115 protein-coding genes, 1 tRNA gene and 2 pseudogenes (1 of these 118 cut by a window edge) are annotated in these 109,970 nt (G+C 72.1%); 52 read left to right on the forward strand and 66 right to left on the reverse strand.

Annotated elements, in window-relative coordinates; all coding sequences use genetic code 11:
- The 3 genes from ACLJQZ_RS10325 to ACLJQZ_RS10335 all read right to left on the reverse strand — a co-directional run.
- A protein-coding gene (locus ACLJQZ_RS10325; RefSeq protein ID WP_410620006.1) for a PPE domain-containing protein crosses the window boundary here: on the reverse strand, positions 1-37 show its 5' end (the start). It extends 467 nt beyond the left edge of the window; only the first 37 of its 504 coding nucleotides appear in the window; its start codon is at positions 35-37; its stop codon lies beyond the left edge, outside the window.
- Between the two features lie 82 nt (positions 38-119).
- On the reverse strand, positions 120-665 hold the full coding sequence (locus tag ACLJQZ_RS10330) for a DUF3558 domain-containing protein (protein WP_410619796.1): 546 nt from the start codon (positions 663-665) through the stop codon (positions 120-122).
- A complete protein-coding gene (locus ACLJQZ_RS10335) occupies positions 658-1,008 on the reverse strand; it encodes a hypothetical protein (RefSeq protein ID WP_247054599.1) in 351 nt (116 codons plus the stop codon). The genes ACLJQZ_RS10330 and ACLJQZ_RS10335 overlap by 8 nt, the downstream gene beginning before the upstream one ends.
- 317 nt (positions 1,009-1,325) lie before the next feature.
- Between ACLJQZ_RS10335 and ACLJQZ_RS10340 the strand changes: the two genes are divergently transcribed.
- From ACLJQZ_RS10340 to ACLJQZ_RS10350, 3 genes are read left to right on the forward strand one after another with little or no spacing between them, the layout of a single operon-like run.
- Positions 1,326-2,399 (forward strand): AAA family ATPase, encoded by a 1,074-nt coding sequence (locus tag ACLJQZ_RS10340; protein ID WP_247054601.1) that lies wholly within the window; start codon positions 1,326-1,328, stop codon positions 2,397-2,399.
- Positions 2,400-2,427: 28 nt separating this feature from the next.
- Entirely contained in the window at positions 2,428-3,702 is a 1,275-nt protein-coding gene (locus tag ACLJQZ_RS10345) for a DUF58 domain-containing protein (protein ID WP_326951454.1), read from the forward strand.
- On the forward strand, positions 3,699-6,206 hold the full coding sequence (locus tag ACLJQZ_RS10350) for a transglutaminaseTgpA domain-containing protein (RefSeq protein WP_410619797.1): 2,508 nt from the start codon (positions 3,699-3,701) through the stop codon (positions 6,204-6,206). The genes ACLJQZ_RS10345 and ACLJQZ_RS10350 overlap by 4 nt, the downstream gene beginning before the upstream one ends.
- 263 nt (positions 6,207-6,469) lie before the next feature.
- Here the strand turns inward: ACLJQZ_RS10350 and ACLJQZ_RS10355 are convergent, their stop codons facing one another.
- From ACLJQZ_RS10355 to ACLJQZ_RS10365, 3 genes are all read right to left on the reverse strand, one after another.
- Complete coding sequence (locus ACLJQZ_RS10355) at positions 6,470-6,877, reverse strand: DUF3040 domain-containing protein (RefSeq protein ID WP_410619798.1); 408 nt, start codon at positions 6,875-6,877, stop codon at positions 6,470-6,472.
- A gap of 206 nt (positions 6,878-7,083) precedes the next feature.
- The gene (gene dinB / locus ACLJQZ_RS10360) at positions 7,084-8,298 is read right to left on the reverse strand and encodes a DNA polymerase IV (protein WP_410620007.1); all 1,215 of its coding nucleotides are present in this window, start codon (positions 8,296-8,298) and stop codon (positions 7,084-7,086) included.
- Positions 8,299-8,504: 206 nt separating this feature from the next.
- The gene (locus ACLJQZ_RS10365) at positions 8,505-9,233 is read right to left on the reverse strand and encodes a class I SAM-dependent methyltransferase (RefSeq protein ID WP_410619799.1); all 729 of its coding nucleotides are present in this window, start codon (positions 9,231-9,233) and stop codon (positions 8,505-8,507) included.
- 115 nt (positions 9,234-9,348) lie between these two features.
- On the opposite strand from ACLJQZ_RS10365, the gene ACLJQZ_RS10370 reads away from it, so the two are divergent.
- The 5 genes from ACLJQZ_RS10370 to ACLJQZ_RS10390 all read left to right on the forward strand — a co-directional run bounded on the left by ACLJQZ_RS10370 (position 9,349) and on the right by ACLJQZ_RS10390 (position 14,280).
- A complete protein-coding gene (locus tag ACLJQZ_RS10370) occupies positions 9,349-10,242 on the forward strand; it encodes a ParA family protein (protein ID WP_326943029.1) in 894 nt (297 codons plus the stop codon).
- Positions 10,243-10,245: 3 nt separating this feature from the next.
- Positions 10,246-11,055: a DNA-formamidopyrimidine glycosylase family protein gene (locus ACLJQZ_RS10375; protein WP_410619800.1), complete on the forward strand. Its 810-nt coding sequence runs from the start codon at positions 10,246-10,248 to the stop codon at positions 11,053-11,055.
- Between the two features lie 123 nt (positions 11,056-11,178).
- Entirely contained in the window at positions 11,179-12,225 is a 1,047-nt protein-coding gene (add, locus tag ACLJQZ_RS10380) for an adenosine deaminase (RefSeq protein ID WP_410619801.1), read from the forward strand.
- 391 nt (positions 12,226-12,616) lie between these two features.
- Positions 12,617-13,177, forward strand: coding sequence for a GNAT family N-acetyltransferase (locus tag ACLJQZ_RS10385; protein ID WP_410619802.1), 561 nt, complete (start codon positions 12,617-12,619; stop codon positions 13,175-13,177).
- A 65-nt stretch (positions 13,178-13,242) separates the two neighbouring features.
- Positions 13,243-14,280: a quinone-dependent dihydroorotate dehydrogenase gene (locus tag ACLJQZ_RS10390; protein WP_410619803.1), complete on the forward strand. Its 1,038-nt coding sequence runs from the start codon at positions 13,243-13,245 to the stop codon at positions 14,278-14,280.
- Here the strand turns inward: ACLJQZ_RS10390 and atzF are convergent.
- From atzF to rimO, 7 genes are all read right to left on the reverse strand, one after another.
- A complete protein-coding gene (gene atzF / locus ACLJQZ_RS10395; protein WP_410619804.1) occupies positions 14,252-16,006 on the reverse strand; it encodes an allophanate hydrolase in 1,755 nt (584 codons plus the stop codon). The two genes, ACLJQZ_RS10390 and atzF, sit on opposite strands and share 29 nt — an antisense overlap.
- Before the next feature lie 648 nt (positions 16,007-16,654).
- On the reverse strand, positions 16,655-17,662 hold the full coding sequence (gene pspM / locus ACLJQZ_RS10400) for a phage shock envelope stress response protein PspM (RefSeq protein WP_410619805.1): 1,008 nt from the start codon (positions 17,660-17,662) through the stop codon (positions 16,655-16,657).
- Positions 17,663-17,693: 31 nt separating this feature from the next.
- On the reverse strand, positions 17,694-18,539 hold the full coding sequence (locus ACLJQZ_RS10405; protein ID WP_326943035.1) for a PspA/IM30 family protein: 846 nt from the start codon (positions 18,537-18,539) through the stop codon (positions 17,694-17,696).
- Between the two features lie 246 nt (positions 18,540-18,785).
- The gene (locus ACLJQZ_RS10410) at positions 18,786-19,253 is read right to left on the reverse strand and encodes a helix-turn-helix domain-containing protein (RefSeq protein WP_247054625.1); all 468 of its coding nucleotides are present in this window, start codon (positions 19,251-19,253) and stop codon (positions 18,786-18,788) included.
- A gap of 98 nt (positions 19,254-19,351) precedes the next feature.
- Positions 19,352-19,885: a CinA family protein gene (locus tag ACLJQZ_RS10415; RefSeq protein ID WP_410619806.1), complete on the reverse strand. Its 534-nt coding sequence runs from the start codon at positions 19,883-19,885 to the stop codon at positions 19,352-19,354.
- Between the two features lie 3 nt (positions 19,886-19,888).
- Positions 19,889-20,539, reverse strand: a complete 651-nt coding sequence (pgsA, locus tag ACLJQZ_RS10420; protein ID WP_410619807.1) for a CDP-diacylglycerol--glycerol-3-phosphate 3-phosphatidyltransferase — start codon at positions 20,537-20,539, stop codon at positions 19,889-19,891.
- On the reverse strand, positions 20,536-22,035 hold the full coding sequence (gene rimO, locus ACLJQZ_RS10425) for a 30S ribosomal protein S12 methylthiotransferase RimO (RefSeq protein WP_410619808.1): 1,500 nt from the start codon (positions 22,033-22,035) through the stop codon (positions 20,536-20,538). Before rimO ends, pgsA begins: the two co-directional genes overlap by 4 nt.
- An 87-nt stretch (positions 22,036-22,122) precedes the next feature.
- Between rimO and ACLJQZ_RS10430 the strand changes: the two genes are divergently transcribed.
- From ACLJQZ_RS10430 to ACLJQZ_RS10440, 3 genes are all read left to right on the forward strand, one after another.
- Entirely contained in the window at positions 22,123-22,641 is a 519-nt protein-coding gene (locus ACLJQZ_RS10430; protein WP_410620008.1) for an amino-acid N-acetyltransferase, read from the forward strand.
- A gap of 105 nt (positions 22,642-22,746) precedes the next feature.
- Complete coding sequence (locus ACLJQZ_RS10435; protein WP_326943039.1) at positions 22,747-23,181, forward strand: phospholipase; 435 nt, start codon at positions 22,747-22,749, stop codon at positions 23,179-23,181.
- A gap of 47 nt (positions 23,182-23,228) precedes the next feature.
- Positions 23,229-23,846, forward strand: a complete 618-nt coding sequence (locus ACLJQZ_RS10440; RefSeq protein ID WP_410619809.1) for a nitroreductase family protein — start codon at positions 23,229-23,231, stop codon at positions 23,844-23,846.
- Here the strand turns inward: ACLJQZ_RS10440 and ACLJQZ_RS10445 are convergent.
- The 4 genes from ACLJQZ_RS10445 to ACLJQZ_RS10460 all read right to left on the reverse strand — a co-directional run bounded on the left by ACLJQZ_RS10445 (position 23,839) and on the right by ACLJQZ_RS10460 (position 28,691).
- Positions 23,839-24,276: a hypothetical protein gene (locus ACLJQZ_RS10445; protein WP_410619810.1), complete on the reverse strand. Its 438-nt coding sequence runs from the start codon at positions 24,274-24,276 to the stop codon at positions 23,839-23,841. The two genes, ACLJQZ_RS10440 and ACLJQZ_RS10445, sit on opposite strands and share 8 nt — an antisense overlap.
- Positions 24,277-24,318: 42 nt before the next feature.
- Complete coding sequence (locus tag ACLJQZ_RS10450) at positions 24,319-24,888, reverse strand: RloB family protein (protein ID WP_410619811.1); 570 nt, start codon at positions 24,886-24,888, stop codon at positions 24,319-24,321.
- On the reverse strand, positions 24,885-26,102 hold the full coding sequence (locus tag ACLJQZ_RS10455; protein WP_410619812.1) for an AAA family ATPase: 1,218 nt from the start codon (positions 26,100-26,102) through the stop codon (positions 24,885-24,887). The genes ACLJQZ_RS10450 and ACLJQZ_RS10455 overlap by 4 nt, the downstream gene beginning before the upstream one ends.
- An 84-nt stretch (positions 26,103-26,186) precedes the next feature.
- Complete coding sequence (locus ACLJQZ_RS10460) at positions 26,187-28,691, reverse strand: DNA translocase FtsK 4TM domain-containing protein (protein WP_410619813.1); 2,505 nt, start codon at positions 28,689-28,691, stop codon at positions 26,187-26,189.
- A gap of 609 nt (positions 28,692-29,300) precedes the next feature.
- Between ACLJQZ_RS10460 and ACLJQZ_RS10465 the strand changes: the two genes are divergently transcribed.
- Genes ACLJQZ_RS10465 through ACLJQZ_RS10475 form a run of 3 tightly spaced genes read left to right on the forward strand, consistent with a single transcriptional unit; the run spans position 29,301 to position 31,780 of the window.
- Positions 29,301-30,107, forward strand: a complete 807-nt coding sequence (locus ACLJQZ_RS10465) for a lysophospholipid acyltransferase family protein (protein ID WP_410619814.1) — start codon at positions 29,301-29,303, stop codon at positions 30,105-30,107.
- A gap of 60 nt (positions 30,108-30,167) precedes the next feature.
- Positions 30,168-30,782, forward strand: a complete 615-nt coding sequence (gene wrbA, locus ACLJQZ_RS10470) for an NAD(P)H:quinone oxidoreductase (protein ID WP_410619815.1) — start codon at positions 30,168-30,170, stop codon at positions 30,780-30,782.
- A 50-nt stretch (positions 30,783-30,832) separates the two neighbouring features.
- Positions 30,833-31,780 (forward strand): EamA family transporter, encoded by a 948-nt coding sequence (locus tag ACLJQZ_RS10475; protein WP_410619816.1) that lies wholly within the window; start codon positions 30,833-30,835, stop codon positions 31,778-31,780.
- Positions 31,781-31,799: 19 nt separating this feature from the next.
- On the opposite strand, the gene ACLJQZ_RS10480 is transcribed toward ACLJQZ_RS10475, so the two are convergent.
- The 8 genes and pseudogenes from ACLJQZ_RS10480 to thyX form a co-directional block, all read right to left on the reverse strand.
- Positions 31,800-33,455 (reverse strand): VWA domain-containing protein, encoded by a 1,656-nt coding sequence (locus ACLJQZ_RS10480; protein ID WP_410619817.1) that lies wholly within the window; start codon positions 33,453-33,455, stop codon positions 31,800-31,802.
- 145 nt (positions 33,456-33,600) lie between these two features.
- A complete protein-coding gene (locus ACLJQZ_RS10485; protein ID WP_326943047.1) occupies positions 33,601-35,298 on the reverse strand; it encodes a ribonuclease J in 1,698 nt (565 codons plus the stop codon).
- Complete coding sequence (dapA, locus tag ACLJQZ_RS10490; RefSeq protein WP_410619818.1) at positions 35,295-36,308, reverse strand: 4-hydroxy-tetrahydrodipicolinate synthase; 1,014 nt, start codon at positions 36,306-36,308, stop codon at positions 35,295-35,297. Before dapA ends, ACLJQZ_RS10485 begins: the two co-directional genes overlap by 4 nt.
- A 102-nt stretch (positions 36,309-36,410) precedes the next feature.
- A pseudogene (locus ACLJQZ_RS10495) lies at positions 36,411-37,899 on the reverse strand (serine/threonine-protein kinase).
- Between the two features lie 78 nt (positions 37,900-37,977).
- Positions 37,978-38,418, reverse strand: coding sequence for a hypothetical protein (locus tag ACLJQZ_RS10500; protein WP_410619819.1), 441 nt, complete (start codon positions 38,416-38,418; stop codon positions 37,978-37,980).
- 27 nt (positions 38,419-38,445) lie between these two features.
- Positions 38,446-39,687 (reverse strand): Nramp family divalent metal transporter, encoded by a 1,242-nt coding sequence (locus tag ACLJQZ_RS10505; protein WP_410619820.1) that lies wholly within the window; start codon positions 39,685-39,687, stop codon positions 38,446-38,448.
- A gap of 174 nt (positions 39,688-39,861) precedes the next feature.
- Positions 39,862-40,260 (reverse strand): ACT domain-containing protein, encoded by a 399-nt coding sequence (locus tag ACLJQZ_RS10510; RefSeq protein ID WP_247054657.1) that lies wholly within the window; start codon positions 40,258-40,260, stop codon positions 39,862-39,864.
- Positions 40,260-41,012 carry an FAD-dependent thymidylate synthase gene (gene thyX / locus ACLJQZ_RS10515; protein WP_410619821.1) on the reverse strand — a complete coding sequence of 251 codons (753 nt, stop codon included), beginning with the start codon at positions 41,010-41,012 and terminating at the stop codon, positions 40,260-40,262. Before thyX ends, ACLJQZ_RS10510 begins: the two co-directional genes overlap by 1 nt.
- Before the next feature lie 144 nt (positions 41,013-41,156).
- Between thyX and ACLJQZ_RS10520 the strand changes: the two genes are divergently transcribed.
- The 3 genes from ACLJQZ_RS10520 to ACLJQZ_RS10530 all read left to right on the forward strand — a co-directional run bounded on the left by ACLJQZ_RS10520 (position 41,157) and on the right by ACLJQZ_RS10530 (position 43,856).
- The gene (locus tag ACLJQZ_RS10520; RefSeq protein ID WP_247054661.1) at positions 41,157-41,693 is read left to right on the forward strand and encodes a toxin-antitoxin system HicB family antitoxin; all 537 of its coding nucleotides are present in this window, start codon (positions 41,157-41,159) and stop codon (positions 41,691-41,693) included.
- A 12-nt stretch (positions 41,694-41,705) separates the two neighbouring features.
- On the forward strand, positions 41,706-42,692 hold the full coding sequence (locus ACLJQZ_RS10525) for a DUF4097 family beta strand repeat-containing protein (RefSeq protein ID WP_410619822.1): 987 nt from the start codon (positions 41,706-41,708) through the stop codon (positions 42,690-42,692).
- Positions 42,693-42,770: 78 nt separating this feature from the next.
- Positions 42,771-43,856 carry an ADP-ribosylglycohydrolase family protein gene (locus ACLJQZ_RS10530; RefSeq protein ID WP_410619823.1) on the forward strand — a complete coding sequence of 362 codons (1,086 nt, stop codon included), beginning with the start codon at positions 42,771-42,773 and terminating at the stop codon, positions 43,854-43,856.
- A 266-nt stretch (positions 43,857-44,122) separates the two neighbouring features.
- On the opposite strand, the gene ACLJQZ_RS10535 is transcribed toward ACLJQZ_RS10530, so the two are convergent.
- A complete protein-coding gene (locus tag ACLJQZ_RS10535) occupies positions 44,123-44,593 on the reverse strand; it encodes a GNAT family N-acetyltransferase (RefSeq protein ID WP_410619824.1) in 471 nt (156 codons plus the stop codon).
- Complete coding sequence (locus ACLJQZ_RS10540; protein ID WP_410619825.1) at positions 44,593-45,807, reverse strand: winged helix-turn-helix domain-containing protein; 1,215 nt, start codon at positions 45,805-45,807, stop codon at positions 44,593-44,595. Before ACLJQZ_RS10540 ends, ACLJQZ_RS10535 begins: the two co-directional genes overlap by 1 nt.
- A 60-nt stretch (positions 45,808-45,867) precedes the next feature.
- On the opposite strand from ACLJQZ_RS10540, the gene ACLJQZ_RS10545 reads away from it, so the two are divergent.
- Positions 45,868-46,425 carry a GNAT family N-acetyltransferase gene (locus ACLJQZ_RS10545; RefSeq protein WP_410619826.1) on the forward strand — a complete coding sequence of 186 codons (558 nt, stop codon included), beginning with the start codon at positions 45,868-45,870 and terminating at the stop codon, positions 46,423-46,425.
- 66 nt (positions 46,426-46,491) lie between these two features.
- Here ACLJQZ_RS10545 and ACLJQZ_RS10550 read toward each other — a convergent pair.
- Positions 46,492-47,037: pseudogene (locus tag ACLJQZ_RS10550) on the reverse strand (GtrA family protein); the annotation flags it as partial.
- Between the two features lies 1 nt (position 47,038).
- On the opposite strand from ACLJQZ_RS10550, the gene ACLJQZ_RS10555 reads away from it, so the two are divergent.
- Entirely contained in the window at positions 47,039-47,557 is a 519-nt protein-coding gene (locus ACLJQZ_RS10555) for a hypothetical protein (protein WP_247054675.1), read from the forward strand.
- Positions 47,558-47,663: 106 nt separating this feature from the next.
- Here the strand turns inward: ACLJQZ_RS10555 and ACLJQZ_RS10560 are convergent, their stop codons facing one another.
- The 9 genes from ACLJQZ_RS10560 to truB all read right to left on the reverse strand — a co-directional run bounded on the left by ACLJQZ_RS10560 (position 47,664) and on the right by truB (position 56,252).
- A complete protein-coding gene (locus ACLJQZ_RS10560) occupies positions 47,664-48,110 on the reverse strand; it encodes a tetratricopeptide repeat protein (protein ID WP_410619827.1) in 447 nt (148 codons plus the stop codon).
- Positions 48,107-48,847, reverse strand: coding sequence for a 4-hydroxy-tetrahydrodipicolinate reductase (dapB, locus tag ACLJQZ_RS10565; protein WP_410619828.1), 741 nt, complete (start codon positions 48,845-48,847; stop codon positions 48,107-48,109). Before dapB ends, ACLJQZ_RS10560 begins: the two co-directional genes overlap by 4 nt.
- The gene (locus tag ACLJQZ_RS10570; protein ID WP_410619829.1) at positions 48,844-50,208 is read right to left on the reverse strand and encodes a M16 family metallopeptidase; all 1,365 of its coding nucleotides are present in this window, start codon (positions 50,206-50,208) and stop codon (positions 48,844-48,846) included. Before ACLJQZ_RS10570 ends, dapB begins: the two co-directional genes overlap by 4 nt.
- A gap of 134 nt (positions 50,209-50,342) precedes the next feature.
- Positions 50,343-52,595: a polyribonucleotide nucleotidyltransferase gene (locus tag ACLJQZ_RS10575; protein ID WP_410619830.1), complete on the reverse strand. Its 2,253-nt coding sequence runs from the start codon at positions 52,593-52,595 to the stop codon at positions 50,343-50,345.
- A 228-nt stretch (positions 52,596-52,823) separates the two neighbouring features.
- Positions 52,824-53,093 (reverse strand): 30S ribosomal protein S15, encoded by a 270-nt coding sequence (gene rpsO, locus ACLJQZ_RS10580; RefSeq protein WP_003084034.1) that lies wholly within the window; start codon positions 53,091-53,093, stop codon positions 52,824-52,826.
- 145 nt (positions 53,094-53,238) lie between these two features.
- Entirely contained in the window at positions 53,239-53,760 is a 522-nt protein-coding gene (locus ACLJQZ_RS10585) for a 2'-5' RNA ligase family protein (RefSeq protein WP_410619831.1), read from the reverse strand.
- Positions 53,760-54,233: a helix-turn-helix domain-containing protein gene (locus ACLJQZ_RS10590; protein ID WP_247054687.1), complete on the reverse strand. Its 474-nt coding sequence runs from the start codon at positions 54,231-54,233 to the stop codon at positions 53,760-53,762. Before ACLJQZ_RS10590 ends, ACLJQZ_RS10585 begins: the two co-directional genes overlap by 1 nt.
- Positions 54,234-54,356: 123 nt before the next feature.
- Positions 54,357-55,319 carry a bifunctional riboflavin kinase/FAD synthetase gene (locus ACLJQZ_RS10595; protein WP_410619832.1) on the reverse strand — a complete coding sequence of 321 codons (963 nt, stop codon included), beginning with the start codon at positions 55,317-55,319 and terminating at the stop codon, positions 54,357-54,359.
- Between the two features lie 27 nt (positions 55,320-55,346).
- Positions 55,347-56,252 carry a tRNA pseudouridine(55) synthase TruB gene (gene truB / locus ACLJQZ_RS10600; RefSeq protein WP_410619833.1) on the reverse strand — a complete coding sequence of 302 codons (906 nt, stop codon included), beginning with the start codon at positions 56,250-56,252 and terminating at the stop codon, positions 55,347-55,349.
- A gap of 115 nt (positions 56,253-56,367) precedes the next feature.
- On the opposite strand from truB, the gene ACLJQZ_RS10605 reads away from it, so the two are divergent.
- A complete protein-coding gene (locus ACLJQZ_RS10605) occupies positions 56,368-56,874 on the forward strand; it encodes a GNAT family N-acetyltransferase (protein WP_410619834.1) in 507 nt (168 codons plus the stop codon).
- Here ACLJQZ_RS10605 and ACLJQZ_RS10610 read toward each other — a convergent pair.
- From ACLJQZ_RS10610 to ACLJQZ_RS10620, 3 genes are all read right to left on the reverse strand, one after another.
- Positions 56,845-58,170: an MFS transporter gene (locus ACLJQZ_RS10610; RefSeq protein WP_410619835.1), complete on the reverse strand. Its 1,326-nt coding sequence runs from the start codon at positions 58,168-58,170 to the stop codon at positions 56,845-56,847. The genes ACLJQZ_RS10605 and ACLJQZ_RS10610 overlap by 30 nt on opposite strands.
- A gap of 478 nt (positions 58,171-58,648) precedes the next feature.
- The gene (locus tag ACLJQZ_RS10615; RefSeq protein ID WP_410619836.1) at positions 58,649-59,974 is read right to left on the reverse strand and encodes an MATE family efflux transporter; all 1,326 of its coding nucleotides are present in this window, start codon (positions 59,972-59,974) and stop codon (positions 58,649-58,651) included.
- Between the two features lie 56 nt (positions 59,975-60,030).
- On the reverse strand, positions 60,031-61,008 hold the full coding sequence (locus ACLJQZ_RS10620; protein WP_410620009.1) for a DHH family phosphoesterase: 978 nt from the start codon (positions 61,006-61,008) through the stop codon (positions 60,031-60,033).
- 37 nt (positions 61,009-61,045) lie between these two features.
- On the opposite strand from ACLJQZ_RS10620, the gene ACLJQZ_RS10625 reads away from it, so the two are divergent.
- The 5 genes from ACLJQZ_RS10625 (at position 61,046) to ACLJQZ_RS10645 (ending at position 65,337) form a co-directional block, all read left to right on the forward strand.
- Complete coding sequence (locus tag ACLJQZ_RS10625) at positions 61,046-62,077, forward strand: TRM11 family SAM-dependent methyltransferase (protein WP_410619837.1); 1,032 nt, start codon at positions 61,046-61,048, stop codon at positions 62,075-62,077.
- A 146-nt stretch (positions 62,078-62,223) separates the two neighbouring features.
- Complete coding sequence (locus ACLJQZ_RS10630; RefSeq protein ID WP_410619838.1) at positions 62,224-62,709, forward strand: GNAT family N-acetyltransferase; 486 nt, start codon at positions 62,224-62,226, stop codon at positions 62,707-62,709.
- Positions 62,706-63,629 (forward strand): amino acid ABC transporter permease, encoded by a 924-nt coding sequence (locus tag ACLJQZ_RS10635; RefSeq protein ID WP_326943068.1) that lies wholly within the window; start codon positions 62,706-62,708, stop codon positions 63,627-63,629. Before ACLJQZ_RS10630 ends, ACLJQZ_RS10635 begins: the two co-directional genes overlap by 4 nt.
- The gene (locus ACLJQZ_RS10640) at positions 63,626-64,393 is read left to right on the forward strand and encodes an amino acid ABC transporter ATP-binding protein (protein ID WP_410619839.1); all 768 of its coding nucleotides are present in this window, start codon (positions 63,626-63,628) and stop codon (positions 64,391-64,393) included. Before ACLJQZ_RS10635 ends, ACLJQZ_RS10640 begins: the two co-directional genes overlap by 4 nt.
- Positions 64,393-65,337, forward strand: a complete 945-nt coding sequence (locus tag ACLJQZ_RS10645; RefSeq protein WP_410619840.1) for an ABC transporter substrate-binding protein — start codon at positions 64,393-64,395, stop codon at positions 65,335-65,337. The genes ACLJQZ_RS10640 and ACLJQZ_RS10645 overlap by 1 nt, the downstream gene beginning before the upstream one ends.
- A 56-nt stretch (positions 65,338-65,393) precedes the next feature.
- On the opposite strand, the gene ACLJQZ_RS10650 is transcribed toward ACLJQZ_RS10645, so the two are convergent.
- Entirely contained in the window at positions 65,394-66,554 is a 1,161-nt protein-coding gene (locus ACLJQZ_RS10650) for an SPFH domain-containing protein (protein WP_410619841.1), read from the reverse strand.
- Between the two features lie 20 nt (positions 66,555-66,574).
- Positions 66,575-66,826, reverse strand: coding sequence for a hypothetical protein (locus ACLJQZ_RS10655; protein WP_410619842.1), 252 nt, complete (start codon positions 66,824-66,826; stop codon positions 66,575-66,577).
- A gap of 134 nt (positions 66,827-66,960) precedes the next feature.
- Between ACLJQZ_RS10655 and ACLJQZ_RS10660 the strand changes: the two genes are divergently transcribed.
- From ACLJQZ_RS10660 to ACLJQZ_RS10675, 4 genes are read left to right on the forward strand one after another with little or no spacing between them, the layout of a single operon-like run.
- On the forward strand, positions 66,961-67,521 hold the full coding sequence (locus ACLJQZ_RS10660) for a TetR/AcrR family transcriptional regulator (RefSeq protein ID WP_410619843.1): 561 nt from the start codon (positions 66,961-66,963) through the stop codon (positions 67,519-67,521).
- Entirely contained in the window at positions 67,518-68,150 is a 633-nt protein-coding gene (locus ACLJQZ_RS10665) for a class I SAM-dependent DNA methyltransferase (RefSeq protein WP_410619844.1), read from the forward strand. The genes ACLJQZ_RS10660 and ACLJQZ_RS10665 overlap by 4 nt, the downstream gene beginning before the upstream one ends.
- 26 nt (positions 68,151-68,176) lie before the next feature.
- Positions 68,177-68,620, forward strand: a complete 444-nt coding sequence (locus ACLJQZ_RS10670; RefSeq protein WP_247054714.1) for a helix-turn-helix transcriptional regulator — start codon at positions 68,177-68,179, stop codon at positions 68,618-68,620.
- Positions 68,621-68,625: 5 nt separating this feature from the next.
- A complete protein-coding gene (locus tag ACLJQZ_RS10675; protein WP_326943075.1) occupies positions 68,626-69,036 on the forward strand; it encodes a VOC family protein in 411 nt (136 codons plus the stop codon).
- Here ACLJQZ_RS10675 and ACLJQZ_RS10680 read toward each other — a convergent pair.
- The 7 genes from ACLJQZ_RS10680 to rimP form a co-directional block, all read right to left on the reverse strand.
- Positions 69,020-69,853 carry an alpha/beta hydrolase gene (locus ACLJQZ_RS10680; RefSeq protein WP_410619845.1) on the reverse strand — a complete coding sequence of 278 codons (834 nt, stop codon included), beginning with the start codon at positions 69,851-69,853 and terminating at the stop codon, positions 69,020-69,022. The genes ACLJQZ_RS10675 and ACLJQZ_RS10680 overlap by 17 nt on opposite strands.
- Before the next feature lie 4 nt (positions 69,854-69,857).
- On the reverse strand, positions 69,858-70,334 hold the full coding sequence (gene rbfA / locus ACLJQZ_RS10685; RefSeq protein WP_410619846.1) for a 30S ribosome-binding factor RbfA: 477 nt from the start codon (positions 70,332-70,334) through the stop codon (positions 69,858-69,860).
- Positions 70,335-70,353: 19 nt separating this feature from the next.
- A complete protein-coding gene (locus tag ACLJQZ_RS10690) occupies positions 70,354-70,647 on the reverse strand; it encodes a DUF503 domain-containing protein (RefSeq protein WP_247054723.1) in 294 nt (97 codons plus the stop codon).
- A gap of 79 nt (positions 70,648-70,726) precedes the next feature.
- Positions 70,727-73,744 carry a translation initiation factor IF-2 gene (infB, locus tag ACLJQZ_RS10695; protein ID WP_410619847.1) on the reverse strand — a complete coding sequence of 1,006 codons (3,018 nt, stop codon included), beginning with the start codon at positions 73,742-73,744 and terminating at the stop codon, positions 70,727-70,729.
- Positions 73,745-73,822: 78 nt separating this feature from the next.
- Positions 73,823-74,218 (reverse strand): YlxR family protein, encoded by a 396-nt coding sequence (locus ACLJQZ_RS10700; protein WP_410619848.1) that lies wholly within the window; start codon positions 74,216-74,218, stop codon positions 73,823-73,825.
- Positions 74,215-75,261 (reverse strand): transcription termination factor NusA, encoded by a 1,047-nt coding sequence (gene nusA / locus ACLJQZ_RS10705; protein ID WP_247054727.1) that lies wholly within the window; start codon positions 75,259-75,261, stop codon positions 74,215-74,217. The genes ACLJQZ_RS10700 and nusA overlap by 4 nt, the downstream gene beginning before the upstream one ends.
- A complete protein-coding gene (rimP, locus tag ACLJQZ_RS10710) occupies positions 75,258-75,809 on the reverse strand; it encodes a ribosome maturation factor RimP (RefSeq protein WP_410619849.1) in 552 nt (183 codons plus the stop codon). The genes nusA and rimP overlap by 4 nt, the downstream gene beginning before the upstream one ends.
- Positions 75,810-75,933: 124 nt before the next feature.
- On the opposite strand from rimP, the gene ACLJQZ_RS10715 reads away from it, so the two are divergent.
- Positions 75,934-76,866, forward strand: a complete 933-nt coding sequence (locus tag ACLJQZ_RS10715) for a ferritin-like domain-containing protein (protein ID WP_410619850.1) — start codon at positions 75,934-75,936, stop codon at positions 76,864-76,866.
- 79 nt (positions 76,867-76,945) lie between these two features.
- Here the strand turns inward: ACLJQZ_RS10715 and ACLJQZ_RS10720 are convergent, their stop codons facing one another.
- The 5 genes from ACLJQZ_RS10720 to ACLJQZ_RS10740 form a co-directional block, all read right to left on the reverse strand.
- Complete coding sequence (locus ACLJQZ_RS10720; protein WP_247064469.1) at positions 76,946-77,539, reverse strand: hypothetical protein; 594 nt, start codon at positions 77,537-77,539, stop codon at positions 76,946-76,948.
- A gap of 112 nt (positions 77,540-77,651) precedes the next feature.
- Entirely contained in the window at positions 77,652-78,665 is a 1,014-nt protein-coding gene (locus tag ACLJQZ_RS10725) for an aminotransferase class V-fold PLP-dependent enzyme (protein WP_410619851.1), read from the reverse strand.
- A gap of 26 nt (positions 78,666-78,691) precedes the next feature.
- Complete coding sequence (locus ACLJQZ_RS10730) at positions 78,692-79,453, reverse strand: isocitrate lyase/phosphoenolpyruvate mutase family protein (RefSeq protein WP_410619852.1); 762 nt, start codon at positions 79,451-79,453, stop codon at positions 78,692-78,694.
- Between the two features lie 220 nt (positions 79,454-79,673).
- Positions 79,674-80,339, reverse strand: coding sequence for a GOLPH3/VPS74 family protein (locus tag ACLJQZ_RS10735; RefSeq protein ID WP_410619853.1), 666 nt, complete (start codon positions 80,337-80,339; stop codon positions 79,674-79,676).
- A gap of 9 nt (positions 80,340-80,348) precedes the next feature.
- Positions 80,349-81,803 carry an ArnT family glycosyltransferase gene (locus ACLJQZ_RS10740; protein ID WP_410619854.1) on the reverse strand — a complete coding sequence of 485 codons (1,455 nt, stop codon included), beginning with the start codon at positions 81,801-81,803 and terminating at the stop codon, positions 80,349-80,351.
- A 165-nt stretch (positions 81,804-81,968) separates the two neighbouring features.
- Here ACLJQZ_RS10740 and ACLJQZ_RS10745 point away from each other — a divergent pair, with 165 nt between their 5' ends.
- Both ACLJQZ_RS10745 and ACLJQZ_RS10750 read left to right on the forward strand, forming a co-directional pair.
- Positions 81,969-83,204, forward strand: a complete 1,236-nt coding sequence (locus ACLJQZ_RS10745; protein WP_410619855.1) for a sensor histidine kinase — start codon at positions 81,969-81,971, stop codon at positions 83,202-83,204.
- Positions 83,179-83,829, forward strand: a complete 651-nt coding sequence (locus ACLJQZ_RS10750; RefSeq protein ID WP_410619856.1) for a response regulator — start codon at positions 83,179-83,181, stop codon at positions 83,827-83,829. Before ACLJQZ_RS10745 ends, ACLJQZ_RS10750 begins: the two co-directional genes overlap by 26 nt.
- Before the next feature lie 4 nt (positions 83,830-83,833).
- Here the strand turns inward: ACLJQZ_RS10750 and ACLJQZ_RS10755 are convergent, their stop codons facing one another.
- From ACLJQZ_RS10755 to ACLJQZ_RS10770, 4 genes are all read right to left on the reverse strand, one after another.
- Positions 83,834-84,238: a hypothetical protein gene (locus ACLJQZ_RS10755; protein ID WP_410619857.1), complete on the reverse strand. Its 405-nt coding sequence runs from the start codon at positions 84,236-84,238 to the stop codon at positions 83,834-83,836.
- 36 nt (positions 84,239-84,274) lie between these two features.
- Entirely contained in the window at positions 84,275-84,646 is a 372-nt protein-coding gene (locus ACLJQZ_RS10760) for a helix-turn-helix domain-containing protein (RefSeq protein ID WP_326943088.1), read from the reverse strand.
- A 40-nt stretch (positions 84,647-84,686) separates the two neighbouring features.
- Positions 84,687-85,262: a TetR/AcrR family transcriptional regulator gene (locus ACLJQZ_RS10765; protein ID WP_326951604.1), complete on the reverse strand. Its 576-nt coding sequence runs from the start codon at positions 85,260-85,262 to the stop codon at positions 84,687-84,689.
- Between the two features lie 165 nt (positions 85,263-85,427).
- A complete protein-coding gene (locus tag ACLJQZ_RS10770) occupies positions 85,428-85,871 on the reverse strand; it encodes an SRPBCC family protein (protein WP_410619858.1) in 444 nt (147 codons plus the stop codon).
- A 23-nt stretch (positions 85,872-85,894) separates the two neighbouring features.
- On the opposite strand from ACLJQZ_RS10770, the gene ACLJQZ_RS10775 reads away from it, so the two are divergent.
- The 6 genes from ACLJQZ_RS10775 to ACLJQZ_RS10800 all read left to right on the forward strand — a co-directional run bounded on the left by ACLJQZ_RS10775 (position 85,895) and on the right by ACLJQZ_RS10800 (position 90,947).
- The gene (locus ACLJQZ_RS10775; protein ID WP_410619859.1) at positions 85,895-86,425 is read left to right on the forward strand and encodes a TetR/AcrR family transcriptional regulator; all 531 of its coding nucleotides are present in this window, start codon (positions 85,895-85,897) and stop codon (positions 86,423-86,425) included.
- A 10-nt stretch (positions 86,426-86,435) separates the two neighbouring features.
- Positions 86,436-88,163 carry a CocE/NonD family hydrolase gene (locus tag ACLJQZ_RS10780; RefSeq protein WP_410619860.1) on the forward strand — a complete coding sequence of 576 codons (1,728 nt, stop codon included), beginning with the start codon at positions 86,436-86,438 and terminating at the stop codon, positions 88,161-88,163.
- Positions 88,164-88,246: 83 nt separating this feature from the next.
- Positions 88,247-88,669, forward strand: coding sequence for a hypothetical protein (locus tag ACLJQZ_RS10785; protein WP_326959751.1), 423 nt, complete (start codon positions 88,247-88,249; stop codon positions 88,667-88,669).
- Positions 88,666-88,854 (forward strand): hypothetical protein, encoded by a 189-nt coding sequence (locus ACLJQZ_RS10790; protein WP_328451521.1) that lies wholly within the window; start codon positions 88,666-88,668, stop codon positions 88,852-88,854. Before ACLJQZ_RS10785 ends, ACLJQZ_RS10790 begins: the two co-directional genes overlap by 4 nt.
- A 45-nt stretch (positions 88,855-88,899) precedes the next feature.
- Positions 88,900-89,586, forward strand: coding sequence for a response regulator (locus ACLJQZ_RS10795; RefSeq protein ID WP_410619861.1), 687 nt, complete (start codon positions 88,900-88,902; stop codon positions 89,584-89,586).
- On the forward strand, positions 89,583-90,947 hold the full coding sequence (locus tag ACLJQZ_RS10800) for a sensor histidine kinase (protein WP_410619862.1): 1,365 nt from the start codon (positions 89,583-89,585) through the stop codon (positions 90,945-90,947). The genes ACLJQZ_RS10795 and ACLJQZ_RS10800 overlap by 4 nt, the downstream gene beginning before the upstream one ends.
- 133 nt (positions 90,948-91,080) lie before the next feature.
- On the opposite strand, the gene ACLJQZ_RS10805 is transcribed toward ACLJQZ_RS10800, so the two are convergent.
- Positions 91,081-91,485: an ester cyclase gene (locus ACLJQZ_RS10805; protein WP_410619863.1), complete on the reverse strand. Its 405-nt coding sequence runs from the start codon at positions 91,483-91,485 to the stop codon at positions 91,081-91,083.
- A gap of 81 nt (positions 91,486-91,566) precedes the next feature.
- Here ACLJQZ_RS10805 and ACLJQZ_RS10810 point away from each other — a divergent pair, with 81 nt between their 5' ends.
- The 7 genes from ACLJQZ_RS10810 (at position 91,567) to ACLJQZ_RS10840 (ending at position 98,075) form a co-directional block, all read left to right on the forward strand.
- Positions 91,567-92,103, forward strand: a complete 537-nt coding sequence (locus ACLJQZ_RS10810) for a TetR/AcrR family transcriptional regulator (protein ID WP_410619864.1) — start codon at positions 91,567-91,569, stop codon at positions 92,101-92,103.
- 147 nt (positions 92,104-92,250) lie between these two features.
- Positions 92,251-93,156, forward strand: coding sequence for a LysR family transcriptional regulator (locus tag ACLJQZ_RS10815; protein ID WP_410619865.1), 906 nt, complete (start codon positions 92,251-92,253; stop codon positions 93,154-93,156).
- 118 nt (positions 93,157-93,274) lie between these two features.
- Positions 93,275-94,432 (forward strand): CaiB/BaiF CoA transferase family protein, encoded by a 1,158-nt coding sequence (locus ACLJQZ_RS10820; RefSeq protein WP_410619866.1) that lies wholly within the window; start codon positions 93,275-93,277, stop codon positions 94,430-94,432.
- Positions 94,433-94,480: 48 nt separating this feature from the next.
- The gene (locus ACLJQZ_RS10825) at positions 94,481-95,230 is read left to right on the forward strand and encodes a crotonase/enoyl-CoA hydratase family protein (protein ID WP_410619867.1); all 750 of its coding nucleotides are present in this window, start codon (positions 94,481-94,483) and stop codon (positions 95,228-95,230) included.
- A gap of 1 nt (position 95,231) precedes the next feature.
- A complete protein-coding gene (locus ACLJQZ_RS10830; RefSeq protein ID WP_410619868.1) occupies positions 95,232-95,978 on the forward strand; it encodes an acetoacetate decarboxylase in 747 nt (248 codons plus the stop codon).
- A complete protein-coding gene (locus ACLJQZ_RS10835; RefSeq protein ID WP_410619869.1) occupies positions 95,975-96,883 on the forward strand; it encodes a 3-hydroxyacyl-CoA dehydrogenase NAD-binding domain-containing protein in 909 nt (302 codons plus the stop codon). The genes ACLJQZ_RS10830 and ACLJQZ_RS10835 overlap by 4 nt, the downstream gene beginning before the upstream one ends.
- Position 96,884: 1 nt before the next feature.
- On the forward strand, positions 96,885-98,075 hold the full coding sequence (locus ACLJQZ_RS10840) for an acyl-CoA dehydrogenase family protein (RefSeq protein ID WP_410619870.1): 1,191 nt from the start codon (positions 96,885-96,887) through the stop codon (positions 98,073-98,075).
- A gap of 4 nt (positions 98,076-98,079) precedes the next feature.
- Here the strand turns inward: ACLJQZ_RS10840 and ACLJQZ_RS10845 are convergent, their stop codons facing one another.
- Together ACLJQZ_RS10845 and ACLJQZ_RS10850 are read right to left on the reverse strand one after the other, a co-directional pair.
- Positions 98,080-99,306, reverse strand: coding sequence for an LCP family protein (locus tag ACLJQZ_RS10845; protein WP_410619871.1), 1,227 nt, complete (start codon positions 99,304-99,306; stop codon positions 98,080-98,082).
- Positions 99,307-99,518: 212 nt separating this feature from the next.
- Complete coding sequence (locus ACLJQZ_RS10850) at positions 99,519-100,262, reverse strand: SDR family NAD(P)-dependent oxidoreductase (RefSeq protein ID WP_410619872.1); 744 nt, start codon at positions 100,260-100,262, stop codon at positions 99,519-99,521.
- 167 nt (positions 100,263-100,429) lie between these two features.
- Here ACLJQZ_RS10850 and ACLJQZ_RS10855 point away from each other — a divergent pair, with 167 nt between their 5' ends.
- Positions 100,430-101,413, forward strand: a complete 984-nt coding sequence (locus ACLJQZ_RS10855) for an RNA polymerase subunit sigma-70 (protein WP_410619873.1) — start codon at positions 100,430-100,432, stop codon at positions 101,411-101,413.
- A 292-nt stretch (positions 101,414-101,705) separates the two neighbouring features.
- Here the strand turns inward: ACLJQZ_RS10855 and ACLJQZ_RS10860 are convergent, their stop codons facing one another.
- Positions 101,706-101,969: a WhiB family transcriptional regulator gene (locus ACLJQZ_RS10860; RefSeq protein ID WP_247054803.1), complete on the reverse strand. Its 264-nt coding sequence runs from the start codon at positions 101,967-101,969 to the stop codon at positions 101,706-101,708.
- A gap of 588 nt (positions 101,970-102,557) precedes the next feature.
- Here ACLJQZ_RS10860 and ACLJQZ_RS10865 point away from each other — a divergent pair.
- Both ACLJQZ_RS10865 and shbA read left to right on the forward strand, forming a co-directional pair.
- Positions 102,558-103,046 carry an RNA polymerase sigma factor gene (locus ACLJQZ_RS10865; RefSeq protein WP_410619874.1) on the forward strand — a complete coding sequence of 163 codons (489 nt, stop codon included), beginning with the start codon at positions 102,558-102,560 and terminating at the stop codon, positions 103,044-103,046.
- Between the two features lie 147 nt (positions 103,047-103,193).
- Entirely contained in the window at positions 103,194-103,790 is a 597-nt protein-coding gene (shbA, locus tag ACLJQZ_RS10870) for an RNA polymerase sigma factor ShbA (RefSeq protein ID WP_410620010.1), read from the forward strand.
- Here shbA and ACLJQZ_RS10875 read toward each other — a convergent pair whose 3' ends face one another.
- Positions 103,791-104,636 carry a LysR family transcriptional regulator gene (locus ACLJQZ_RS10875; protein WP_247054807.1) on the reverse strand — a complete coding sequence of 282 codons (846 nt, stop codon included), beginning with the start codon at positions 104,634-104,636 and terminating at the stop codon, positions 103,791-103,793.
- Between the two features lie 96 nt (positions 104,637-104,732).
- On the opposite strand from ACLJQZ_RS10875, the gene ACLJQZ_RS10880 reads away from it, so the two are divergent.
- The 3 genes from ACLJQZ_RS10880 to ACLJQZ_RS10890 all read left to right on the forward strand — a co-directional run bounded on the left by ACLJQZ_RS10880 (position 104,733) and on the right by ACLJQZ_RS10890 (position 107,770).
- The gene (locus ACLJQZ_RS10880) at positions 104,733-105,713 is read left to right on the forward strand and encodes a bile acid:sodium symporter family protein (RefSeq protein ID WP_410619875.1); all 981 of its coding nucleotides are present in this window, start codon (positions 104,733-104,735) and stop codon (positions 105,711-105,713) included.
- 62 nt (positions 105,714-105,775) lie between these two features.
- Complete coding sequence (locus ACLJQZ_RS10885) at positions 105,776-106,303, forward strand: dihydrofolate reductase family protein (protein WP_410619876.1); 528 nt, start codon at positions 105,776-105,778, stop codon at positions 106,301-106,303.
- Positions 106,304-106,459: 156 nt separating this feature from the next.
- A complete protein-coding gene (locus ACLJQZ_RS10890; RefSeq protein WP_410619877.1) occupies positions 106,460-107,770 on the forward strand; it encodes a hypothetical protein in 1,311 nt (436 codons plus the stop codon).
- Positions 107,771-107,928: 158 nt separating this feature from the next.
- Here the strand turns inward: ACLJQZ_RS10890 and ACLJQZ_RS10895 are convergent.
- Positions 107,929-108,002, reverse strand: a tRNA-Ile gene (locus ACLJQZ_RS10895).
- A 188-nt stretch (positions 108,003-108,190) separates the two neighbouring features.
- Between ACLJQZ_RS10895 and ACLJQZ_RS10900 the strand changes: the two genes are divergently transcribed.
- Positions 108,191-108,463, forward strand: coding sequence for a hypothetical protein (locus ACLJQZ_RS10900; RefSeq protein WP_410619878.1), 273 nt, complete (start codon positions 108,191-108,193; stop codon positions 108,461-108,463).
- Positions 108,464-108,508: 45 nt separating this feature from the next.
- Here ACLJQZ_RS10900 and ACLJQZ_RS10905 read toward each other — a convergent pair whose 3' ends face one another.
- The gene (locus ACLJQZ_RS10905) at positions 108,509-108,949 is read right to left on the reverse strand and encodes a hypothetical protein (protein WP_410619879.1); all 441 of its coding nucleotides are present in this window, start codon (positions 108,947-108,949) and stop codon (positions 108,509-108,511) included.
- Between the two features lie 54 nt (positions 108,950-109,003).
- A complete protein-coding gene (locus ACLJQZ_RS10910) occupies positions 109,004-109,966 on the reverse strand; it encodes a hypothetical protein (protein WP_410619880.1) in 963 nt (320 codons plus the stop codon).
- Positions 109,967-109,970: the final 4 nt, after the last annotated feature.

The raw sequence follows: 109,970 nt of genomic DNA on the forward strand, positions 1-109,970 counted from the left end.
CGACCGGGTCGTTGTCCCGCTCGACCTCGGCGGCCATCGCCTCGTGGCTGTAGGACTCGTACCGCGCGGCGGGAACGGGGGGTTCGGCGTCGGGCACGGCACACCTTCCGGTCGTCGGGTCAGGGCAGCTTGGGTTCGACCAGCCCGGCCACCGTGCCCGCGCGGCGGCACGCGAGCGTGGTGTCGGTGAAGCCGGAGTTGCTGACGTCGACCTGGACGCTGCCGGAGTCCCCCACCCCGAGCAGCACGGCGCAGGTGCCGTCGGCGGCCTTCTTGTCCGAGACGCGCAGCGCCGGGTGGGCGCCGACCGTCGTCCTGGTGGCCGTCTTCTTCGCGACGGCGAGGTCGGCCAGGCCGTTGCGCTCGTCGAGGGTCACGGTGACGCCGAAGCTCGCGGGCACCGTCCAGTCGCACGCCCGCGCGCCGGCGATGTCCTTGGGCTTGCCGAGCACGCTCACCCCGGCGCTCGACCGGTCCGCCGGCGAGAGCAGCGTGCACGGGTCGAGCGCGGCCAGCGTGCCGGGCGCGGCCGGGGGCCGCGACGTCGGCGGTGCCACGGTCGAGGCGTTGCCCGCGACGGCCGGCAGCGCGGGTTGCTGCCCGCAAGCGGCGAGCAGCAGCACGGCCGGGGCCCACAGATACTTCTTGTGCACGCTGTCAGCCACCCGTGCAGTCCACGCCGTCCGCCGCCGTCTCGTCGGCGTGCTGGTACTTCGCCAGCGCCTGGCCGATCCGGTGCTTGAGCGTCTCGAGCTCCTTGCCGAACGCGGTCAGCTGCTGCACGGCCGAGCCCTGCCCGCCGATGCCGTACTCGGCCATGAACTTCCCGATCTCCCCGGCGTACCCGCCGCCCAGCGGAACGCTGCGGCCGAGCACCTTGGCCTCGCGGACCATCTCGCCGACGACGTCCTGCAGCTGGCCGAGCTTCGCGTAGGCGTCGGTCGCCAGTTCGGGCGCGACCGCGAACCCGCGGACGTCGAACGGCGGCTGCGTTCGCACCTCGCTCATAAGCGGTTACGCCTCTCCGAAAGCGGAAACAGTCGGGCGACCTCTGACAAGAAGAGCGTACGACAGTGCAGGGCGTCAGCAGGAGCACCCGGAATCGGGTGACACTGCACCCGATCGGAGTATCGTCCCTGCTTGCGCAGTGTCATCGATCGCCATCGCGACGGTCAGGCCGGCGGCTTCGCGGGGTTCCGCCCCTCGGTTCGCCCGGGTTTGACACACTGGATGGAAGGCTGGTCGCTGCGCGGACAGCAGCCAGGGGGCCGACCGGCCCGGCTGGTGCGCACTCCGCGCCCAGCCATGCGCCACCAGGAGGTCGAGTGACGTCGAGAATCCAGTCTGCGACGCCCGGATCGGGCGAGCAGGCATCCGGGCGACCGCCTTATCCGGCGGACGCCTCGGGCAACGGCCGGGTGAACGCCCGGCCGGGCAGAGTGTCGCTTGACGAACTGCACGAGGCCGCCCGGAAGATCGCCGCCAACGTGGAACGGGTGCTGGTCGGCAAACCCGACGTCATCCGGATCGCACTGGTCACCCTGCTCGCCGAAGGCCACCTGCTGGTCGAGGACGTGCCCGGCGTCGGGAAGACGTCGCTGGCCAAGGCGCTGGCCCGGTCCATCGACTGCACGGTCAGCCGCATCCAGTTCACCCCGGACCTGCTGCCGAGCGACGTCACCGGCGTCTCCATCTACAACCGCCAGTCCGGCGAGTTCGACTTCCGCCCCGGCCCGGTGTTCGCCAACATCGTGGTGGGCGACGAGATCAACCGCGCCTCGCCGAAGACGCAGTCGGCGCTGCTGGAGTGCATGGAAGAGCACCAGGTCACCGTCGACACCTCGACCTACAAGCTCGAAGAGCCGTTCATGGTGATCGCCACGCAGAACCCGATCGAGATGGAAGGCACGTACGCGCTGCCCGAAGCCCAGCGCGACCGCTTCACCGCGCGGGTCTCCATCGGCTACCCCGACCAGCAGGCCGAGCTGGCCATGGTCGACGAGCACGCCGGGCACAACCCGATCGAGGACCTGCAGCCGGTCTCCGACGGCGAGACCGTGCACCGGCTGATCGAGACGGTCCGCGGCGTGCACCTGGCCCCCGAGGTCCGCCGCTACGCGGTCGACCTCGTCGCGACGACGCGGCAGCTGCCGGAGATCCGGCTCGGCGCGTCCCCGCGCGCGACGCTGCACCTGGTCCGCGCGGCGCGCGCCCAGGCGGCGCTGTCGGGTCGCGACTACGTCGTCCCGGACGACCTGCACACCGTCGCGGTCCCAGTGCTGGCGCACCGCCTCATGCTCACCACCGAGGCCCACGCGGCCCGCCGCTCGGCGACCGACGTCGTGCGGGCGGTCCTGCACCGCGTCCCGGTGCCCCAGGGCTCCGGCCCGCGCCAGTAGTCCCTTCGGCGAAGGTGAAGAGAACCGCATGCTGCGTGCCCTGTCCGGCCTGACCACCCGCGGCCGATGCCTGCTGGCCGCGGGGCTCGCGGCCGCGGTGTGCTCGTTCGTCCTCAACGAACGCGACCTGCTGCGGGTCGCCGTCTTCGTGGTGGCCCTGCCGCTGCTGGTCGCCGTGTTCATCTCGGCGACGCGGCTGCGGATCGGCGCCACCCGGGCGCTGCACCCCCAGCGCGTCGCGGTCGGCGCGAACGGCGAGGTGCAGCTGGAGCTGTGGCGCAGCGGGCGGCTGCCGGCCGGCGAGATCCTGCTCGAGGACGGCGTGCCGTACGCGCTGGGCTCGCGGCCGCGGTTCGTCGTCGAGCGGCTCCCGCACGACAGGCGCGTCGCGCTGCGCTACCCGCTGCAGCCGGTGCTGCGCGGGATCCAGCAGGTCGGGCCGCTGCGCGCGACGATCACCGACCCGTTCGGGCTGTGCGAGTTCGAACGCGAGCTGATCGGGCACTCGCGGCTGGTCGTCGTCCCCCGCGTGGTCGCGCTGTGGGGGCTGCCGAGCGGCGCGGGCATCGGCGTCGGCGACGACGGCACCGTCCGGCTGCACGCCGGGCAGGGCGAGGCCGACGTCATCGTCCGGCAGTACCGCCAGGGCGACGACCTGCGGAAGGTGCACTGGCGCTCGACCGCCCGCCGCGACGAGATCATGGTTCGCGTCGAGGAACGGCCCTGGCGCGGCGGCACCACGGTGCTGCTCGACAACCGCGCCGCCGCGCACCACGGTTCCGGTCCCGCCGCCAGCCTGGAGTGGGCGGTGTCGTTCACCGCGTCGGCCGCGCTGCACCTGCGCCGCGCCGGGCACCGCGTCCGGCTGGTCAGTGAGCACGGCGTCACGCTGGCCGACACCCCCGGCGACGGCGGCGACCACTACGACCACATCGTGCTCGACGCGCTCGCCGCGCTGCAGCCGGCGCACCAGCGCGACATCACGCTGGCCCGCGACCCGGCCGACGGCCAGGAGCTGATCGCCGTGCTCGGCACCGTCAGCACCGAAGCCGTCCACGAGCTGACCCAGTTCCGCCCGCGCGGCATCCGCAGCCTCGCCGTCCTGCTCGACACGCCCACGTGGTCGGCCGGGGTGAGCGCCCCCGAGCAGCGGGCCGCCGCCACCGAGGACTCGGCCGCACTGCTGCGCGCCGCCGGCTGGGGCGTGGTGATCGCCGGACCCGGCTCGCCGATGCCGCAGGTGTGGGCCGAGCTCTGCCAGGCGGGCGCCCGCCGCGGCACCCTGATCGGCGGGAACCGATGAGCACCGCCGCCTCGCCGCGTCCGTCGGCCACCCCGCCCCGGCGTCCGTCGTCCCAGCACCCGCTCTCCGCCTGGCGCGCGAGCCTGCTCGCCCCGGCCTGCGCCGCGATCGCGACGCTGTGCGCGGCGACGTCGGTGACCAGCGTCGTGGCCGGCCTGGCCTGGTTCGGCTACCTGTTCGTCGCCGTCCTGCTGATCGGCGCGACCGGGCTCGCGCTGCGCTCGCTGCAGGTGCCGACCGTGCTGGTCGGCCTCGGCCAGCTGCTGGTCCTGCTGTTCCTCATCACCGGCGCCTTCACCACGCACGGGATCCTGCTGGTCGTCCCGGGCCCGGACGCGTTCACCGAGCTCGGGAACACGCTCTCGGCGGCGGCCGAGCAGATCCGCGTCGGGCTGCCACCGGTCGAGGGCAGCCAGCCGATCCTCTGCCTCATCACGATCCTGATCGGCCTGGTCGCCGTCCTGGTCGACACGCTGACGGTGGCCGCCGCGGCGCCCGCCGCGACCGGGCTCGTGCTGCTCTGCGTCTACGCCGTGCCGGCCGCGCTGTCCGAGGACATGCTGCCCTGGTGGACGTTCCTGCTCGGCGGGGCCGCGTTCGCCGGCCTGCTCGCCGTCGACGGCAACCACCGGCACCAGCGCTGGCGCACCCGCGACGCCCCCGGGCGCAGCGGCAAGCCGGGCGTGCTGTCGGCACCGGTCGCGGTCGTGGCCGCGGCGGTCGTGCTCGGGCTCTTCGGCGGGGCGATCACCTGGGTCGGCACGGTCGGGCGGATCCCGTTCGGCAACGGCGGCGACGGCCCGGGCGCGGGCGCCGGCGGGTTCGGCATCCAGCCGTTCACCGAGCTGCGCGGCATGCTCGACCAGGGCGCGAACCGGGAGCTGTTCAAGGTCCGGGGCCTCGGCACCGACCGGCGGCTGCTGCGCGCGATGACGCTCGACACCTACTACCCCAACAAGGGCTGGGGCATCCACGACGACGGCCGGTCGCAGCAGGGCATCCCGATCACGCCGCAGCTGCCGCCCGCCCCGGGCGACGACGGCGCCGGCCCGGCCCGGCGGGTCGACGTCGAGCCGACGAGCTGGCGCGACAACTGGCTGCCGGTCTACGGCGCGCCGCGCGCGATCGACGGCGCGGGCAGCGGCTACCTCTACGACCAGGTCAGCGGCACGGTGTTCACCACCCGCAGCGAGGTGCCGCCGTCCTACACCGAATACGCGTCGCTGAAGGAGCCGACGGCGCAGGAGCTGCGCGTCACCGACAAGGTCGACGACCTGCCGCCGCGCTACACCCAGCTCGAGCGGGTCGACGACCGCGTCCGCGCGAAGACCGACCAGCTGATCGCGGGCAAGTCCAACGACTTCGACCGGGCCAGCGCGATCTGGCAGTACTTCACGGCGCAGAACGGGTTCGTCTACGACACGCAGACCGCGCCGGCCAACGACGCCGACGCGCTCGCCGACTTCATCCTCAAGGGCAAGCGGGGCTTCTGCGAGCAGTTCGCCTCGGCGATGGCCGTGATGCTGCGCGTGGCGAACATCCCGTCGCGGGTGGCGATCGGCTTCACCCCGGGCGTCCCGGTCAACGACTACCTGTCGATCACCACCCAGGACGCGCACGCGTGGGTCGAGGTGTACTTCGGCGACAAGGGCTGGGTCACGTTCGACCCGACCCCGCTGTCCGACGGCCGCGGCATCACCCCGTCGTACCTGCAGGCCGGCGGCGAGAACGGCGACCAGCCGGACGACACGCAGGTCGCGCCGAGCACGGTGCAGCCGAGCGCCGCGCCGACCGGCGTGCCCCGCGACACCGGGCCGAACGCGCAGGCCCAGGACACCCAGCAGACCGACGACGGCACGCCCGCCTGGGCGTGGATCCTGGTGTACGTGCTGGTCGGCTTCGCGATCCTGGCGACCCTGCTGGTGGTCGTCGGCGGAATCCTCTACCGGAGACGACCGGGGGTCACGCCGGAGAGCGCGCCGGCCCGGACCGGGCTCGGGGCGGTGCTGACGAACTGGCTGCCGCTGATCACCACGGTGCTGTGGGTGGCCGTGCTGGGCGTGCTGTCGTCGCTGCTGTCGTGGTGGTTCGGCTTGATCGTGGTGCTGCTGCTGGCCGCGTTGCTCGGCCCGTCGGCGGCCCGCGACGTCGGCCGGCGGCGACGGCTGCAGGAGATCGTCGGGCAGCGGCCGGGCGCGGCGGACGCGGCGTGGTCGGAGCTGCGGGCCGAGTGCGCCGACCGCGGGCTGCCCATCCCGCCGGGCGACACGGTCCGGGTGGCCGGGCAGAAGCTGGCGAAGAAGCACCACCTCGACGACGAAGGCCGCGAAGGCCTGCGCACGGTCATCGGGGTCGTGGAGCGCTCCTGGTACGGCCAGGACGGTGAAAGCGATCCGACGCTGCCCTCGGCGTTCGACCACCTGCGCCGGAGCCTGCACCGCAACGCCCCGCTGTCCTGGAAGGGCCGTCTCTTCCCGCGCTCGATCTTCCGCAACCGCGACTGACCGTTCCGGCCGACACACCACCCGGACCGGCCAACACGCCGAGCGCCGACCCAGCCCCGGCCGTGTCGGCCACTCCGGTCAGCGAGTTGGCCACTCCGGTCAGCGTGTCGGCCACTCCGGTCAGCGAGTTGGCCACTCCGGTCGCCGGCCGCTGTCACCCAATGTGATGACCGGGGCAGGCCGGTCATCCGAAGTGGGTGAGCACACAAGAAGATCCGCGTCCCACCGGGCGGGCGGGACGCGGATCTCGTGGTCTTGCGGCGCTACTGCTCTTCGAAGCGCTGGCGGAAGCGCTCCTCCATCCGCTGGGTGAACGAGCTGCGGCGGCCGCCTTGCTGCTTGCCGCCTCGTGAGCCCGGTCCACCGCCCTTGCCGTCCGATTCGGCGCCGTGCCGGATCGATGTGACGGCCAACATGACCCCGAAGAACATCACGAGGAACCCGAGCACGCTGATCAGCGGGATGTCGGCCACCCGGAACTGCGGCACCACCACGCCCAGCACCAGCAGGGCCACGCCCACTACGAACAGGGCGATGCCCTGGATACGCCGTCGGCGAGCGGGGCGACGCAACCGGGTGCCACGCACCGTGGATGCGAACTTGGGGTCCTCGGCATAGAGCTCGCGCTCGATCTGATCGAGCAGCCGCTGCTCATGCTCGGAGAGTGGCATCTTTCCTCCTCCGGCACAGCTGTCGCGGGCGCCGGGCCGCGCAACGTTCTGGACCCAACAGCCAACCCCAGGCGGGGTGGCACTGTCCAGGATACGAGGCCCGCGCCCGGACGACTACCCGATCCCGCATCCAGAAGGGATCGAATTGGGGTAAATCCGGGCCGAAGGGGGCTGACGGACCGTCACGATCGCCGATCGTGACCGGTTCAGGGCTCCCGCGGCGCCAGAAGTGAGGCCGGCCGGATGGCCGCGGAGCCGAACTTCGAGCGGGCGACGTCGGCCGCGACCTCGGCGTCCCGCCGCCGCGGCGCCGGTGAATCGAACACGAGCTGCTCGCCCGCTTCGCCGGTTTCGAGCCCTTCGACCCGGACGCCGATCAGCCGGACGGCGCCGGTCGGCGCGTGCTCCGTGAGCAACGCCACGGCGACGGCGTGGATCTCGCGGGCGACGTCGGTGGCCGAGACGAGCGTGCGGGCCCGGGTGATGGTCCGGAAGTCCGCGAACCGCACCTTGATCGAGACGGTCCGGCCGCGCACCTCCCGCCCGCGCAGCGTGGCGCCGACCCGCTCGGCCAGGCGCAGCAGCTCGAGGCCGACCTCGGCGCGGTCGTGCCGGTCGACGTCGAAGGTGTGCTCGGCGCCGATCGACTTGTCCGGCGACTCGGTGACGACCTCGCGCTCGTCGATGCCGCGGGCCAGCCGGTAGAGGTGCTCGCCGGCCGCGACGCCGAGCGACTTGCGCAGCCGGTCGGGCGGGAACGCGGCGACGTCGGCGATGGTGTCCAGGCCGAGCCGCCGCAGGTGCTCCTCGGTGCGGGCGCCGACGCCCCACAACGCCGAGACGGGCAGCGGGTGCAGGAACGCGAGGGTCTCCGCGGCGGGCACGACGACCATGCCGTCCGGCTTCGCCATGCCCGAAGCAAGCTTCGCGACGAACTTGACCTTCGCGACGCCGACCGAGCAGGTGATGCCGTGTTCGGCCGCGACGCGGTCGCGGATCCGCGCGCCGAGCTGGGCCGGCGTCGCGCCGAGCCGGCGTAGCGCGCCGCTGACGTCCAGGAAGGCCTCGTCGAGGCTGAGCGGTTCGACGAGCGGGGTGAGGTCGCGGAAGATGCCCAGCACACCGCGGGAGACCTCGCCGTAGAGGCCCGCGGTCGGCGGGATGTTGATCAGGTGCGGGCAGAGGCGTTTCGCGGTCGAGAACGGCATCGCCGAGCGGACGCCGAACTTGCGCGCCGGGTAGTTCGCGGCGGCCACGACGGCCCGCGGGCCGCCCCCGGACACGACGACGGGCCGATCGGCCAGCTCGGGCCGCGTCCGCAGCTCGACGGACACGAAGAAAGCATCCATGTCGACATGCAGCAGCCCACAGCCGGTGTCGTCCGGCACCGGTTCCCCCGGCCGGACCCGGAACCGGCCCATGCCGCCGGGAAGTTCAGCGTTTCGCCCCACGAGGGGGACGCTACCGCCCACCACCGACAGTTCCGGGCGGACGAGGCGTGCACCAGGGTGTGACCCGACCACGCCGTCCGAAACCCGCCATCGCCGCGCCCCGAGGCGTCACTTTCGTAGGGAAAGATGCGTCCGAGGGCCCTGAAACGCATCTTTCCCTACGAAAGTGACGGGGGTCAGGACGGGTGGCGGGCCAGCGCGTGGAGGCGGCCTGCGATGTTCCGGAGCGCCGGGGACGAAGCTGCCGCCTGCTCGAACGCCGCCAGGTCCTCGTCGCGGACGTCGCCCGGGACCAGGTCCGCGATCACGCGGTCGCCCTGCAGCAGGGTCACCTCGAGGCCCGCCGCTTCCAGTTGGGCGCGCAGGCCGTCGCCGTCGAAGCGGCGCAGGACCGTGTCGCCCGGGGCGATGCCGTCGACGCTCGTCAGCAGCTGCTGGGCCGCCGCCACCCGGCCCGCCAGGGCCCGGTGCAGCACCGCCGCGTGGCGGTTGGCCACCAGGACCGACACCGCTCCGCCCGGGGCGACCGCCGCCGCGAGGGCGGCCAGCACCGCGGCCGGGTCGTCGACGATCTCCAGGAGGCCGTGCGCCAGCACGAGGTCGGCCGAGCCGGCCGGGATGTGGCGGCCCAGCGCGTCGGCGTCGTCGGCGATCACCGTGATGCGATCGGAGACGCCTTCCTCCTCGGCACGGCGCTTCAACGTCGCGAGCGCGTTCGGGCTCGGCTCCACGACGGTCACCTGGCAGCCGGCCGCCGCGAACGGCACCGCCCAGCCGCCACTGCCGCCGCCCACGTCGACGACGCCGGGGTGCTCGGCGCCCCGGGCGCGGGCGGCCTTGAGCTCGGCCTCGAGCACCCGGCGAACGGCGCCCGAACCCCGGGCGGCCACGGTGTCCGTCTTCATGTCGCACAGAGTAGTGCCCGGTCCGGCTTTTCTCCCGGCTGGTCCCTTCGGGTGAACCGGAGTCACGACGCCTGGCCCGGTGGCCCCGCTGGCCACCACCCGTAGGCTGGTCGTCGTGCACACGGTCGCCGTACTCAGCCTCAAGGGGGGCGTCGGCAAGACGACGGTCGCCCTCGGTGTGGCCTCCGCCGCCCTGCGTAGGGGCACGCGGACCCTGGTGGTCGACCTGGACCCGCAGGGCAACGCCACGACCTCGCTCGACCCGCCCTACACCGACGCGACCCTCGCCGACGTGCTCGAGGACCCCACCCGCGCGACGCTCGAGCGCGCGATCGCGCCGAGCGTGTGGAGTGAGGACGTCGACGTCCTCGTCGGCACCGAGGAGCTGGAGCTGCTCAACGACCCGGACGCCGACAGCGACCGGCTGGCGAACTTCTCCCGCGCGCTCGACGAGCTGCACCGCGAGCCGCTGCGCGAGACGCCGTACGAGCTGGTGATCCTGGACTGCCCGCCGTCGCTGGGCCGGCTGACGAAGTCGGCTCTGGTCGCCGCGGACAGCGCGCTGATCGTCACCGAGCCGACGATGTACGCCGTCGCCGGGGCCCGCCGGGCCCTGGAAGCGATCGAGAACATCCGCAAGGAGCTCAACCCGGACCTGCGCCCGATCGGCGTGCTGGTCAACAAGCTGCGCGTGCGCTCCTACGAGCACCAGTTCCGGATCGCCGAGCTGCGCGAGAACTTCGGCCCGCTGGTGATGCCGACGGCGATCACCGACCGGCTGGCCGTGCAACAGGCCCAGGGCGCGTGCAGCCCGATCCACGAGTGGCACTCCCCCGGCGCGCAGGAGATCGCGCTGACGTTCAACATGGTGCTGGCGAAGATCCTGCGCTCCAACCGCGCCGGCCGCCACCGCGTCCACGGCGAGGAGCCCGAGGGCCCGGACTGGCCCGAAGGTCCGGCGCCGGAGACCGAGGCGGCCCCGGCCGAGGTGTCCGAATCCGCGGGGTGAGCCGTGCCCGAGGGTGACACCGTCTACCTCGTCGGGAAGCGGTTCGACCGGGCGCTGGCCGGGAAGACGTTGCTGCGCGGGCAGTTCCGTGTGCCGCAACTGGCCACTGTGGACCTCGCCGGGCGGGACGTGCTCGGCGTCGGCACGGTCGGCAAGCACCTGTTCACGCGCTTCTCCGGCGACCTGACCCTGCACTCGCACCTGATGATGGACGGCATGTGGGACGTCTACGCGGCCGGCGCGAAGTGGCGCCGGCCCGGGCACCACGCCCGCGTGGTCCTGACCGCGGCCGACGTCCAGGTGATCGGGTTCCGCGTCCACGACCTCAGGCTCGTGCCCGCGGCGAAGGAGCGCGACCTCGTCGCCCACCTCGGCCCGGACCTGCTCGATCCACAGTGGACGGACGACCATGCGGCCCGGGCGACGGCCGCGCTGGCCGCCGATCCGGCCCGCGAGCTGGGGCTGGCGCTGCTCGACCAGCGCGTGATGGCGGGCGTCGGAAACCTGTACAAGTGCGAGATGTGCTTCCTGCTCGGCGTGACACCGTGGACGCCGGTGTCCGAAGTGGACGCCGCGCAGACCGTCGCGCTCGGCCGCAAGCTGCTGCTGGCCAACGCCGCCTCGGGGCGGTTCGACCAGAGCACGACCGGCCACCTCGACCGCAACCGGAAGAACTGGGTCTACGAGCGCACCCGCCAGGGCTGCTTCCGTTGCGGCGGCCCCACCCTGGTGCGCACGCAGGGCCACGACGTCCGGCAGCGGCCGACGTGGTTCTGCCCGAAATGCCAGTCCGGACCCGCTCCCGCGCGCTAAGCTGAGCCCGTGACGTCGTTCAAGCTCCCGCTCTACGGGACCGACACCGAACGCGGCGACCTCGCTCCCTGAGCCGTCCGCGCGGCCACGTCACCTCACCCGCACGTCCCAGGGAGCTCCGTCATGCCCGAAATCCCGGCCGGGCCGGCGCTGCGCGCGTTCGCGCACGCCCTGCCCAAGGTCGAACTGCACGTCCACCTGGTCGGCTCGGCGAGCCTGCCGACCGTCCTGGAGCTGGCCCGGCGCCGCCCGGAAGCCGGTGTCCCCACGGAAGAACGCGCGCTCGCGGAGTTCTTCACCTTCCGCGCCTTCGACCACTTCCTCACGGTCTACTTCGCGGTCACGTCGCTGGTGCGCGACCGCCACGACGTCCACGCGCTGGTGGCCGGGCTGGCCGCGGACCTCGCCGCGCAGAACTGCCGGTACGCCGAAGTCACCGTGACGCCGTACAACCACCTCCTGGACGGCATGCCCGGTGACGACCTGCTCGCCGGGCTCGCCTCCGGCCGGGCCCGCGCCGCCGAACTGGGCGTGGAACTGGCCTGGTGTTTCGACATTCCCGGCGAAAAGGGCACCAAGGCCGGCGCGGAGACCCTCGTGTTCGCGCTCCGCGAACGCCCTGAGGGGCTGGTGTCCTTCGGGCTCGCCGGACCCGAGCTCGGCGTCGGGCGGGCGCAGTTCGCGCCGTTCTTCACCCGGGCCCGGGAAGCCGGGCTGCACAGCGTGCCGCACGCCGGCGAGACCACCGGCCCGGCCACGATCTGGTCGGCGCTGCACGACCTCGGCGCCGAGCGGATCGGCCACGGCACGAGCTGCACCGCCGACCCCGCACTGCTCGAACACCTTGCGGCGCACCGGATTCCCCTCGAAGTCTGCCCGACGTCGAACGTGCGCACGGGCCAGGTCACCGCCGTCGCCGCGCACCCGGTGCGGCGGATGCTCGACCACGGCGTCGTCGTCACGCTCAACACCGACGACCCGCCGATGTTCGGCGCGACGCTCACCGGCGAGTACGTCGCCGTGGCCGAAGCGCTGGGGCTGACCGCGGCCGAACTGGCGCGGCTCGCGGAGAACGCCGTCGACGCGTCCTTCCTCGGTGACGCGCGGAAAGCTCTCCTGAAAAGTGAGATCCGGCAAATGACGTTGCCGGGTCGCGGGAACTTCGTTTAGCGTGGCGGTACACGAGAGAGGAGGTGGTCCCAAGTTGTATTCCAACAGGACTCGTGAGGTGACTGTCCGCTAGCGGATGGCACGAGATGGGACTTTGAGCAGCGATACAACGGAGCCACCTTCGGCTCATCGCCTGCTTCCCGTGTTTGCCTGATAGCGAATACCAGGCAGTCACCGGGCCCCCAGGGTTCCCGGGCACCGGTCCGGCCCGGGCTCGAGCGTTTGACGGCGTTCGAGAGACCCCCTGGGGGCACCCCCACCACCGCTCGTTCGTGCAGGTCATCCCGCCGGTCGGCGGTCGATGACCGCCCGGCGATCCGACCTCCGCCTTCGCCGATTCGGTTTTGCCGTTCTGTCCCCCGAACGGGTCAACCGTCGCTAGCCTGGAGCCATGCTCAGGCCCGACTACCCGATCACCACGGAACGCCTGCTCCTGCGCCCGTTCACGCCCGAAGACCTCGACGCGCTGAACTCCTTCCAGTCCCGCTCCGACGTCGCCCGCTACCTGTACTGGGGCCCGCGCAGCCGGGCCGAATCGGCCGCCGCGCTCGCGAAACGGGTGCACAGCTCGACGTTGACGAACGAAGGGCAGTTCCTGGCCGTCGCCGTCGAGCTGGCCTCGACCGGGCAGCTGATCGGCGACCTGAACCTCGAGTGGCTCAGCAGCGAGCACCGCCAAGGCGAGATCGGGTTCGTCTTCCACCCCGACCACCACGGCAAGGGCCTGGCCGCCGAAGCCGCCACCGAGCTGCTGCGTCTGGGCTTCGAAGACCTGGGGCTGCACCGGATCATCGGCCGCTGCGACGGCCGCAACACCGCCTCCGCCGCGCTCATGCAGCGCCTCGGCATGCGCGAGGAAGCGCGGCTGCGGGAGAACGAGATCGTCAAGGGCGAGTGGACCGACGAGCTCGTCTTCGCGATGCTCGAGGACGAGTGGAAGGACCGCGCGTAGTGGGCTCGTTCACGTCGAGGTGACGCTCCGGTCGCGCGGTCCGGGCGATTTGGCAGCATGAGGGCGTGTTCTTCGACAAGATCGTCCGCCCGGCGCTGTACCGGCTGTCCTACCACGACCCCGAGCTGGTGCACGAGCGCACGATCGGCGTCCTCTCCCGCCTCGGCAAGGCCACCTCGGCGCTGAGCCGCGTCAGCCGCGTCGACGACCCGGTGACGGTGCTGGGCCTGCGCTTCCCGAACCGCGTCGGCCTCGCCGCCGGGATGGACAAGAACGGCCGCGCGCTGCCCGCGTGGGCCGGGCTCGGCTTCGGCTTCGTCGAGGTCGGCACCGTGACGCGGCTGGCGCAGCCGGGCAACCCGAAGCCGCGGCTGTTCACCCTCCCCGAGACCAACGCGGTCATCAACCGCATGGGCTTCAACAACGACGGCGCCGAGGCGCTCGCGGCGAAGCTCGCCCGGGAGGGGAAACCGGGCGTGCCGCTCGGGATCAGCATCGGGAAGTCGAAGGTCACGCCGCTCGAAGACGCCGTCGAGGACTACCGGTTCTCGCTGCGCGCGCTGCACCCGTACGCCGACTACTTCGCGATCAACGTCAGCTCGCCGAACACGCCCGGGCTGCGCCGGCTGCAGGACCGCGCGGCGCTGGCCGAGCTGCTCGGCGAGCTGCGGTCGACGTCCGTGGAGCTGGCCGGTGGCGCCGCGCCGACGCCGGTGCTGGTGAAGGTCGCCCCGGACCTGACCGACGACGCGCTGGCCGAGCTGCTCGAGGTCAGCCTCGAGCACGGCGTCGCCGGGATCATCGCCACCAACACCACCCTTTCCCGCGAGGGCATCGCGGCCGCGGAGAGCGGCCTGGCCGGACAGGCGGGAGGGCTGTCCGGCCGGCCGCTGACCACCCGCGCGGCCGAGGTCGTGCGCTTCGTGCACGACCACACCGGCGGGAGCCTGCCGATCATCGGCGTCGGCGGCATCCTCGGCCCGGACGACGCCGTCCGGCTGGTGGACGCCGGCGCGTCGCTCGTGCAGCTCTACACCGGGTTCGCGCTGCACGGGCCGGGTCTGGTGCGCCGCGTCAGCCGGGGCCTCGCGGCCCGGCGGTAGACGTGAAACGGACGTAGCCGCGCCAGGACTCGTAGCGTTCCAGGCCCGGCGCCGCCGTCGTCGCGTCCTTTTCGCACCGGACGGCCAGGACCCGGGACCCGTCCTCCAGCTCGACGCGAGCCAGCACGAACGGCTCCGGCAGCGTCGCGGCGAACCGGCCCAGCGCGGCCGGGGACAGCCGCCAGCGCTCGCCGTCGAGACCGCGGCCGTCGACGTCTTCGAGCACGCCCGGCTGCGGCGGTTCGGTGGCCAGCAACACCATCCGGTACCGCTCGGCGGTCCGGACCGGGCCGGTGAACCGGGCGCCGAGCTCGGTGAGCCGGGAGTTGAGCGGCTGGCCGCGCAGGTGCGCGCCGAACACGACGAGGTCCTCGCCGGGCTCCGGGTAGTGCGTCATCGGCTCGTCCGTGCAGACGGTGGCGAGGTCGAGGGCGATCTGGTCCTCGAAGGCGCGCGTGACGAAGGTGACGCCGAACGGGCGGCGGTCGCCCGGCAGCACCGGGACGGTGACCGCGGCCAGGTCGAGCACGTTCACGAACGCGCTGTAGACGGCCAGGCGGTGGCTCACGCCGATCGGGTCGGCCAGCGCCTCGGCGAGCTCCGGGTGGTCCGGCACGGTCGGCACCAGGAGCGCGTCGAACCCGTCGAGGGCCCGCGCGGCCCGGACCTTCAGCTCGGCGAACCGGCGTTTGTCGGCGGCGAACGCGTGTGCGGTGTGGCTGCCGGCCGCGCGGACCAGGGCGGCGACCGTCGGGTCGGCGTCGGCCGGGTTCCTGCCGAGGAACTCCCCGATCACGGTGTAGCTCTCGACGTCGAACGAGCCGGTGTAGACCAGTTTGCCCGCCTCGCGGAAGACGTCGAAGGGGATCGGTTCGAGGATCGCGCCCGAGACCGCCAGCCGCGTCACGGTGTCGTCGAAGGCGAGCCGGGCCGCGGCGCTCAGCGGGGCCAGGCCGGCTTCGTCCGGGATCGCGATCCGCGGGTGGTCGCCGGCGCCGAGGCGGACGTCGGCGGGCCAGGTGCGCATGCCGGGGTCGATGCCGTCCGGGCCGGTCATCAGGGCGAGCGCGCGGCGGCCGGCGGCCAGGCCGGGCGCGAACACCGAGACGCCGTCGTAGGAGTGCGACGCCGGCAGGACGCCGGTCATCGGCAGCAGACCCAGCGTCGGCTTCAGCCCGACGACGGCGTTCAGGGCGGCCGGGATCCGGCCGGAGCCCGCGGTGTCGGTGCCCAAGGCCAGGTCGACGATGCCGAGCGCGACGGCGACCGCCGAGCCGCAACTGGAACCGCCGGCGACCTTGGTCCGGTCCCACGCCGACGTCACGGCGCCGTACGGGGTGCGGGTGCCGGCGAGGCCGTAGCCGAACTGGTCGAGGTTGGTCTTGCCGAGCACGACCGCGCCGGCCGCGGTGAGCCGGGCGACGACGGTGGCGGAGGTCTCCGGGACCCGGGCGAACGACGGGCACCCCGCGGTGGTGGGCTGCCCGGCGACGTCGATCAGGTCCTTCACGGCGACGACCGTGCCCGCCAGGGGCAGGTTCTCCCCCGCCTTGACGCGCTCGTCGACCGCCTTCGCGTCGACGAGGACGTCCTCGATCGCGCGCAGGGTGGTCCAGAGCTCGGGGCGGTCGACCTCGGAGATGCGCTCGAAGGCCGCGATCACGCGCTGGGACGCGCTGGGCGGGGTGGGCGGGACGGGGTCCGGTTCCGGCGGGAGCGTGTTCACGGGGCGTCCTTTCCTCGGCGGAAAGCGAGAAAGTCCACTGTGTACGGTCGGCGCCGGCGAACCTCAGAGCACGGCGGGCCTTCCGTCGGGTGCCACCACTGCTTGCATGACAGAAACGTTAGGTCGTGCACGTTTCCGTCGCTACCGGTTTCCGATTACGCGCGTGTTTCGGGACCAAGGGGTGAACAGGCGGCGACGCCGGGGTGAAACGCACGATCACGCACGCCGCGTGACCGGACGGGTCCGGAGCCGGATGACGGCACCCGGATGGCAGAGCGGGGCACCTGAACGGCTCAGCGCGGGACGTTTTCGCGTGATCGGCGCGCCGTCCCGTGTGACGGGAGGGTCAACACGCGTGATTGGACAGTCGACACGCGTGTGTGGACGGTCGGCTCACGTACCCGGACGGTCGGTTCGCGTACCTGGACGGTCGGCTCGCGTGCTGGAACCCGGGTCTCGCGTGACCAGAGACGGGACTCGCGTGTTTAGGCCCGGAACTCGCGTGATTGGTGCCGGAACTCGCGAGTCACGGGCCTGATCACGCGAGTTCCGGGCTGGATCACGCGAGTTACGGGTTCCAGCACGCTGGTTACGGGTCTGGTCACGTGGGTTGCGCGGCGGATCACGTGGGGTGCGGGGTGTGTCCCGTCAGGAGAGTTCGCGGAGGGCCATGGCCAGGCCGGCCAGGCGGTCGGTGGCGTCGGTGAGGGCCTGCTTGGACGTGATCAGGCCGTCGCCCGCGGCGGCGACGGTGTGGCCGGCCGCGGCGACCAGGCCGCCGTAGCCTTCGAGGCCGTCGTCGAGCTGTTCGCGGAGCTTGGCGACCGCCGCGTCCAGCGCCGCGCGCTCACGGGCGGGGGCGGCGTTGCGGCCGCGTTCGATCGCCTGGATGCGGGCCGCCAGGCCGCGCAGGGCGGCCGCGGCTTCGTCGGCCGTCTGGCGGGCGTCCGCGACGGACACTTCGGACACCGGCATCGCGCCCACCGAGGACGGCACCGACAGCTGGCGCAGCAGCTCGAACAGCGACGCCTCGCCCTCGGCCAGCAGTTCCATCGGCTCGCGCGCCACCGACCCGGCGGGCGGCAGCGGCGGTGGGCCGGCCGGGGTGGCCGGCAGCTGGACGCGGTTGAGGCCGCGGAGCTTGAGCCCGGACCGGACGCCGAAGGTGCCGAACACGACGGCCCCGGCGAAGGCCATGATCGCTTGCGGCATCATCGCGGCGCCGGTGGCGCTGACCCAGCCCACACCGGCGGCCACGGCGAGGACGCCGCACAGGATCGTCAGCAGGATCCACAGCGTGAGCGCGCGCGACGTCCGCCGCTTACGGCGTTCCAGCTTCGCGGCGGGGTCGTTCCACCGGTTCCACTTGGTCCGGGCCTCGGCGAAGGCCGGGACCTGGTTCGCCACGGACGCCAACGACGACAGGTCCGGCATCCGCGACCCGGCTGTCCGCGGCCGCTGCAGCGGGTTCGGCCGCTGGTAGGACGGCCGGGCGGTCCCGGGCTTCCCGCCGGCCTGATCGGCCGGCGGGAAGTACCTCTGGACCTTCTGGAGCTTCTCCTGGGCGCGCTGGGCGTATTCGGGCAGCTTCTCGATGTGCTTGTCGAGCTTGGCGCCGAACTCGCTGAAGTCCCGGCCTCTGCCTTGCTGTCCCATGCCCGCCCCCTGGTTCGCTCCGGCTCCGGCGTCAAGCCGGGTTCTTGCCCTGCTCCGCCTGCACGCGCGCCTGGATCTCACGCTGGATGTCGGCCGAGCTGGCGGCCGGCTTCTGGGCCGCCGCCGCGCCACCGTCGGTCACCTGGGCGACCGAGTCGCCGCGCATCGACGCGCGGATCTGCTCGAGCCGCGACTGCCCGGCGAACTGCGTGGTGGAGGCCTGGACCTCCATCATGCGGCCCTGGACCGAGTTCTGAGCGAGTTCCGCTTGACCCAGCGCCGTGGTGTAGCGCTTCTCGATCTTGTCGCGGACCTCTTCCAGCGACGGCGTGTTGCCCGGCGCGGCCAGCTGGCTCATCTGGTTCAGCGAAGCGGAGACCTGCTCCTGCATCTTCGCCTGCTCCAGCTGCGAGAGCAGCTTGGTGCGCTCGGCCAGCTTCTGCTGCAGCATCTGCGAGTTGCGCTCCACGGCCTTCTTGGCCTGGGCCGCCGCCTGCAGCGACTGGTCGTGCAGCGTCTTGAGGTCCTCGATGTTCTGCTCGGCCGTGACGAGCTGCGTCGCGAAGCTCTCCGCGGCGGTCTCGAACTCGGTCGCCTTCTGCTCGTCACCCTTGCCCCGGGCCTCGTCCGCGAGGACGAGGGCCTGGCGGGTCGAGGCCTGCAGCTTCTCGACGTCGCTGAGCTGCCGGTTGAGCTTCATCTCCAGCTGACGCTGGTTGCCGATCACGGAGGCGGCCTGCTGCGTCAGCGCCTGGTGGTTGCGCTGCGCCTCCTCGATGGCCTGCTGGATCTGTACCTTCGGGTCGGCGTGCTCGTCGATCTTCGACGAGAACGCCGCCATCATGTACTTCCAGAACTTCACGAACGGGTTGGCCATCTCCTCCGCCTGCCTTCTTGCGTCCCACGGGCCTTGAGTACTCGGGGTGGTGGGGCGTCGCTCCCCTGCACATGCAACGCACCGACCCCGGCGTTGGGTTCCATCGTGTCAGGTCGGCCACGTCCATTCCAGGCGACCCCGGGGGATTTCAGGGTTCACCCCCTGATCACCCCGGTATCCCACGGGTATCCCACGCGAACGGCCCCGGGCACGTTGCCCGGGGCCGTCGTCGTGTCCGATTCGTGACTATGCGGCGATCGTGGAGGCCAGCTTCGGCTGCCCGATCGTCGTGCGCAGGGTGGTGTTCATCCGCGGCGCCGGCGAAACCCGCAGGTCGGCGAGGTCGTTGCCGATCAGCTCGGACATCAGGCGGCCACCTTCGATCCCGGCCGCCGACGCCTTCGCACCGCGGTCGGGCACCTTCTCCCGGGGCGCGCCGTCCACGATCCGCTCGTCGACCGGCGCGACCTCGACGTTGTCGAGGGCCGAAACGTCCGCTGCCACGTGGTGCAGCAGTTCGCCGAGCGGAAGGTCCAGGGCCTGGCAGATGGACGCGAGCAGCTCGCTCGACGCCTCCTTCTGGCCGCGTTCCACCTCGGAGAGGTAGCCGAGGCTGACCCTGGCGGCGCGGGAGATGTCGCGCAGCGTACGACGCTGGTTGGTGCGGGCATGACGGAGCCGATCACCGATCGCCTCACGCAACAGCACGGTCATCACGCGCCTCCCTTCCGTACAAGTACCCCCTACGTTACCCAGAGCGGCGCCCCGGGCGCAGGATTTGGGTGCCCGTACGCCAAGGGCGAACGCCCGATTCACGCCAGATGTTCCCCGAGCAGGGCAAACGCGGCGCGGACCGACTCGGTCCTGATCAAGTCCCGGTCGCCGCTCAAGGCCAGGGTACGGACTGTGACAAACGAGGCTTCGCCTCGATCCGGGGGCTCCGCCACCCGAGCCCCCGAAAGACGCGGTGTGCGCGTCCCCGGCCCGGCGAGCCCGACGTGCACGGTGCCCGGCGCGACCCCGTCCTGGGCGGCCGGGCCGGCCACGCCGGTGAGCCCGAGCCCCCAGGTGGCGCCGCAGCGCTCACGGGCGCCCTCGGCCAGCTGCGCCGCGACCTCGGGGTGCACCGCGCCGTGCTCGGCGAGCAGCTCGGGGTCCACCCCGGCCAGCCGCGTCTTCAGTTCGGTGGCGTAGACGACCAGGCCGCCGCGCAGGACCGCGCTCGCCCCCGGCACCTGGGCCAGGGTGGCGCAGACCAGCCCCGCGGTCAGCGACTCGGCGGCGGCGACCGTCTCCCCGCGCCCGGACAGGGCGGCGACCAAGGCCGCGGCCCGCTCGTCGACCACGTCTCAGTTACCGGTGGCCCGGCGCCCGGCCGCGCGCAGGCGCACCGCCCGGACCAGGTAGTCGACGCCGGTGACGACGGTCAGCACCAGCGCCAGGCCCATCAGCGCCCAGCGCACCGGATCGGCGCCGGCCGGCAGCGGCAGCAGGTACGCCGTGATCGCGGCGATCTGGGCCATCGTCTTGGCCTTGCCGCCGCGGCTGGCCGGGATCACGCCGTGGCGGATCACCCAGAAGCGCAGCAGCGTGACGCCGATCTCGCGGACGGCGATCACGATCGTGACCCACCAGCCGAGCATGCCGAGGATGCTCAGCCCGACCAGCGCGGCGCCGGTGAGCGCCTTGTCCGCGATCGGGTCGGCGATCTTGCCGAAGTCGGTGATCAGGCCGTACTTGCGGGCCACCCAGCCGTCGAGCTGGTCGGTCGCGGAGGCGACGGCGAACAGCCCGGTCGCGATCGCGCGCCAGGTGGTGTCGACGCCGTCGCCGGTGAACAGCGCCGCGATGAACAGCGGCACCAGCACGAGCCGCGAGAGCGTCAGGAGGTTTGCGAGGTTCAGGGTCGGGACCGGGGTCGCCTCCGGGACCTGTGCCGTCGTCTCCGCGGCCGGCGGGGCCAGGCCCTCGTCCGCGGCGTCGCTCGGGAGCGCACTCACCGGTCGGCGTCCGGTGCCGCGCGCACGATCAGGTCGACGCCCGCCGAGTCGACGACCTCGCACCGGAGGAAGTCACCCACCTGGGGCCTCTTTGCGGGGGTTCGGGTGGCGGAGCCCCCGGCCCGGGGCGAAGCCCCGGATGTCTCAGTCTTATCCGGCGCGTCGAGGATGACGCACTCGCCGTCGACCTCGGGGGCCTGGTGCGCGGCGCGGCCGGTCAGCTCGCCGTCGTCGTCCAGCTCGACCAGGACGTCGACGAAGGTGCCGATCCGGTCCTCGGCGCGCTGCGAGGTCAGCTCCTCGACCAGCGCCGAGATCCGCGTGACGCGCTCGGTGACCACCTGGGGGTCGAGCTTGCCGTCGAAGCCCTCGGCCTCGGTGCCGTCCTCGTCGGAGTAGCCGAAGACGCCGACCGCGTCGAGCCGGGCGCCGGTCAGGAAGCGCTCCAGCTCGGCCAGGTCGTGCTCGGTCTCGCCGGGGAACCCGACGATCACGTTGGTCCGGATGCCCGCCTCGGGCGCGTACTCGCGGATCTGCTCGGTCAGCGCGAGGAACGAGTCGGTCGAGCCGAACCGGCGCATCCGGCGCAGCACCTGCTCGCTGGAGTGCTGGAACGACAGGTCGAAGTACTCGGCGACCCCCGGCGTGGTCGCGATGGCCTTCACCAGCTGCGGGCGCGTCTCGGCCGGCTGCAGGTAGGAGACGCGGACGCGCTCGATGCCGTCGATCTCCGCCAGCCGCGGCAGCAGCCGCTCCAGCGCGGTGGCGCCGTCGCGGCCGAAGTCCTTGCCGTAGGACGTCGAGTTCTCGCTGACCAGGAACAGTTCCTTGACGCCGTGCTCGGCCAGCCACATGGCCTCGGCGACGATCTCGTCCGGCTGCCGCGACACGAAGGAGCCGCGGAAGGACGGGATCGCGCAGAACGAGCAGCGCCGGTCGCAGCCGGATGCGATCTTCAGCGCGGCCACCGGGGAGTCGTCGAGGCGCGTGCGCAGCACCCGCGGGCCCCAGCCGTGCTGCGCGTGGCCCGGAACCTCGACGTTCTCGGCCGCGGCGGGGCGCTGCACCGGGCTGATCGGCAGCAGCTTGCGGCGGTCGCCCGGCGTGTGCGAGGCGACCTTACGGCCGGCGACGACGTCGTCCAGGCGCTCGGAAAGGTCGGCGTAGTGGTCGAAACCGAGGACGGCGTCCGCCTCGGGCAGGCTGTCGGCCAGCTCGTGGCCGTAGCGCTCGGCCATGCAGCCGACGGCGACGACCTTCTTGCCCGTGTCGGAGGCCGCCAGCAGCGTGTCGACGGAGTCCTTCTTGGCCGACTCGACGAAGCCGCAGGTGTTGACCACCACGACGTCGGAGTCCTCCGGATCGGCCGCCAGCTCCCAGCCGCCGGCCGCCAGCCGGCCCGCCAGCTCCTCCGAGTCGACCTCGTTGCGGGCGCAGCCCAGGGTCAGCAGGGAGACGCGTCGGGTGGCGGCAGGTTCCGTGGTGGGAGAAGGCACGACGTTCAGGGTAGCCGCCGGTCCTCGCCGGTCCGACGACGGCGTAGCCCGGTCGTGTCATCCCGCCTCCAGGGCCGTGTGGTTGAGTTGACGCTCGTGCCGTCCGACTCGCCCCGCCCGACCGTCCGCCGTGCCCGGATCGCCGACATCCGCAAGATCAAGGCCCTGGTCGACGCGGACGCGGGCCGCGTGCTGCTGGAGAAGGATCTGGTCACCCTCTACGAGGCCGTCCAGGAGTTCTGGATCGCCGAAGCGGCGGGCGAGGTCCTCGGCGCGGCCGCCCTCCACGTCCTGTGGGAGGACATCGCCGAGCTGCGCACCGTGGTGGTCGACAAGGCCGCCCGCGGCCAGGGTGTCGGGCGGCTGCTGGTCGCCCGGCTGGTCGACGAGGCCCGTGAGCTCGGTCTCCGGCGGCTGTTCGTGCTGACCTTCGAGACCGGCTTCTTCGCCGGCCACGGTTTCGTGGAGATCGACGGCACCCCGGTGTCGCACGAGGTCTACGAGGAGATGCGGCGCTCGCACGACACCGGCGTCGCCGAATTCCTCGACCTGCCGTATGTCAAGCCCAACACCCTGGGCAATTCACGCATGTTGCTCGAACTCTGAGGGGAATTCACCGAACATCCTCCTTTCGGGCGGTGACGGCGGGACAAAGCGCACTCGAAGCTGGTCGGGCAAATCGTCCACTTGATCAGCAAGGGAAAGCACACGATGCGCACGACACTCCGGAACCTGGGGGCCACCATGACGGTGGCCGTGACTGTCGGCTTGGGGGCTCTGCTGGGCACCGGCACCGCCGCGGCCGTCGACATCCCGACGGTCACCGACCAGTACCTCTTCCACACCTCGCTGTCCGGCTTCGAGTCCACCCGGGCGCAGAAGCCCTACAACGGCCAGCTCGACTGGTCGTCCGACGGCTGCTCGTGGTCGCCGGACACCCCGTTCGGCTTCCAGTTCCTGCCGGGCTGCCACCGGCACGACTTCGGGTACCGCAACTACAAGAAGCAGGGCCGGTTCACCTCGGCGAACCGCCTGAAGATCGACGACAACCTCTACAGCGACCTGAAGAGCGTCTGCGGGTCGAACGTGGTGTGCAAGGGCGCGGCCTGGACGTACTACCAGGCCGTCCGCAAGTTCGGCGGCTGAGCCGGGTTCCTGGCCCGGACTCCCGCGGTCCGGGCCAGGATGGGGGCATGGAGATCGATCACCTGCTCAGCACCACCCGCGCCGTCCGCCGGAAGCTCGACCTCGATCGCCCGGTCGAGGCGGCGGTCCTCGAGGAGTGCCTCAACCTCGCGCTGCAGGCGCCGACCCCGGGCAACGCCCAGGCGTGGCGCTGGATCGTGGTGCGCGACCAGCGGGTCAAGGACCGGCTCGGCGGGCTGTTCCGCGAGGTCGGCGCGGCCTACCTGGCGGGCCGCGAGGCGGGCGACGCCGCCACCCGGCGGGCGCTGGCGTCCGGGCAGCACCTGATCGACGTCATCGAGCGGGTGCCGGTGTTCGTCATCCCGTGCCTCGAGGGCCGCCCGAGCGGCGAGAACGCGACGGACGCGGCCTTCTACGGCGGCATCTTCCCGGCGGTCTGGAACTTCCAGCTGGCCCTGCGCTCCCGCGGCCTCGGCTCGACGCTCACGACGTACCACCTGTCCCGCGAGACGGCGGCGGCCGAGATCCTCGGCGTCCCGGACGGCTTCACCCAGGTCGGCCTGCTGCCGGTGGCGTACACGACGGTCCCGGACTTCAAGCCGGCCGCGCGCGTCCCGCTGGCCGAGGTCGCCTACCTGGACCACTGGGGCGCGCCGCTCAGCTGATCCGGACCGTCGCCTCCCGGGCGTCCTGGCTCACCGACACCAGCTCGACGCGGCTCGCGGCGAAGCTCGTCGCCTGCGGGCCCGTGCGCGGGCCGGTGTGCAGCTCGGCCGTGGTGCTCTCGCCGCGGCCGGGCTCGCTCAGCAGGAAGGCCACCGAGGCCTCGCCCTGCCAGAAGCACTGCATGCCGGGGCGGCACCGGGAGTCCGAGACGAGGCGGGTGTACCGCACGGTCAGGTCGCGCCCCTGCACGGCGGCCTCCTGGCCGAGCCGCAGGGTGACGTCCCGGCCGAGGGCGGTCCCGACGGTCGAGGGAGCCGACGCCGCCGGCGTGGACGCGGGTACGGCCTGCCCGGAGGCGACCGAGCTCCCGGCGCTCACCGCGACGACGGCGAAGGCGAACAGTCCGGCTGCGAATCGCTGTGTGTCCACGTGCTCAGGACGGAACGGGCCCGGCCGCGGGTTGCATCGGTGCTAGCTCATCTGCTCGACGAGCAGGCCCACCTGAGTGGAGGGGTTGCAGGCGTGCCCGGCGTCAGGGTGCCGGGCTCGCTCGACCGCCGTGTCGACGCCATGGGCGAAGTCATCGAATCGCAGTGCCGACTTGTGGTAACCGGGAACGTGCCGCCGCAGCCTCTTCTCGACGTCGCCGTAACAGGTCAGCGGAGCTGCGCATGCCTCGAAGTGGAGCAACAGCCAGTATTCGAAGCAGGGGTTCGAGACCGCCAGGCGCACGTCCAGCTGCCGAGCCGCCGTCAGTGCCTTGTCGAGGTCGAACTCGTCGACGTCGACGAGTTCGACACACCAGACTTCGTCGTACGCCGCGCCGGACCGGCTTCCGAAATCGGCGGCGTACTTCACCACGGCCGCTGGATCCGCCGGTTTCGACTTGATCTTGATCGTGACGGCCGGGTTTCGCCGCGACCGCTTCAGCCCGTCGAAATAGGCGGGCTCAGTCGCCTTCGCACCGCAGACGACGAGGATCGACCGGTGCGGCTCGCGGAACGGTGCTCGGCGCCGGCTGCTGTTTTCGCGACGGTTCATCGGCTGCGCAGCGCCTCCGCGAAATCGCCCAGCACCGGCACGGCACCATAGCTGCCAGCGAGGTAACGCCGTTCGGTGTTCTGGTCCTTGCGCGGCTTGAAGTCAGTGAGCGGATAGAGACTGCTCGCCCCCTCGGCGTCCCGCTCGACGAACCAGATCTGGTCCCGGTCGAGGACCTGCTCGCCGAGCATGGTCCCGAGCAGGCTGGTGTCGTGCGTGGTGAAGACCAGCTGGGCGCCGTGGGTGTTCAGCTCGGGGTCCTGGAAGAGTCCCACCAGCTTGGCCGTCAGCAGCGGGTGCAGGCTGGCGTCGATCTCGTCGACCAACAGGACCAGCCCTTCGTCCAGCGCCGAAAGCACTTGGGGCAGAAGACCGATCCAATTGCGCGTCCCCGAGGACTCGTCGTCGAAGTCGAAGCGCTCGCGAGCGGGCCCATGGAGCAGCTTGAGTTCCAGGTCGAACGCTCCCGTGAACCGGCGATGCGAATCGAGCCGCTCCTCGACGACGACGTCCACGATGCCGACATCGGCCACGCTGAGGAGCGACACCACGCGCTGCCGGTTCTCCGGATGCCGGAGCAGGTAGTCGCCGACGGCACCCTGCACAAATTCGGAGCCGAACCAGCCGCCGCCCAAGCCGTTGACCAGTAGACCGGAGGAGAACCATCGGTAGACCGGCATCAACGGCCCGAGTTCAAGACGGTCGCACACGCTCAGGAACAGCGCCGTCGGCCGGATCAGCTCTTCCAGGACTTCCAGCTTCTGCTTGAGATCGGCCACGGTGGTACCGAACTTGATGCTGTCTCGATCGCGTTCGAAAACGACTCGCTTCCGCTTCTCCGGATAGGAGTAGAGCCACTCTTCGAGGATTTCGTCCTCGTCAAGGAGGAAGCCGTAGGTGTACGGGACGCCGTCGGCGACCAGTTCGAAGACGAAGGTCGATGGCCGCAGCTCGGCGCCGAGGTCGAGCCGGAAGGGGTCCTGCACAACGACGATGTCGTGACGACCGGCGGAGTTCGGGAGGTGCCGGTTCATGACGGCCCCCATCACCAGGGTCATGGCCTTGAAGAGGTTCGACTTACCGGAGGCGTTCGCGCCGTAGACGGCGGCCACCGGCACCGCAGGTCGCTCGTCACCGGGCATCGCCGGCATGAGCAGCAGCTCCTGCTCGTCCCGGAACGAACGATGGTTGCCCAGACGGAAGCTCCGCAACATCCTGACCGCCCTTTTCATGATACTTCGAGCTGTTCTGTACCAGTAAACCGCACAGAACGGCTCAAAGCATCAATCAGGGTGCTATCACTCGTCGTCCGGGTCGGCCGGCACCGGGTCGCCGCCGCGGATCATGAACAGGACCGACTCCAGCTCCTCCGGCTTGATCAGCACGTCGCGGGCCTTCGAGCCCTCCGACGGGCCGACCACGCCGCGGCTCTCCAGCAGGTCCATCAGCCGGCCGGCCTTGGCGAACCCGACCCGCAGCTTGCGCTGCAGCATCGACGTCGAGCCGAACTGCGAGGTGACGATCAGCTCGGTCGCCTGGATTAGCACGTCGAGGTCGTCGCCGATGTCGGCGTCGATTTCCTTCTTCTCGCCGGCCTTCTGCGCGGTGACGCCGTCCTGGTAGTCCGGCTGCGCCTGCTCCTTGGCATAGGAAACGATCGCTGAAATTTCTTCGTCGCCGACGAACGCGCCCTGGATGCGGACCGGCTTGCCGGCGCCCATCGGCAGGTAGAGCGCGTCGCCCATGCCGATCAGCTTCTCCGCGCCCGGCTGGTCGAGGATGACCCGCGAGTCCGTCAGCGACGACGTCGCGAACGCGAGCCGCGACGGCACGTTGGTCTTGATCAGGCCGGTGACGACGTCGACCGACGGCCGCTGCGTGGCCAGGACCAGGTGGATCCCGGCGGCGCGCGCCTTCTGCGTGATCCGGACGATCGCGTCCTCGACGTCACGCGGGGCGGTCATCATCAGGTCGGCGAGCTCGTCGACGATCGCCATGATGTACGGGTACGGCCGGTACTCGCGCTCGGACCCCGGCGGCGCCGTGATCTCGCCGGACTTCACCTTCTTGTTGTAGTCGTCGATGTGGCGGACCTTGTTGACCTGCATGTCCTGGTAGCGCTGCTCCATCTCCTCCACCAGCCAGGCCAGCGCGGCGGCGGCCTTCTTCGGCTGGGTGATGATGGGCGTGATCAGGTGCGGGATGCCCTCGTAGGGCGTCAGCTCGACCATCTTCGGGTCGATCAGGATCATCCGGCACTCGTCGGGCGTCGCCCGCGCGAGCAGCGAGACGAGCATCGAGTTGACGAAGCTCGACTTACCGGAACCGGTGGAGCCGGCGACCAGCAGGTGGGGCATCTTCGTGAGGTTCGCGGTGACGAAGTGGCCCTCGATGTCCTTGCCGAGGCCGATCACCATCGGGTGGTTGTCCTTGACCGTGGTCGGCGCGCGCAGGACATCACCCAGGCGGACCATCTCGCGGTCGGAGTTCGGCACCTCGATGCCGACCGCGGACTTGCCGGGGATCGGCGCCAGCAGCCGGACGTTGTCCGTGGCCACGGCGTAGGCGATGTTCTTGGTCAGCGCGGTGATCTTCTCGACCTTGACGCCCGGGCCGAGCTCGACCTCGTACCGGGTGACCGTCGGGCCGCGGGTGAAGCCGGTGACCTGCGCGTCGATGCTGAACTGCTCCAGGACGCCGGTGATCGCCTCGATCATGGCGTCGTTGGCCTTGCTGCGGGACTTCGGCGCGTCGCCGAGCTTCAGCAGGTCCGGCGGCGGCAGCTTGTAGTCGCCCTCCACCGTCCGGGTGACCGCCATCGCGGGCTCGGGGGCCTTCTTCGGCTTCTTCTCGGGCACCTCCGCCGGCGGTTTGGGCAGCGCCTTCGGCGGCTTGATCGGCGTCGGCATCTCGGCGAGGGCGGCCTCGATGTCGAGCTGCTCGGGGTTGGCGTCGGCGGCCTGACGGCGGCGGGACGGCTTGCGCAGGCGCGCGGCCTTCGGGTCCGCCTCGGTGACGGCGTCTTCTTCGGTCGCGAAGATGGAGCCCTCGTCGGCCTCGGCGAGCTCCTCTTCGTCGAGGCCCCAGTTGCGCAGGCGGTGCGGGATCTCGCGCACGGGCGTCCCGGTGAACACGAGGATGCCGAAGACGAGGGCGAGGATCAGCAGCGGCACGGCGACCCAGGTGGTGACGCCCATGGTCAGCAGCCCGCCGGAGAAGGCGCCGATGATGCCGCCGGCGTACATCCGGCCGGCGTTGGTGTCCGGGAGCGCGGTGAAGATGTGCAGCATCCCGAGCACGGACAGCACGACCATGATGGTCCCGACGACCATCCGCGGCCGCGTCTCCGGATGCGGTTCGGACCGCATCAAGGCGACGGCGATGACCACGAGCACCAGCGGCAACGTGACGGCCCCTGCGCCCAGCACCGTCCTGGTCGCGATCTCCACACCCGCGCCGATCGGCCCGGCGGCCCGCCACCAGACGCCGACGGCGGCGATGATCGCGAGCGCGATCAGCCCGAGCGCGAGCCCGTCACGGCGGTGCTCGGCCTCCAGTTCGCGGGTGCGCCCGACGGTGCGGGCCAGCGTCCCGATGCCCCGGGCCAGCAGGTTCCAGGTCCCCCGGACGCCCTTGCCGAAGACGCCCGGAGTCTTCCGCCGCGGCGCCGGCTTGCGCGCGGCCGGCTTCCGGGTGCTCCGGGTGGCGCCGGAACTCGGCTTCGCCGGAGTACGGGGCTTGCGCGCCGCTGCTCCCTTCGCGCCGCTTCCCGTACTTCGCTTCCTCGTCGCCGACCCAGCCATGCTCCAACGGTAACCGCCGACGCCGTTTCGTCACATGCGCCACTCTCAGCGCATCGTGAACTTCTGCCTCACGGTCGGGCGCGGTGGGGCCATTCGGGTGAGCGGGATGGGGCCGGTGGCGGTGCTGACGGGCCGGTCGGGCCGGGTTTCCGGGTTGGGCGGCGCGAAGGGCCCTTTCGTGCCCACAGCCGCCGGCCTGCGGCGCTGCGAACGGCCCTTTCGTTCCCTTGAACAGGGACGGCAGCGGCGCGAACGGACCGGTCGCGCCGACACCCGCCGCCCAACCGTCACGAACGGACCGTTGCTGACGCAGGTCAGCGCAGCGGCGGTGCGAACGGACCGCTCGTACCGCACTTCAGAAGGCGAAGGCGGCACGAAAGGGCCGTTCGCGCCGCGCAACCCGCGAGCCCGGCAACCGCACGAACGGCCCGTTCGCACCCGAACCGTCACCAACGGGCCGCTCGCCCCCGCCCGACCGCCCCGCCCGACCGACCCGACCGACCCGACCGACCCGACGGCCGATCCCGGCCGAGAACGTCACCAACGGCCCGTTCGTGACCCAGCCGAGCAGCCATCCGGGTGAAATCCGGCGTCTGCCATGCTCTGCGCATGTTCGCGCTGCGCACCGACGACTCGTCCCGCCGTGCCCCGGCCATCTGGCGGACCATGCTGAACATCGACCGCGGGCTGGTGAACCTGGTCGGGCGGCTGACCGTGTCCGGCCGGGTTCCGGCGCAGCTTCGGGGGCGGCCGCTGCTGATGACCGCGAACCACATCGGCGTGTTCGACGCCTTCGTCCTGATGGCCGCGTGCAAGCGAATCGGGATCAACCCGCGCTTCATGCTGGCCGGCGGCATCCTGGACGCGCCCGTCATCGGGCCGGCGCTGCGGGTCAGCGGGCACCTGCGGGTGGACCGCAAGCACGCCGGCACCGCCGTCGGGCAGTTCGCCGAGGCCGTCGAGGCGATGAAGACCACCCGCGAGCCGATCATCGTCTACCCCGAAGGCCGGATCAGCCACGACCCGGGCCTGTGGCCGGAGCGCGGCAAGACCGGCGCCGCCCGCCTGGCGCTGGCCGCGGGTGTCCCGGTGATCCCGATCAGCCAGTGGGGCGCGCACGAGGCCGTCTACTGGGGCACCGAGACCGTCAACGGCCCGGCCGACCTGCTCCCGCTGGCCCGCTCCGGGCTCAGCGCGCCGCTGCGCCGGCCGAAGTTCCGGGTGCACTTCGGTGATCCCGTCGACCTGTCGGACGTCGAGCCGGAACGCCCCGGCGCCGGGGTCCGGGCGCACGCGAAGATCATGCAGGCGATCGCCGACGGCCTGGTCCCGCTGCGCGCCGGCGAGCTCGACCGGCCGCGTTTCCACGACCCGACGCGGCCGACCGACACGGTCAGCCCGTGGAAGCCCCGGTAGCCCGGTAGCCGCAGTCCGGATTCTGGGACGCGAGGCCACCAGCCCCTAGAGTCGGCGGACGTGAGCACACGGATACTCGTCGTCTACTACAGCGCGACCGGGAACACCGCCGCCCTCGCCGAGTCCCTCGCCGCAGGGGCGAAGGAGACTGGGGCCGAGGTGCGGGTGCGGACCGTGCCGGAGACGGTGCCGCCGGCCGCGATCGCCACCAACCCCCGCTGGCAGGCCTGGGTCGACTCCGGCCCGCACCACGACCTCGCCACGCTCGACGACCTCCGGTGGGCCGACGGCCTCGCGGTGGGCAGCCCGACCCGCTTCGGCGGCCCGGCCGCCCAGGTCAAGTCCTATTTGGACAGCACGGGTGGCTTGTGGGCGAAGGGAAAGCTCGCGGACAAGGTCGCGACGTCGTTCACGACGGCGTCGACCGCGCACGGCGGCCTCGAGTCCACGCTGCTGGCGATCAACAACGTCTTCTACCACTGGGGCGCGATCGTCGTGCCGCTCGGCTACACCGACCCGCACCTGAAGGAGTCCGGCAACCCGTACGGCGGCTCGTTCGTCTCGCGCAAGTCGGCCGCGCCGGACGACCTGGCGCTCGGCGCGCTGCGCCTCCAGGGGCGGCGGCTGGCCACGATCACGACGCACGTCGCGACCGGGCTCAAGCAGGCGGAGTAACCGGGAAAACCGTTTTGGTGGTGACGCCCGCGGCCCCTAGAGTCGCGAGGGTGACCACCGAACTGCCCGTCGTCGCGCCGCCGCGGGTCACCTCCCGCGCCCGCGGGACCACGCTCGTCCTGCTCGCCGCGTTGTTCTTCAGCACGTCGGGCACGCTGGGCAAGTCGGCGATGTCCGCCGGCGTCACCCCGGAACAGGTCGCCGCCGCGCGGATCACGCTCGCCGGGGTCGTGCTGCTCGCCGGCGTGGCGCTGTTCGCGCCGCGGAAGCTGAAGGTGCGCCGGGAGCACCTCCCGGTGCTGCTCGGGTACGGCCTGCTCGGCGTGGCCGGCGTGCAGCTGCTGTACTTCGTCGCCGCCGGCCGGATCCCGGTCGGCATCGCGATCCTGCTGGAGTTCGTCTCGCCGGTGCTCATCGCGCTGTGGGTCCGGTTCGTGCGGCGCCACCGGCTGCCGCGGGCCGTCTGGGGCGGCATCGCCCTCGCGATGGCCGGGCTCGCGATGGTCGCGCAGGTCTGGCAGGGCGTGACGCTGGACGTCACCGGTCTGCTCGCCGGCGTCGGCGCGGCCCTCTGCTCGGCCGGGTACTTCCTGCTCGGCGAGCGCGCGGTGGCCGACATCGACCCGCTGGGCCTGGTCACCTGGGGCATGGTGCTCGGCGCGGTCGCGGTGTGCGTCGTCGCGCCGCCGTGGACGTGGCCGGTGCGCCTGCTCGACGTCGACGTCGAGTTCGGGGCCTGGCGCCCACCCGTGTGGCTGCTGCTGACCCTGCTGGTCCTGGTGGCGACGGTGCTCGCCTACGTCTTCGGCATCTCGTCGCTGCGGCACCTGCCGGCGTCGGTGGCGAGCGTGCTCGGGCTGGTCGAACCGGTGATCACGACCGTCGCGGCGTGGCTGCTGCTCGGCGAGGAGCTCGCCTGGCCGCAGCTGCTCGGCGCGGCGGTCCTGCTGGCCGGCGCCTACGTCGTGCAACGCAACTCGGAGATCCTCACGGCCTGACAGCGTCCACTGTGGATGGTCAGCCGCCGCCGGCGATGCGGCTCAGGGCTCCGAAGAACACTTCCGTGATCTTCGTCGGGTCCGTGGCCACGAACGCGCTGCCGCCCGTGGCTTTCGTGAGGTCGTCCAGCTCCGTCTTGTCCGCGTCCGGGCCGACGCCGACGCCGATCAGCGGGATCGGACGTCTCTTGTCCTGCAGTTTTCCCAGCTCCGTCAGCAGATCCGCGCGGTTGATGCCCTTCGGGTCCTCGTTGCGGCCGTCCGTCACGACGATCACCAGGTTCAGCCGGCCGGGCTCCCACTCGCGACGCGCGGTGCGGTAGGTCTCCAGCACGCTGTCGTAGAGGCCCGTCCCGCCGTCGGCGGTGGCCTTCAGCTGGTTCAGCTTGTCGAGCGCGCCGCTGGCCAGGTGCTGGGCGACCGGCGCCATCGGGAGGATCTCGCGGTAGTCCTTGTCGCCGTCCAAGCGGGTCGAGAACTCCAGCATCCGCAGCTGGGTCGTCGGCTTGAACAGGTGCAACGCCTTCGCCGTGGCCTCGGTGGTCAGCTGCATCCGGTTCAGGCCGGTGCCCGGCACCTGCGCGTTCATCGAACCGGAGACGTCGAGCAGCACCTGCACCCGCGCGCTCAGGTTGATGCCGGCCCACTGGTTGAGCAGGTAGTCGACGTCGACGGCGTCCGGCATGCCGAGCGTCCGGAAGCCCGTCGGTGACACGCGCGGGTCGTCCGCGTGCCCGCGCAGCGCCTGGCCGCCCGCGGCGCGCAGGCCCGTCTTCGCGATGGCGTCGCCGCCCGAGCCGTTGAGCATCGCCTCGCGCAGCTTGTCGACGATCGGGCGCTGCTCCGGCGTGATCCCGCCCAGCTCGGCGAACGGGTAGTCCAGCGTGGGCACCGCGGCCGAGTAGACGGCGACCAGCGGCGACGCCGCGTCCTCGACGTTGTGGCGCAGCAAGGAGTTCTCCGACACCGGGAACGCCGTCACCGAGCCCGTGCCGGCGCCGTCGCTCGACCCCGGCAGCCGCGCGATGAGGTCGTTCTCCTCGCCGAGCGTGTTCGTCGAGAACCGCCGCAGCTGTGCGACGTACGCCGCCGCGGCGTCGGGGTTCGACCGCACCGTGGCCCGGATCCCGAACAAGGCCGCCGCGCCGACGGCGTCGCGCGCCGGGTCGGGCATGCCGGTGACGATCCCCGCCGCGTCCGGCGCGAGGACGTCGGCCCAGCTCAAGGTGCGCGACGGCCAGCCGAGGCCCTTCGCCGCCGCTTCCGCGACCGCCAGCACCACCGGCGAGCTGGCCACCGACGCGCCGGTCTCGGGGACGTCGGCGGCGCCGAGCTGGTGGGCGCGGCGCAGCGCGAGGGTGGAGTCGGGTACCCAGACCTGCGGTCGCGGGGTGCCGTCGGACATCGCGAGCCGTTCGGCGGCCAGCGTCGCCTCCCGGGTCTGGACCTCGATGGAATCGCAGCCGAGGTCGAGGCCCTGGACGACCAGCGACAGCGCGGGCGCGATGTCCGGGGACGCGGTGACCAGGACCTTCGCCGGCTGCTCGCAGGCCGGCGCGGACCGCACCACCGAGACGGTCACCCAGGCTGCGGCACCGAGGACGACCACGAGACCGGTCGCCAGGGCGGGCACGAGCAAGCGGCGTCGTCGCCCGTCCGGCGAATGACGTCCCATCGGCGCGGCCTCTCTTCCCGAGGCGGGTGAGACTCAAGGCTAGTCCGCAGTCCACTGGCCGCACGTGGTCCGGACGGGCTAAGAAACGCAGAACGCCTTCGCACTCCCGGAGGAGGCGAAGGCGTTCTGCGTACTTTCGAGGGGTCTAGACCGGGATGACCGTCGGGACGATCATCGGGCGGCGGCGGTAGGTGTCGGCCACCCAGCGGCCGACCACGCGGCGGACCGCCTGGGCGATGCGGTGGGTGTCGGTGATGCCCTCGGCCTCGGTGCGCGCCAGCTCCATCTCCACCAGCGGCACGACGGCGGCGAGCGCCTTCGGGTCGTCGGAGAAGCCGCGGCCGGACACCGTCGGGGCGCTGACCGGGCGGCCGGTGGCGGATTCGATCGCGACACTGATCGAGATGAACCCGCCTTCGCCCAGCACCAGCCGGTCGGACAGGGTCGACTCGCCGACGTCGCCGACCGAGAGGCCGTCGACGTAGACGTGCCCGACCTCGACCCGGCCGGTGCGGGAGGCCTTGCCGTCGACCAGGTCGACGACCACGCCGTCTTCGGCGATCACCACGTTGTCCGCCGCGACGCCGGTGCGGATGGCCAGCTCGGCGTTGGCCTTCAGGTGCTTCCACTCGCCGTGGACCGGCATCACGTTGCTCGGCCGGACCGCGTTGTACAGGTACAGCAGCTCGCCCGCCGACGCGTGGCCGGAGACGTGCACCTTGGCGTTGCCCTGGTGCACGACGTTCGCGCCGAGCCGGGTCAGGCCGTTGACCACGCCGAACACCGCGGTCTCGTTGCCCGGGATCATCGAGCTGGCCAGCACGACGGTGTCGCCGGCGCGGATCGAGATCTGCCGGTGCTCGCCGCGCGCCATCCGCGACAGCGCCGAGAGCGGCTCGCCCTGGGACCCGGTGGAGACGAACAGGACCTTGCTCTCCGGCAGGCCACTCGCCTGGTCGAGGTCGACCAGCAGGCCGTCCGGCACGTTGAGCAGGCCCAGGTCGGCGGCGATGCCCATGTTGCGGACCATCGACCGGCCGACGAACGCGATCCGGCGGCCGTGCCGCTGCGCGGCGTCGAGCACCTGCTGGACGCGGTGCACGTGGCTGGCGAAGCAGGCCACGATGACCCGCTGGCCGACGCGGCGGACGACGTCGTCGAGGACCGGGCCGATGTCGCGCTCGGGCATCACGAACCCGGGGACCTCGGCGTTGGTCGAGTCGACGCAGAACAGGTCGACGCCCTCGTCGCCGAGCCGGGAGAAGCCGGCCAGGTCGGTGAGGCGCCCGTCGAGCGGGAGCTGGTCGAGCTTGATGTCACCGGTGTGCAGGACGACGCCCGCCGGGGTGCGGATGGCGACGGCCAGCGCGTCCGGGATCGAGTGGTTCACCGCGAAGAACTCGAGGTTGAACACGCCGACGTCGCGGCGCTCCCCCTCGCGGACCTCGATCAGCTTCGGCCGCTGCCGGTGCTCCTTGGCCTTGGCCGCGAGCAGGGCGTTGGTGAACCTCGAGCCGTAGATCGGCAGGTCCGGCCGCAGGCGCAGGAGGAACGGGACGGCACCGATGTGGTCCTCGTGCCCGTGGGTGAGCACCAGTCCTTCGATGTCGTCGAGGCGGTCCTCGATCGCGCGGAAGTCGGGCAGGATCAGGTCGACGCCGGGCTGGTCGTCCTCGGGGAAGAGCACCCCGCAGTCGACGATGAGCAGCCGGCCGGCGAACTCGAAGACGGTCATGTTGCGCCCGACCTCGCCGATACCGCCCAGCGCGACTACGCGCAGGGCCCCGGCGGGCAGTTCGGGCGGGGCGTTGGTGGGGCCTGGACCTGGGGGAAGTGAGCTCACCGAGGCAGGGTCCCAACGCTGGTGTGCGAGGTCGGCGCCACGTAGGCGGCCCTCGAGTCTGCTTGTGCCACCCGCTCACCATGCCAGTCCTGGGCCGCCGTGTCGCCCAGCGGCACGCCGCCCTGGGCCAGATCGGCGGCGATCATGGCGTTTTGCTCGGTGGTGGCGGCCACGATCGGGAGCCGCGGCTCGCCGATGTCGAAGCCGCGCAGCCGCAGCGCGGCCTTGCTGAACGCGACCCCGCCGACCCGCGACATCGCGCGCAGCACCGGCAGCATGCCGCGGTGGTTGGTGCGCGCGGTGGACGTGTCGCCGTTCTCGTAGGCGTCGATCATCGCGCGGATCCGGCCCGCGACGACGTGACCGATCACACTCACCACGCCGGTGCCGCCGACGGAGATCCAGGGCAGGTTCAGCCCGTCGTCGCCCGAGTAGTACGCGAGGTGGGTGTTGGCGATGACCTCGGAGCCGGCGATCAGGTCGCCCTTGGCGTCCTTGACCGCGACGATCCGCGCGTGCTCGGCCAGCCGCAGCAGCGTGTCGACCTCGATCGGGACGACCGAGCGCGGCGGGATGTCGTAGAGCATCACCGGCAGGCCGGTGCTGTCGGCGATGGTGGTGAAGTGCGCGTACAGCCCGGCTTGGCTGGGGCGCGAGTAGTACGGGGTGACGACCAGCAGCCCGTGCGCGCCCGCCGCTTCGGCCAGCTTGGCCTGCTCGATGCTGTGCGCGGTGTTGTTGGTGCCCGCGCCGGCCACGACGGTCGCGCGGTCGCCGACGGCCTCGACCACGGCGCGGACGAGCTCCTGCTTCTCCGCGTCGGTCGTGGTCGGGCTCTCGCCGGTCGTGCCGTTGACGACGAGGCCGTCGTTGCCCAGCTCCACGAGGTGCTCGGCCAGCTCCTGCGCCCGCTTCAGGTCCAGCGCGCCGTCGGCGTCGAAGGGGGTGGCCATCGCGGTGAGCACGCGCCCGAACGGCCGTCCGGGCGCGGCGGTTGGTGGGTTGGACATGCTGAGACGGTACCTCCTCCCTCCGACGAAAACCGCGCCGACCTGGTCGGGTGCGGGAAAGTGCGGAGGATTTCCGGGGTCCGGCCGCTCGTCGCGGAACTTCTACTTGACCTTGGTCACGATCGGCGCGGTGATCGGGCCGCCGTCGGCCTTGGTGAGGATGCAGTAGAAGTCGCGGCTGGGCTCCTCACCCTTCACCGGCGTGCCCGTCCACTCGGCCCCGGTGGGCACGAGCGCGCGGTAGGTGAGGCCAGTGCGCTTGGCCTCCGGCACGATCGAGGAGCGGAACGCCGTCGCGCAGGCGGCTTCGGCGCTCGCCTTCACCGCGTCCAGGCCGGGGTAGGCGGCCACCGCGACGTCTTCGGTGTTCCAGTTCTCGACCGACAGCAGGCCGCCGATCTCGTAGACCTCCAGCGAGTGGCTCTTGTCGCACTCGGACTTGTTGTCGTCCTCGCTGATGATCGCGCCGTCCTGCACCGGGGCGTTGAAGCACCGGTAGTAGCTGCCGATGGCCGCGCGGATCTGGCCGCCGATGCCGTAGGTCATCGTCGGCTGCTTCTGCGCGTCGGCCGCGGGCTTCTCGAAGGCCTTGCCCGCGAAGAAGCCGCCGATCAGGGCGGCCACCACGAGCACCGCGGCGAGCGCGATCCACAGCCCGCGCAGGTTCTTCTTCGGCGGTTGCGGCGCCATCCGTCGGCGGGCCGCCCTGCAGCATCGCCGTGCCGCCCGGCGGGGTCGGCCGCGCGCCCTGGGCCGTGGCCAGCAGGTTCTGGGCCTGGGCCGTGGTCAGCCGGGCCTCCGGCTTGGCGACCAGCAGCCCGAGGATCACCGCGGCGATCGGGCCGTGGCCGCGGGTCAGGTACGGGATCTCGGTCATGATCGCGTGCAGCGTCGCCGCCGTGGTCGCCCGCTCGAACGGCATCGTGCCCTCGACGGCGTAGAACAGCGTCGCGCCGAGCGACCACAGGTCGGACTCGGGCATGGCCTCGCGGCCTTCGACGCGCTCCGGCGCCATGAACGCGGGCGAGCCGACGATCATCCCGCTGGTGGTCAGGCGCGGGTCGTCGATGGCGTGGGCGATGCCGAAGTCCGTCAGCTTCACCCGGCCGTCCGGCGCGACCAGGATGTTCGCCGGCTTGACGTCGCGGTGCACGATCCCGGCCTTGTGCGCGGCCTGCAGCGCGGTGAGCACGCGCTCCCCCAGCTGCGCGGCCTGCGCCGCGTGCATCGGGCCGCGCTGGCGCACGAGGTCGGCCAGCGACGGCGCCTCGACGAGCTCCATCACGATGAACGTGGTGCCGCCGTCGGTGACGACGTCGTAGACCGTGACGATCGACGGGTCGTTGAGCCGCCCGCCGGTGCGCACCTCGCGCAGCGCGCGCTCGGAGAAGACGGCGGCGGACTCGGCGTCGGGCAGCCGCAGCTCCTTGACCGCGACCTGGCGGCCGATCACCTGGTCCTGGGCCCGCCACACGACGCCCATGCCGCCCCGCCCGAGCTCGCCGAGCAGGACGTAACGGCCCGCGACAACCCGCTGACCAGGCGTGGCGGGCGCCCGCGGCGGGTACGGACGGGTCTGTTCGTCGGTCACGGTGCTCCTTCAGGCGGCGGTCGCGCAGATGCTAGTCGGACCGCCGCGGAGCGCCTCGGGTTCCGCGCAATTCGTGACTCAGCGAGCCGGGGCGTACCTTTCGCCGTGGTACGGGATCCAGCGGTAGCCCGGGGCGAAGTCGCTGAAGTCGGACCGCCGCCCGGTCGCGAACCAGATGTCCTCGCTGACCACGAGACCGGGCACGAGCGTCAGGTCCTGGGCCATGAGCTGGTCGTAGCTGCGGAGCTCGTCGGTCTTCGGACCGGCGAGGGCGTAGCGGTAGACCGGCGGCGCGGTCCGGAGCTGCCAGTAGAGCCGCCGCCCGGCCGCGGTGACGGCCGTCGCGTCCTCGTCGGACTCGACGCCGCGCTCGCCCATCCCCTCGGGCGCCACTCCGCACCACCAGCCGCCGTTGGCGGTGAAGATGCGCGAAGGCCAGCCCTCGAAGTGGCGCGCGAGATCCCGGGCGTGGGTCTCACGCCCCCCGCATTCGGCGTTGAGGGCGAAGATCCAGGCCATGGTCGCGGCCTCCCTGCTCGTGGGGTGTCAGCCGGTGAAGGTCAAGTAGATCAACACCAGGTTCAACGCGATGATGACCGCCGCGATCAGCGACGCCGCCACCGTTGTCAGGCGGTGGTTGGCGTCCGCGCCCATCAGCTCGCGGTCGGCCGTCAGGCGGATCAGCGGTACCAGTGCGAACGGGATCCCGAACGACAGCACCACCTGCGAGACGACCAGCGCCGCGCTCGGGTCGGCACCGAGCGCGAGCACCACGATAGCCGGGGTGAGCGTGACCAGGCGGCGCAGGATCAGCGGAACCCGCTTGTGGAGCAGGCCCTGCATGATCATCGCGCCCGCGTACGCCCCGACGGACGTCGACGCGAGGCCGGAGGCGAGCAGGCCGATCGCGAACATCAGCGCGATGCCGGGGCCGAGGGCCTGCGCGACGGCGCCGTGCGCGCCCTCGATGCTGTCGACCCCCTCCTGGCCCTGCAGGTTCGTGGCCGCGAGCAGCAGCATGCCGAGGTTGACCGCGCCGGCCAGCAGCATCGCCAGTCCGACGTCGGCGCGGGTGGCGCGCAGCAGCCGGCGGCGGCTGCCGGCGTCCGCCCGGCCGTGGCGGTCGCGGACCAGGCCGGAGTGCAGGTAGACGGCGTGCGGCATGACCGTCGCGCCGAGCATCGCCGCGGCGATCAGCACGCTGCCGGAGCCCTCGAAGCGCGGGACCAGCCCGCCGAGCGTGCCCGACGCCGACGGCGGTTCGACGAACAGGCTGGCCAGGAAGCCGATCGCGATGACCAGCAGCAGACCGGTGACGACGCGCTCGAACGTCCGCTGGCCGCCGCGGTCCTGCACGGCCAGCAACGTCAGCGACACCGCGCCGGTGATCAGGCCGCCGATGACGAGCGGCAGGTCGAACAGCAGGTAGAGGGCGATGGCGCCGCCGACGACCTCGGCCAGGTCGGTGGCGATGGCGACCACCTCGGCCTGCAGCCAGTACCCGATCCGGGCCGGCCGGGACAGCCGGGTGCGCAGGGCCTCCGGCAGCGACAGCCCGCTGATCAGGCCGAGCTTCGCGGACAGGTACTGGACGAGCACGGCCATCAGGTTCGCCACGACGATCACCCAGACCAGCAGGTAGCCGTAGCGGGCGCCGGCGCTGATGTTGGCCGCGACGTTCCCGGGGTCGACGTAGGCGATCGCCGCGACGAACGCCGGGCCGAGCAGGGCCGAACCCGTGCGCAGGCGCGACACCAGTTTCGGCCGGGCGGCCTCGGTCACAGCCATGGCGCCTGCCTCTCGAACCGGATGTCGGGAACCCAAAACCGAAGTTTAGGCATGCCGAACTTTGCCTGACAAGGGTGATCGCTCCCACCCTCGCCCAGCCGGGTACCCCGAAAAGCCGTGAAGGCCTCCTTCCCGGCCATAAGAGCCGGTAAGGAGGCCTTCACGGACAACGAGTCAGGGGTGGGCGACCTCGTGGCCGGACTCGCGCAGCGCCTTGACGGCGTGGTCGAGCTCGGTCGCGCGGACCAGGATGTGGTCGGTGTCGAACGTGGACATCGAGAACAGCGCGACACCGGCCGCGGCCAGCTCCGAGGCCAGCGCGGCGATGATGCCGGTGAGGGTGAACTCGAGCGGGCCGCGGACCGACAGCAGCCGCCAGCCGTCCTCCGCGGCCGAGCTGCCGGCCGGTTCACGCCCGGCCGGGCAGATCACCGACAGTTCTTCGGGCGTCCGGGTCACCGAGACGAACGCGGGTTCGCCGGGAGCGAGCAGCTCCGCCGGCACCGGGGCGTCCGCGGGCAGCCGGACGACGGCGTACTCGCCGGGCCGGACGTCGATCGCGAGGCGTTTCATCAGCCTTCGAGGACCTTCGGGCTCGTGGCGATCTCGGTGCCGTCGGGCAGCGTCGAGATGGTGAAGTCCGCGAAGATGTTCGCCGCGGCCTTCTGCAGCTGCCGCAGGCATTCCACGGCCAGCTCGCGGATCTCGACGTCGGCGTGCTCGGTGGCGCGCATCGCGACGAAGTGACGCCACGCGCGGTAGTTCCCGGTGACGACGATGCGGGTCTCGGTCGCGTTCGGCAGCACGGCGCGCGCGGCCTGGCGGGCCTGCTTGCGGCGCAGGGTCGCGCTCGGCACGTCGGCGAACTTCTCCTCGAGCCCGGCGAGCAGCTCGGTGTAGGCGTCGACGCTCGCCTGGGCCGCGGCGAGGAACTTCTCGTGCAGCGCCGGGTCGTTCGCGATCACCTCGGGCTCGACGAAGGCCGCGTTGCGCTCGGGCACGTACCGCTGCGAGAGCTGCGAGTACGAGAAGTGGCGGTGGCGGATCAGCTCGTGGGTCAGCGATCGCGAGATGCCGCTGATGTAGAAGCTGACGGAACCGTGCTCCAGCACCGAAAGGTGGCCGACGTCGATGATGTGCTCGATGTAGCCGGCGTTGGTCGCGGTGACCGGGTTCGGCTTCTTCCACGACTGGTAGCAGGCGCGCCCGGCGAACTCGGCGAGCGCCTGGCCGCCGTCCGCGTCGGTCGACCACGGCACGTCCTCAGGCGGGAAGAACTCCGTCTTCGCGATCAGCTGCACCCTGGGTGACACGGTTTCGGCCACGTCCGCACTCCTTCTCCCGGCCCGACTCCACGACTCCAGCGCAGCCTAACCGCGTGAGGGCGGCCACTCCCGGGCGACACATGACACCAGCCCTGACACCGCGATCGCCTTGACCGATGTCATAAGTGACGTCATAGTGGTGTCATGGACCTGACGCCGTACATCGCCAACCTCCGCGAGGACCTCGCGAACACGGCCTCCGCCGGGGATGAGCACACCCGGCGTGCGGCCGCCCTGCTGTCGGCCGCGCTCGAACCGGCGGTCCGCCTGACGCTGATGAACGCGCTCGCGGACCTCGCCGCCGAAGTCACCGCCAGCCTACCCGGCCAAGTCGTCGACGTCCGGCTCGACGGCCGGGACGTCCGCGTGGTCGTCACCGGCGCCGCGGAGGAACCGGCACCACGGGCGACACCACGTGACACCACGCCACCACCACCGATCGACACCGGTGACATCACGCGCATCACGCTGCGGCTGGTCGACCAGATCAAGGGCCAGGCCGAGCGGGCCGCGCAGGCGCAGGGCGTCTCGCTGAACACCTTCGTCTCCCAGGCGGTCCAGGGCGCGCTGGGCCACGGCGGGCTGGGCGGCAGCGGCCTGGGCGGGCTGGGCGGCGGGCGCAAGCACCACTCCAAGAGCGACCAGAGCGGCTCCCGCCTGCACGGCTGGGTCGAGGGCTGAGGGGAAACGACCATGAGCGAAGAGCAGACGACACCGAACGAGGAAACACCCGCGTCGGAGGTTCCGGCTGAAGAGACCCACGCCGAAGAGGCCCGCACCGAGGAGACCACGGCCGACGGCCTGACGCGCGTCCAGGAGTTCGAGGCCGGCGGGCCGCTCGAGCTGGACGTCGCCGTGACGATCGGGCGCGTGGAACTGGTGCTGGACCGCGAGTCCGGCGCCCGCGTCGAGCTGCGGCACGACCAGGGCGAGCAGCAGCCGTGGGTGGAGGGCGTCAACAACCTGCTGTCCTGGGTCGGCGAGCGCTTCGGCGACCAGCTGGGCGTCGACCCGACGGCCTCCCCCGCCGAAGCGGTGAAGCAGAGCCGGATCGAGAAGCTGGGCAACCGCCTGGTCGTCCAGGCGCCGAAGGCGTGGCAGCTGCGCAACGTCGCGCTGTCGGTGACCGTGCACGCGCCGGCGGGTTCGCACGTCGAGGTGCGGGCGGGCGCGGCGGACGTCACCGTCGCCGGCTCGGCCGGGCGCGTCGACGTGCTGACCGGCTCCGGCGAGGTGAAGCTCGACCGGGCCGACGGCGCGGCGACCGTGCGCACCGGCAGCGGCGCCATCAAGCTCGGCCCGACGCTCGGCGGCCTGCAGCTGCGCAGCGGCAGCGGCAACGTCGAGGCGACGTCCCTGGCCGGCTCGGCGACCCTGGCGACCGGCACGGGCGACGTCTGGCTGGGCGCGGTGACCGGCGAGGTGATGGCCCGCACCGGCAGCGGCGACCTCTCGGTGGCCGACGCCGGCGCCGGCACGCTCGACCTGATCACCGGGTCCGGCGAGGTCCGCATCGGCATCCGCGGCGGCACGACCGCCGAGGTCGACCTGACCTCCAGCGGCGGCCGCGTCTCCAGCGAGCTGGACGTCGCCGGCGCCGCCCCCGCAGGCGGCGTGACGCTGAAGGTCCGCGCCCGCACGGGCTCCGGCAACGCCGTGGTGACGCGCGCGGCCAGCTGAATGAGGGGGTGACGGGCCGTTCCCGGTGGGGGTACCGGGAACGGCCCGTTCTTCACGTCCGGCTGCCAGGATGGCGGCATGACGACGGTGACGAGCGAGCGCGCGGTGTACCGGGCGCGGCTGCGCGGGTGCCTGCTGGGCGGCGCGATCGGCGACGCGCTGGGCAACCCGGTCGAGTTCCAGGCCCTCGCGGCGATCCGGCGGCCGGTCGACCTGGTGGCCAACGCCGAGGGCGTCGCGGAGATCACCGACGACACGCAGATGACGCTGTTCAGCCTCGAAGGCTTCCACCGCGGCTGGGTCCGCGCGCAGGCCAAGGGCATCGGCGGCGCGATGGCGCAGCTCGTGCACGACGCGTACCTGCGCTGGCTCGACACGCAGGAGCACGCCGCGCCGCCACCCGCGGAAGACCGGCGGCACCGGGCCGGGCAGCTGCGGCTGGAGCCGTGGCTCTACGCGCGACGGGCGCCGGGTTCGGCGTGCCTCTCCGGCCTTCGCGCGGCCTACACGCCGGACACCTACGCCGAGCCGGACGGCCGTCCGGGTCCGGTGAACCCGGACTCGAAGGGCTGCGGCACGGTGATGCGCTCGGCGCCGTTCGGGTTCGCCGGCGGCGCGCGGCACGCCTACGTCGTCGCGGCGAACTGCGCGCGGATCACCCACGGTCATCCGACCGGCTACCACGCGGCGGGCGCGTTCGCGGCGATGATCGCGTACCTGCTCGAAGGCGAGTCCCTGGAAGCCGCGGTGCTGCGGTCGATGCGGCTGCTCGCGCGGTACCCGGCGCACGAGGAGACGCTGGCCGCGTTGCGCCGGGCGCTGGAGCTGGCCGACGCGGGCGACGCGACGCCGGAGAAGGTGGAGTCCCTGGGCGGCGGCTGGGTGGCCGAGGAGGCGCTGGCGATCGCCGTCTACGCGGCGCTGGCGCCGGTGAGCGTGCCGGACGCGCACCCGGAATCGACGTTCCGCGCCCGGCTCCGGCTGGCCGTCACGCACTCCGGCGACAGCGACTCGACGGGGTCGATCTGCGGAAACCTGCTCGGCGCCTGGCGGGGCGACGACGTGCTGCCGTGGGACTGGGTGTCCCTTGTGGAGGGTCGCGCGACGATCGCGCGGCTGGCGGACGACTTCGCGACGGAATCGGCGCAGACGCGCGGGTACTAGGCGAGGAACCCCGCGACGTCCGACTGCACATCCGGCTCGCGATCTCCGAGGGCGAGCTGCCCGCGGGGACGGACGCGGACCAGCTGCTCCACGACCTGGCAGGCGTGATGCCGGCGCTGAACCTGTTCGCCGGCTGCACGAGGTCCCCCAGGCGGGGGCCCGGGCCCGCCACGCGGTGAAAGCCCTGTTGGGCTGACACGACGGGCACACCGAGACGCGGCCGCTCGAACTTCTACTGGGCCCATCGGTCGCCGTGGCCGCTCGGTTCACTCCAGGGTCAGCTGCACCAAGTCGATCTCCTCGCCCCGGGCCTGGGCGAAACACCGCGTCCGACCGGTCACCGTGAAGCCGCACTTCTCCAGCACCCGGACCGATCCCGCGTTGTCCGCCGCCGCGTCCGCGTGCAGCGGGCGAACCCGCTCCAGCGCCAAGAACTCCCGCAACGCCGCCGTCGCCACGCCGCGGCCCCAGAATCGCGGGCCCACCACGTACGTCACTTCGCGCGAAGACACCGGACCGAAGGCCGCCACGTGGCCGGCCACCTCGCCGTCCAGGAGGATCGTGCGCAGCAGGACCTCCGGGTCCGCGCGGACTTTCGCCCAGTGGTCGTCGAACGCGGCTCGGTCGTAGTGGTACTTCCGGGTCACCGCCGCCATCCGGTGCAGGGCCGGGTCCGTCAGCTGGGTCCGGAACTCCGGCAGGTCCGCGTCGCGCACCTCCCGCAACGTCACCGCCATCAGCGCACCAGCTTCCTCAGTGCCGGGGCCAGGTCGCCTCGCGCGCCCACCGCCACGCCCGACAGGCCCAGCCACTCCGCCATGTGTCTCAGCTCCGCCGCCAGCTCCGGGAGCAGCCGCGCGAGGTCCGCGCCCTCCTCGGCGAACGCCCCCTGGACGCGCAGGACGCCCGCCGCGCGGTCGGACTTCAGGTCCACCCGGGCCGCCAGCTCGCCGTCCAGCAGGAACGGGAACACGTAGTACCCGTACACCCGCTTCGGCTCCGGGACGTAGATCTCGATGCGGTAGCGGAACCCGAACAGCCGCTCCGTGCGGGCGCGCTCCCAGATCAGCGGGTCGAACGGGCACAGCAGCGCCCGGCCGGTGACCGCGCGGGGGGTCCGCGCCTCGAAGTGCCGGTACGCCGGGGCCTTCCAGCCCCGGACCGCCACCGGCTCCAGCACGCCGGACTCGACCAGCTCCGCCACCGCCTGGCGCGCCGGGGCCGGGCCGAGGCGGTAGTAGTCGCGCAGGTCCGTCTCCGTCGCGACGCCCAACGCGCGCGCCGAACGCTCGATCAGGCCGCGCGCCCCTTCCTCGGCCGACACCGAGATGGCCAGGATCTCCGGCGGGACCACCCGCTCCGTCAGGTCGTACAGCCGCTCGAACGACCGGCGCGTGCCCGTGGTCAGCTGGCCGACGCCGAAGAGGTACTCGCAGACGCGCTTGACCTCCGAACGCTCCCACCACGACCCCGGGCCGCGCCGCTGCGCGTCCGCCTCGACCTGCCGCTCGATGCCGCCCGCGCCGATCGGGCCCAGCTCCTTGACCACCGACAGGATCTCGTCGACCAGGCCCGGCGACTTCTCGATGAGCGGCCCGTAGTGCTTCCACCAGCCGTCCCGCTTCGCACCCGACCGGATCAGCGGCCAGTCCTCGACCGGCAGCAGGCTCGCCTCGTGCGCCCACGTCTCCACCAGCAGCCGCGGCTGCTTCGCCGAGTGCGACCACGCCGCGCTGTCCAGCAGCGCGGGGTCGTAGGAACCCAGGCGCGAGAACACCGGCATGTAGTGCGCCCGGACCGCGACGTTCACCGAATCCAGCTGCAGCAGCTGGACGCGCGAAAGCACGCGTTTCAGGTGCCGCCGTGACGGCACACCGGAGGGACGCGGGTCGGCGAAGCCCTGCGCGGCCAGGAACGTCTTCCGGGCCGTCGCGACACTGATCGTCTGCATGATGACGTCATGGTGCCAGCCACCACCGACAGTTTCCGGCGACCCGATAGATTCGGGTCCATGAGCGACGCCGCCGTCCGCCCCGCCGACCTGTCCGACGCCGCGGAGATCGCCCGCATCCAGCGTGAGACCTGGCACGCCGCCTACGAGGACCTCCTGGGCAAGCAGGCCCTGGCCGAGCTGGACGGCACCGACCTGGTCGGCACCTGGACCGAGGCCATCGACTACCCGGACAGCCAGGTCTACGTCGCCACCGAAGGCGAGTTCACCGTCGGGTTCTGCGTCGCCGGCCTGGCCCCGGACGTCGAGATCGCCGCGGCCGACGGGTCCCTGCCCGCGGACGCCGGCGTCACCGGACTGATCGCCAACCTGCTCGTCGAGCCGCGCTGGGGACGGCGCGGGCACGCCGGGCGGCTACTCGGGACCGCCGCGGCGGGGCTGCGGGCCGACGGCGCCGTGCGCGGCATCGCCTGGGTCGGCCAAGGAGACCACGCCTCCCTCGGCTTCTACCGCCGGGCCGGCTGGAACCCCGACGGCACGGTTCGCACCCTCGACACCGGCGAGCGTTTGCTGCGCGAGGTCCGGCTCACCGGCACCCTCGAGCTGTCCCTCGTCTGAGTCCCGGAAGAGCACCCACCGCATCACGGCGTACATGAAGACGCCCTCGCCGGCGCCGGCCAGCACCCGCGCGAGGTGGTATTCGACGCCGAGCGCGCTCAGTCCCGCGCCCACACCCAGCAGAAACACCGCGTAATTGACGGCGATCGCCCCGATGTAAAGCCCGAGCTGGATTCCGACGGCCGCGTGGGAATGGAAGTTGAACGTCCGGTTCAGCACGAAGCTCACCGCGAACGCGCAGCCGTACGCCAGCGTGATGCCGAGCCACACCGGCCAGCCCAGGAGCCCGTGGAAAACGGTCAGCAGACCCAGGTCGAGGCCGAAGGTGAAGCCGTTGATCAGGCAGAACCCGAGAAACGTCGGCGCCACGATCCGCGACAGACCCCAGGGGAGAAACCGCACGACGGTCCGGCACAGGGCGCCGAATCGGTCAGCGGGCGTACGAGGTTGCTCGGCGGCCACGCCGTCAGCGTTCCAGCGGGAGGTGGCCGGAAACCGTCCGGCAGGTGATCTTCTGGTGCGGACCACCGGCCGAAGAGTAGGGCCAACCCCAGTGCGCGGAGATTTCGAACTGATAACTTGGAAGACCGGGAGCAAATCAGGAGGTGACACGATGAGCTGGATCCTGCTGACGCTGGGCGTCGCGTTCGGTTCGGCCCTCGTGCCGCTGATCAACGCCGAGGTGTTCCTGATCGGGCTGTGCGCGAGCCACCCGGGCCTGCACTGGCTGTGGCTCGGCGCGGCCGTCGCGGTGGGCCAGATCGCCGGGAAGACGCTCTACTACCTGGCCGCGCGCGGCACCATCAAGCTGCCGAAACCGCTGCACGACCGGCTGCACCGCGAGCGCCCGATGACCGCGCGCAAGGTGCGCTGGGAACTGCGGACGAAGAAGATCCGCGCGCGGGTCGACGCGCTGCGCGAGCGCTGCCACCGCCACCCGCACTGGATGGCCGGGACGTACGGCGTGAGCTCCCTGGTCGGCCTGCCGCCGTTCATGGCGACGAGCGTCCTGGCGGGGCTGGTCCGCATGCGCCTGGCGACGTTCCTGACGGCCGGCCTGACCGGACGCTGGATCCGCTTCAGCCTGATCGCCGCCGCGCCCGCCGTGTTCGCGGGCTGGATGCACCACTGACGCCTGCCCGGCCGCGGGTGAAATCCGCGTGAGGCGATGCATCTTTCCTAGGGAAAGTGACGCCTCACGGGCGGCGCGGCGCAGCTTTCCTGGGGAAAGTGACGGGTCAGTGGTCGGCGGCTTCCAGCTCCAGGGCCTTCTTCATCGTCTCGCGGGCCCGGCGGCGGTCGCCCGCGATGTCGTAGGCGTACGCGAGCTTGTACCAGGCACGCCAGTTCTGCTGGTCCGCCTGGACCTCGGCGCGGCGCTGGTCGAACCAGGCGTCGGCCGCGTCGCGGTCGACCCGGCCCGAGGGGCGGCGGGGCAGGTCGGAGACGTCCGGGAGCTCGCCCTCGCTGTCCAGCCGGCGGGACAGCCGCTGGATCTGCAGGCCGTTGCGCCAAGTGACCACGACGATCCAGACGCCCAGGATCGGCAGCAGCAGCACGCCGATCCCGAGCGCGATGCCCACGCCGGTGCCCGACGCGAACAGCGCGAACGCCCGGTCCGCGAGCAGGAACAGGTAGACGACCAGCGCCGCCGTCATCAGCAGCGCGACGTTGCGCGCCTTCACAGGTCGAGCACGTTCTCCAGGCCGACCGTCAGGCCGGGGCGCGTGAGCACCGTGCGCACGCCGAGCAGCACGCCCGGCATGAACGACGTCCGGTCCAGGGAGTCGTGGCGGATGGTCAGGGTCTCCCCCTCGCCGCCGAACAGGATCTCCTCGTGCGCGACGAGCCCGGGCAGCCGGACCGAGTGCACGCGGACGTCCTCGACCGTGGCGCCGCGGGCACCGTCCAGTTCGGACGTCGTCGCGTCCGGACCCGGCGTCACCCCGGCCTCCGCGCGCGCCGCGGCGATCATCCGGGCGGTGTGCGCGGCGGTGCCCGACGGCGCGTCGGCCTTGCGGTCGTGGTGCAGCTCGATGATCTCGGCCGAGGCGTAGAACTTCGCCGCCTGCGCCGCGAAGCGCATCGCCAGCACCGCGCCCAGCGCGAAGTTCGGCGCGATCAGCACACCCAGCGACGGCTTCGGTTCGAGCAGCGCGCGCAGCGACGCGAGCCGCTCCTCGCTGAAGCCGGTGGTGCCGACGACCGCGTGGATGTCGTGCGCCACCAGGTACTTCAGGTTGTCCATCACGGCGTCGGGGTGGGTGAAGTCGACGACGACCTGGGCCTCGGCCAGCGCCGCGAAGTCGTCGCCGTCGTCCAAAGCGGCGACGACCTTCATGTCGCCGGCGCCTTCGACGGCCTTCACCACCGTCGCGCCCATCCGGCCGCGCGCGCCGAGCACGCCGACGTTGATGGTCATGAAGCGATCACCTCGTGCAAATCATCGGGCAGGTCGTCGGCGTGAGCGTACGGCCCGACGACCGCCGCCGCCGTGACCCCGCCCGGCCGTGCGAACAAAGTGCGAGCGAGCGCACACACCTCGTCGGTGGTGACGGCGTCGATGCGGGCGATCGTGTCGTCGACGCCCAGGTAGTGGGCGTAGTTGAGCTCGTTCTTGCCGATCCGCGACATCCGCGACGACGTGTCCTCCAGGCCCAGCACGATCCCGCCGCGCAGCTGGCCCTTGGCGCGGGCCACCTCGGCGTCGGTCAGGCCGTCGACGCCGACCTTGTCGAGCACCTCGCGGATCACGCCGGCGACGTCACCGAGCTTCTCCGGCTGACAGCCCGCGTACACGGACATGTGACCGGTGTCGGAGTAGCTCGCGACGGACGAGTACACCTGGTAGGCCAAGCCGCGCTGTTCGCGGATCTCCTGGAACAGCCGCGAGCTCATGCCGCCGCCGAGCGCCGCGTTGAGCACCGACAGCGCGAAGCGGCGTTCGTCGTGGCGCGACAGCGACCGCAGGCCGAGCATGACGTGCGCCTGCTCGGTGTCGTCGGTGTGCAGGGCCAGCTTCGGCACGGTCTTGATCCGCGCCCGGCCCTCGCGCGGCGCGACCGGCGTGGCGTCGCCCGCCAACCGGTCGCGAAGCGCCTTGCGCACCAAGCGGAGCACCTGGTTGTGGTCGACGTTCCCGGCCACCGCCAGCACCATCCGCGGCAGCGTGTAGCGGCGCTTGTAGAACCCGCGTAGTGCCGACGGTGTCATGCCGATGATCGACTTCTCGGTGCCGAGCACCGGGCGGCCGAGCACGTGGTCGCCGAGGATCGCGCTGACGAACGTCTCGTGCAGCAGGTCTTCGGGGTCGTCGTCGCGCATCGAGATCTCTTCGAGGACGACGCTGCGTTCCATGTCCATGTCGCGGTCGGTGCAGAGCGCCTCGAACACGACGTCGGTGACCAGGTCCACGGCCAGCGGCAGGTCCGCGTCGAGCACCTGCGCGTAGTAGCAGGTGTGCTCCTTCGAGGTGAAGGCGTTGAACTCGCCGCCGACCGCGTCGATCTCCTCGGCGATCTGCTTGGCGTCGCGGTGCGCGGTTCCCTTGAACAGCAGGTGTTCGAGGTAGTGCGCGGCTCCGGCGACGGCGACCGGTTCGTCGCGCGAGCCGATGCCGACCCACAGCCCGACCGTCGCCGAACGGGACGCCGGCACGTGCTCGGTGATCACGCGCAGGCCACCGGGCAGAACGCTGCGCTTGACGACCGCACCGTCCGGAGTGGACTCCAGCGTGCGGGTGGTGCCGACGGGCTGCTCGTGCCCGGAAACCTGCCGTGCCATGGGTTCCTTACTCACGATGCCGTGAAGGCCCCCTGCCGCCGACGGTCGTGAGTGGTAATGAGGGTTAGAACCCTCATTACCACTCACGACCCGCACCGAGCGGATCAGGAGGCCTTCACGCTGACTGGTTCTGCTCAGGCGTCGGCCTTCTCGGCGTCGGCGTCGGCGTCGGCGGCGGGAGTGGCGGCCGGGGCCTCCTCCTCCTGGACGACGATCAGGCTGATCTTGCCGCGGTTGTCGATGTCGGCGATCTCGACGCGGAGCTTGTCGCCCACGTTGACGACGTCCTCGACCTTGGCGATCCGCTTGCCGTTGCCCAGCTTGGAGATGTGCACCAAGCCGTCCTTGCCCGGCAGCAGCGAGACGAACGCGCCGAACGCGGCCGTCTTCACCACGGTGCCGAGGAAGCGCTCCCCGACCTTGGGCAGCTGCGGGTTGGCGATGGCGTTGATCAGGTCGATCGCCGCCTCCGCCGACGGGCCGTCGGCCGCGCCCACGTAGATCGTGCCGTCGTCCTCGATGGAGATGTCGGCACCGGTCTGCTCGGTGATCGAGTTGATCATCTTGCCCTTCGGGCCGATGACCTCGCCGATCTTGTCCACCGGGATCTTCACGCTGGTGACGCGCGGCGAGTACGGGCTCATCTCGTCCGGGCCGTCGATCGCCTCGGCGATGACCTCCAGGATGGTGAGACGGGCGTCCTTCGCCTGCTTCAGCGCGGCGGCGAGCACCTCGGAGGGGATGCCGTCGAGCTTCGTGTCCAGCTGCAGGGCGGTGATGATGTCCTTGGTGCCGGCGACCTTGAAGTCCATGTCGCCCATGGCGTCCTCGGCCCCGAGGATGTCGGTCAGCGCGACGTAGCGCGTCTCGCCGTCGACCTCGTCGGAGATGAGGCCCATCGCGATGCCCGCGACCGGCGCCTTCAGCGGCACACCGGCGTTGTACAGGCCCATGGTGGACGCGCAGACCGAGCCCATCGAGGTCGAGCCGTTGGAGCCCAGCGCCTCGGAGACCTGGCGGATCGCGTACGGGAACTCGTCGCGCTTCGGCAGCACCGGGACCAGGGCGCGCTCGGCGAGCATGCCGTGGCCGATCTCGCGCCGCTTCGGCGAACCGACGCGGCCGGTCTCGCCGGTGGAGAACGGCGGGAAGTTGTAGTGGTGCATGTAGCGCTTGTGCGTCTCCGGGGACAGCGAGTCGATCTGCTGCTCCAGGCGAAGCATGTTCAGCGTGGTGACGCCCAGGATCTGGGTCTCCCCGCGCTCGAACAGCGCCGAACCGTGGGCCCGCGGGATCACGGCGACCTCGGCCGAGAGCGACCGGATGTCGGTCAGGCCACGGCCGTCCATGCGGATCTTGTCCGTGAGGACGCGCTTGCGCATGACCTTCTTGGACAGCGCCTTGAACGCGGCGCCGATCTCCTTCTCGCGGCCCTCGAAGGCTTCGCCCTCGTTGATGCCGACCTTCTCCAGCACGGCGGCCTTGACCTGGTCGGTCGCGGCGTCGCGGTCCTGCTTGCCGGCGATCTGGAGCGCGTTCGCCAGGTCGTCGGTCGCGATCGCGGCGACGGCGTCGAAGGCGTCCTGCTCGTAGGCCAGGAAGACCGGGAACTCGCCGGTCGGCTTGGCGGCCACGTCGGCCAGCTTCTGCTGGGCCTCGCACAGCACCTTGATGAACGGCTTGGACGCCTCGAGTCCCTGCGCGACCGAGACCTCGTCCGGCGCCTTGCCGCCGTCGGCGATCAGGTCGAGCGTGTTCTCGGTGCCCTCGGCCTCGACCATCATGATCGCGACGTCGTCACCGACGATGCGGCCGGCGACGACCATGTTGAAGGTGGCCTTCGCGAGCTGCGACCAGGTCGGGAACGCGACCCACTGGTCCTCGATCAGGGCGACGCGCACGCCGCCGACCGGGCCCGAGAACGGCAGGCCGGCGATCTGGGTCGACGCCGACGCGGCGTTGATGGCCAGCACGTCGTACGGGTCGTCCGGGTTCAGGCTCTGGACGGTGATGACGACCTGGATCTCGTTGCGGAGACCGTCGGTGAACGACGGGCGCAGCGGCCGGTCGATCAGGCGGCAGGTCAGGATCGCGTCGGTCGAGGGACGGCCCTCGCGGCGGAAGAACGCGCCGGGGATGCGGCCGGCCGCGTACATGCGCTCCTCGACGTCCACCGTCAGGGGGAAGAAGTCGAAGTGGTCCTTCGGGTGCTTCGACGCGGTCGTCGCCGAGAGCAGCATGGTCTCTTCGTCGAGGTACGCGACGACGGCGCCGGCGGCCTGCTTGGCCAGGCGGCCCGTCTCGAAGCGGACGGTGCGGGTGCCGAAGCGGCCGTTGTCGATCACGGCTTCTGCTTCGTGCACGGTGACTCCGGTGGAGTCGGTCATAGGGTGTTTCTCCTCTTTAGTTCCTTCTATACGGCGCGAGTCTCCCACCCTGGGACCCGTTTCGCTCAAGGACGCTCGAGGAGTGATGCCGGTCTTCGATCGAAGTCCCCGGGACTCTTCCCGGGAACCACTACCGAGGACCGGCGGACGGTTCCCCGTGCGCGCTCGCGCCGTTGTTCTCTTAAACCGAAGGGGAGCGACCGGCGGCCACTCCCCTTCGGGTTCAAGCTATCGGCGCAGGCCGAGGCGCTGGATCAGCGCACGGTAACGCTCGATGTCCACCTTCATCACGTAGTTCAGCAGCCGGCGGCGACGGCCGACCAGCAGCAGGAGCCCGCGACGCGAGTGGTGGTCGTGCTTGTGAGCCTTGAGGTGCTCGGTGAGGCCGACGATCCGCTTGGTCAGCAGTGCGACCTGGGCCTCGGGAGATCCCGTGTCCGAGTCGTGCACGCCGTACTCGGCCAGGATCGACTTCTTCTCTTCGGTGGACAGCGCCACTTGTGTAACTCCTCGAGATAATCAGTGCCGTGCGGCCCCGGACGCGGAATGTACGCCGGGAAGTCGGTCACGGCCGCCACGGACTGCAGCCGGACCCGATCATTGACGTTACCATTCTGGCCACGTGTCACTCTGAGCAGGGCCTTCAGGCGCGGTTCAGCTCGAACTCGCGGGCCACCCGGTAGCGGGTTCCGCCCGGTTCGCGCTCGCTGGTCATCAGCGCCACGCGCGTGGCCTGCCAGTTCCGGCTCGTGAAGCCGGCCAGCCGCTCTGTCCAACGCCGCGCGAGCCCGGGTTCTTCCCGGGGGAACCGCGCCAGCGTCAGGTGGGCCCGGTACGGCCTCGCCTCGGCGTCGGCGTCGGCGTCGGCGTCGGCGCCCGCGGCGTGCGCGAGCGGCGTCAGCTCCGATCCGGCGACAGTCAACCACAGCACCCCGGGGAACGTCGCGGCCTTTTCCAGCCGGACGTCGACGGCGCGGCGGCCGGCCAGCCGGTCCGCGAGCCACGCTCCCCGGGTGCCGGCGTCGTCCCGGCCGTAGTAGGCGAGCGTGACGTGCCACTTCCCCGGCGGCTCCCAGGCCAGGCCGCCGGCCGGGTCGCCCAGGGCCCCGGCGACCGCGTCGACGACGTCGCCGGGCGGGAGCAGGGCGCTGAACAGGGCCGGCATCAGCCGCCGTGACCGGCCCGGCGGAGCAGGTCGGCGATCGCCGGGAAGTCGTCGTCGAGCCGCTTGGCGGCCTCGCCCAGGTCCTCGTCCTCGGCCAGGTCGCGCAGGTAGGCCAGGACGGCCTGGTCCTCGTTGACCACCGGGATGTTGTCGCGCCCGACGGTGGGCCGCGAGTCGCGGACGTCCTCCATCGCGGCCAGCATCGCGTCGCGGTTGCCGGCGGCGACCTCGGGGACCAGGATCTTGCGTTCGAGCATGATCATCCGGGCCAGCACGACCGGGTTGCCGATCTTCGCGCGCCGCCCGCTCATCACCTGGCTGAGCATGGGGGCGCTGATGCCGAGGACCTCGGCCAGGAACGCCTGCGAAACGTCGAAGGCGACGACGAGCCGGCGCACGCGGTCACCCAGGGGCTCCCCGTACCACTCGCGCTGCAGCGCGATGTTCCGCTGGACGATCTTGTGGTCCTCCACCAGTTCCGCTCCCCTAAACCGCTTCTTCGCCCGCTCAGTCTGCACGCACACTGTCCGTGAGCATCTTGCCATCACGATCACGTCCGTGAACGCGAAATCCCCCTTTTCGCCCCGGTCGAGGCGCTACCCCGCGTCCGGGAGGGCCTTTCTGGTCTCGACGACGTCCTCGTCGATCTGGGCGACCAGCCCGGCCGAGTCCGCGAACCGCACCTGGTCACGCAGCCGGGTGCCGAAGTCGATCGCGACGTGCTGGCCGTAGAAGTCCTCGTCGACGTCGAGGACGAACGCCTCGACGGTCCGCTCGCGCCCGGAGAACGTCGGGTTGGTGCCCACCGAGACCGCGGCGCGCGACCGGCGCGACGGGTCGGCCGAGCGGGTGAACCAGGCGCTGTAGACGCCGTCGGCCGGGACGGCGGCGAACCGCGGGGTCGACAGGTTCGCCGTCGGGTAGCCGAGCTCGTGGCCCCGGCCGTCGCCGCGCACGACGATGCCTTCGAGCCGGTGCGGGCGGCCGAGCGCCTCGGCGGCGGCCACGACGTCCCCGGCGTCGATGCAGGAGCGGACGTACGTGCTCGAGAACGTGATGGCCGACTGGTCCTCTTCGGACAGTTCCTTGCCCTGCAGTTCGGCGCCGTAGGCGGCGAAGCCGAAGCGGCGGCCGAGGGTGCGCAGCAGCTCGACGGTGCCGGCGGCCTTGGCCCCGAAGGTGAAGTTGTCGCCGACGATCACCGCGGCCGCGTGCAGCCGGTCGACCAGCACCTCGTGCACGAACTCCTCCGGCTGCAGCCGGGACAGCTCCAAGGTGAACGGCAGCACGCAGAAGACGTCGACGCCGAGGCCCTCGACGAGCTCCGCCTTGCGCCGCAACGTGGCCAGCTGCGCCGGGTGGCTCCCCGGGCGCAGCACCTCCGACGGGTGCGGGTCGAACGTCAGCACCACGCTCGGCACGTCGCGCTCCGCGGCCGCGGCCACGGTCCGGTTGATCAGCTCCTGGTGCCCGCGGTGCACGCCGTCGAACACGCCGATGGTGACCACGCACCGTCCCCAGCCGCCGGGAAGGTCCCCCAGCCCACGCCACCGCAGCACGTCACACTCCCGTCTTCTCGGACCACCCTAGGCGGGCAGCAACACGACCACTGCTCGGGACACGCCTTCTTCGTCGGCGGCCAGCGCCAGCACCTTGCCGTCGGGGCCGAAGAGGCCGTAGGTGCCCTCGACCCCGGCCGCCGGGATGCGCTGGCCGTGGCGGACCGCCTTGGCCGTCGCGGCGTCGAGGTCGCGCCGCGGGAAGGCGGCGGCGACGGCGGCGTCGAGGTCCAGGCTCAGCTCGGGCGCCTCTTCCAGCTGGTCCAGCGTGCGCGCCTTCGCGAGCGAGAACGGGCCGACCGTGGTGCGCCGCAGCGCCATCAGGTGGCCGCCGACGCCGAGGTCGGCGCCCAGGTCGCGGGCCAGCGCGCGGACGTAGGTGCCCGACGAGCACTCGACGACGGCGTCGACCTCGACGTGGTCGTCCTCGTGGCGGATGCCCAGGACGTCGAAGCGGTAGATCGTGACCGGGCGCGGCGGGATGACGACGTCCTCCCCCGCGCGGACCCGGGCGTAGGCGCGCTTGCCGTCGATCTTGACGGCGCTGACCGCGCTGGGCACCTGCTGGATGGCGCCGGTGAGCTTCGCGATCCCGGCGGCGATCGCCGCGTCGGTGACGCCGCCGGTCTCCGCGGTGGTGAGGATCTCGCCCTCGGCGTCGTCGGTCGTGGTGCTGCTGCCCAGCGACAGCGTCGCGAGGTAGGTCTTGCGGTCGAGCGCCAGGTGGCCGAGCAGCTTGGTGGCGCGCTCGATGCCGAGCACCAGCACGCCGGTCGCCATCGGGTCGAGCGTGCCGGCGTGCCCGACCTTGCGGGTGCCCATGAAACGGCGGGCGCGGGCGACGACGTCGTGCGACGTCATCCCGGCGGGCTTGTCGACGATCAGGAGACCGGGCGGCGGGGCGGGACGGCGGGGCGGTTTGGGGCTCGACACGCGGCAAACCCTAGCGGCCGCTGATCGTCGGCCGATCGGGTGCGTTCGGGCGGCGCGATCGGCGTCCCGGGTAGGGCAGCCGGGTGCTTGAGCGGCGGCGCGGCACAGGGCCAGGATGAGGGGCGTGGCGAAGATCGAAGTCCGGCCCGCGAGGGCCGCCGAGTTCGAAGCCGTCGCCGGGCTGCGGTGGCGGTGGGTCGCCGAGCGGGACGGCCTGCCCGGCGCCGCGCGCGCCGGGTTCGTGCGGGAGTTCGCCGCCTGGGCGCGGGACCACACGGCCAGTCACCGGTGCCTGGTCGTGGTGCGCGAGGACCAGGTGATCGGGATGGCGTTCCTGGCCATCACCGCGCGCGTGCCGACGCCGACGGCGTTCACCCGTGCGGCCGGCGACGTGCAGAGCGTGTACGTCTCGCCGGAGGCGCGCGACGGCGGTCTCGGCGGCCTGCTCATCAACGCGATCCTGCGCCTGGCCGCGGATCTCGGGCTCGAGCGCGTCACCGTGCACTCGTCGAAACGCGCCGTGCCGGCCTACGAGCGGCGCGGGTTCGCCGTGGCCCGGCACCTCATGCAGGCCGAGGTGCCGCCGGGCCGGTCAAGCGGCCACGATCGGCGTCTCCGGTAAGGCCGCGTCCCAGCGGCGGCGGGTGATCCGGACCGGGACCTCCTCGCCGCGGGCCGCGGCGAGGAACAGGTGGGTGCGCGTGCGGCGCCACCACACGAGCATCCGGGACGTCCCGATCGTCAGGAGCACCACGATCGCCAGCAGCGACCACCGGAAGTTCCCGCCGGTCCACTGCAGCAGCACGCCGACCGCGAGCGCGGCGATCGTCGTCGCCACGAAGCCGCCGACGTTGACCACGCCGGTCGCCGTGCCGACGCGGCTGAGCGGGTTGTAGTCACGGGCCAGCGCGAAGCCGATCATCGAGGCCGGACCGCCGAGCGCGAGGAAGGCGAACGCGGGCACCAGCAGCCCCACCGGCACCCGGCCGGGCCAGCTCAGCAGCACCGCCCACAGCACCGCGGCGCCGCCGATGTAGCCGCCGACCAGCGGCATCCGCAGCTCCGGGCGACGGCCGATCAGGCCGCCCAGCAGCGGGCCGCCGGCCATCGAGCCGAAGACGAACACGGTGAGCAGCGCGCTCGCGGCGGCCTTCGACTGCCCTTGGCCCTGCACCAGCCACGGCACGCCCCACAGCAGCGTCAGCGCGTTCGGCGCGAACATCGTGCTGAAGTGCACCCAGAACCCCAGGCGCGTCCCCGGTGTCCGCCACGCCTCGGCGACCTGGTGCCCGAGCTCGCGCGGGCGGACGGCTTCGCGGACCGGCACCTCGACGCCGGCCGGGACGTCGCGCACCCGCAGCGTCACGACCAGGGTGTAGAGCACGGTCAGCGCGCCGACCGCGAGGAAGGTGGGCGTCCAGCCGGCGCTGTCGAGGACGAGGGACAGCGGGACGGTGGCGGCGAGGTTGCCGATGTAGCCGACGGCCGCGGTGAACGACGTCAGCAGCGCGTACTGGCGGCCCGGGAAGTGGGCCGCGACCAGGCGCAGCACGCTGACGAAGGTGAGCGCGTCGCCGAGGCCCAGCACGCCGCGGGCGAGCAGGCCGAGGCCGTAGGAGTGCGCGACGCCGAGCAGGATCTGGCCGGCCCCGAGGATCAGCACGGCGACGGTGAGCACGCGGCGCGGGCCGTAGCGGTCGACCAGGACGCCGGTCGGGATCTGCATCGCGGCGTAGACGCCGACCTGCAGCACGGTGAACGTGCCGAGCGCGGCCGCGCCGACGCCGAAGCGCTCGGCCGCCTGCAGCCCGGCGACGCCGAAGGAGGTGCGGTGGAACACCGCGAGCAGGTAGACGGTGACGGCGGCGGACCAGATGAGCCAGGACCGGGCGGTGGCGCGGCCGGTGGCGGGCGGCACGGGGACCTCCAGTGACTAGGGGCTTTCGGTACGGGACGCCCTCACTGCCGTCCCCACTACTTGTAGCGCCTAAGCAACGGCGAAACCTAGCCGTTACCCCGGTGGCGTTCACCACACGGGTTCACCGGCTTTCCCGAATCGGATTCATGTTTTGCGCGTGGCCGGTGACCGGGACCGCGGGGCGCGCACGCGGTGATCACCGGTGACTCCAGCGGAATCGGCCTCGCGACGGCGGCCGCGCTCGCCGGGCGGGGCGCGTGCGTCTACCCGCCGGACGTCGACACCCGCAGCCGGCCGAGACGACGTTGACCAGCGGCTGACCGTGATGGAAACGCCGGCACGCGTGATCAGGAGGTCGACACGCGTGATTGAGGCGCCGACACGGCCTGCAGAGCCGACGCCCGGCGTGTCGACCCTTCAATCACGCGTGTCGACTCTCTGATCACGCGTGCCGGCCGCTCGATCACGCGGAACGAGGTCAGGCGGGGCGGATCGCGCCGGTCACCGCCCAGGTGCCCGAGCGCCAGCGGACCAGCACCGCCACCAGGCGCAGGACCATGAAGAGCGAGAGACCGGTCCAGATGCCCGTGAGGCCCCAGCCGAAGCCGAGGGACGCCCAGATCAGCGGGAGGAAGCCCAGGGCCGCGCTGCCGAGCGTCGCGTTGCGGAGGAACGCCGCGTCGCCCGCGCCCAGCAGGACGCCGTCCAGGGCGAACACCACGCCCGCGATCGGTTGCAGCGCCACGAAGAACCACCACGCGTGCGGGACTTCGGCCAGCACGCCCGGGTCGGCCGTGAACGCGCGTGGCAGCACCCACGACAGGGCCGCGAACAGCACGCCCAGGACGCACCCCATCAGCAGCCCGTAGCGCGTGATCTGCGTGGCGACGCCGCGCGCCTGCCGGGCCGAGCCCGCGCCGAGGGCGGCCCCGACCAGGGACTGCGCCGCGATCGCGACCGAGTCCAGGATCAGCGAGAGGAACACCCACAGCTGCAGCACCACCTGGTGCGCGCCGACCGCCTCCGTGGACGTCCGGGCCGCGACGGCCGCCGCCGAGACGAAGCACAGCTGGAACCCGAGGCTGCGCAGCACCAGGTCGCGGCCGAGGCTCAGCTGGGCGCGCATCACCCGGAAGTCGGGCCGCAGCCCGGCCTTCTCCTTCACCAGCGCGGCGAAGAACAGCGACGCGGAGATCACCTGCGCGACGACGTTCGCGATCGCCGAGCCCTCCAGGCCGAGCCCGGCCCCGTAGACGAGCACCGGGCACAGCACGGCCGAGATCCCGTTGCCCGCCAGCACGTACCGCAGCGGCCGGACGGCGTCCTGCACCCCGCGCATCCAGCCGTTGCCGGCCATGGTGACCAGGATCAGCGGCGCCCCGAACAACGCGATCCGCACCCACGACACGGCCGCGTTCGTGATCTCGTCGCTGCCCGAGAGCACCCGCGCGATCGGCCAGGCCAGCAACTGCCCGGCGACCAGCACGACGAGCCCGACGAACAGCGCCAGCCACGTCGCCTGGACGCCTTCGCGCACGGCGTCGGCCCGGCGGCCGGCCCCGTGCAGGCGGGCCGTGCGCGAGGTCGTGCCGTAGGACAGGAACGTCAGCTGGCTCGACACCTGGGACAGCACGACGCCGCCGAGCGCGAGCCCGGCCAGCGACAGCGCGTCGAGGTGGCCGACGACCGCCGTGTCGACCAGCACGTACAACGGCTCGGCGGCCAGCACGCCCAGCGCCGGCACGGCCAAGCCGAGCACCCGCTTCGCCGGGACCCGCTCGCTCTCCTCCACGTTGTTCACCACGAGCCGGACTCTAACCGCCGGCACCGACAAGTTCCGGCCGGCGGGAACCGGGACGCCTAGAGCAGCGGCGCCCGCTCCAGCGCGGCGCGCAGGCCCGCCAGGACGTCCTCGGCGGGGCCCGCGATCGTGCACCCCGCGGCCTGCCGGTGCCCGCCGCCGCCGAACTCCGCGGCCACCGCGGAGACGTCGATCCCGGTGGAGCGCAACGAGATCTGCCACTGCCCGGGGTTCGCCGGGTCCTGCTTGAGCACCGCCGCGACGGCGGCCTCGCGCACCGAGCGGACGACGTCGATGACCGACTCGACCTCCTCGGCCCGCACCGTGCTCGCGGCGTCGACGCCGACGATCGTGTGCACGAAACCCTTGCCCTGCGCGGCTTCCGGCTCGAGCTCGGCGGCCGCCAGCACCGAGGACAGCATCGGCAGCCACGCGAACGGCCGCTCGTCGACGATCCGCCGCACCACGGCCTCGGGGTCGACGCCCGCCGCCAGCAGCCGCGCCGCCATCCGGTGCGTCTCCGGGCTCGCCCGGCGGAACCCGCTGGTGTCGGTGACGATCCCGGCGTAGAGCCCGCGCGCGATCGGCTCGTCCGGCTCGACACCCAGCGCGTCGAGGACCCGGAACACCAGGATCGCGCTGGCCTCGGCGCTCTCGTCGACGACGTGGCAGGTGCCGTAGAAGGTGTTGGTCGCGTGGTGGTCGATCACCAGCACCTGCCCGGCCGCCTCGACGCGCCCAGCGAGCCGGCCCAGCCGCTGCGGCACCGGCGTGTCGACGCAGACCAGCAGCTCCTCGGTCGCGGGCAGGTCGTCCGGGTGGGTGAGCAGGCCGTCCTCGTCGAGCCAGCGGAGCGTCTCGGGGGCCTCGTCGGGCTCGCCGAAGGAGACGCGCACCCGGGCACCGCGCTGAAGCAGGGCCCGGCCGAGGGCGAGCGCGCTGCCCAGCGCGTCCGCGTCGGGGCGGACGTGCCCGAGCACCGTCACGTCGGTGGCCGTCGCGAGCAGTGCGGCCGCGGCCTCGATGTCCTGCGCCATAGTGGAGGTCACGGTGCGTCACGCTACGCTCTGCGGGATGTCCGAGTACGTGATCCTGGTCCACCCGTCCGCCAACCGGGTCTACGCCGCCTCCTCCCCCGCGCTGCTGCGCGCCGAGCTGGCGGTGTTCGGCACGGCCCTGGCGGCCGGGCTGTCCGGGATCGAGGACGTCGAGCTCGGCGGCGTCGGCTACGTCCGCTTCACCAGCTCCGCGCCGCTCGGCGAGCGCGACCTCGCGCTGCTGTCGAACCTGTCGTCGCTGTACGCGCTGTTCGAGCTGGACGGCGACGTGCTGCGCCCGGTGAAGGTGACGCCGCTCGCGAAGGCCGACTCGGACCTGCTGACCATCCAGAAGTACGCGGGCAAGACCAACGAGTCGTTCACCAAGCTGCTGCTGAACATCACGCTGCTGGCCACCGCGGACCCCGCCTCGGACAAGCCGCGGTACCTGCTCGACCCGCTGTGCGGCCGCGGCACCACGCTCAACCACGCGATCATGTACGGCCTGCACGCCACCGGCCTGGACGTCGACGCCAAGGACTTCGAGGCGTACGAGGCGTTCATCAAGACGTGGCTGCGGAACAAGCGCGTGAAGCACACCGCCGAGTCGGGCGTGCTGCGCCGCAACAAGGCCCGCCTCGGCCGCCGTCTCGACATCGAGTACGCGTTCACCAAAGAGGACTACAAGGCGGGCGACACCCGCAAGCTCGTGTACTTCAACGCGGACACGCTGACGACGGACGAGGTCCTGCGCGCGAACTCCGCCGACGTGATCGTCACGGACGCCCCGTACGGCGTCCAGCACGGCAGCCACCGCGACACGGGCCTGCAGCGCAGCCCGCGCGACCTGCTGGCCGCCGCGATCCCGGTGTGGACGCGGGTCCTCAAGCCCGGCGGCGCGATCGGCATCTCGTGGAACACCACCGTCCTGCCGCGCGAAGAGCTGGTCGCGATCCTGGAGAAGGCCGGCCTCGACGTCCGCGAAGGCGGGCCGTACGAAGAGTTCGCCCACCGGGTGGACCAAGCCATCCTGCGCGACCTCGTCGTAGCCGCCAAGCCCGCTTCCTGAAAGCCGCCGTCCAGGATCTGGAACCGGACGGCGGCTCGTTGACCCGGCTCGGCCCGGGTTCCTAAAGTCGACGACGTCAACGGAAAGCGCCCCTCGTTGGGGCAGGCGCTTTTCCTCCTCGTTCTTTTCCCCGAACAGGTGTCGTCATGCCCGAATCCGTCTGGGTCGCCCAGTCAGATCCGCGGGTCCGGCCGTTGCTCGCCGACCTGGCCCGTGAATATTCGACGCGTTACCACCGCGTGCTCGCCGACGTTCATTTCGAACTGCGGGAATACCCGGCGGAGCATTTCGCGCCGCCGAACGGCGGATTGCTGGTGCTGCTCCACGACCAGCGCGCCGTCGCGGGCGGGGCGTTCCGGCGCTACGACGACGACACCGCCGAGCTCAAGCGGATCTGGACGCACCGCGCGCACCGCGGCCACGGGCTCGGCCGCCGCGTCGTCGCCGAACTGGAGGCCGAGATCGCGCTCCGCGGGTACCGCCGGATCCACCTGACCACCGGCCCGAGCCAGCCCGAGGCCCGGGCGCTCTACCTGGCCACCGGGTACACGCCGCACTTCGACGTCGACGCCGTGCCGGCCACCCGGCTGCGGTTCTCGAAAGCGCTTCCCGCGCCCGTGGGATCGCGGTGACCAGCGACGTCGGCACCCGGCCCGCGCCGCTGACGGCGCCGGAGGAGTCGCTGAAGATCGTGCCCGCGCGGCACCCGCTGACCTGGGTGGCCGCCGCGATCGTCGCGGTGCTGGTCGCGATGGCGGGCCACGCGCTGGTGACCAACACGGCGTTCGACTGGCCGACCTTCTCGAAGTACCTGTTCCAGAAATCGGTGCTCGACGCCGTGCTGCTCACCCTGGAACTGACGGCGTTCGGCGTGGTCGCCGGATTCCTGCTCGGCACCGTGCTCGCGCTCATGCGCATTTCCCGGAATCCGCTGCTGCGCGCGGTCGCCTGGACCTACACGTGGATCTTCCGGTCCGTCCCGCTCATTCTCCAGCTGCTGTTCTGGTACAACCTCGCGATCCTCTACAACGAGATCTCCTTCGGCGTCCCGTTCGGGCCGTCGTTCGTCTCGGTCGGCACGATGAGCCTCATCCCGCCGTTCCTCGCGGCCGGGCTCGGGCTCGCGCTGCACCAGGGCGCGTACGCCTCGGAGATCGTCCGCGCCGGGTTCCTCTCGGTGGACGCCGGCCAGCGCGAGGCCGCCGCGGCACTCGGCATCCCGGCCGGGCGCCAGTTCCGCCGGATCGTGCTGCCGCAGGCGATGCGCACGATCGTGCCGACGGCCGCCAACGAGATCGTCGGCCTGCTGAAGGCCACCTCGCAGGTATACGTGATGGCGCTGCCGGAGCTGTTCTACCAGGTCCAGGTCATCTACACCCGCAGCGGCCGGGTCATCCCGCTGCTGCTGGTGGCCACCTTCTGGTACCTCGCGCTGACGTCGGTGCTCTCGGTCGCCCAGTTCTACGTCGAGCGGTACTACGCCCGCGGCGCGCTCCGCACGTTGCCGCCGACCCCGCTGCAGCGCCTGCGCGCGGTCTGGGGGCGGGCATGAGCGCGGAGTTCATGGTGGACGTCCGGGGCGTGCACAAGAGTTTCGGCCCGCTGACCGTGCTCGACGGCGTCGATCTCCAGGTGCGCCACGGTGAGGTGACCGTCCTGTTGGGACCGTCGGGATCCGGCAAGTCGACGCTGCTGCGGCTGATCAACCACCTCGAGCGGGCCGACCGCGGGTTCATCAGCGTCGGCGGCGAGCTCATGGGCTACCGCCGGGCCGGCGACCGGCTCCACGAGCTCAAGGAGCGCGAGATCCTCAAGCAGCGCACCCGGATCGGGTTCGTCTTCCAGAACTTCAACCTGTTCGGCCACCTGACCGTGCTGGAGAACGTCGTCGAGGCGCCGATCTCGGCGCAACGCCGGCCGCGCGGCGAGGCCGAGGTCCGCGCCCGGGAGCTGCTGGACCGGGTCGGGCTCGCCGACAAGGCGGGCGAGTACCCGCGCCGGCTCTCCGGCGGCCAGCAGCAGCGCGTCGCGATCGCGCGGGCGCTGGCCCTCGAACCGGACGTCCTGCTGTTCGACGAACCGACCTCGGCGCTGGACCCCGAGCTCGTCGGCGAGGTCCTCGCGGTCATCCGGGACCTCGCGAAATCGGGGACGACGATGGTCGTCGTCACCCACGAACTGGGCTTCGCCCGCGAAGTCGCCGACACCGTCGTGTTCCTCGACGCCGGCCGCGTCGTCGAACAGGGCTCGCCCGAAGCCGTCCTCGACCACCCCCAGCACGCCCGCACCCGGGCCTTCGTGGAGAAAGTCCTTTGATGAAAACGATGAAACTGCGCGTCCTCCTGCTCGCGTCGGCCTTCGCGCTCGCCGCGTGCGGCAGTCCCGAAGCGGCCACGGAACCGGCGGCCCAGCCCGGTGGTGTCAACATCACCGCGAACCAGAACCGCGTCCACGCCGACAAGGTCGACGCGATCGCCGCGCTCGTCCCGGCGGCGATCCGGGCCCGCGGCACGCTGGTCGTCGGGACCACCGGCAACGGCACGCCACCGCTGTCGTTCCGCGCGGACGACGACAAGACGGTCATCGGCGTCGAGCCGGACGTCGCGTCGCTCGTCGCCGACGTCCTCGGGCTGAAGCTCGACCTGCAGGCCACGTCGTGGGAGAACCTGTTCCTCTCCGTCGACAACGGCCAGTACGACAGCGGGTTCTCGAACATCACGGTGACCGAGGAGCGCAAGGACAAGTACGACTTCGCGACCTACCGCAAGGACACCATCGCGTTCGAGGTACGCAACGACAAGAACACCACGGTGCGGGAGGCGAAGGACATCGCCGGGCTCACCATCGGCGTCGGTGCGGGGACGAACCAGGAGCAGATCCTGCTGCGCTGGGACCAGCAGAACAAGTCCGCCGGGCTGGCTCCGGTGAAGTTCCAGTACTACCAGGCGACCTCGGACTACTACCTGGCGCTGCAGTCGGGCCGGATCGACGCCTACGTCGGGCCCAACCCGACGTCGGCCTACCACGTCGCCGTCGAGGGCAAGACGAAGATCGTCGGCTCGGTGTCCGGCGGCGGCACGATCGAGGCCGACATCGCGGCGATGACCAAGAAGGGCAACGGCCTCGTGAACGCCCTGCAGCAGGCGCTGGACACGGTGATCAAGAACGGCCGGTACGCCGAGGTCCTCAAGCGCTGGAACCTGACGTCGGAAGGGCTGCCGGCCTCGGAGATCAACCCGCAGGGGCTGCCCCGCAAGTGACCCGGGTGCCGCGGGCCCGTCGCCGCTCGGGCCCGCGGAACCGGTTCAGGAATGGTTCAAGACTGGGTCACTTCGCCCGGCTTCGCGGTGATGGCTTTTCCGTTGCTCTCCGGGGAAACCGCGGGCGCGGGGGCCGGCGAGGCGCCCAGCCCGCGCTTCACCGAGTCCAGGATGGACAGTCCCTGGCCGACCAGGCCCGCGGCCATCTCGCCCAGGCCGTCGGCGCCGTTGAGGATGTTGACGTTCGCGCCGGCCAGGCCGCGCCCGGCCTCCTTGACGATCAGCGGCAGCTGGTCGATGAGCATCCGGTCGAGCGCGACGCGGTTGTTCGACGCCGCCGCTTCCGCCTGCACGCGCATCTTCTCGGCGTCGGCCACGGCCAGGATGCGGATCCGCTCGGCCTCCGCGTCGGCCGGCTTGATGACCTCGGCCACCAGCTGCTGCTGGCGCAGCTCGGCCTCGCGCTCGGCCAGCACGGTCCGCGCGTCGATGACCTCCTGCTGCGCCTTCGCCTGCGCGAGCGGCCCCGCCTGCGACGCCTCGGCCTGAGCCGCCTCGACCTCGGCGCGGTACTGCGCCTGCACGATCGACGTCTGCCGGACGTACGCCGCCTGCGTCCGCTGCGACTCCTGCTCGGCCTCGGCCGCCTTCTTGTTCGCCACGGCCTGGGCGATCTGGGCGTCCCGCTGGATGGCGGCATTGTGCGGCGCGGCCATCGCGGCGATGTAGCCGAGCTTCATGTCGTCGATCGACTGGATCTGCAGCGCGTCGACGGAAAGGCCGATCTTCGCCATTTCCACCGCCGAGCCGTCCAGTACCTCGGTGGCCAGCTTCTGCCGCTCGGTGATGATCTCCTCGACCGTCATCGACCCGATGATCGAGCGCAGGTGACCGGAGAAGATCCGGCCGGTCAGCACGGACATCTGGTCCTGGTCGGAGAGGAACCGCTGGCCGGCGTTGACGATGCTCTCGGTGTCGTTGCCGACCTTGAACGCGATCACCGCCCGCACGGTCAGGGCGATGGCCTGTTTCGTCACACACACTTCGGTCACTTCGGCTTCACACATCGAAAGCGTCAGGAACCGGACTTTCCGGAACACCGGCATGACAAAAGCGCCGTGGCCGGTGACGACCCGGAACGGCGACGCGCCCTTGCTGCTCTTGCCGCCCGAAATGAGCATCGCCTCGTTGGGGGCCGGCACGCGATAACCGAACATCGACTGTCCTTAGACGAACACTAGGAAGTGGTTTCCGGCGTGGGTTCCGCGGTGCTTTCCGGGACGTCCCACGCCACGACGTCGACCGTGCGCCGGCCCCGGGTTTCGACGACCAGCACGGTCGTCCCCCTTGGCAGCGCCGTGTCGGACCAGGCCAGGAAGGTTTCCAGCCCGCCCCGGATCCGGATCAGCACCTCCCCGGGACCGTGCGGCCCGCGGGTGCCGACGAGGAGGACCCCGGTGCGGCCCGACGGGGTCAGATCGGAGTGCATGTACCGACCTCCCTCGTCTGCCCGCCTCGGCGCGGACCGAGCCCGCTCACCCCATTGTGCTCCCGGTGGCCCCCGGGCGTGGTCTGTGCGAGGTTCCGATCGGGAAGCGGCGCCGGCGGCTACACTCACCAACCGTGACGGTGGAGCAGCGCCCCTTGCGCGCGGACGCCCGGCGCAACCGCGAGGCGCTGGTGGCGGCCGCGCGGGCGGTGTTCGGCGCCAAGGGCGTCGACGCCCCGCTGGACGAGATCGCCCGCCGCGCCGAGGTCGCGATCGGCACGCTCTACAACCGCTTCCCGACCCGTGCCGACCTCGTCGAAGCCGCGTTCCTGCCGACGCTGGAACAAGCGCAGGCGATCAGCGACGAGGCCCTCGCGTGCGCGGACCCGTGGGACGGCTTCGTGCTCTACCTCGAGCGCTCGGTGCGGATGCAGGTGACCGACCGCGGTTTCACCGAAGTGTGCTCGCGGACGTTCGACCCGGCCTCGGGTCTCGAAAAAGCCAAGCGCGCCAACGGTTCCCGGATGGACCGGATCGTCAAGCGGGCGCAGGACGCCGGCGCGCTGCGGCCGGACTTCCGCACCGTGGACCTCGCCGTGGTGTTCGCGGCGGCGACGGCGACCCCGGACTGGCGGCGCGGGCTCGCCCTGGTCCTCGACGGCCTGCGGGCCCCGGCCGCCCACCCGCTGCCGTGACCGGCTGGCTCGCGGACACGCGCACGTCGTACGACACGGTGGCGTCGAGCTACGCCGGCATCGTGCGCGACGCCGTCACGACCCAGCCGTACCTGCGGGCGGCGCTCGCGCTGTTCGCCGAGCGGGCCGACGGCCCGGTCGTGGACGTCGGCTGCGGCCCGGGGCACTTCACCGCCCACCTGGTTTCCCTCGGCCTCGACGCGTCCGGCGTCGACCTCTCGCCGTCGATGATCGAGCTGGCCCGCGAGGCCTACCCGGGCATTCGGTTCGAGGTGGGCTCGATGACGGACCTGCCCCGCCCGGACGCCTCCGTCGCGGGGGTGCTCGCGTTCTGGTCGCTGATCCACGTCCCGGACGACGCGGTCCCCGGCGTGCTGGGCCACTTCCACCGGGTGCTGCGCCCGGGCGGCCGGCTGGTGATCGGCTACCACGTCGGCGACTCGGCCACGCTGAAGACCCAGGGCTACGGCGGCCACCCGATGAAGGTCCACGTCCACCGCCGGCCCCCGGAACGGGTGGGCGCGCTCGCCCGCGACGCGGGGTTCGAGATCGAGGCGGAGTGGCTGCTGGACCCCGATGATGACGTTCCGCAAGCGATCCTGTTCGCTCGGCGGCCGCCTTTGCGGTGACGCGATCGAGCGGGCATGCTGAGTGCGTGACCGGCAAATCGGACGCGCGCCTGCGCGAACTCGTGCTGCTGCGCCGCGTCCGCGACCGGATCGACCGGGACTACGCGCAGCCGCTGGACGTCGAGGCGCTGGCGCGCGGCGTCCACCTCTCGGCGGGCCACCTGAGCCGGGAGTTCCGCGCCGCCTTCGGCGAGTCGCCCTACAGCTACCTGATGACCCGGCGCATCGAGCGGGCCATGACCCTGCTGCGGCGGGGTGATCTCTCGGTGACGGAGGTCTGCTTCGCGGTCGGCTGCTCGTCGCTCGGGACGTTCAGCACGCGGTTCTCCGAGCTGGTCGGCATCTCGCCCAGCGCCTACAAGCGACTGGCGGCCGGCGACGGCGAGGGCATCCCCACCTGCCTGGCCAAGCAGGTCATGCGGCCGATCAGGAATCGAGAAGCGACGCCCACCCGCTCGCACCTATCGTGAGCAGCATGAACCTCATCATCCAGCACACGTTCCTCCCCGCCGAAGACCCGGAGAAGTCGCTCGCGTTCTACCGCGACGCGCTGGGCTTCGAGGTGCGCAACGACGTGGGGTACGGGGACATGCGCTGGATCACGGTCGGCCCGGCCGACCAGCCGCACACGTCGATCGTGCTGCACCCGCCGGCCGCCGACCCGGGCCTGACCGACGACGAGCGCCGCACGATCGCCGAGCTGATGGCCAAGGGCAGCTACGCGTCGATCGTGCTCGCGTCCTCGGACCTGGCGGGCACGTTCGACCAGGTCCAGGCGAGCGGCGCCGACGTCGTCCAGGAACCGATGGACCAGCCCTACGGCGTCCGCGACTGCGCGTTCCGCGACCCGGCGGGCAACATGGTGCGCATCAGCCAGCTGGGGTGATGCGCCGCCCGGCGAACTCCAGCACGTCGGGCAGGACACCGCGCCAGTAGGCGTCTTCGTGCTTTCCCGGCGAGAACCGCGCCACGGCCGGCGAGACCGCGTTCACCAGCTTGCGGTCGGCGCCCAGGAACGGGTCGGACTCACCGCACCACACACCCAGGTTCGCGCCCCGGACGTCCGCCGCGTGCAGCAGCGGTTCCTCCGCGCGCCAGCCGGCCTCGTCGGCGAACACCTTGCGGGCGCGGGCGTCCGGCCAGCTGACGAACAGGGCCGCGCTCGCCACGGCCGTCGCCTTCAGGTCCGGGTGGGCGCGGGCGAAGCGGAGGGCGCCGAAGCCGCCCATCGAGATGCCGAACACCGCCGCGGGCGCCTTGAGGTCGCGCTGGGAGAGCCAGGCGGGGAGTTCTTCGGACAGCATCCGCTGCGGGTCGTCGTTCTTCCCGACGTTCACCCAGTAGTGGTCACCGTCGGGTGCGGCGATCGCGAACGGCGGGACACCCGCGCGCACGGCCTTGGTGAGGGCCTCGGGGACGCCGAGGTCGAGGAACGTCCGGGCGCGGGCGCCGCGGCCGTGCAGGGCCAGGCACACCGGCAGGCCCGAGGCCGGGACGCCGCCGGGGGTGATCAGGACCAGCTCGACGTCGGTGCCGCGGGCCGCGGAGTGCATTCGCTGCACGGTGACGGGCGCGCTCAGCGGCGTCGGGCCGGTCGGCGGTGCCGTCGCGGGCGGGCCGGGCGGCGGGCCCGAGGGGGCCGACGAACAGCCCGCCAGCAGCGCGAGTGCGCTGCCGGCGAGCAGGCCGCGACGGGAGAGCACCGGGTCAGCCCCGGCTCTCCTCCGCCGCCGGCTCGTCTTCGTCCTCGGTTTCGCGGGGGGCCTTGTACGGGTCGGGTTCGCCCGCGTGCTGGGCTCCCGCCGACCGCCGCGCGACCTCCGCGTCGGCCTCACGGGCCTTTTCGAGCAAGGCCTCGATGCGCTTCGACTCTTCGGGGATCGTGTCGGCCACGAACGTCAGGGTCGGGGTGTAGCGCACCCCGGTGGCCTGCCCGACCATCGTGCGGAGCATGCCGCGCGCCGATTCGAGCGCGGCGGCGGCACCGGCGAAGTCCGGGGGGATGTCCAGCTTCTCGCCGAGCACCGTGTAGTACACCGTGGCGTCGTGCAGGTCGCCGGTGACCTTAGTGTCCGTGACGGTCACGTAGTCCAGCCGGGAGTCCTTGACCTCGTGCTCGATCGCGGACGCCACGATCTGCGAGATCCGCTTGGCGAGCTTGCGGGCCCGAGCAGGATCAGCCATGTCTTTCTCCTCGAGAAAATCAGTCGTCTGGGCCGAGCAGCCGGCGGTGGGCGGAGAGCAGTTCGAACTCCGGCCTGCTCGCCACGTAGCGCTCGCACGAGTCGAGCACGTCACGGACGTGCTCGCCACCTTCGGCGACCACGGCCACCCCGATGAGGGTCCGCCGGTGCAGGTCGGTGTGACCGGCTTCGGCAACCGACACGGCGAAGCGCTTGCGCACCTCGGCCAGCACCGGCCGGACCACGGATCGCTTCTGCTTCAGCGAATGGACGTCGCCGAGCAGGATGTCGAGCTCAAGAGCTCCGACGTACATAGGCAATGGTGGTGTTGTAAGAGTAGGAAGCGAAAGCCCCGGGGGTGCGGCCGAAACCGCACCCCCGGGACCGGACGCCTTACGCGCGGGGCTTCTCGCGCTGCTCGTACGTCTCGATCGAGTCGCCGACCTTGAGGTCGCCGTACGAACCGAGCGTCAGACCGCACTCGTAGCCCTCGCGGACCTCGACCACGTCGTCCTTGAACCGCCGCAGCGAGCTGACCGGCAGGTTCTCCGCGACGACAGTGCCGTCGCGCAGCAGCCGGGCGCGCGCGTTGCGCCGGATCTCGCCGGACATGACCAGGCAACCCGCGATCGTGCCGATCTTGGAGGACTTGAAGACCTCGCGAACCTCCGCGCGGCCCAGCTCGACCTCTTCGTACTCGGGCTTGAGCATGCCCTTGAGGGCCTGCTCGATCTCGTCGATCGCCTGGTAGATGACCGTGTAGTACCGGACGTCGACGCCCTCGCGGGTGGCCCGCTCGGTCGCCTTGCCCTGGGCGCGGACGTTGAACCCGAGGACGATCGCGTCGGACGCGGTCGCCAGGTCGATGTCCGACTCGGTCACGCCACCGACACCGCGGTGCACCACGTTCAGCTCGACGTCGTCGCCGACGTCCAGCTGCAGCAGCGACGCCTCGAGGGCCTCGACGGTACCCGAGTTGTCACCCTTGATGATCAGGTTGAGGCTGTTCGTCTCCTTCAAGGCGGAGTCGAGGTCCTCGAGGCTGACCCGCTTGCGGCGCGACGCGTTGAGCGCGTTGCGCGTACGAGCGGAACGGCGCTCGGCGATCTGCCGGGCGACGCGGTCCTCGTCGACCACCAGGAAGGTGTCGCCCGCACCCGGCACCGAGGTGAACCCGATGACCTGGACGGGACGCGACGGCAGCGCTTCGGTGACGTCGACGTTGTGCTCGTCGACCATCCGGCGGACGCGGCCGTAGGCGTCACCCGCCACGACCGAGTCACCGACACGCAGCGTGCCGCGCTGGACCAGGACGGTGGCCACCGGGCCGCGGCCGCGGTCGAGGTGCGCCTCGATCGCGACACCCTGGGCCTCCATGTCCGGGTTGGCCCGGAGGTCCAGAGCGGCGTCGGCGGTCAGCAGGATCGCCTCGAGCAGACCGTCGATGTTGATGTTCTGCCGCGCGGAGATCTCGACGAACATCGTGTCGCCGCCGTACTCCTCGGCCACGAGGTTGTACTCGGTCAGCTGCTGCCGGATCTTGTCCGGGTTCGCGCCTTCCTTGTCAATCTTGTTGATCGCAACCACGATCGGGGCCTTGGCGGCCTGCGCGTGGTTGATCGCCTCGACCGTTTGCGGCATCACACCGTCGTCGGCCGCCACCACGATCACCGCGATGTCGGTCGAGTTGGCACCACGGGCACGCATGGCGGTGAACGCCTCGTGGCCCGGGGTGTCGATGAAGGTGATCAGGCGCGGGTTGCCTTCGAGCTCGGTCTCGATCTGGTACGCACCGATGTGCTGCGTGATGCCGCCGGCCTCGCTCTCGCGGACCTTCGTCTTCCGGATCGTGTCGAGCAGCCGGGTCTTACCGTGGTCGACGTGACCCATGATGGTCACGACCGGCGGCCTGACCTGCAGATCCTCTTCGCCACCCGCGTCGTCGCCGTAGGTGATGTCGAAGGTCTCCAGCAGCTCGCGGTCCTCCTCCTCGGGGCTGACGACCTGAACGTGGTAGTTCATTTCGCCGCCGAGCAGCTCGAGGATGTCGTCCGACACGGACTGCGTCGCGGTGACCATCTCGCCGAGGTGGAAGAGCACCTGCACCAGCGAAGCCGGGTTGGCGTCGATCTTCTCGGCGAAGTCGGTCAGCGAAGCGCCACGCGGCAGCCGGATCGTCTCGCCCTGCCCCTTGGGCAAGCGGACGCCGCCGACGCTGGGCGCCTGCATGTTGTCCATGTACTCCTGGCGCTTCTGCCGCTTCGACTTGCGACCCTTGCGCGAGGGACCACCCGGACGCCCGAAGGCACCCGCCGTGCCGCCACGGCCACCGGGGCCACCACGGCCGCCGCCACCGCGGAAACCGCCGCCGCCACCGGCCGGGGCACCGGCACCGGGGCCGCCGCCACCGGGACGGAAACCACCGCCGGCACCGCCGCCGCCACCGGGACGGAAGCCGCCACCGGCACCGCCGCCACCACCGGGACCGCCGCGGAAACCGCCGCCGCCGCCGCCACCGGGACCGCCACGAGCGCCGCCACCGGGGCCGCCACGGGCACCGCCACCGGGACCACCGCGAGCGCCGCCACCGGGACCGGCCGGGCGCTGCGTACGGCCCGGCATCATGCCGGGGTTCGGCCGCGGGGGCATGTTGCCCGGGCTCGGCCGGTTGCCACCGGCGCCGCCACCGGGACGCGGAGCCGGACGGTCACCGCCGCCACCGGTCCCACCGGGACGCGGCGGGCGGGTGTCGCCGCCCTGGCCGCCGCCACCGGGACGCGGGCCCTGCGGGCGCGGCGGGGCGCCGGAACCGACACCGAACGGGTTGTTGCCGACCCGCGGGGTGCGCGGACCGGGCTTGGGACCGCCGGGCTTGGGGCCCTGCGGCTTCGGCGGGACGACCGAACCGGTGTTGCCCTGCGGAGCGGGCGCGGCCGGGGTCTCCTGCTTGGGGGGTGCGGCCGGCGCTTCGGCTTTGGCCGCCGGGACCTGCTCCTGCGGAGCGGGCGCGGCCGGCTGCTGACGCGGGCCGGGCCGGGGGCCGGGACCGGCCGGGCGGTTGCCCGGTGCGGCGGCCGGCTTCGAGGCCGGGGCCTGCTGCTGCGGGGCCGCCGCGGGGGCGGCCTGCACGACGGGTGCCTGCTGCTGGGGAGCGGGCGTCGCGGGCTTCGGCGCGGGAGCGCCCGGCTTGGCGGCCGGGGGTCCCGGGCGCGCCGACGGACCGGGGGTCGGGCCGGGCTTCTTGGCGCCCTTGGGCGCATACGCGTCGCGCAGCCGGCGGGCGACGGGCGCCTCGACCGTGGACGACGCGGATTTGACGAATTCGCCCTGTTCCTTCAACTTGGCGAGCACGTCCTTGCTGGTGATGCCGAGCTCCTTAGCGAGCTCGTGTACGCGGGCCTTGCCTGGCACAGCTCTCCTCATCTAGGGGAGGCCAGGCGGGAAACCCGCTGACCTCGTCCTTATTGTCTCGCGTTCATGGCTTCAGCTTCACGGCTGACTCATGACGGGTCGACCTGCTTCCTTCGTTCCTCGCGGAGCCGGGGACGTCCCGGCTTCGTGATGCGTGGCGTACTCGACGTACCCGCGGACCTCCCGGACGTCGAGCGCTCCCGGGGCCCGCAAGGCCCTCGGGAAAGCCCGCCGCCGTTCGGCTTTGGCCAGACAGTCCGCGTCGGGGTGCAACCACGCCCCCCGGCCCGGGAGCCGACGACGTCCGTCGACGACCACCCGTCCGGCCACCGCGACCACGCGCAGCAGCTCACCGATCAAGGCCCGCCGCTTGCAACCGACACAAGTCCGCACCGGGGATTCTCGGTGGGACTGGCGCTCGGCTACCCGCCGCGGGCTTCGAACCACTCCAGAGTCTACCGCTTCGACCTTCACTCAGCCGAACCGGTTGTCGCGGCGGGCCGCGACGGACCGGCGTGGTCTTGATCACCCTCGTCGTCCACCGGCGCGGCATCGCTGCGGATGTCGATCCGCCAGCCGGTCAGACGGGCGGCGAGGCGGGCGTTCTGGCCCTCCTTGCCGATCGCCAGCGACAGCTGGAAGTCCGGCACCACGACGCGGGCGGTCTTGCCCCGCTCGTCCATGACCCGTACGGAAACAACCTTCGCCGGGGACAGGGCATTCCCCACGAACCGGGCCGGGTCCTCCGAGTAGTCGATGATGTCGATCTTCTCGCCGGCCAGCTCGCTCATCACGTTGCGCACGCGCGCGCCGACCGGGCCGATGCAGGCGCCCTTGGCGTTCACGCCCGCCACGGTGGACTTCACCGCGATCTTCGTGCGGTGTCCCGGCTCGCGCGCCACGGCGGCGATCTCGACCGTCCCGTCGGCGATCTCCGGGACCTCCAGCGCGAACAGCTTGCGCACGAGGTTGGGGTGCGAGCGCGAGAGCGTGATCTGCGGGCCGCGGTTGCCGCGCGCGACGGTGACCACGTACGCCTTGATCCGGCTGCCGTGCTCGTAGGACTCCCCGGCCACCTGCTCCGCCGACGGCAGCACGCCCTCGGTGTCACCCACCTGGACCACGACCATGCCGCGCGCGTTGGCGCGGGCGTCGCGCTGGATGACGCCGGCGACGATCTCGCCCTCCTTGGTGGAGAACTCGCCGAAGGTCTTCTCGTGCTCGGCGTCACGCAGCCGCTGCAGGATGACCTGGCGCGCGGTGGTGGCGGCGATCCGGCCGAACCCCTCGGGGGTGTCGTCCCACTCCTCGTCGGTCTCGCCGTCGTGGGTCAGCGTGCGCGCGAGCACGCGCACCAGGCCGGACTTGTGGTCGATGTCGATGCGGGCGTGCGGCTGGTGCCCTTCGGTGTGCTTGTACGCGGTGAGCAAGGCCGTCTCGATGGCCTCGATCACCGTTTCGAAGGGGATGTCCTTGTCCCGTTCGATCGCCCTCAGTGCGGCGATGTCGACGTTCACTTCGACCCCTTCTCCGTTTTCTCGGTCTCGGCCTGACCGGCGCCGGTCAGACCGGACGCGTCGTCGTCGAGCAGTTTCAGATCCTCGGCGGGCGGCTGCTTGAACTCGATCTCGACGACCGCCTTCGCCACCTGGGCGTAGCGGACGTCGCGGAGCTCGCCGTCGGCGAGGAGGCGGGCGGCGTCCGCGCCCGCGTGACCGACCCGGCCCACGAAGGCCTCGCCGTCGACCGGGGTGACCTTGACCAAGCGGAACCGCGCGCGCCGCCAGTGCCGCTGCTGGGTCAGCGGGCGCTCGATGCCCGGCGAGGTGACCTCCAGCGTGTACGCGCTCGCGAGCACGTGCTCGTTCTCGTCGAGCGCCGCCGCCACCTTGCGGCTGACCTCGGCGACCTCGTCCAGCCCGATGCCGTCGTCGGAGTCGACGACGACCTTGACCAGCTGCCGCCGGCCGGCCTGCTGGACCTCGAACGAATCGAGGTCGAAACCCGCGGCGGTGACGGCTTCGGCCACTATCGGCTGAAGCCGGCTGGCGAGTTCTCCTGGCACGTGGGGCTCTCCTCGGTCGGGGTGGGGGTGGGGGAACGGGTCGGTGGTGGACCAGCTTATCCGGTCGCCCTGTCACCACGCGCGAGCGGCGGGCCCGCCCCGGGGCCTGGCAGGATGGGCCGACGTGACCGGAAGACCGACCGAGCTGACCCGCCGTGCCGCCCTCCGCTTCGGGGCGGTGGCCGCTTTGGCCGTGCCGCTGGCCGCCTGCGGGCCCGGCTACGACGAAAGCCCCGACCCGCTGCAGCCGCTCCTGGCCGCCGCCGACGCGGACGCCGCGGCGGCGCGTGCCCTGGCCAAGGGCAAGGACGCCGACGCCGCCGGCCAGCTCGCCGACGCGCGCGCGGCGCACGCGGCCGCCCTGAAGTCCGAAGTGGACCGGCTGAACCGGCCCAAACCGTCGTCGGCGGCGACGCCACCGGCCGCGGCGGCGCTGAGCGACCTGAAGGAGCGGCTGGCCACCGCGCGCAAGCAGGCCGAGGACCTCGTCGGCGGCCTGCCGCGCTACCGCGCCGGGATGGTCGCGGCGATCGCCGCGGGCTGCGCGGCGCTGCAGCGCATCACCCCGGCGCTGGGCCCGGGCGAGGACGCCCCCGCCGCGGCCGCCCCGCCCGGCGGCGTCCCCGCCGAAGCCGTCGACCCGCTGCAGCAGGCGCTCGCCGCCGAGCACGCCGCGGTCTGGGTGTACGGCCTGGTCGGCGCGTTCCTGCCGGCCGACTTCGGGGAGGCGGAGAAGGGCGGCGTCGCCGAACACGCGCTGCGCCGCGACCTGCTGCAGACGATGCTCGCGGGCGCCGGGGCGACCCCGGTCGCGCCCGAGGCGGCGTACAACCCGAAGAAGCCGGTGACCGACACGGCGTCGGCCGCGCTGGTCGTCGCGACGGCGGAGGCCGACTGCGCGTCGGCGTGGCTGGCCGTGGTGAACCACACCGACGACGCAGGCCTGCGCAAGACGGCGCTGCACGCGCTGGTGGCGGCCTCGCGGCGCGGGACGCCGTGGCGTTCCGAAGCCGGCGAGAAGCCGGCGGCGGTGGCCATGCCCGGCCAGGCGAGCTGACCCTCCGACGCCCTGAAGGGCACCCTCAGGGACACGACGTCCCTGAGGGTGCCCTTCAGGACATTCGAAGCAGTGCGGCTCAGCCGAAGTCGGCCGACAGGCGCAGCGCGTCCTCGGCGATCTTGTCGATCAGCGCCTTGTCCTGGTGCTTGTCGTAGAAGTCGCCCAGCACGATCGTCACGTTCGTGCCCTCGACCCGGGACGCGTACGCCGCGTCGGCGCCGCTCACGCTCGGGGTGCCGGCGCCGGCGAACGTCTTGTCCCGGACCAGGTCGGTGACGTTGCCGGTGCCGTCCTGCTCGGTCAGCGCCTTCAGCGCCTTCGCCTTCGTCGAGTCCGGCAATCCCACCAGCACCACCGACACCAGCGCCTTCGCGCCGCCCGACTCCGTCGTGTACAGCGCGCGGACCAGCGACTGGCACGGGCTGTCCTGGAAGAAGTCCTTGGTCTTGCCGTAGGACTTCGCGACGCAGTCGGTGGAGCGCACCGGCCCGGCGACGGGCGTGAACGTGTACTTCCCGGTGCTGTGGGCCGGCGGCTGTGCCGTCGGCTCGTCCGGCGTCGAGTCGTGCCGGATCAGGAACCAGAGCAGCCCGGAGATCACGGCGATCGCGACCAGCCCGGCGCCCCTGAGTGCCAGGGTCCGGGTGTCACGCTTCGGTGGTCCGGGCACGGGCGGGCGGGGCTGCGGGGGAACCGCGCCCAGCGGGGCCGTGTCGGACGGGCCTGGGGTGAAATGCGCACCAACCACGACGCCATACGGTAGTTCACGCCCGCTGAGCTGTTCACTCGAATGCGTGTAAGACGCGTTCGACGTCGTCAGCGGTGTTGTGGAGGTGGAAGCCGACCCGCACCTTGCCGTTGCGCAACCCGGAGACGATCCCGGCCGCGGCCACCCGTCCGGGGTCGGCTTCGAGCGACACGATCGCGCTCCCCCGCGGCGGCCGGCCGAGCTTCTCCAGCAGCGTGTCGGCCAGGCCGACGTCGTGGGCGGCGACCTGGGCGAGGTCGAGCCCGCCGAGGTACTCCAGCGCGGCGGCCGCACCCACCTGGGCCAGCCAGACGGGTGACAGGTCGAACGCGCGGGCGTCGCCGGCCAGCCGCAGCGGGAGGCCGTAGACGGTGGCCCACGGCTCCTCCCCCGCGTACCAGTTGGCCGCGACCGCGCGGGTGCGGTCCTGGGCGTCCGGGCGCACCGCCAGCCACGCGCAGCCACGCGGCGCGAGCAGCCACTTGTAGCCCGCCGCGACGACCCAGTCGGCCCAGGCGACGTCCAGCGGCAGCCAGCCCGCGGCCTGGGTCGCGTCGAGCAGCACCGCCGCGCCGGCGGCCTCGGCCGCGGCCCGCAGCGCGGGGAGGTCGGCGATCCGGCCGTCCGCGGACTGGACGACGCTCACCGCGACGACGTCGTGCCCCTCGACCCGCGCGGCGAGGTCGTCGAGCGGCACCTCGGTGACGGTGACGCCCGGGTTCGCCGCGAACGGGAAGGTCACGCTGGTGAAGTCGCCCTCGGCGGCGAGTACGCGGGTGCCGGCGGGCAGCGCGGCGGCGACGTTGGCGATCAGCTGCGACGCCGACGCGCCGATCGCGACGCGCCCGGCGTCGACCCCGAGCAGCCGGGCGAACCCGGCCCGCGACCGCGCGACGACCTCGTCGAAGTCCGCCGGCCGGCTCGCGCCGGTCCGCCAGTTCTCGACCGACCCGGCCACGGCCGCGGCGACCGGCGCGGGCGGGATGCCCATGCTCGGCGTGTTCAGGTACCCGGACGGGACGGCGAAGTCGGCTCCGAAGGCGTGCATGTCCCCGAGCCAAGCAGATCCGGTTCTCACAGGAACGCGGTGACGTCGGCGTAGGACGGCGGAGTGAGGGGAAGGTCACGGCCGTCGCGCACCGCGAGCGCCGTCTCGGCCGCCGCGGCCAGGGCCATCCGGTAGGGCAGCGAGCCCAGGCTGACCCGCGCGACGCCCAGCTCCGCCAGCCCGGCCAGGGTGACCTTGCCGGGCAGGAACAGCAGGTTGAGCGGCACCCCGACGGCGACGATCCGCTCGACGTCGGCCGGCGCGGCGAGGCCGGGCACGAAGACGCCGTCCGCGCCCGCCGCGGCGTACGCCCGCGCCCGCGTCTCGGCTTCGGCCACCGAGCGGTCGCCCGCCCAGTGGGTGTCGGTGCGGGCGTTGACGAACAGCCTCGGCGTCCGCTCCTTCACCGCCGCGACCAGGGCAGCCTGGACGTCGACCGGGGCGAGGGAGCCGTCGGCCCGGCCGTCCTCGAGGTTGACGCCGACCGCGCCCGCCGCGGCGAGTTCTTCGGCCAGGTCGGCGACCGCGGCCGGGTCCGCGCTGAAGCCGTCGGCGATGTCGACGCTGACCAGCGCGTCGAGCCGGGCCAGCCGGGCGGCCAGCGCGACGGTCGTGTCCCGCGTCGACGGCGCGCCGTCCGGCTCCCCCGCCGCCGCGGACACGCCGAGACTGGTCGTCCCGAGCGCGCGGAACCCCTGCGCGACGAGGTGGGCGCCGACGCCGAACTCCCAGGCGTTCGGCAGCAGGAGCGGGGTACCGGGGACGTGCAGCGCACGGAATTCGTCCATGCCCCGAACCTAGGTCCGCCACACTTCGGCCGCCGCCGAAGTCGTGTCGACCCTCCAATCACGCGAGTCGACCCTCCGATCACGTGTGTCGACGCTCCGATCACGTGTGTCGGGCGTTCGATCACACCCCTCGAGCGATCGAACGGCCGACACGCGTGACTGGGAGGTCGACTCGCGTGATTGCCGGGTCGACACGCGTGATCAGGGGGTCGACACGGCGTCAGCCGCTGCTGCCGGACGAGGCGGCCGCCGAGATCGCCGCGGCGCGGGCCGCCTTCAGCTCGCGGACCACCTTGCGCAGCGCGGGGACCGCCGCTCCCGCGCGCTCCTCCAGTTCCGCGAGCCGGGCCTTGTGGTGGCGGGCGTCGCGGCGCGAGACGACCGTGCGCAGCTCCACCGCCGCGGCCAGCGACGTCAGCGCCGCGGCGCCCGGGTCGACCCGGGACGCCGGTTCGCGGCCCCGCAGGGCGGCCGCCACGACCTCGTGCAGCCGGGCCGCTTCCGCGCGGTCGCGGACCACCGGGCGGCGGCGCGGGAACAACCCCAGCACGTGCGACGTCTTCAGCGTGATCGTGCCCGCCGCGTCGAGCTGGGCCTCCAGGGACTGGAGCGTGGCCCGGGCGTCGCGGCGGACCCAGCCGCGCCACTTGCGGTGCGGGTCCGTGGCGAGGTCGCCCAGCAGGTCGTCGAGCACGAGGTGGCCGGTGCCGGCCGCGCCGGTGACCACGGGCCGCCCGTCGCCGTCGACGACCAGCCCGCGCAGGACCAGGTCCGTCAGCGCCGCCGCGCGCACCAGTAGCGCGACCCCCTGACGGCGCGGCAGCCGGTCGCGGCCGGTGTCACACGCGAGCAGGTAAGCCTGGGCGGGCAAGGACAAAGTGCTCATCATTTCCTCTCACTGCCGGTTCAGCTGGGGCCAGATCCGCGACCACGGCGCGTTCCGGCCGTCGTAGCGCCACAGCAGCCCGTCGACCACCTGGGTCTCGTGCGCGAAGTGGGGCCGCAGCAGCCCCGGGTCGAACCCGGCGAACAGCACCGTGTCGGCCGACTCCGGCGGCGGCCCGAAGTACCAGTACGCCCGGTGTCCACTGTAGACGGTGTGGATGCCGTACGGCGCCCCGTAGAACTCGGTCACCGCCGCGAACGGGTAGATCTCGGCGTACACCGCCGTCCGGGCCCGGGTCGCCGGCGGCAGCGCGGCGTACGTCTGCCCGATCAGCTTCGCCAGCTCCTGCTGCGGCAGCTCCCCCTGCGCGAACGAGCTGCCGAGGGAGAACGGCCCGACCGACGTCCGCGCCGAGGCCGGCCACACCGGCAGCGCGACGAGCGTGACGACGGCCGAGAGCACGAACACCGGCCACGCCACGACCTTCCACCAGCGCACCAGGTTCCGCCGGGTCAGGTCGGTCGCGGCGGCCGCGAACGGCACGGCGTAGCAGCCCATCAGGTAGTAGGACCGCCCCTGCGTCGCGACCACGGCCAGCGCCACGAGGATCAGGGCGACGCCGAGGTAGCGGTACGGCCGCAGCTCCGCCGACCGCAACAGCCGCCAGACGCCGTAAAGCAGGGCCACCACGCCGACGCCGATCCCGGCGCCGAGCAGCCCGTCGCGCACCCACGGGCCGTAGCCCGGGAACTCCGCGGCGACGACTTCACTCATGTGGGTGTAGGGCCAGCCGTGCGCGGCCTGCCAGATCAACGTCGGCACCGTGACCACGGCGGCGATCGCCGCGCCCAGCCAGAGCTTCGGGCGCCGGGGCAGGTCCCTCGGCCCGACCACCAGCGCGGCGAGCAGCACCGCCGCCCACAGGGCCGGAATCAGGAACTTCGTCTCCAGCGACACCGCCGTCACGACGCCGGCCCAGACGAGCAGGCCGTCGCGGCGGGTGCGGGTCCAGCGGACGAGCAGCCAGGCGACGACCGTCCACAGGAACGGGTCCAGCACGTAGGTCCCGATCCAGTGGCTGACGATCACGATGCCGGACGTCGCGTAGCACGCCGCCGCCATCGCCTGCGCGCCCCGGCCGCCACCGAACTCACGCGCGATCAGCGCCGTGACGAGCACCCCCGCGGCCGCGGCCAGGGTCATCGGCAGCCGCAGCACGACGAGCGAGTCCGGCGCGATCCAGTCCATCGCCGCGGCCAGCGCCGGGATGAGGGGTGGCTGGTCGAAATACCCCCAGCTCAGGTGATTTCGACCAGCCACCAGGAAGTAGAGCTCGTCGAACCCGCCGGCGTAGCGCCCGCTGGTCAGCAGCAGCGCGAGCCCGGCGAGGCCGGCGATCGCCAGCACCGGGCCGCGGGCGAACGCCACGGTCGTCGCCGGCGGTCGCGTTTGGACAGTCACCACGGTTGCCTCCCTCGCTGTGGTTCGCCCACTCCACCGGATCGGGGCCCCCGCCGGAACGGGGCAAGGAAGGTGATCACGGCGACGAAAGTTGCGGCCCGCGGACCGGTGCGCAACTTTGGTTGCGCATCCGGCGCGGCGGCCTCCGCGAGCGGTTACCGTGGCCGCGTGACCAGCACCAGGCGGCCGTGGTGGCCGAGCCGCGCCGACGTCTTCTGGCTGTTCCTGGCGGCGTTCGCGTTCGCGGGCCTGAACGTCCTGCTCTACGCGCTGGGCGAGGCCACGACCGGGCCGCTCGGCCCGGCGGCCGGGCTGGCGCTGCAGCTGGTCTGCGACTTCTCCCTGGTGCTGCTGTTCCGGTTCCCGCGGCAGGTCGCCTGGTTCGTCGTCGCGGCGGCGGGCCTGATGCTGGCGTCGGACCTGTTCACCCCCGGTCTGCTCGTGCCGGTGCGCCAGCTCGCCCTGACGACGGTGCCGACGATCAGCCCGGTCCTGCTGTCGCAGCTGCCGCGGCTGCTGGACCGGCGGACCGTCCTCTGGCTGGCCGGGATCCTCACGCTGATCGCCGCGCGGCCGTGGGTGCCGAGCTGGAGCACCACGCCGTTCGCGTTGCTCAGCACCACGCTGCCGGCGATGCTCGGGCTGTACGGCGAGGCGCGGCGCCAGCTGCTGCGATCGCTGCGGGACCGCGCGGAACGCGCCGAGCGCGAGCAGCACCTGCTCGCCGAGCGGGCGCGCGCGGAGGAACGGCGGCGGCTGGCGGGCGAGATGCACGACGTCGTCACGCACCGGCTCAGCCTGATGGTGCTGCACGCGGGGGCGCTCGGCGTGACGTCGCACGAGGAGCCGGTGCGGGCGGCGGCCGAGGACATCCGCCGCGAAGGCGTCTTCGCGCTGGACGAGCTGCGCGACCTCGTCGGTGTGCTGCGCAACGGCACCGAGCTGAGCCCGCGGACGCTCAGTCCGGAGCAGCCGGGCGACCCGGCCCTGCTGGTCGAGGAGTCCCGCTCGGTCGGCATCAAGACCGAGCTCGCGGTGGACGGCGACCCGGCGCAGGTGTCGCCGACCGTCGCGCGGACCGCGTACCGGCTGGTGCAGGAGGCGCTGACGAACGTCCGCAAGCACGCGCCGGGCGCGTCGGTGACGGTTTCGCTGCGCTACCACCCGGGCGGCCTGGACGTCTCGGTCGCCAGCACCGCGGCCGGGCAGCGGCCCGATCCGGCCCTGGCGGCCAGCGGCTCCGGGGCCGGCCTGGCCGGGCTGCGGCAGCGCGTCGAACTCGTCGGCGGGCGGTTCGACGCGGGCCCGGTGCGCGGCGGCGGGTTCCGGGTCGGTGCGATACTGCCCGCTTACGTCCCGACGGCGGAAGGCACGCAGCGTGATCCCGGTGCTCGTGGTCGATGACGAGCCGATGGTGTGCGCGCACCTGCGCACGATCCTCGGTTCGGCCGACGACATCGACGTCGTGGCCCAGGCCGCCGACGGCGCCGAGGCCGTCGAGGCCGTGGTCCGGCACCGGCCGCGGGTCGTGCTGATGGACCTGCGCATGCCGGGCGTCGACGGCCTGACGGCGATCGCCCGGATCGCGGCGCTCCCCGACCCGCCGGCGGTGGTCGCGCTGACGACGTTCGACGCGGACACGTACGTGATCCGCGCGCTGCGCGCGGGCGCGGCGGGCTTCCTGGTCAAGTCGACGCCGCCGGAGGACCTGATCGGCCTGGTCCGCGTCGCGGCGGACGGCCACACGGTGCTCTCGCCGTCGGCGGCCCGCCGCCTGGTGGCGCTGTCCTCGGACAGCCGCGAGCGCGGCGACGACGCCCGCCGCCGGACGTCCGGTCTCACGGACCGGGAGCGGGATGTCTTGGCGTGCCTGGGCGAGGGACTGTCCAATGCGGACATCGCGGCCCGGCTGCACCTCGCCGAGGCGACGGTGAAGAGCTACGTGTCACGGATGCTCGTGAAGCTGGACTGCACGAACCGGACCCAGGCGGGCCTGCTGGCCCACGAAGCGGGTCTGGTCGCCCGCTGAAGCGCTAGTTCAATTCGCTTGCCGCGCGCTTGGCGACCCAGCGACTCACCGTTGCCTGGTTCAGCCGGGCGTAGGGAGCGACCTCGCGCTGCGACATGCCGTCGGCGACCAACGAGCAGGTCAGCGAATCGCGTCGCGACTTCCATTCCGCCCGGGCGGCAGCGGCCTTGCTCAGCTCTTCCAAGCCGCCTTCCTCCGTGTTGAAGGCGACTCCGATCGGAGGCCGGTCTTTGAAGGCAACCAGTCGGCTCACCTTCGCCTGACTGACTTTCGCGCAAAGAGCAATCTTCCGCTGCGGCACACCTCGCGCGGCCAGGTCGTGGATCAATGACTCCCACTCCATGGTCGCGTAGGCTTCCTGGATCACAGCTGCTTGCAGCATATGGGCTTCCAGCACCGGAACCGACATAGTGAGAATCCTAGCCTGGCACTCCTGAAGCCAGCGTCACGCGGACGCGGGTGTGTGCTCCGCGTCGTAGGCGTCGCGGGCGTCCTGGACCGACGTCATGTGCCGGCGGGCCCACCGGTCCAGCATCTCCAGCGGCTCGGAAAGGTTGCGCCCCAACGACGTCAGCTCGTACTCGACCTTCGGCGGGATGACCGCGTACGCCGTGCGGGTGAGGATGCCGTCGCGGACCAGGCTGCGCAGGGTCTGCGTCAGGACCTTCTGCGAGATGCCGTCCACGCGGCGGGCGATCTCGGTGAACCGCAGCGGGCCGTCGGTGAGCGCGCCGACGATGAGGACCGTCCACTGGTCGCCGATGCGGTCGAGCAGCTGGCGGGTCGGGCAGTCGCGGTCGTACGGGTCCGGGTGCACAGCGCGTCTCCTCACTTTCCCAAAGAGAGTAACACGCGTTTCAGGCGGTGGGAGCCATCAACGTGGCGAAGAGGATCCGCAGGTGGCGGCGCCCGCGCTCCCAGCGCGCGTCCAGCTCGCCCTGGTCGCGAGTGGCCCAGCTGGCGATGAGGATGCCGCGGACGACGTCCATCGCGGTGTACACCGCGTGCAGGAACTCGTGGTGCCCCGCGTGCTCCGGGAGCAGGGCCTTGCCGAACTCGACCAGGCTGGACGTCGCGATCGGCTCGACCACGGCCATCTGGCGGCGCAGCTCGGCGTCGGTCCGCGACGCGACCCACAGCTCCACCGTCGCCGAGAACACCGGCCCCTGGTGCATCTCCCACATCAGCTGCAGCGCGTCGCCGACCGGGTCGGTGGACGCGCGCAGCCGGTCCAGTTCGGCCATCGCGACCTCGGTGCGTTTCGCCGCCAGGTGCCGGATCGCCGAGGTGACCAGGTCGGCCTTCGTCGGGAAGTGGTGCACCTGCGCGCCGCGCGTGACGCCGGCGCGGTCGGCGACGCGGGTGGTCGTCGTGCCCGCGTAGCCGTACTCGACCAGGCAGTCGATCGTCGCGTCGAGCAGCCGGACGCGCATCGCCGCGCTGCGCTCCTCCTGGGTGCGGCCGGTCGATCCCCGTCGTGGCGCTGACATATGCCCACCTTACTGATCCGGCCAAAAGCAGGCCGCCCCCCGCGCGGCAGGTGACCGTTGCCACCAAGTCATTCGGCCGTGGCTGTGGTCGGATCAGTAACAGACAGCTCAGCTCGGGGCGACTCGCGCCTCGGTCGCGGCAACCAGCCCGGCGACGACCCGCTTGATGAACACGCCCAGGATCCGCCGGTAGAACCAGCCGGTGCCGGGGATCTTCACGGTGAACGTCGAATGCCAGTGGACCTCGGTGCCGCCGTCGGCCGGCGAAAGGTCGACGTAGGCGACGTAGTCCCGCAGCGGCAGGCCGTGCTCCAGCGCGTAGCCGAACCGGCGGCCGGGCTCCAGCGCGACGATCCGCTCGTACGAGCGGGTGCGGCCGGTGCGGAACAGCCGGACCGCGCCGAGCCCTTCCGGCTCCCCTTGCCCCTCGCTGACCAGCTCGAACGACTCCAGTGGCGACCATGTCGGCCAGCTCGCGCCGTCGCGGAGGAGGGCGTAGACGGTGCCGGCCGGCGCGGACGTCCGGCCGCGGACGGAAATGCTCTGTACCATTTGGTACGTGTACCATCTGGTACATGATCGACACAAGCCCGCGTGCCAAGCTGCTGGACGCGGCGATCGACCACATCGCCCACCACGGCGGCGCGAGCAAGAGCCTGCGCGCCCTGGCCGCCGGCCTCGGCACCAGCCACCGCATGCTCATCTACCACTTCGGCTCGAAGGAAGGCCTGCTCACGGCGGTCGCGCGCGAGGTCGAGGCCCGGCAGCGCGCGGCCCTGGCCGACGTCGGCGAGGGCCGCGAGTTCTGGCGGCGGCTGACCGACGAGGACCTGCGCGCCAACGAAAAGCTCTTCTTCCAGCTCTACGGCCAGGCCCTCGGCGGCACCCCGGGCACGACCGGGTTCCTGGACGGCGTGGTCGAGGACTGGCTCGGCCCGATCGAGGCCCTGCTCGCGCAGTACGGCGTCCCCGAGGCCGACCGGCCGGCGCACGCCCGGCTCGGCCTCGCCGTCACCCGCGGCCTGCTGCTGGACCTCGTCACGACCGGCGACCGCGAAGCCGTCGACGCCGCGATGGAGCTTTTCCTGGCGGCGTACCAGAAGTGATACTGGCGTCATGCGGCTGACACTGGGGTTCCTGCTCGCGCTGGTCACGACGGCGGTCCTCGCGCCCGCGGCGGCGGCCGAAACCGGCCCGGTCCGCGCGACGGCGTGGGTCGAAACCGGCGCCGACCTCGACCACGACGGCAGGCCCGACCGCGTCGCCGCCGACGTCGTCCGGCCCGCCGGGCGCGGACGCGTCCCGGTGATCCTCGACGTCAGCCCGTACTTCGCGTGCTGCGGCCGCGGCAACGAGTCCCAGAAGAAAACGTTTGCGCCGGACGGCACCCCCGAGCAGTTCCCGCTGTTTCTCGACAACTACTTCGTGCCGCGCGGGTACGCGGTGGTGCTGGCCGACGTCGGCGGCACGAACCGCTCGTCCGGCTGCTTCGACGACGTCGCCGACGGCAACGCCGTCGTGAACTGGCTCAACGGCCGGGCGAAGGCCTTCGACGCGCCCGACGGCGGCCGGCCGGTGACGGCGGGCTGGGCCACCGGGGACGTCGGCGCGATCGGCAAGTCCCAGGACGGCGCCACGGCGATCGGCATGGCCGCGTCCGGGATCCCCGGGCTGAAGACGATCGTGCCGATCGAAGGCGTCGCCGACAACTACGCCCAGCTCGTCGCGAACGGCGCGCCCTTGGCGACGCCGGACAACACCGGGTCGGCCTTCACCTACAACGACCGCGCGGCGCGGTTGTGTCAGCCGTTCGAGGCGGACGTCAAGGCGCGCATGGGCACGGACGGTGACTACAACGGCTATTGGCAGAGCGTGAACTACGTCCCGCAGGCCGGGCGGGTGCGCGCGAGCGTGCTCATCGCGCAGGGCTTCGGGGACAGCGTCGTCGGCCCGGACCAGTTCGCCGCCTACTGGGCCGCGCTCGGCCGGGCCGGGGTGCCGCGCAAGGCGTGGCTGAGCCAGGCCGGCCACGTCGACCCGTTCGACCTGCAGCGGGCGCGGTGGGTGGACACGCTGGGCCGCTGGTTCGACCGCTGGCTGCGGGGCGTCCGCAACGGCGTCGAGCACGAGCCCGCCGTGCACCTGGAAACCACGCCGGACCGGTGGACGGACGTCCGGGCCTGGCCGCCCGCGACCGCCGCCACGACGTTCCGGCCGGCGGCCGACGGCACGCTCGGCCGGCGTGGTTCCGGCACGGCCACCGTCGTCGACGACCCGGCGGTCGGCCGCGAGCAGTGGGCGGCCGGGACGTCGGCCGCGCGGTTCACCGGCGCTCCCCTGACCTCGGCGGTGCGCCTGGCCGGGACGCCGTCGGTGACGATCACCGCGTCGTCCGACAAGCTCGCCGCGCGGCTCGGCGTCGCGCTCGTCGACTACGGCCCGGCCGACGCGCGGAACACCGCGAACTACGGCAGCGGGATCAAGACCCTGACCACCCGGTCGTGCTGGGGCGTGAGCCGGCCCGGTGACAGCGCGTGCTTCCTGGACACCGCCACCGACCTGGTCCACGCCGACCACCAGATCGTCGCCGCGGGCTGGGCCGACCTCGGGCACCACGCGTCGCTGCGCCACGGCGAGCCGCTCGTGCCGGGGCGGGCGTACCCGATGACGTTCACGCTGAGCAGCCTCGACCACGTCGTCCCGGCCGGGCACCGGCTCGGCCTGCTGCTCGGCGGCACCGACGGGCAGCTGTTCGACCCGGCGCTGCCGGTGCTGGGCGACACGCTGACGTTCGACCTCGCGCGGACGTCGATCACCCTGGGCCTTACACAGCCCGAACATTAGGCGCACGCCGCCCGAACACCGGCCCGCCAGAGTTCTCCTCGTACCCGGAAACGTACCCGGAAACCTGTACTGAGGGAGACACCATGCGAGGACCCATCTGGACGCGGCGGCTGGCACTGGCGGGCGCCGGGAGCGCGGCCTGCTTGCTGGCGCTGGCGCCGCTGGCCTCGGCCCAGACGACGTCCCCGGCGCCGGTCGCGCCGATCACGCTCAGCCCCGAGGAGTCGCAGCAGGTCTGCGGCGACTGGGTGCCGAAGCTGCAGAAGCGGGCCGACAACCTGGAGAAGCGGATCAACGGCGGCGCCGAGGTCGCCGGCTCGGTCGCCAACCTCAAGGCCCGCGCCCAGGACCAGCGCACGGCCGGGCACAACGACCGCGCCACCAAGCTCGACGAGCGCGCCACCAAGCGGCAGGGCAAGGTCGGCGAACTGACCACCGCGAAGCAGAAGCTCGACGCCTTCGCGTCCGCCCACTGCAAGCCGGCCGCCCCGGCACCGACCAAGTGAGGGCGGCGAGGATCGCGGCCGCGGTCGGGGCGGCCGCGCTCATCACGCTCGGCTGCTCGGCCTGCCGCGACAACCTGATGGGCTCGCCGGACCCCGGCACCTCCCCGGCGTCGTCGGAACTGAGCGGCATCGAATCGACGCTCAACGGCGTCGAGTCCGACATGAACGACGACGGCTCCCCGTGACCGGCTAGCGTCTCCCCGGGGGCGACGGCGGAGACGGGAGCGGGAATGGGGTCACCGGGGCGCGGCCTCGTCCTCGTGGTCGAGGACGAGGCCGCGATCGCCGAGCTGGCGGCGCTCTACCTCAAGCGTGACGGCTTCGGCGTGCAGGTCGAGGCGGACGGCGGCCGCGCGCTCGACGCCGTCCGGCGGCTCAAGCCGGTGGCGATCGTGCTCGACATCGGACTGTCCGGAATGGACGGTATCGAGATCTGCAAGACGCTGCGCGCGGCCGGGGACTGGACGCCGGTGCTGTTCGTCACCGCCCGCGACGACGAACTGGATCGCTTGCTGGGCTTGGAGATCGGCGCCGACGACTACCTGACCAAGCCGTTCAGCCCGCGCGAGCTGGCCGCCCGGGTCCGGACCGTGCTGCGACGCGCGTCCGGCGCGGCGCCGGCGCCCTCGGCGTTCACCGTCGGCGCGGCGCGCGTCGACCTGACGAGCCGCCGCGCCTGGGCCGGCGAGACGGAGATTTCCCTGACGTCCACGGAGTTCGACTTGCTCACGCACCTGCTCCGGCACCCGGGGCAGGTGCTTTCGCGCGACCAGCTGCTCAGCGCCGTCTGGGGCTACGCCGCCGCGGCGGGCACACGCACGGTCGACGTCCACGTCGCGCAGCTGCGGGCGAAACTCGGTGCGGCCAGTCCGATCAGGACGGTCCGCGGCATCGGCTACGCGGCGGACCCGGCATGAGGTACCGCGGGACGCTCGCCGGGCGGATCACGCTCGTCTGCCTCGCCGTCGCCGGGATCGCGGTGATCGTGGCCGGGTTCGTGGCGGCGCGGCTGATCCGGACGACGGCGGACAACGTGCTGCAGGCGTCGCTGTCCGCGCAAGCCGACGTCGTCGCGTCGCAGCTCGACGAAAGCGGCATCGGCAACCGGCTCGGCGTCGGCAAGGTCGCCGACGTCGTCCGCGGCCAGGGCATCTCGGTCGTGGTGCGGCGCGCGGGCGGCCAGGCCGTCGGGGACGCCGTATCGGTGCAGGCTGCGGCGAAGGCGGGGCTCGGCGCCGCGCACTCGGAGCGGGTGCTGGTCGCGGGCGCGCAGTACCTGGTGGAGACGCGGGCGGTCGGGACGCGCGGGGCGGCGTTCGCGCTGGTCCTGCCGGCGCGCAACGCGGAGACGACGCAGCGCGCGCTGGTGCGGAACATCGCGTTCGCGCTGGGGATCGGGCTGCTGGTGGCGGCCGCGGCCGGGTTCGTGTCCGGCAGGTTGCTGAGCCGTCCGCTGCGCCGGGCGGCCGCGGCTGCCGGATCGTTGCGGGCCGGCCGGCGGGACGTCCGGGTGCCGATCGAGGGACCGCGGGAGGTCGCGGAAGTCGCGGGTTCGCTGAACTCGCTGGCCGACGCGCTCGCGCAGAGCGAAGCGAGGCAGCGGGACTTCCTGCTGTCGGTGTCGCACGAGCTGCGGACGCCGCTGACGGCGGTGACGGGCTTCGCCGAGGCGATCGCGGACGGCGTCGCGTCGGGCGACGACGCCCAGCGCGCGGGCCAGACGATCCAGCGCGAGGCGGCGCGGCTGGAACGCCTGGTCACGGACCTGCTGGAGCTGGCCCGGCTGGGCGCCGACGAGTTCCGCCTGGACGTCACGACCCTGGACCTGGGCGCGCTGCTGCGCGACTGCGCCGAGGTCTGGCAGCTGCGGTGCGCCCGCGAAAACGTGCGGCTGTCCGTTGCGGCGCCCTCTTCCCGGGTCCCGGTGCGGGCCGACGCCCGACGGCTGCACCAGGTCGTCGACGGCCTGGCGGAAAACGCGCTCCGAGTAACCCCCTCGGGCGCCCCTATGGTCTTCTCCCTGTCTTTGTCCGGCTCCGACGCCCACCTTTCCGTCCGCGACGGCGGCCCGGGCCTGGCCCCGGAGGACTACCCGGTGGCGTTCGAGCGCGGCGTGCTGAACGCCCGCTACCGCGACCGCCGCCCGGTGGGCTCGGGCATCGGCCTGGCCCTGGTCCACGCCCTGGTCACCCGTATGGGCGGAGGCCTGACCGCCGGCCCGGCCCCCGAAGGCGGCGCCGCGTTCACCATCACCCTCCCCCTGGCCGGCCCCGTCTGACCCGACCCTCCAGGCACGCGACCCGACCGTCCAAGTACGCGACCCGACTCTCCGGGTACGCGAGTCGACCCTTCAATCACGCGAGTCGACTCCCTAATCACGCGAGATGCCTCTCCAAGCACGCGACGTCGCGTCAGGACGGCGGTGCCAGCTGGGCCGCGCGGTCGGTTACGTCCATGACGGCCCAGTGCTCGACGACCCGGCCATCGCGGACGCGGATCATGTCCATGCTGGTCACGGCGTAACTGCGGCCGGTCGAGATCTGCGTGCCGGTGCTCGTGTAGCGGTTCACCGAGAACTCGCCGTCGGCGACGTTGCGCTCGACCCGCACACCGACGTCGCGGAAGTCGGCGAAGAACTCGCCGCCCAGCATGGCTTCCCACTTCGCCCGCCAGGCGTCGATGCCGTGGTGGTCGCCGCCCGCGCCGCCGCGGTGGTCGACCACGTCCGGGTCGATGTAGCGCAGGCCTTCGGCGACGCTCTCGGCCGTGAACGGCGTCAACGCGATCAGCCGGCGGTGGACTTCGGCGGCGTCCATGGTCACTCCTTAAGTGGGGACTTCCCCGGTTATGATTCGGCTACGCTAACCGGGGACATCCCCACTTGACAAGGGAGCAGCATGACGGCACGGGCCCGCAGGTCGGACGCGCGGGACAACCAGGCACTGCTGCTCGCCGCCGCGAAGGACGTCTTCGCCGAGGACGGGCCGGACGCGCCGCTCGACCGCGTCGCCCGCCGCGCCGGCGTCGGCAACGCGACGATGTACCGGCACTTCCCGAACCGGCGCGAACTGGTCGTCGCGGTGTACGCCGACGAAGTCGCGGAGCTGCGAAGCCGCGCGGACCTCGACGCGGACGACCCCGGCGAAGCGCTCTTCGCGTGGCTCGGACTGTTCGTGGAGCATGTCCGGACCAAGCGCGCCCTCGCGCTGTCGCTGGCCGATCCCGCGGGCGAGCACGAGAGCCTGTTCGCCGGCTGGCACGCCGCGATGAACACGACCGCGGCCGCCCTGCTCGGCCACGCCCGGGCCGCCGGCGCCGTCGCCCCCGACGTCACGGAGCTGGACCTCCTCCTGCTCGCGACCGGCATCGCCCTCTCCGGCGGCGACCCCGCCCGGCTGCTCGCCCTGGTCCGCCGCGGCGCGGCGGCCTCCTGAACGCGTACCGGACGGTCGGCTCGCATACCCAGAGAGTCGGCTCGCGTGATTGGAGAGTCGACTCGCGTGATTGGAGAGCCGGCTCGCGTGACTGGGGGGTCGGCAGGTGACGGGAGGGGTGGGGCGGTGGGTCGTTAGGGTCTGGGGATGGAGATGCTGCACCTGCGCTACTTCGTCGCGGTCGCCGAGGAGCTGAACTTCTCGGCCGCGGCTCGGAAGCTGCACATGGCCGCGTCCCCGTTGAGCCAGCGGATCAAGGACCTCGAACACGAACTGGGCCAGCAGCTGTTCGACCGCAGCACCCACCACGTCACGCTCACCCCCGCCGGGACCGCCCTGCTGCCGCTCGCGCGGGACGTCCTCGAGCAGGTCGGCGCGATCCCCTGGAAACTCGAGGAGGCGACGCGACCGCAGCGCAGCACCGTCTTCCTCGGCATGCCCGCCGGGGTGCACCCGGACCTGCGGGACCGCGTCAACGCCCTCGCCGAGCTGGTCAAGGCGCGCTACGAGGTCAAGCGCTGGCCCGGCACCACCGCCGACCTCGTGCAGGGCGTGCACGACGGGAAGCTCGCGCTCACCCTCGCCCGGCTGCCGGTCACCGATCCGGCGCTGGAGCAGCTGCCGGTGATGTCGGAGCGGCTCGGCGCGGTCGTCCCGGCCGACATGTTCGCCGGGCGGGACTCGGTGACGCTGGCCGAGCTGGCCGAATTCCCGTACGTCGCCTCACCCGGGGACATCACGCCCGCGTACTTCGACCAGCTCGACCACCAGCTGAGCGAATTGGGCGTCAAGAACCGCATTCGCCTGACCAACACCGGCTACGGCGGAACGTCCGAAATCATTTCCAGCGGCGAGGCCTTTTCCATTTCCATGGTGGACGACCGGAGCCCGATGCACGGCTACCGCCTCGACAACGTCATCGTGCTGCCGTTCACCGACTTCCGGCCCCAGCTGGACACCGGCCTGCTCTGGCGGCGCGATCGCGCCGACGGCGACCTGCGGGAACTCGTCGAAGCCGCGAAAGACGTCTTCAAGGAACCCCTCAGCAGCTGACAGAAATGGTATGACCGCCGTGGTCACACCATTGTGCTTATCATGATCATTCCCTTTGGTCGCCATCGCGCCTAGCTTCGTAAGTAGAGCAACGAAGCAAGGCGCGAAAGGACGAATGATGACGGACATCACCCCGACCGCCGCCGGCCCGCTGGACGGCGTGCGCGTGATCGACCTCTCGACCGTGGTCATGGGCCCGTACGCGGCCCAGATCCTCGGCGACCTCGGCGCCGACGTGATCAAGATCGAGTCCCCCGCGGACACTGTGCGGGTGGGCCAGTACCGCACCACGCCGGGCATGACCCCGCTGAACCTGAACGTCAACCGCAACAAGCGCAGCGTGGCCCTCAACCTGAAGGACGACGCCGAGCGCGAGCAGGCGCTGAAGCTGATCGACACGGCCGACATCCTGATCACCAACATGCGCCCCGGCGCGCTGGCCCGCCTCGGGCTGAACTACGCCGACGTCGCCGAGCGCAACCCCCGCCTGGTCTACGCCCACGCGCAGGGCTTCCGCGGCGACTCCGCACAGGCCGGCAACGCCGCCTACGACGAGACCGTGCAGGCCTCCTCCGGCCTGGTCGACGTCGCGAACCGCGCCTTGGGCAAGCCCGTCTACCTGCCGACGATCATCGGCGACAAGGTGTCGTCGCTGACCATCGCCTACAGCGTGCTCGCCGCGCTGGTCCACCGCGACAGGACCGGCCAGGGCCAGCAGATCGAGATCCCGATGACGGACACGCTGCTCGCGTTCAACCTGGTCGAGCACCTCGCCGGGCACACCTACGAGCCGGCCGAGGGTCCCACCGGTTTCGCGCTGTCGATGACGAAGGGCCACGCCGCGGTAGCCACGAAGGACGGCCTCGCCTGCGTGATCCCCTACAACCCCAAGAACTTCCGCGACTTCTTCGCCGCGGCGGGCCGCCCGGAGCTGGCCGCGGACCCGCGCGTCAACGGCGAGGCCATCGACCGCGCCGACAACGAGTGGCTGACCGAGCGGATCGCCGCGTGCGCCCCGGCGCTGACCACCGAGGAGTGGGCCGAGGTCTGCGCGAAGCACAGCATCCCGATGGCGCCGGTGCTCGAACTGGACCGGGCGCACGAGGACGGCTACGTCCGCGACGGCCACCTGCTCGACGCCGTCGAGCACCCGAGCGAGGGCACCATCCGCACGGTCGGCATCCCGGTGAAGTTCTCCGCGACGCCCGGCTCGATCCGCCGCCTGGCCCCGCTGGCCGGCCAGGACACCGCCGAAGTCCTCGCCGAACTGGTCTGAACCACTCGCACTTTCCCTATGAAAGTGACGTAAAGAGAGTGTGAAGTCATGAGCACCACTGAAGTACGCACCGAGCGGATCGGCAGCACCCTGCTGATCACCATCGACCGGCCGCAGGCCCGCAACGCGGTCAACGCCGCCGTCGCCGCCGGGCTGGCCGCCGCGCTGGACGAGCTGGAAGCCGACCCGGCACTGCGCGCCGGTGTCCTCACCGGCGCCGAGAACACCTTCAGCGCCGGCATGGACCTCAAGGCCGCGCTGAAGGGCGAGTCCCCGGAGATCCCGGGACGCGGGTTCGGCGGCCTCACCGAGGCCGAGCTGACCAAGCCGCTGATCGCCGCCGTCGAAGGGTTCGCCATGGGCGGCGGGTTCGAACTGGCCCTGGGCTGCGACCTGATCGTCGCCGCCGAAGATGCGAAGTTCGGCCTGCCCGAGGTCAAGCGCGGGCTGATCGCCGCGGGCGGTGGCGTGATCCGGCTGCCGAAGCGGATCCCGCACCACCTGGCGATGGAGTTCCTGCTCACCGGCGAGCCCGTCACCGGCCGCCGCGCCGGCGAGCTGGGCCTGGTCAACCGCGTCACGCCGAGCGGGGACGCCGCCGCCGTCGCGCTGCAGCTGGCCGAGAAGCTGGCGGAGAACGCGCCCCTGGCGCTCGCGGCCGTCAAGAGGATCGTGCGAGCCGCGGATCCCGCAGCCGTGCAAAGCGAAGAAATCAAGAAACTGATGCAGTCCGCCGACGTCCGCGAGGGCATGACCGCCTTCGCCGAGCGCCGCAGTCCGAAGTGGACCGGTGAGTGACATGAAGATCGACGAAGTCCGCAAGCACGTGACGACTCCCCTGACCGCCCCGGCGTTCGCGCCCGTGGTCCCGAGGTTCACCAATCGCGAATACCTGAACATCGTCTACCGCACCGACGCCGACGCCCTGCGCGCCGTCGTACCGGAGCCGCTTCAGGTCGAAGAACCGTTGGTGCGCTTCGAGGTCATGAAGATGGGCGACGTTTCCGGCTACGGCCCGTACACCGAGTCCGGCCAAGCGATCGAGGTCAGCTTCGACGGCGAGCGCGGCGAGTACCTGCACGCGATGTACCTCGACAACTTCCCGGCCACCGCGTCCGGACGCGAGGTGAGCGCGTACCCGAAGACCGTCGGCAGCCCGAGTCTGTATGTCGACAACGGCGTTCTCGTGGGCACGTTGGACTACGGGACGCTTCGGGTGGCGACCGCGACCATGGGCTACAAGCACCACGAGCTGGACGTCCGCGAAGCGGAGAAGCAGATCACCGTCCCGACGTTCATGCTCAAGACCATCCCGGGCTACGACGGCACGCCGCGCGTGCAGGAGCTGGTCCGCACCGAGATCACCGACGTCGTGGTCAAGCAGGCCTACACCGGCCCCGCGCGGCTGCAGCTGTTCCAGCACGTCCTGGCCCCGCTGGCCGACCTGCCCGTGCTGGAGGTCGTGTCCGCCAGCCACATCCTCACCGACCTGACGCTCGCCCCGGTCAAGCCGGTCTTCGACTACCTGAAGGGAGCCCAGTCATGAAGAACGCTGCAATCATCGGCGCCGGCACCATCGGCCTGTCCTGGACGGCGTTGTTCGCCCACCACGGCCTGACCGTCCGCGTCAGCGACCCGCGACCGGACCTCGCCGAGGCCATCACCGAGGCACTGGAGACGTTCGCCCCGCACCTGGGCACGACCGCCGACGACCTGGCGAGCCGGGTGCACGTCGCCGCCGACGTCACCGCGGCCGTGAAAAACGCGGATGTCGTGCAGGAGAACGGACCCGAGAACGTCGAGTTCAAAAAGGACCTGTTCGCGACGCTCGTGAAGGAAGCCCCCCAGCACGCCCTGTTGCTGAGTTCGTCGAGCGCCATCCCGTCGACGGCGTTCACCGGCGACCTGGGAGACGCGTCCCGGGTCCTCATCGGACACCCGTTCAACCCGCCGCACCTGCTCCCGCTGGTCGAGGTCGTCCCGGGCGAGCGCACCAGCGGCGAATCCGTGCAGCAGGCCGTCGATTTCTACACCTTCCTCGGCCGGACGCCGGTCGTGGAGCACAAGGAAATGCCCGGCTTCGTCGGCAACCGGCTGCAGAACGCGCTGAGCCGCGAGGCGATCTACCTCGTCGAGCAGGGCGTCGTGACGCCGGAGGACCTCGACAAGGTGATCACGAATTCGCTCGGCATCCGCTGGGCCACGGTCGGGCCGTTCCTCGGCTCGCACCTGGGCGGCGGCCCCGGCGGCTACCGGCACATGTCCGAGCACATCGGCAAGTCGATGAAGAAGATGTGGGCCGGGCTGGGCAACCCCAGCCAGAGCCCGAAAGAGCAGGAACGGCTGATCGAAGCCGTCGAAAAGGCTTACGGCTCCTCCACGTACTCGGAACTCGCCGAGACGCGCGACCGCAAGCAGCTCGCAGTGTTGAACGCAGTGGAGGAGAACTGACATGGAACCGCTCAAGGACAAGCTGACCGCCGACTTCTACGACTTCGAGGCGCTGCTGCCGGACGACGAACGCAAGCTGCTCGTCCAGGCGCGCGAGTTCATGCGGAACGACGTGAAGCCACTGGTGAACGAGAACTGGGAGAAGGGCACCTTCCCGAAGGAACTGATCGGGATGTTCCGCGAGAGCGGTCTCGCGGGCCTGCCCTACGAGGGTTACGGCGTGCACAAGCCCGCGGTCAGCCACCTGCTCACCGGCATGATGGCGATGGAGATGAGCCGCACCGACGCGTCGGTCGCGACGTTCTTCGGTGTCCACAACGGACTCGCGATGTACTCGATCTACAGCGGCGGCAGCCAGGAGCAGCGTGACCGCTGGCTCCCCGAGATGGCCGCGATGGACAAGATCGGCGCGTTCGCGATGACCGAGCCGCTCGGCGGCTCCGACGTCGCCGGCGGCATGCGCACGACAGCCAAGCGGGACGGCGGCTCCTGGGTCCTCAACGGCGCCAAGAAGTGGATCGGCAACGCGACCTTCGCCGACTACATCGTCGTGTGGGCGCGGGACGTCGACGACAACCACGTCAAGGGGTTCGTCGTCGAGAAGGACATGCCGGGCTTCGTGGCGGAGAAGATCGAGGGCAAGATCGCGTTCCGGATCGTCGAGAACGCCGAGATCACCCTGACCGACGTCCGAGTGCCGGAGGCGAACCGCCTGCAGGGCATCGACTCCTTCCGCGACGTCGCGGAGATCCTGCGCGCCACCCGCGGCGGCGTCGCGTGGCAGGCGCTCGGCGTGGCGATCGGCGCCTACGAGGCCGCGCTCGCCTACGCGCAGGAGCGGCAGCAGTTCGGCCGGCCGATCGCCCGCTTCCAGCTGGTGCAGGACCTGCTCGTGAAGAGCCTCGGCCACATCACCGCGTCGTGGGGCATGCTCGTGCAGCTCGCCCGCCTGCAGGACGCCGGGATCTTCAAGGACGAGCACTCGTCGCTGGCCAAGGCGTTCGTGACGTCGCGGATGCGCGAGGTCGTCGCCTGGAGCCGGGAGATCTTCGGCGGCAACGGGATCGTGCTCGGCTACGACGTCGCGCGCTTCTTCGCCGACGCCGAGGCGATCTACTCCTTCGAGGGCACGCGCGAGATGAACACCCTGATCGTCGGCAAGGCGATCACCGGGCAGTCCGCGTTCGTCTGATGGTTCAGTTCACGCAGCCGGCGGCCGTCGAGGTCGCCGGCTGCTTCGTGGTGCCCGAGGTGTCCGGCGTCTTGCCCGGGTCCGGCGTCGACGTGCCGGTCGCGGCCACCGGCTTGACGCCGCCCGCCACCTCGTCCCCGGACGCCTGCACCGCCGGCGTGCTGATCGCCGTGCGGACGAACTGCTGGACCTGGCCCGGGTCGACCTTCACCGCGTCGCCGTCGGACGGCGTCGCCAGCGAGAGGCTCTGCACCGGGATCGTGGCGAAGCCGATCGCGCCCGACGTCATCCCCCGCAGCTGCTGCGCGAAGCTCAGGACGTCCCACCCCTTGTCCAGGACGACCGACCCCTGCACCGCGCTGACCAGCGCGTTCAGCTTCGACGGGCTGGTGAACGTGCCGGCGTTGAGGACGGTCTTCGCCATCGCCGACAGGAACGCCTGCTGCCGCGCGATCCGGTCGAGGTCGCCGCCCGGCAGCCCGTGGCGCTGCCGGACGAACGCGAGCGCCTGCGCGCCGGACAGCGTCTGCGGCCCGGCCGGGAAGTCCGCGCCGGAGTAGGTGTCGTGCACCGGCGCCTTGAGGCAGACCTCGACGCCGCCGACGGCCTGAGACAGCGCGTCGAACCCGGCGAGGTTGATCGACGCGTAGTGGTTGACGGTCAGGCCGGTGAACTTCTCGACGGTCTGGATCGCGGTCTTCGCGCCGGCCTCGTTGGCCGCGACCTCCAGCTGCGCGCCCGAGAGGCCCTGGGCGCGCAACCCGGACATCGCGGCGTTCTTGCCGCGGCTGTACGCCGAGTTGATCTTGTGCTTGCCGTAGCCGCCAGCGATGTCCACATAGGAGTCACGCGGGATCGAGATCGCGGTCGCCGCGGCCCCGCCGGCCGGGATGTGCACCACGATCATCGTGTCCGTGGTGTCCCCGCCGTCGTCGCCGCTGCCCGCGTGCAGGGCGTCGAGAACGCTCTGCGGCAACGGGTTGCCGTACGCGTCGGTGCGCGCGTCGATCCCGACGAGCAGGATGTTCTGGGCGATCTTCAGCGGTTCACCGGCCGGGGTGTCCTCGGTGCCGATCTGCGCGGCGGGCGGGATGACGTTGGCCGTGACGATGCCGTCGTCCAGCTTGCTCAGCTGCGACCACGCGTACCCGGTGGCCGCGAGCACCAGCGTCGACACGACGCCGAGCGCGACACGGCCGCCGATGCGGCGCCCCCGGGACGACAACAGCACGACAAGTTTCCCCTTGCTTCCCTCGATGGAACCCCCTGTGTCCGAGGATCACCGCGTTAGCTGGGAATCACCTGAGAAACTTGTTGAAAGCTTGTGACGCTGCCCGAACGGCCGAGCAAAACCGGGCCCATCGGCCGATTTCGCGACGCACCGTGCCGAAGCGCGCACGGGAATGGGCTGTGGCGCCCGACACACGCGTCCCGGCTAGCGGGTCACCGCGGCATCCTGCGCCAGATCGCGCGCGGCAGCAAGCGCATCGCGAAGAAGACCGGACGGAGTACGCCGGGCACCCAGACGACCCCGCGGCCGCGGCGCAGCGCGGCGACGGTCGCGTCGGCGACCTGGTCCGGCGTGCTCGAGAACGGCGCCGGCGCCATGCCCTCGGTCATCCGCCCGATCACGAAGCCCGGGCGGACCAGCAGCAGGTGGACGCCGGAGCCGTGCAGCGCGTCGGCGAGGCCGCTCGCGAAGCCGTCGAGACCGGCCTTCGCCGAGCCGTAGACGTAGTTCGCGCGGCGCACCCGCACCCCGGCCACCGAGGAGAACACGACGAGCCGGCCGTGCCCCTGCGCGCGTAGGAGGTTCGCGGCGTGGGTCAGGACGCCGACCTGGGCGACGTAGTCGGTGTGGACGATCGCGGCGGCGTGAGCGGCGTCGGACTCGGCCCGCTCCTGGTCGCCGAGGATGCCGAAGGCGAGCACGACGACGTCCAGGGGCCCGTGGTCGGCCGCGACCTTCTCCAGGAACGCGCCGTGCGCGGCGAGGTCGTCGGCGTCGAAGTCGGCGGTTGCGACGGTTTCGGCGCCGGCTTCGCGCAGCGCGGCGACCTCCCCGGCGAGGTCCGCGCCCGGCCGCGCGGCCAGGACGAACCGCCGTGCGTCCCCGCTGACCAGGCGTTTCGCCACGGCCAGCCCGATCTCGCTGCGTCCGCCGAGCACCAGCACCGTTCCGCTCACCCCGGCAGTGTCCCAGTCCGGCCGGGAGCCGCGCGCGGCAGGTCGGAATGTCCACTTTGGACGCGCCGGTCACCGTCATGCGCGAGGAGGTCGCCGACGTCGGGGCGAAAGACCCGGCCGACCTGCGAATTCTCGGCGCCTGCCTCTCGGTGCGCTAGCTTGCCGGAGTGGACTTCGAAAGCGTCGTCGAGCGGCACCGCCGGGAGATCCAGGTGCACTGCTACCGGATGCTCGGCTCGCTCGGGGACGCCGAAGACCTGACGCAGGAGACCTTCCTGCGGGCGTGGAAGGGCCGCGACGGGTTCGAGGGGCGCGCGAGCGTGCGCACCTGGCTCTACCGGATCGCGACGAACGCCTGTCTCGACGCGCTCGCCCGGCGGCCGCGGCGGGTGCTGCCCGATCAGCTGGGGCCGTCCGGGGAACCGGACGGGCCGCTCACCACCGTCGACCAGCCGTGGCTCGAGCCCTGCCCGGACCGGCTGCTGGACCTCGAGACGCCGGACGCCGTCGTGGTCGAGCGGGAGACGATCGAGCTGGCCTACCTCGCCGCCGTGCAGTACCTGCCGCCGCGGCAGCGGGCGGTGCTCGTGCTGCGCGACGTGCTCGGCTGGTCGGCGAAGGAGACGGCGTCGCTGCTGGAGACGAGCGTCGCGTCGGCGAACAGCGCGCTCCAGCGGGCCCGCACGACGCTGCGTGAGCGGCTGCCCGCACGCCGCTCCGAGTGGACCGCGGGCGATCCGACAGCGGTGGAAGCCGCGCTGCTCAAGCGGTTCATCGCGGCGTACGAGCAGGGTGACCCGAGCGCCGTGGCGAAGCTGCTGCACGAGGACGCCCAGGCCGTCATGCCGCCGTACCCGCTGTGGTTCGCCTCGCGCGGGGCGATCATCCGGGCGCTTTCGCTCAGCATGGACCCGGCGGCGCCGACCTGCGTCGGCCGGTTCCGGATGCTGCCGATCCGCGCCAACCGCCAGCCCGCGGTGGCCACCTACCTGCGACGCCCGGGCGAGGACGGCTACCGCTGGTTCGGCGTGACGCTCCTGACGATCGAGCGCGGCCTGGTGGCGGCGATGGCGGCGTTCGAGCCGCCGTCGGCGGAGCCGTGGGGCCTGCCGGAAGCCTGGCCCGCGGACGGCACGCCCCCGCCGGTCTGAGCACGTACGCGGGTCCGGCGTGATCGAAGCCGTGCCCCGCGTGATCGACGCCGTGACTCACGTGAGTGAAGACGCGACTCGCGTGAGTGAGGACGGGACTCGCGGGATACGGAAAGTACTCGGAAATGCGGCCAATGACACTCGAAGAATGCGTCACCCACATCAGGCAATGGAAATGCCCGGGTGGGTGATTCCACAAGGGTCACCCACCCGGGCACACACACGCCCGGAATTCGTTCTCCGGTTTCGGTGTTTCGCTCCAGGCCGCCGGGAAGAGGTCACCGGGCGGCGGTCACGCCACTCGGTCCCGCTGGGGCGCCGTGCGCACCAGCCGGCGGCGTTCGACCGCGGTGGTGCCGCCGAAGACGCCGTGGTCCAGGCCGTTGTCCAGCGCGTAGCCGAGGCACTCGGCGCGTACCGGGCAGCGACCGCACACCGCCTTCGCGTGGGACGTCTGCCGGGCGCCCGGACCGACCTCGGAGATCGGGAAGAACAGTTCCGGGTCCTCGTCCTTGCAGGCCGCGAGTTCCGCCCAGCCCGTCATCGTGGCTTCCATTTCCTTCGTTCACCTCCCTAGCTCTGCTTGTTTCCCATTGTCGTGACGCGTCAACCGACTTGACCGCCGCGGGCGCGCAAGCGTATCCGCCTGGGTCAAGGGGTTTTGGCGTCGGTCCCCGGCTCACCCTCCGGGCAACCAAGACTGCAACACGTGAGAGTACGCCTTTCTTCCGGGGATCTCGATGTCGATCACGTCACCCGATCGACAGCACCGGCACCGGCGCGTCCCCTTGCACGATCGCGCGCGGACCTGGTCGCCGGCGCCGGATTTGCCGGTCCGGCAAGGATTTCCGGCTCGGCCGCGGCGGACCGCACACTGGACGCGCGGTGGCCGGCCGATGACCGGAAGTCACCGTTCGCGGGTGCGTCTCCGGCGCGAACCGGGACGCGTGGCCAGTTGCTCTCGGCTTCGCTCTCCGTGGCTCATCCCGCCCGGGTACTCAAGATCGTCAAGCCAACCCATCACTTTGCGTGACCCGGACGGCGTACCGCATTACTCCTACCGAGGAGTCGTGGCCGAATCGTTACACGTAGCGGTCACCTCACCGCACTTGTTCCTGTGGAGGCGAGGGGTGGTGAGGCGGCCGTGTGCGGTCGAGACGAGTTCGACGCGTTCTTCCGCGCCGATTTCCCGCCACTCGTGGCGTTCCTGTGCAAAGCCGGGTTCGAGGTCGAAACCGCGCGTGACGTCGCCGCCGAGGCGATGCTGCACGCGCTGGAGGCGTGGCCGACCATCGAGGACCCGCGGGCCTGGGTCCGCCGCGTCGCCGGCCGGCTGCTCGACGCGCCGGGGGAAGCGCGCGTCGACTGGGCACCGGTCGCCGACCCGCGGGACGACGAGAAGCTGGCCGCCCTGGTGGAGCAGCACGGCGACCTCATCGAGCTGCTCGCGACGCTCCCCGCCCGGCAGCGGACGGTCCTCGCGTGGTCGCTCGACGGGTTCACCCCGGCGGAGATCGCGCAGGCGCTCCGGGTCGACCCGGCGACCGTCCGGTCCAACCTCCGCCACGTACGGGAACGCCTCCGGCGTCACCGGGCCGCACCACCCGACGATCAGCGGGACAGGGGAAGGTGAGCTGAAATGCCGGCAACCGAGTACGGGGATCGCGCGATCACCGAGCAGCTGCGGGAGTCCAACGCCGCGCTGCACGACTCGCTGCGCGTCGGCCTCGACGTGGAGGGCACCCTGCTGCGGGTGCGCGGCCGCGCGCTCGTGCGGGAGATCGCCGCGGCGCAACCCGCCGGGGACTTCCCGGACCACTGGCGCCGGCACGACGAGCCGGTCGCCGCCGCGATCGCCGGCGACGACGCCGCGACCGCCCGGCTGCTCGCCACGATCCGGCCGCTGGTGGTGCGCTACTGCCGGGCCCGCGTCGGGCGCACCGAGCGGACCTTCGCCTCGGCCGACGACGTCGCCCAGGAGGTCTGCCTCGCCGTGCTCACCGCGCTGCCGTCCTACCGCGACCAGGGCCGCCCGTTCCTCGCGTTCGTCTACGGCATCGCCCAGCACAAGGTCGCCGACGCGCACCGCGCCGCGGCCCGCAACCGGACCGACCCGGTGGCCGAGGTGCCCGACGGCGTCGCCGACACCACCGGCCCGGAGCAGCGGGCCCTGCAGTTCGAGCTCAACGAGCGGCTCACCCGGCTGATGGAGATCCTGCCCGAGAAGCAGCGCGAGATCGTCGTGCTGCGGGTCGTCGTGGGGCTGTCCGCGGAGGAGACGGCGGGCGCGGTCGGCTCGACCCCGGGCGCGGTCCGCGTCGCCCAGCACCGGGCACTGGCCCGGCTGCGGCGGCTGCTGACCGGCGACGAGGCGTAGTCAGCCGGGTTTCCTGGGTCCGACCCGGTCCAGCACGAACTCCGCGAGCGCCGCGGCGGGCTCCTCCATCGACTCCCGCGCCAGCAGCATGAACTCGATGTCGCCGGGCTCGGGCAGGCCGTCGAGCTCGACGAGGTCGGCCGGGACGAGGCTGCGCGCGTGCAGGGTGACGCCGAGCCCGGCCGCCGCCGCGGCCCGCAGACCGGTGAGGCTCGAGGTCTGGCACGCCGCCCGCCACTCCAGGCCGGCGCGTTCGAGGCACTCCACGGCGAGCTGCCGGGTGATCGACGGCATCGGGTACTGCACCAGCGGCACCGGCTGGCCCGGCTCCAGCACCGTCGCGGCCGAGCCGATCCACACGAGCGGTTCGCGCCACAGCAGCCGGCCGTGGTGCGCGCCCGGACGGCGTTTCCCGAGGACCAGGTCCAGCTGCCCGGCCCGCAGCCGCTGGGCCAGGACGTCCGAGAGCTCGACGGTCAGCTCGACGTCGACCAGCGGGTGACTGCGGCGCAGCCGGTGCAGGATCTCCGGCAGCTCGCCGAGCGCGAAGTCCTCGGACACCCCGAACCGGACGCGGCCGCGCAGCCCGGCGCCGCGGAAGTGCCGCTGCGCGCGCTCTTCGGTGTCCACGATGGTCTGCGCGAACCCCACCATCGCCTGCCCGCGCGCGGTGAGCTCGACCGTGTGCGTGTCGCGGGCGAACAGCAGCCCGCCGGCGTCCTTCTCGAGCCGCCGGACGTGCTGGCTGACCGTCGGCTGGCCGACGCCGAGCCGGCGCGCGGCCGCGGTGAAGCTGCGCGTCTCGGCGACGGCGAGGAACGACCGGCACAGCCGTGGGTCCAGCACTCCCGCACTTTATCGCGATCGGCGATAACAGTCAGTCCGGTCATCGGGGTTCACAATGAGCGGCGTGCGTTCGAGAATGGCCGTGGAAGGAGATCCATGTCCCGCTTGCGTCTCGACCCGTTCATCGTCGCCATCCTCGCCACCGTCGGCGTCGCCACGCTGCTGCCCGCTTCGGGCGCCGTGGCCAGTGGGTTCAGCACCGCCACGACGGTCGCCGTCGGGCTGCTGTTCTTCCTCTACGGCGCCCGGCTGTCCACGCAGGAGGCCCTCGAAGGCCTGCGGCACTGGCGGCTGCACTCGGTCGTGCTCGCCTCGACGTTCGTGCTGTTCCCGCTGCTCGGCCTGGCCGTGACGCTGCTGCCGTCGTCGGTGCTGCCCGGGCAGCTCGCCGCCGGCGTGCTGTTCCTGGCCGTGCTGCCCTCGACGGTGCAGTCCTCGATCGCGTTCACCTCGATCGCGCGGGGCAACGTCGCGGCCGCGATCTGCAGCGCGTCGCTGTCCAACCTGGCCGGCATCGTGGTGACGCCGATCCTGGTGGCACTGCTGCTGTCCGGGGACGGCGCGGGTGTCGACGGCTCGGCCGTGCTCGGGATCGTGCTGCAGCTGCTCGCGCCGTTCGTCGCGGGCCAGCTGGCGCGGCGCTGGATCGGCGACTGGATCACGCGGAACTCCGCGCCGCTCAAGCTGTTCGACCGCGGCTCGATCCTGCTGGTCGTCTACACGGCGTTCAGCGCGGGCATGACCGAGGGCATCTGGCACCGCCTCGACGCCGGTCACCTGCTGGTGCTCGCGGTGGTCTGCGTCGTCATGCTCGCGGCGGTGCTGACGGCGACCGGGTGGGGCGCGAAGGCGCTCGGGTTCGCCCGCGCCGACCGGATCACCATCGTGTTCTGCGGGTCGAAGAAGAGCCTGGCGAGCGGCCTGCCGATGGCGACGGTGCTGTTCGGGCACGCGCAGGTCGGGCTGATCGTGCTGCCGCTGATGCTGTTCCACCAGCTGCAGCTGATCGTCTGCGCGACGATGGCGCGCCGCTACGCCCGCGACGCCGAGGGTGCCGAGGAGCTCGTCGCCGCCTGAGCGATGAGTTTCCCGGACCGCGCCCGTCAGTAGAGGTGACCCCGCAACGAAAGGCACCTCCCGTGGCCAAGCTGCTCTACCACATCACGATGTCCCTCGACGGCTTCGTCGCCGGGCCCGCCGGCGACATGTCCTGGCTCGCGGGACAGGTCTCAGGGCCGAACCCGGTCGTCGAGCGGCTGCTCGGCGAGATCGGGGCGGTCCTGCTGGGCCACCGCACCTACGCCCCGGCGACGTCGGCCGAAGGCGAGGTCTACGGCGGCCGCTGGCGGGGCCCGAAGTTCGTGCTGACGCGCGACGACCCGGCGACGGCCCAGCCGGGCTTCACCTTCGTCGAGGACCTCGGGGACGCCGTCGCGACGGCGTCGAAGGCCGCCGGTGACGGCTACGTCGCGCTGCTCGGCCCGACGCTGGCCCGGCGGTGCCTGGAAGCCGGGGTGCTCGACGAGGTGCTGGTGCACGTGGTGCCGGTCCTGCTCGGCGACGGCGTCCGGCTGTTCGACCACCCGGGCGGCACGCAGGTGCGGCTCGACCCGATCGAGCTGAGCCACGCGGGGCGGATCAGCACCGTCCGGTGCCGGGTCGCCTGACGCTCCATTGTGGACAGTCCCGCTCAGCGGAAACCCGGTGACACCGGATCACCGCGCGCCCTAGTGTTGATGTTCGTCGTGCGGGGGAGGCACGATCCGGGGGCTTCTTCGTGCTGCCCGGCGCCCTCGCGCGCATCCGGCGACGAGGGGACTCCGATGACAGGCACGAAACTCCGGAGAACAGCCACCGCGGTGACCGCGCTGGGCACGCTCGCCCTGGTCGCACCGCCGGCGCGGGCCGCCGAAACCACCGTTGCCTGTGACGCGGCCGCGCTGGTCCAGGCGGTCGCCGCGGCGAGCGCCACCACCGACGCGGACACGCTGTCGCTGGCGCCGGGCTGCGACTACGCGCTCACCGCCGTGGCGGACACCACCTGGGCGGCGGGGCTGCCGTCCGTCCGCGGGAGGTTCACCGTCCAGGGCCACCACGCGACGATCCGCCGGGCCGCGGGCGCGCCGCGGTTCCGGCTCATCGCCAACTGGGGCGACCTGACCCTCACCGACGTCACGCTCACCGGCGGCCACGCGCCCGACGGCGTCGGCGCCGGCAGCGACGGGCGCGGAAACCCGGGCGAAAGCGGGGGCGCCGTCGAGAACTGGGGGCCGCTGAGCATCACCGGCAGCACGGTCACCGGCAACACATCCGGCTCGGGCGGGCGCGGGGCCGACGGCGCCTCGCCCGGCCGCGGCGGGCCGGCCGGCTTCGGCGGCGGGATCTCCTCCTACATCGGGAGCACGACCGCTCCCCTGACCATCACCGGCAGCGAGATCACCGGCAACTCCACCGGCGACGGCGGCCGGGGCGGCGACGCGACCGGGACGGCCACCGGCGGCGACGGCGGCTCGGGCGGATTCGGCGGCGGGCTCTACACCTCCGTCGGCACGGTCCTGCGGATCACCGGCAGCACCGTCACGGGCAACACCGCCGGGGTCGGCGGCCCGGGCGGAACGGGTGGCCCCGGCGCCGGTTCCGGAGCCGGCGGCAGCGGCGGCTCGGGCGGTGGGCTGTTCGTGTCCACCCGCCAGGGTGCGCACCTGAACCCGGACGTCACGACGACCGAGCTGAGCGGAAACCACGCGGGCCGCGGCGGCGACGCGGGCGTCCCGGGCCCGGGCGGTTACGCCGGCCGGGCGGGCTACGGCGGCAGCGGCGGTGGGCTCGGCCTGTTCTACGACGCGCTCACCTTCGACGGCGGGAGCGTCACGGGCAACACCGCGGGCGAGCCGGGAGCGGGCTACTCGCCGCTGGCCGCCGACGCCGGCGGCGTCTACACACTGGACGCCCGGGTGACGCTGGCCGACGGCGCGACGGTGACGGGCAACCGGCCGAACAACTGCTCTTCGGTGACGGACGTGCCCGGATGCGTCAACGACGGGAATCCCTTGCTCCACGCGGCCGTGGCCGGATCCCGGGACGGCCGGGCCGAGGCGGCCGTCGCCGCGTTTTCGGCGGCGGCGCGTCGCTGACCGGTTCCCGGGCCCGGGCGGGACGTGTTCCGGCCGGGCCCGGGTTTCGGCGGGAAACGCTGAGAGCACAACGGAAATCGATGCACGATGGGTGCGCGCCGGCGGGAATCCGCTGGGCGGCGAGTGTGCCGCGCGAGCGGACCTCGCCCACGACCGAGTGGGGCGGGCGGGGCTCGAACCCGCGGCCAAGGGATTATGAGTCCCCTGCTCTAACCAACTGAGCTACCGCCCCCTGACCCCGGTGCGCGCAGGCGGCTCAGGGATTCACCAATGCAAAGAAGACCCAGTTCGTTTCAAGTTATCACAACGGCCATCCGGGCCCACCCGGTAGGCCAAACAGGTTGTCGTGGCTGCCGACCGGAGCACGCTCGTCTAAGTTGCAAGGACGTTGCCGCTGAACGGCCCGGCGGGAGGTGAACGATGGCCACCGCACTGCGAGCCGCACCGGCACAGCTGCTCCGGCTGGCGTTGCTCGACGCCGTGACCGCCGGCGCCGGCCTCGGCTACCTCGCGCACCAGTACCGGGAGGCGCTCGTGGCGAACTCCGCGGCCATCGGCCTGGCACTCCTGCTCCTGTTCGCACTCGGCTACGGGATCCGCACGGCCGCCCGGGTGCTGTCCCGGGCGGGTTCGCGCGTGGACGCCATCGTCGCCGACGAGCTGCGGGACAAACCGTCACCCTGGCCTCGCTGAAGCCATTGCCGGGCAAGGGTTTCGCCGCGGATTCCGTGACCTGAATCAGCCAGCAGGCGGCGTCGTGGTCGGGGGCGGCAGCGTGGTGGTCGGAATCTGTGTCGTGGTCGGCGGTGTCGCCGCAGCGCCGTAGACCGCGTAGGTGAACCAGATCTGGCCGAACGTCTTCGGCGTCGTCTGAGTGAACATCGCGCGCACCTGGAACGTCGTCGCCGTGTACGAGCTCAGCACCGTGTTGAGCGTGAACGCGTTGAACGCGCTCGGCGTGTTCGGCGAGACCACGACCGCCTCCGGCACCTTGCCGAGGCCGTGGGTGACCGTGCAGAAACCGTTGCCGTCGGTGACGCAGGTGGCCTGCGCGGCCTGGACGATCGGCGCCGGCGCCGGGCCGACGGCCGCGGACGCGCCCGCGAAGACCACCGCGCCCGCTGTCACCACCGAAGCGCCGGCCAAGGCCGCGAAAGCGATCCGTGCTCTGTTTCCCATGTGGGCCTCCCCTGGAGAACGACGCACCCAGGGTCGTCGCCGGCCCGCACGCCGTTACGCGTCCGCCAGCCACTGGACGCCGTACGCGTAGCCCAGCTGGGGGGCCGCGAAGTCCTGCACCACCTCGAACGTGCCGTCGAGCGGCAGGGGCTCGCCCGGCTGCGGCGGGTCGGACAGGACCGAGGTCGGCACCTTGTCCAGGCGCCAGACCGCACGGGGCAGGTGGTCCGGGTCGAAGCGGATCCGCACCGTGAACGACTCGCACGTCACCAGCGGCACGAACGCGTACGACGGGCGGATCGGGCGGCCGTCGCGGACCTGGTACTCCAGCGAATACGTGTGGTCTTCGCCGGCGCCGAGGGGCCGGGGCAGGTCCAGCAGCCAGCGGAAGTGCCGCTGGCCCTGGCGGATCGGCGCGCCCAGGCGGACGCCGAACTGGGCGTCGGCGGTCACGTCGCGCTCGGCGTCGGTACCGTCCTCGACGCGGGGCACCGTGAACTGCGCGGAGATGCGGCTGAGGCCGTCGCGGGTCGCGACGATCAGGCGTTCCTCGATCAGCGTCGGCACCGGGGTGTCCAGCCGCACGACGGCGGTGAGCCGCTTGACGAACCAGCCCTTGTCCGGGTCCTGCTCCCCCCGTTCGGGGTGCATGCTCGCCTCGATCTCGGCGGCCAGCCGGGCGCAGGCCCGGTCGATCCGCCGCCGGGCGGTGCGCTCGGCGACCTGCAGCCGCTCCATCAGGACCGCGACCCGGTCGCTGAGCAGCGAGTGCTGCGCGCCCGGCTCGATGCACAGCGCGATGGTGACCGCGAGGCGGTCCTCCAGGGGGAACTCCTCGATCGCGGACTCGATCGCGGCCCGCAGGACGCGCCGCGCCTCCCGGTCGTTCTTCGCCCGGTGCAGCTCGCACCAGCCGGAGATCAGCGGACCCACCCGGCCGAGCAGGCCGTCGGTCTCCAGGCCCCAGCCCCGCCGCAGCGTGGTCAGTTCGCGGCTCAGCCCGCCGTCGTGTGCCATCGGA

This window comes from Amycolatopsis sp. cmx-8-4 (genome assembly GCF_046548675.1).
Classification (GTDB): Bacteria; Actinomycetota; Actinomycetes; order Mycobacteriales; family Pseudonocardiaceae; genus Amycolatopsis.

What these genes read in the sequence shown, in the direction of transcription:
- ACLJQZ_RS10335 (WP_247054599.1), bottom strand. Translation starts at nt 1,008, where the DNA reads ATGAGCGAGGTGCGAACGCAGCCGCCGTTCGACGTCCGCGGGTTCGCG.
- ACLJQZ_RS10345 (WP_326951454.1), top strand. Translation starts at nt 2,428, where the DNA reads ATGCTGCGTGCCCTGTCCGGCCTGACCACCCGCGGCCGATGCCTGCTG.
- ACLJQZ_RS10350 (WP_410619797.1), top strand. Translation starts at nt 3,699, where the DNA reads ATGAGCACCGCCGCCTCGCCGCGTCCGTCGGCCACCCCGCCCCGGCGT.
- ACLJQZ_RS10355 (WP_410619798.1), bottom strand. Translation starts at nt 6,877, where the DNA reads ATGCCACTCTCCGAGCATGAGCAGCGGCTGCTCGATCAGATCGAGCGC.
- dinB (WP_410620007.1), bottom strand. Translation starts at nt 8,298, where the DNA reads ATGGGCCGGTTCCGGGTCCGGCCGGGGGAACCGGTGCCGGACGACACC.
- ACLJQZ_RS10365 (WP_410619799.1), bottom strand. Translation starts at nt 9,233, where the DNA reads ATGAAGACGGACACCGTGGCCGCCCGGGGTTCGGGCGCCGTTCGCCGG.
- add (WP_410619801.1), top strand. Translation starts at nt 11,179, where the DNA reads ATGCCCGAAATCCCGGCCGGGCCGGCGCTGCGCGCGTTCGCGCACGCC.
- ACLJQZ_RS10385 (WP_410619802.1), top strand. Translation starts at nt 12,617, where the DNA reads ATGCTCAGGCCCGACTACCCGATCACCACGGAACGCCTGCTCCTGCGC.
- pspM (WP_410619805.1), bottom strand. Translation starts at nt 17,662, where the DNA reads ATGGGACAGCAAGGCAGAGGCCGGGACTTCAGCGAGTTCGGCGCCAAG.
- ACLJQZ_RS10405 (WP_326943035.1), bottom strand. Translation starts at nt 18,539, where the DNA reads ATGGCCAACCCGTTCGTGAAGTTCTGGAAGTACATGATGGCGGCGTTC.
- ACLJQZ_RS10410 (WP_247054625.1), bottom strand. Translation starts at nt 19,253, where the DNA reads ATGACCGTGCTGTTGCGTGAGGCGATCGGTGATCGGCTCCGTCATGCC.
- ACLJQZ_RS10435 (WP_326943039.1), top strand. Translation starts at nt 22,747, where the DNA reads ATGCGCACGACACTCCGGAACCTGGGGGCCACCATGACGGTGGCCGTG.
- ACLJQZ_RS10440 (WP_410619809.1), top strand. Translation starts at nt 23,229, where the DNA reads ATGGAGATCGATCACCTGCTCAGCACCACCCGCGCCGTCCGCCGGAAG.
- ACLJQZ_RS10450 (WP_410619811.1), bottom strand. Translation starts at nt 24,888, where the DNA reads ATGAACCGTCGCGAAAACAGCAGCCGGCGCCGAGCACCGTTCCGCGAG.
- ACLJQZ_RS10455 (WP_410619812.1), bottom strand. Translation starts at nt 26,102, where the DNA reads ATGTTGCGGAGCTTCCGTCTGGGCAACCATCGTTCGTTCCGGGACGAG.
- ACLJQZ_RS10460 (WP_410619813.1), bottom strand. Translation starts at nt 28,691, where the DNA reads ATGGCTGGGTCGGCGACGAGGAAGCGAAGTACGGGAAGCGGCGCGAAG.
- ACLJQZ_RS10465 (WP_410619814.1), top strand. Translation starts at nt 29,301, where the DNA reads ATGTTCGCGCTGCGCACCGACGACTCGTCCCGCCGTGCCCCGGCCATC.
- ACLJQZ_RS10480 (WP_410619817.1), bottom strand. Translation starts at nt 33,455, where the DNA reads ATGGGACGTCATTCGCCGGACGGGCGACGACGCCGCTTGCTCGTGCCC.
- dapA (WP_410619818.1), bottom strand. Translation starts at nt 36,308, where the DNA reads ATGTCCAACCCACCAACCGCCGCGCCCGGACGGCCGTTCGGGCGCGTG.
- ACLJQZ_RS10500 (WP_410619819.1), bottom strand. Translation starts at nt 38,418, where the DNA reads ATGGCCTGGATCTTCGCCCTCAACGCCGAATGCGGGGGGCGTGAGACC.
- ACLJQZ_RS10505 (WP_410619820.1), bottom strand. Translation starts at nt 39,687, where the DNA reads ATGGCTGTGACCGAGGCCGCCCGGCCGAAACTGGTGTCGCGCCTGCGC.
- ACLJQZ_RS10510 (WP_247054657.1), bottom strand. Translation starts at nt 40,260, where the DNA reads ATGAAACGCCTCGCGATCGACGTCCGGCCCGGCGAGTACGCCGTCGTC.
- ACLJQZ_RS10520 (WP_247054661.1), top strand. Translation starts at nt 41,157, where the DNA reads ATGGACCTGACGCCGTACATCGCCAACCTCCGCGAGGACCTCGCGAAC.
- ACLJQZ_RS10525 (WP_410619822.1), top strand. Translation starts at nt 41,706, where the DNA reads ATGAGCGAAGAGCAGACGACACCGAACGAGGAAACACCCGCGTCGGAG.
- ACLJQZ_RS10530 (WP_410619823.1), top strand. Translation starts at nt 42,771, where the DNA reads ATGACGACGGTGACGAGCGAGCGCGCGGTGTACCGGGCGCGGCTGCGC.
- ACLJQZ_RS10535 (WP_410619824.1), bottom strand. Translation starts at nt 44,593, where the DNA reads ATGGCGGTGACGTTGCGGGAGGTGCGCGACGCGGACCTGCCGGAGTTC.
- ACLJQZ_RS10540 (WP_410619825.1), bottom strand. Translation starts at nt 45,807, where the DNA reads ATGCAGACGATCAGTGTCGCGACGGCCCGGAAGACGTTCCTGGCCGCG.
- ACLJQZ_RS10545 (WP_410619826.1), top strand. Translation starts at nt 45,868, where the DNA reads ATGAGCGACGCCGCCGTCCGCCCCGCCGACCTGTCCGACGCCGCGGAG.
- ACLJQZ_RS10555 (WP_247054675.1), top strand. Translation starts at nt 47,039, where the DNA reads ATGAGCTGGATCCTGCTGACGCTGGGCGTCGCGTTCGGTTCGGCCCTC.
- dapB (WP_410619828.1), bottom strand. Translation starts at nt 48,847, where the DNA reads ATGACCATCAACGTCGGCGTGCTCGGCGCGCGCGGCCGGATGGGCGCG.
- ACLJQZ_RS10570 (WP_410619829.1), bottom strand. Translation starts at nt 50,208, where the DNA reads ATGGCACGGCAGGTTTCCGGGCACGAGCAGCCCGTCGGCACCACCCGC.
- ACLJQZ_RS10575 (WP_410619830.1), bottom strand. Translation starts at nt 52,595, where the DNA reads ATGACCGACTCCACCGGAGTCACCGTGCACGAAGCAGAAGCCGTGATC.
- ACLJQZ_RS10585 (WP_410619831.1), bottom strand. Translation starts at nt 53,760, where the DNA reads ATGCCGGCCCTGTTCAGCGCCCTGCTCCCGCCCGGCGACGTCGTCGAC.
- ACLJQZ_RS10605 (WP_410619834.1), top strand. Translation starts at nt 56,368, where the DNA reads ATGAGGGGCGTGGCGAAGATCGAAGTCCGGCCCGCGAGGGCCGCCGAG.
- ACLJQZ_RS10620 (WP_410620009.1), bottom strand. Translation starts at nt 61,008, where the DNA reads ATGGCGCAGGACATCGAGGCCGCGGCCGCACTGCTCGCGACGGCCACC.
- ACLJQZ_RS10625 (WP_410619837.1), top strand. Translation starts at nt 61,046, where the DNA reads ATGTCCGAGTACGTGATCCTGGTCCACCCGTCCGCCAACCGGGTCTAC.
- ACLJQZ_RS10630 (WP_410619838.1), top strand. Translation starts at nt 62,224, where the DNA reads ATGCCCGAATCCGTCTGGGTCGCCCAGTCAGATCCGCGGGTCCGGCCG.
- ACLJQZ_RS10640 (WP_410619839.1), top strand. Translation starts at nt 63,626, where the DNA reads ATGAGCGCGGAGTTCATGGTGGACGTCCGGGGCGTGCACAAGAGTTTC.
- ACLJQZ_RS10645 (WP_410619840.1), top strand. Translation starts at nt 64,393, where the DNA reads ATGAAAACGATGAAACTGCGCGTCCTCCTGCTCGCGTCGGCCTTCGCG.
- ACLJQZ_RS10650 (WP_410619841.1), bottom strand. Translation starts at nt 66,554, where the DNA reads ATGTTCGGTTATCGCGTGCCGGCCCCCAACGAGGCGATGCTCATTTCG.
- ACLJQZ_RS10655 (WP_410619842.1), bottom strand. Translation starts at nt 66,826, where the DNA reads ATGCACTCCGATCTGACCCCGTCGGGCCGCACCGGGGTCCTCCTCGTC.
- ACLJQZ_RS10675 (WP_326943075.1), top strand. Translation starts at nt 68,626, where the DNA reads ATGAACCTCATCATCCAGCACACGTTCCTCCCCGCCGAAGACCCGGAG.
- rbfA (WP_410619846.1), bottom strand. Translation starts at nt 70,334, where the DNA reads ATGGCTGATCCTGCTCGGGCCCGCAAGCTCGCCAAGCGGATCTCGCAG.
- ACLJQZ_RS10690 (WP_247054723.1), bottom strand. Translation starts at nt 70,647, where the DNA reads ATGTACGTCGGAGCTCTTGAGCTCGACATCCTGCTCGGCGACGTCCAT.
- ACLJQZ_RS10725 (WP_410619851.1), bottom strand. Translation starts at nt 78,665, where the DNA reads ATGCACGCCTTCGGAGCCGACTTCGCCGTCCCGTCCGGGTACCTGAAC.
- ACLJQZ_RS10730 (WP_410619852.1), bottom strand. Translation starts at nt 79,453, where the DNA reads ATGGACGAATTCCGTGCGCTGCACGTCCCCGGTACCCCGCTCCTGCTG.
- ACLJQZ_RS10735 (WP_410619853.1), bottom strand. Translation starts at nt 80,339, where the DNA reads ATGAGCACTTTGTCCTTGCCCGCCCAGGCTTACCTGCTCGCGTGTGAC.
- ACLJQZ_RS10755 (WP_410619857.1), bottom strand. Translation starts at nt 84,238, where the DNA reads ATGTCGGTTCCGGTGCTGGAAGCCCATATGCTGCAAGCAGCTGTGATC.
- ACLJQZ_RS10765 (WP_326951604.1), bottom strand. Translation starts at nt 85,262, where the DNA reads ATGCGCGTCCGGCTGCTCGACGCGACGATCGACTGCCTGGTCGAGTAC.
- ACLJQZ_RS10770 (WP_410619858.1), bottom strand. Translation starts at nt 85,871, where the DNA reads ATGGTACAGAGCATTTCCGTCCGCGGCCGGACGTCCGCGCCGGCCGGC.
- ACLJQZ_RS10775 (WP_410619859.1), top strand. Translation starts at nt 85,895, where the DNA reads ATGATCGACACAAGCCCGCGTGCCAAGCTGCTGGACGCGGCGATCGAC.
- ACLJQZ_RS10780 (WP_410619860.1), top strand. Translation starts at nt 86,436, where the DNA reads ATGCGGCTGACACTGGGGTTCCTGCTCGCGCTGGTCACGACGGCGGTC.
- ACLJQZ_RS10785 (WP_326959751.1), top strand. Translation starts at nt 88,247, where the DNA reads ATGCGAGGACCCATCTGGACGCGGCGGCTGGCACTGGCGGGCGCCGGG.
- ACLJQZ_RS10795 (WP_410619861.1), top strand. Translation starts at nt 88,900, where the DNA reads ATGGGGTCACCGGGGCGCGGCCTCGTCCTCGTGGTCGAGGACGAGGCC.
- ACLJQZ_RS10800 (WP_410619862.1), top strand. Translation starts at nt 89,583, where the DNA reads ATGAGGTACCGCGGGACGCTCGCCGGGCGGATCACGCTCGTCTGCCTC.
- ACLJQZ_RS10805 (WP_410619863.1), bottom strand. Translation starts at nt 91,485, where the DNA reads ATGGACGCCGCCGAAGTCCACCGCCGGCTGATCGCGTTGACGCCGTTC.
- ACLJQZ_RS10810 (WP_410619864.1), top strand. Translation starts at nt 91,567, where the DNA reads ATGACGGCACGGGCCCGCAGGTCGGACGCGCGGGACAACCAGGCACTG.
- ACLJQZ_RS10815 (WP_410619865.1), top strand. Translation starts at nt 92,251, where the DNA reads ATGGAGATGCTGCACCTGCGCTACTTCGTCGCGGTCGCCGAGGAGCTG.
- ACLJQZ_RS10820 (WP_410619866.1), top strand. Translation starts at nt 93,275, where the DNA reads ATGACGGACATCACCCCGACCGCCGCCGGCCCGCTGGACGGCGTGCGC.
- ACLJQZ_RS10825 (WP_410619867.1), top strand. Translation starts at nt 94,481, where the DNA reads ATGAGCACCACTGAAGTACGCACCGAGCGGATCGGCAGCACCCTGCTG.
- ACLJQZ_RS10830 (WP_410619868.1), top strand. Translation starts at nt 95,232, where the DNA reads ATGAAGATCGACGAAGTCCGCAAGCACGTGACGACTCCCCTGACCGCC.
- ACLJQZ_RS10835 (WP_410619869.1), top strand. Translation starts at nt 95,975, where the DNA reads ATGAAGAACGCTGCAATCATCGGCGCCGGCACCATCGGCCTGTCCTGG.
- ACLJQZ_RS10840 (WP_410619870.1), top strand. Translation starts at nt 96,885, where the DNA reads ATGGAACCGCTCAAGGACAAGCTGACCGCCGACTTCTACGACTTCGAG.
- ACLJQZ_RS10860 (WP_247054803.1), bottom strand. Translation starts at nt 101,969, where the DNA reads ATGGAAGCCACGATGACGGGCTGGGCGGAACTCGCGGCCTGCAAGGAC.
- ACLJQZ_RS10880 (WP_410619875.1), top strand. Translation starts at nt 104,733, where the DNA reads ATGTCCCGCTTGCGTCTCGACCCGTTCATCGTCGCCATCCTCGCCACC.
- ACLJQZ_RS10890 (WP_410619877.1), top strand. Translation starts at nt 106,460, where the DNA reads ATGACAGGCACGAAACTCCGGAGAACAGCCACCGCGGTGACCGCGCTG.
- ACLJQZ_RS10900 (WP_410619878.1), top strand. Translation starts at nt 108,191, where the DNA reads ATGGCCACCGCACTGCGAGCCGCACCGGCACAGCTGCTCCGGCTGGCG.
- ACLJQZ_RS10905 (WP_410619879.1), bottom strand. Translation starts at nt 108,949, where the DNA reads ATGGGAAACAGAGCACGGATCGCTTTCGCGGCCTTGGCCGGCGCTTCG.
- ACLJQZ_RS10910 (WP_410619880.1), bottom strand. Translation starts at nt 109,966, where the DNA reads ATGGCACACGACGGCGGGCTGAGCCGCGAACTGACCACGCTGCGGCGG.